General features: G+C 35.7%; 88 protein-coding genes, 4 tRNA genes, 4 pseudogenes and 1 riboswitch (1 of these 97 cut by a window edge). Of the genes and pseudogenes, 30 read left to right on the forward strand and 66 right to left on the reverse strand.

What is annotated here, in order from left to right; translation table 11 throughout:
* The 12 genes from rplN to BOQ62_RS07425 all read right to left on the reverse strand — a co-directional run.
* A protein-coding gene (gene rplN / locus BOQ62_RS07370) for a 50S ribosomal protein L14 (RefSeq protein ID WP_002983226.1) crosses the window boundary here: on the reverse strand, positions 1-204 show its 5' portion. It extends 165 nt beyond the left edge of the window; the window shows 204 of its 369 coding nt (coding positions 1-204); the start codon lies at positions 202-204; the stop codon falls past the left edge of the window.
* Positions 205-206: 2 nt separating this feature from the next.
* The gene (rpsQ, locus tag BOQ62_RS07375; protein WP_027371715.1) at positions 207-461 is read right to left on the reverse strand and encodes a 30S ribosomal protein S17; all 255 of its coding nucleotides are present in this window, start codon (positions 459-461) and stop codon (positions 207-209) included.
* A 12-nt stretch (positions 462-473) separates the two neighbouring features.
* Positions 474-659 (reverse strand): 50S ribosomal protein L29, encoded by a 186-nt coding sequence (rpmC, locus tag BOQ62_RS07380; protein ID WP_034694678.1) that lies wholly within the window; start codon positions 657-659, stop codon positions 474-476.
* Between the two features lie 12 nt (positions 660-671).
* Entirely contained in the window at positions 672-1,097 is a 426-nt protein-coding gene (rplP, locus tag BOQ62_RS07385; RefSeq protein ID WP_029297776.1) for a 50S ribosomal protein L16, read from the reverse strand.
* Positions 1,098-1,195: 98 nt separating this feature from the next.
* Positions 1,196-1,945 carry a 30S ribosomal protein S3 gene (rpsC, locus tag BOQ62_RS07390; protein WP_034694675.1) on the reverse strand — a complete coding sequence of 250 codons (750 nt, stop codon included), beginning with the start codon at positions 1,943-1,945 and terminating at the stop codon, positions 1,196-1,198.
* A gap of 7 nt (positions 1,946-1,952) precedes the next feature.
* Entirely contained in the window at positions 1,953-2,351 is a 399-nt protein-coding gene (rplV, locus tag BOQ62_RS07395; protein WP_002983214.1) for a 50S ribosomal protein L22, read from the reverse strand.
* A gap of 2 nt (positions 2,352-2,353) precedes the next feature.
* On the reverse strand, positions 2,354-2,632 hold the full coding sequence (gene rpsS, locus BOQ62_RS07400; RefSeq protein ID WP_002983209.1) for a 30S ribosomal protein S19: 279 nt from the start codon (positions 2,630-2,632) through the stop codon (positions 2,354-2,356).
* Positions 2,633-2,634: 2 nt separating this feature from the next.
* On the reverse strand, positions 2,635-3,456 hold the full coding sequence (gene rplB, locus BOQ62_RS07405; RefSeq protein ID WP_047422407.1) for a 50S ribosomal protein L2: 822 nt from the start codon (positions 3,454-3,456) through the stop codon (positions 2,635-2,637).
* A 22-nt stretch (positions 3,457-3,478) separates the two neighbouring features.
* A complete protein-coding gene (gene rplW, locus BOQ62_RS07410) occupies positions 3,479-3,769 on the reverse strand; it encodes a 50S ribosomal protein L23 (RefSeq protein ID WP_047380577.1) in 291 nt (96 codons plus the stop codon).
* A 3-nt stretch (positions 3,770-3,772) separates the two neighbouring features.
* Positions 3,773-4,402 carry a 50S ribosomal protein L4 gene (gene rplD, locus BOQ62_RS07415; protein WP_129038321.1) on the reverse strand — a complete coding sequence of 210 codons (630 nt, stop codon included), beginning with the start codon at positions 4,400-4,402 and terminating at the stop codon, positions 3,773-3,775.
* Positions 4,393-5,019 (reverse strand): 50S ribosomal protein L3, encoded by a 627-nt coding sequence (gene rplC / locus BOQ62_RS07420; protein ID WP_027371722.1) that lies wholly within the window; start codon positions 5,017-5,019, stop codon positions 4,393-4,395. Before rplC ends, rplD begins: the two co-directional genes overlap by 10 nt.
* Positions 5,020-5,268: 249 nt before the next feature.
* The gene (locus BOQ62_RS07425) at positions 5,269-6,033 is read right to left on the reverse strand and encodes a DeoR/GlpR family DNA-binding transcription regulator (RefSeq protein WP_129038323.1); all 765 of its coding nucleotides are present in this window, start codon (positions 6,031-6,033) and stop codon (positions 5,269-5,271) included.
* A gap of 116 nt (positions 6,034-6,149) precedes the next feature.
* On the opposite strand from BOQ62_RS07425, the gene BOQ62_RS07430 reads away from it, so the two are divergent.
* The 7 genes from BOQ62_RS07430 to BOQ62_RS07460 all read left to right on the forward strand — a co-directional run bounded on the left by BOQ62_RS07430 (position 6,150) and on the right by BOQ62_RS07460 (position 15,441).
* Positions 6,150-7,748: a glycerol-3-phosphate dehydrogenase/oxidase gene (locus BOQ62_RS07430; RefSeq protein WP_129038325.1), complete on the forward strand. Its 1,599-nt coding sequence runs from the start codon at positions 6,150-6,152 to the stop codon at positions 7,746-7,748.
* A 10-nt stretch (positions 7,749-7,758) separates the two neighbouring features.
* The gene (gene glpK, locus BOQ62_RS07435; protein WP_129038327.1) at positions 7,759-9,255 is read left to right on the forward strand and encodes a glycerol kinase GlpK; all 1,497 of its coding nucleotides are present in this window, start codon (positions 7,759-7,761) and stop codon (positions 9,253-9,255) included.
* A gap of 21 nt (positions 9,256-9,276) precedes the next feature.
* A complete protein-coding gene (locus BOQ62_RS07440; RefSeq protein ID WP_129038329.1) occupies positions 9,277-10,008 on the forward strand; it encodes an MIP/aquaporin family protein in 732 nt (243 codons plus the stop codon).
* A 6-nt stretch (positions 10,009-10,014) separates the two neighbouring features.
* Positions 10,015-10,815 (forward strand): hypothetical protein, encoded by an 801-nt coding sequence (locus tag BOQ62_RS07445; RefSeq protein ID WP_129038331.1) that lies wholly within the window; start codon positions 10,015-10,017, stop codon positions 10,813-10,815.
* 181 nt (positions 10,816-10,996) lie between these two features.
* Entirely contained in the window at positions 10,997-11,419 is a 423-nt protein-coding gene (locus BOQ62_RS07450) for a hypothetical protein (RefSeq protein WP_129038333.1), read from the forward strand.
* Positions 11,420-11,668: 249 nt separating this feature from the next.
* On the forward strand, positions 11,669-12,646 hold the full coding sequence (locus BOQ62_RS07455; RefSeq protein ID WP_129038335.1) for a hypothetical protein: 978 nt from the start codon (positions 11,669-11,671) through the stop codon (positions 12,644-12,646).
* Between the two features lie 74 nt (positions 12,647-12,720).
* Positions 12,721-15,441, forward strand: coding sequence for a hypothetical protein (locus tag BOQ62_RS07460; protein WP_129038337.1), 2,721 nt, complete (start codon positions 12,721-12,723; stop codon positions 15,439-15,441).
* Between the two features lie 59 nt (positions 15,442-15,500).
* Here BOQ62_RS07460 and BOQ62_RS07465 read toward each other — a convergent pair whose 3' ends face one another.
* The 11 genes and pseudogenes from BOQ62_RS07465 to rpsL all read right to left on the reverse strand — a co-directional run bounded on the left by BOQ62_RS07465 (position 15,501) and on the right by rpsL (position 26,508).
* Positions 15,501-17,402 (reverse strand): zinc-dependent metalloprotease, encoded by a 1,902-nt coding sequence (locus tag BOQ62_RS07465; protein ID WP_129038339.1) that lies wholly within the window; start codon positions 17,400-17,402, stop codon positions 15,501-15,503.
* Between the two features lie 39 nt (positions 17,403-17,441).
* Positions 17,442-17,765 carry a hypothetical protein gene (locus BOQ62_RS07470; RefSeq protein WP_129038341.1) on the reverse strand — a complete coding sequence of 108 codons (324 nt, stop codon included), beginning with the start codon at positions 17,763-17,765 and terminating at the stop codon, positions 17,442-17,444.
* A 100-nt stretch (positions 17,766-17,865) separates the two neighbouring features.
* A pseudogene (locus tag BOQ62_RS07475) lies at positions 17,866-18,356 on the reverse strand (low affinity iron permease family protein).
* 107 nt (positions 18,357-18,463) lie between these two features.
* On the reverse strand, positions 18,464-19,660 hold the full coding sequence (locus BOQ62_RS07480) for a PepSY-associated TM helix domain-containing protein (RefSeq protein ID WP_129038343.1): 1,197 nt from the start codon (positions 19,658-19,660) through the stop codon (positions 18,464-18,466).
* Between the two features lie 270 nt (positions 19,661-19,930).
* Entirely contained in the window at positions 19,931-20,185 is a 255-nt protein-coding gene (locus tag BOQ62_RS07485) for a hypothetical protein (protein ID WP_129038345.1), read from the reverse strand.
* On the reverse strand, positions 20,179-20,547 hold the full coding sequence (locus tag BOQ62_RS07490; RefSeq protein WP_129038347.1) for a hypothetical protein: 369 nt from the start codon (positions 20,545-20,547) through the stop codon (positions 20,179-20,181). The genes BOQ62_RS07485 and BOQ62_RS07490 overlap by 7 nt, the downstream gene beginning before the upstream one ends.
* An 18-nt stretch (positions 20,548-20,565) precedes the next feature.
* Positions 20,566-22,821, reverse strand: a complete 2,256-nt coding sequence (locus BOQ62_RS07495; protein WP_129038350.1) for a TonB-dependent siderophore receptor — start codon at positions 22,819-22,821, stop codon at positions 20,566-20,568.
* 327 nt (positions 22,822-23,148) lie between these two features.
* On the reverse strand, positions 23,149-23,454 hold the full coding sequence (gene rpsJ, locus BOQ62_RS07500) for a 30S ribosomal protein S10 (RefSeq protein ID WP_002661363.1): 306 nt from the start codon (positions 23,452-23,454) through the stop codon (positions 23,149-23,151).
* A gap of 16 nt (positions 23,455-23,470) precedes the next feature.
* Positions 23,471-25,588: an elongation factor G gene (gene fusA, locus BOQ62_RS07505; protein WP_129038351.1), complete on the reverse strand. Its 2,118-nt coding sequence runs from the start codon at positions 25,586-25,588 to the stop codon at positions 23,471-23,473.
* 6 nt (positions 25,589-25,594) lie between these two features.
* Positions 25,595-26,071 carry a 30S ribosomal protein S7 gene (gene rpsG / locus BOQ62_RS07510; RefSeq protein ID WP_034677991.1) on the reverse strand — a complete coding sequence of 159 codons (477 nt, stop codon included), beginning with the start codon at positions 26,069-26,071 and terminating at the stop codon, positions 25,595-25,597.
* A 23-nt stretch (positions 26,072-26,094) separates the two neighbouring features.
* Complete coding sequence (gene rpsL / locus BOQ62_RS07515) at positions 26,095-26,508, reverse strand: 30S ribosomal protein S12 (RefSeq protein ID WP_002983146.1); 414 nt, start codon at positions 26,506-26,508, stop codon at positions 26,095-26,097.
* 447 nt (positions 26,509-26,955) lie between these two features.
* Between rpsL and BOQ62_RS07520 the strand changes: the two genes are divergently transcribed.
* The 4 genes from BOQ62_RS07520 (at position 26,956) to BOQ62_RS07535 (ending at position 30,048) form a co-directional block, all read left to right on the forward strand.
* Positions 26,956-27,432 (forward strand): Dps family protein, encoded by a 477-nt coding sequence (locus BOQ62_RS07520; protein WP_105702159.1) that lies wholly within the window; start codon positions 26,956-26,958, stop codon positions 27,430-27,432.
* Positions 27,433-27,526: 94 nt separating this feature from the next.
* Positions 27,527-28,705, forward strand: coding sequence for a nicotinate phosphoribosyltransferase (gene pncB, locus BOQ62_RS07525; RefSeq protein ID WP_129038354.1), 1,179 nt, complete (start codon positions 27,527-27,529; stop codon positions 28,703-28,705).
* 124 nt (positions 28,706-28,829) lie between these two features.
* Positions 28,830-29,300: a YciI family protein gene (locus BOQ62_RS07530; protein WP_129038356.1), complete on the forward strand. Its 471-nt coding sequence runs from the start codon at positions 28,830-28,832 to the stop codon at positions 29,298-29,300.
* The gene (locus BOQ62_RS07535; protein WP_129038358.1) at positions 29,272-30,048 is read left to right on the forward strand and encodes a hypothetical protein; all 777 of its coding nucleotides are present in this window, start codon (positions 29,272-29,274) and stop codon (positions 30,046-30,048) included. The genes BOQ62_RS07530 and BOQ62_RS07535 overlap by 29 nt, the downstream gene beginning before the upstream one ends.
* Before the next feature lie 46 nt (positions 30,049-30,094).
* Here the strand turns inward: BOQ62_RS07535 and BOQ62_RS07540 are convergent, their stop codons facing one another.
* Complete coding sequence (locus BOQ62_RS07540; protein ID WP_129038360.1) at positions 30,095-31,495, reverse strand: MAC/perforin domain-containing protein; 1,401 nt, start codon at positions 31,493-31,495, stop codon at positions 30,095-30,097.
* A gap of 290 nt (positions 31,496-31,785) precedes the next feature.
* Between BOQ62_RS07540 and BOQ62_RS07545 the strand changes: the two genes are divergently transcribed.
* Positions 31,786-32,022 (forward strand): hypothetical protein, encoded by a 237-nt coding sequence (locus tag BOQ62_RS07545; RefSeq protein ID WP_129038362.1) that lies wholly within the window; start codon positions 31,786-31,788, stop codon positions 32,020-32,022.
* A gap of 150 nt (positions 32,023-32,172) precedes the next feature.
* Here the strand turns inward: BOQ62_RS07545 and BOQ62_RS07550 are convergent, their stop codons facing one another.
* The 3 genes from BOQ62_RS07550 to BOQ62_RS07560 are packed head-to-tail and all read right to left on the reverse strand — an operon-like array spanning position 32,173 to position 34,810.
* Positions 32,173-32,691: a hypothetical protein gene (locus BOQ62_RS07550; protein WP_129038364.1), complete on the reverse strand. Its 519-nt coding sequence runs from the start codon at positions 32,689-32,691 to the stop codon at positions 32,173-32,175.
* 49 nt (positions 32,692-32,740) lie between these two features.
* The gene (locus BOQ62_RS07555; RefSeq protein ID WP_129038366.1) at positions 32,741-33,187 is read right to left on the reverse strand and encodes a hypothetical protein; all 447 of its coding nucleotides are present in this window, start codon (positions 33,185-33,187) and stop codon (positions 32,741-32,743) included.
* 15 nt (positions 33,188-33,202) lie between these two features.
* Positions 33,203-34,810, reverse strand: coding sequence for a hypothetical protein (locus BOQ62_RS07560; protein ID WP_129038368.1), 1,608 nt, complete (start codon positions 34,808-34,810; stop codon positions 33,203-33,205).
* 169 nt (positions 34,811-34,979) lie between these two features.
* On the opposite strand from BOQ62_RS07560, the gene BOQ62_RS07565 reads away from it, so the two are divergent.
* A complete protein-coding gene (locus tag BOQ62_RS07565; protein WP_129038370.1) occupies positions 34,980-35,351 on the forward strand; it encodes a helix-turn-helix domain-containing protein in 372 nt (123 codons plus the stop codon).
* A gap of 80 nt (positions 35,352-35,431) precedes the next feature.
* On the opposite strand, the gene BOQ62_RS07570 is transcribed toward BOQ62_RS07565, so the two are convergent.
* The 5 genes from BOQ62_RS07570 to BOQ62_RS07590 form a co-directional block, all read right to left on the reverse strand.
* Positions 35,432-38,530: an efflux RND transporter permease subunit gene (locus tag BOQ62_RS07570; RefSeq protein ID WP_129038372.1), complete on the reverse strand. Its 3,099-nt coding sequence runs from the start codon at positions 38,528-38,530 to the stop codon at positions 35,432-35,434.
* The gene (locus BOQ62_RS07575; RefSeq protein WP_129038374.1) at positions 38,530-39,645 is read right to left on the reverse strand and encodes an efflux RND transporter periplasmic adaptor subunit; all 1,116 of its coding nucleotides are present in this window, start codon (positions 39,643-39,645) and stop codon (positions 38,530-38,532) included. The genes BOQ62_RS07570 and BOQ62_RS07575 overlap by 1 nt, the downstream gene beginning before the upstream one ends.
* 3 nt (positions 39,646-39,648) lie before the next feature.
* The gene (locus BOQ62_RS07580) at positions 39,649-40,923 is read right to left on the reverse strand and encodes a TolC family protein (RefSeq protein WP_129038376.1); all 1,275 of its coding nucleotides are present in this window, start codon (positions 40,921-40,923) and stop codon (positions 39,649-39,651) included.
* A gap of 443 nt (positions 40,924-41,366) precedes the next feature.
* Positions 41,367-42,593 carry a sensor histidine kinase gene (locus tag BOQ62_RS07585; RefSeq protein ID WP_228413798.1) on the reverse strand — a complete coding sequence of 409 codons (1,227 nt, stop codon included), beginning with the start codon at positions 42,591-42,593 and terminating at the stop codon, positions 41,367-41,369.
* A gap of 2 nt (positions 42,594-42,595) precedes the next feature.
* The gene (locus tag BOQ62_RS07590) at positions 42,596-43,270 is read right to left on the reverse strand and encodes a response regulator transcription factor (RefSeq protein WP_129038378.1); all 675 of its coding nucleotides are present in this window, start codon (positions 43,268-43,270) and stop codon (positions 42,596-42,598) included.
* 224 nt (positions 43,271-43,494) lie between these two features.
* Here BOQ62_RS07590 and rmuC point away from each other — a divergent pair, with 224 nt between their 5' ends.
* From rmuC to BOQ62_RS07610, 4 genes and pseudogenes are all read left to right on the forward strand, one after another.
* On the forward strand, positions 43,495-44,994 hold the full coding sequence (gene rmuC / locus BOQ62_RS07595; protein WP_129038380.1) for a DNA recombination protein RmuC: 1,500 nt from the start codon (positions 43,495-43,497) through the stop codon (positions 44,992-44,994).
* A 12-nt stretch (positions 44,995-45,006) separates the two neighbouring features.
* Positions 45,007-45,846 (forward strand): LytTR family DNA-binding domain-containing protein, encoded by an 840-nt coding sequence (locus BOQ62_RS07600; RefSeq protein WP_129038382.1) that lies wholly within the window; start codon positions 45,007-45,009, stop codon positions 45,844-45,846.
* 89 nt (positions 45,847-45,935) lie between these two features.
* Positions 45,936-46,727, forward strand: a complete 792-nt coding sequence (locus BOQ62_RS07605) for a CPBP family intramembrane glutamic endopeptidase (protein ID WP_129038384.1) — start codon at positions 45,936-45,938, stop codon at positions 46,725-46,727.
* 20 nt (positions 46,728-46,747) lie between these two features.
* Positions 46,748-47,514, forward strand: a pseudogene (locus BOQ62_RS07610) (TrmH family RNA methyltransferase).
* Positions 47,515-47,653: 139 nt separating this feature from the next.
* Here the strand turns inward: BOQ62_RS07610 and BOQ62_RS07615 are convergent.
* The gene (locus tag BOQ62_RS07615) at positions 47,654-47,983 is read right to left on the reverse strand and encodes a hypothetical protein (protein WP_129038386.1); all 330 of its coding nucleotides are present in this window, start codon (positions 47,981-47,983) and stop codon (positions 47,654-47,656) included.
* 183 nt (positions 47,984-48,166) lie between these two features.
* Between BOQ62_RS07615 and BOQ62_RS07620 the strand changes: the two genes are divergently transcribed.
* Positions 48,167-49,348, forward strand: coding sequence for a hypothetical protein (locus tag BOQ62_RS07620; protein ID WP_129038388.1), 1,182 nt, complete (start codon positions 48,167-48,169; stop codon positions 49,346-49,348).
* Positions 49,332-49,913, forward strand: coding sequence for a hypothetical protein (locus BOQ62_RS07625; RefSeq protein WP_129038390.1), 582 nt, complete (start codon positions 49,332-49,334; stop codon positions 49,911-49,913). The genes BOQ62_RS07620 and BOQ62_RS07625 overlap by 17 nt, the downstream gene beginning before the upstream one ends.
* Here the strand turns inward: BOQ62_RS07625 and BOQ62_RS07630 are convergent.
* Together BOQ62_RS07630 and BOQ62_RS07635 are read right to left on the reverse strand one after the other, a co-directional pair.
* Positions 49,862-50,389 (reverse strand): 5-formyltetrahydrofolate cyclo-ligase, encoded by a 528-nt coding sequence (locus BOQ62_RS07630; RefSeq protein ID WP_262708313.1) that lies wholly within the window; start codon positions 50,387-50,389, stop codon positions 49,862-49,864. The genes BOQ62_RS07625 and BOQ62_RS07630 overlap by 52 nt on opposite strands.
* 118 nt (positions 50,390-50,507) lie before the next feature.
* The gene (locus BOQ62_RS07635) at positions 50,508-51,869 is read right to left on the reverse strand and encodes a rhodanese-related sulfurtransferase (RefSeq protein ID WP_129038394.1); all 1,362 of its coding nucleotides are present in this window, start codon (positions 51,867-51,869) and stop codon (positions 50,508-50,510) included.
* A gap of 360 nt (positions 51,870-52,229) precedes the next feature.
* Between BOQ62_RS07635 and BOQ62_RS07640 the strand changes: the two genes are divergently transcribed.
* Positions 52,230-53,762, forward strand: a complete 1,533-nt coding sequence (locus tag BOQ62_RS07640) for a trypsin-like peptidase domain-containing protein (protein WP_129038396.1) — start codon at positions 52,230-52,232, stop codon at positions 53,760-53,762.
* A gap of 67 nt (positions 53,763-53,829) precedes the next feature.
* Here the strand turns inward: BOQ62_RS07640 and BOQ62_RS07645 are convergent, their stop codons facing one another.
* From BOQ62_RS07645 to BOQ62_RS07655, 3 genes are all read right to left on the reverse strand, one after another.
* A complete protein-coding gene (locus BOQ62_RS07645; RefSeq protein ID WP_129038398.1) occupies positions 53,830-54,285 on the reverse strand; it encodes a hypothetical protein in 456 nt (151 codons plus the stop codon).
* Positions 54,285-54,665, reverse strand: coding sequence for a RidA family protein (locus tag BOQ62_RS07650; RefSeq protein ID WP_034694591.1), 381 nt, complete (start codon positions 54,663-54,665; stop codon positions 54,285-54,287). The genes BOQ62_RS07645 and BOQ62_RS07650 overlap by 1 nt, the downstream gene beginning before the upstream one ends.
* A gap of 128 nt (positions 54,666-54,793) precedes the next feature.
* Entirely contained in the window at positions 54,794-57,379 is a 2,586-nt protein-coding gene (locus BOQ62_RS07655) for a putative LPS assembly protein LptD (RefSeq protein WP_129038400.1), read from the reverse strand.
* Positions 57,380-57,432: 53 nt separating this feature from the next.
* On the opposite strand from BOQ62_RS07655, the gene BOQ62_RS07660 reads away from it, so the two are divergent.
* Both BOQ62_RS07660 and BOQ62_RS07665 read left to right on the forward strand, forming a co-directional pair.
* Positions 57,433-58,719 (forward strand): N-acetylmuramoyl-L-alanine amidase, encoded by a 1,287-nt coding sequence (locus BOQ62_RS07660; RefSeq protein WP_129038402.1) that lies wholly within the window; start codon positions 57,433-57,435, stop codon positions 58,717-58,719.
* Between the two features lie 59 nt (positions 58,720-58,778).
* Positions 58,779-58,850: transfer RNA gene (locus BOQ62_RS07665), tRNA-Glu, on the forward strand.
* 255 nt (positions 58,851-59,105) lie between these two features.
* Here the strand turns inward: BOQ62_RS07665 and BOQ62_RS07670 are convergent.
* The 7 genes from BOQ62_RS07670 to BOQ62_RS07700 form a co-directional block, all read right to left on the reverse strand.
* Entirely contained in the window at positions 59,106-59,435 is a 330-nt protein-coding gene (locus BOQ62_RS07670; protein ID WP_129038404.1) for a DUF4280 domain-containing protein, read from the reverse strand.
* A 4-nt stretch (positions 59,436-59,439) separates the two neighbouring features.
* Complete coding sequence (locus tag BOQ62_RS07675; protein WP_129038406.1) at positions 59,440-59,838, reverse strand: hypothetical protein; 399 nt, start codon at positions 59,836-59,838, stop codon at positions 59,440-59,442.
* The gene (locus BOQ62_RS07680; RefSeq protein WP_129038408.1) at positions 59,823-60,587 is read right to left on the reverse strand and encodes a T6SS effector amidase Tae4 family protein; all 765 of its coding nucleotides are present in this window, start codon (positions 60,585-60,587) and stop codon (positions 59,823-59,825) included. Before BOQ62_RS07680 ends, BOQ62_RS07675 begins: the two co-directional genes overlap by 16 nt.
* Before the next feature lie 10 nt (positions 60,588-60,597).
* Complete coding sequence (locus tag BOQ62_RS07685; protein WP_317127364.1) at positions 60,598-62,778, reverse strand: type VI secretion system Vgr family protein; 2,181 nt, start codon at positions 62,776-62,778, stop codon at positions 60,598-60,600.
* Positions 62,779-62,957: 179 nt separating this feature from the next.
* Positions 62,958-63,293, reverse strand: a complete 336-nt coding sequence (locus BOQ62_RS07690; RefSeq protein ID WP_129038412.1) for a hypothetical protein — start codon at positions 63,291-63,293, stop codon at positions 62,958-62,960.
* A gap of 13 nt (positions 63,294-63,306) precedes the next feature.
* Positions 63,307-64,380 carry a hypothetical protein gene (locus BOQ62_RS07695; protein ID WP_129038413.1) on the reverse strand — a complete coding sequence of 358 codons (1,074 nt, stop codon included), beginning with the start codon at positions 64,378-64,380 and terminating at the stop codon, positions 63,307-63,309.
* A complete protein-coding gene (locus BOQ62_RS07700; protein WP_129038415.1) occupies positions 64,377-65,333 on the reverse strand; it encodes a hypothetical protein in 957 nt (318 codons plus the stop codon). The genes BOQ62_RS07695 and BOQ62_RS07700 overlap by 4 nt, the downstream gene beginning before the upstream one ends.
* 63 nt (positions 65,334-65,396) lie before the next feature.
* On the opposite strand from BOQ62_RS07700, the gene BOQ62_RS07705 reads away from it, so the two are divergent.
* Positions 65,397-65,654: a helix-turn-helix domain-containing protein gene (locus BOQ62_RS07705; RefSeq protein WP_129038416.1), complete on the forward strand. Its 258-nt coding sequence runs from the start codon at positions 65,397-65,399 to the stop codon at positions 65,652-65,654.
* Positions 65,655-65,721: 67 nt separating this feature from the next.
* Here the strand turns inward: BOQ62_RS07705 and BOQ62_RS07710 are convergent, their stop codons facing one another.
* The 7 genes from BOQ62_RS07710 to BOQ62_RS07740 form a co-directional block, all read right to left on the reverse strand.
* Positions 65,722-66,708, reverse strand: coding sequence for a hypothetical protein (locus BOQ62_RS07710; protein ID WP_129038418.1), 987 nt, complete (start codon positions 66,706-66,708; stop codon positions 65,722-65,724).
* Between the two features lie 217 nt (positions 66,709-66,925).
* Complete coding sequence (locus BOQ62_RS07715) at positions 66,926-67,234, reverse strand: helix-turn-helix transcriptional regulator (RefSeq protein ID WP_129038419.1); 309 nt, start codon at positions 67,232-67,234, stop codon at positions 66,926-66,928.
* 13 nt (positions 67,235-67,247) lie between these two features.
* Entirely contained in the window at positions 67,248-68,321 is a 1,074-nt protein-coding gene (locus tag BOQ62_RS07720; protein WP_129038422.1) for a site-specific integrase, read from the reverse strand.
* 373 nt (positions 68,322-68,694) lie between these two features.
* On the reverse strand, positions 68,695-69,807 hold the full coding sequence (locus tag BOQ62_RS07725; protein WP_129038424.1) for a site-specific integrase: 1,113 nt from the start codon (positions 69,805-69,807) through the stop codon (positions 68,695-68,697).
* 736 nt (positions 69,808-70,543) lie between these two features.
* Positions 70,544-71,128, reverse strand: a complete 585-nt coding sequence (locus BOQ62_RS07730; protein ID WP_129038426.1) for a DUF6705 family protein — start codon at positions 71,126-71,128, stop codon at positions 70,544-70,546.
* Positions 71,129-71,173: 45 nt separating this feature from the next.
* Complete coding sequence (locus tag BOQ62_RS07735) at positions 71,174-71,740, reverse strand: DUF6705 family protein (RefSeq protein WP_129038428.1); 567 nt, start codon at positions 71,738-71,740, stop codon at positions 71,174-71,176.
* Positions 71,741-71,765: 25 nt separating this feature from the next.
* Complete coding sequence (locus BOQ62_RS07740) at positions 71,766-73,598, reverse strand: hypothetical protein (protein WP_129038429.1); 1,833 nt, start codon at positions 73,596-73,598, stop codon at positions 71,766-71,768.
* A 308-nt stretch (positions 73,599-73,906) separates the two neighbouring features.
* Between BOQ62_RS07740 and BOQ62_RS07745 the strand changes: the two genes are divergently transcribed.
* The 7 genes from BOQ62_RS07745 (at position 73,907) to BOQ62_RS07775 (ending at position 77,057) form a co-directional block, all read left to right on the forward strand.
* Positions 73,907-74,227, forward strand: a complete 321-nt coding sequence (locus BOQ62_RS07745) for a hypothetical protein (RefSeq protein ID WP_089692725.1) — start codon at positions 73,907-73,909, stop codon at positions 74,225-74,227.
* A gap of 66 nt (positions 74,228-74,293) precedes the next feature.
* A complete protein-coding gene (gene rpsT, locus BOQ62_RS07750) occupies positions 74,294-74,548 on the forward strand; it encodes a 30S ribosomal protein S20 (protein ID WP_002983073.1) in 255 nt (84 codons plus the stop codon).
* Between the two features lie 10 nt (positions 74,549-74,558).
* Positions 74,559-74,630 (forward strand) — tRNA-Glu (locus tag BOQ62_RS07755).
* Between the two features lie 82 nt (positions 74,631-74,712).
* Positions 74,713-74,784, forward strand: a tRNA-Glu gene (locus BOQ62_RS07760).
* Between the two features lie 63 nt (positions 74,785-74,847).
* A tRNA-Glu gene (locus BOQ62_RS07765) sits at positions 74,848-74,919 on the forward strand.
* A 353-nt stretch (positions 74,920-75,272) separates the two neighbouring features.
* Positions 75,273-76,046: a T9SS type A sorting domain-containing protein gene (locus BOQ62_RS07770; protein ID WP_164976705.1), complete on the forward strand. Its 774-nt coding sequence runs from the start codon at positions 75,273-75,275 to the stop codon at positions 76,044-76,046.
* Between the two features lie 222 nt (positions 76,047-76,268).
* Positions 76,269-77,057, forward strand: coding sequence for a T9SS type A sorting domain-containing protein (locus BOQ62_RS07775; RefSeq protein ID WP_129038433.1), 789 nt, complete (start codon positions 76,269-76,271; stop codon positions 77,055-77,057).
* Positions 77,058-77,225: 168 nt separating this feature from the next.
* On the opposite strand, the gene BOQ62_RS07780 is transcribed toward BOQ62_RS07775, so the two are convergent.
* From BOQ62_RS07780 to BOQ62_RS07840, 14 genes and pseudogenes are all read right to left on the reverse strand, one after another.
* On the reverse strand, positions 77,226-79,484 hold the full coding sequence (locus BOQ62_RS07780; protein WP_129038435.1) for a DUF5074 domain-containing protein: 2,259 nt from the start codon (positions 79,482-79,484) through the stop codon (positions 77,226-77,228).
* 28 nt (positions 79,485-79,512) lie between these two features.
* Complete coding sequence (locus BOQ62_RS07785) at positions 79,513-80,706, reverse strand: cell surface protein (protein WP_129038437.1); 1,194 nt, start codon at positions 80,704-80,706, stop codon at positions 79,513-79,515.
* A 14-nt stretch (positions 80,707-80,720) separates the two neighbouring features.
* Positions 80,721-81,854 (reverse strand): YncE family protein, encoded by a 1,134-nt coding sequence (locus BOQ62_RS07790; protein ID WP_129038439.1) that lies wholly within the window; start codon positions 81,852-81,854, stop codon positions 80,721-80,723.
* On the reverse strand, positions 81,851-83,884 hold the full coding sequence (locus BOQ62_RS07795; RefSeq protein ID WP_129038441.1) for a TonB-dependent receptor plug domain-containing protein: 2,034 nt from the start codon (positions 83,882-83,884) through the stop codon (positions 81,851-81,853). Before BOQ62_RS07795 ends, BOQ62_RS07790 begins: the two co-directional genes overlap by 4 nt.
* 108 nt (positions 83,885-83,992) lie before the next feature.
* Positions 83,993-84,178: riboswitch (cobalamin riboswitch) on the reverse strand.
* A gap of 92 nt (positions 84,179-84,270) precedes the next feature.
* Entirely contained in the window at positions 84,271-84,858 is a 588-nt protein-coding gene (locus BOQ62_RS23035) for a transporter (RefSeq protein WP_228413800.1), read from the reverse strand.
* Positions 84,819-85,217, reverse strand: a complete 399-nt coding sequence (locus tag BOQ62_RS23040; protein WP_228413802.1) for a hypothetical protein — start codon at positions 85,215-85,217, stop codon at positions 84,819-84,821. Before BOQ62_RS23040 ends, BOQ62_RS23035 begins: the two co-directional genes overlap by 40 nt.
* A 12-nt stretch (positions 85,218-85,229) precedes the next feature.
* Positions 85,230-86,276, reverse strand: coding sequence for a cytochrome-c peroxidase (locus BOQ62_RS07805; protein ID WP_129038443.1), 1,047 nt, complete (start codon positions 86,274-86,276; stop codon positions 85,230-85,232).
* On the reverse strand, positions 86,269-87,099 hold the full coding sequence (locus BOQ62_RS07810) for an MbnP family protein (RefSeq protein ID WP_129038445.1): 831 nt from the start codon (positions 87,097-87,099) through the stop codon (positions 86,269-86,271). The genes BOQ62_RS07805 and BOQ62_RS07810 overlap by 8 nt, the downstream gene beginning before the upstream one ends.
* 181 nt (positions 87,100-87,280) lie before the next feature.
* On the reverse strand, positions 87,281-87,649 hold the full coding sequence (locus tag BOQ62_RS07815) for a hypothetical protein (protein WP_228413804.1): 369 nt from the start codon (positions 87,647-87,649) through the stop codon (positions 87,281-87,283).
* Positions 87,650-87,653: 4 nt separating this feature from the next.
* Positions 87,654-88,328 carry a superoxide dismutase gene (locus tag BOQ62_RS07820; protein WP_129038447.1) on the reverse strand — a complete coding sequence of 225 codons (675 nt, stop codon included), beginning with the start codon at positions 88,326-88,328 and terminating at the stop codon, positions 87,654-87,656.
* 188 nt (positions 88,329-88,516) lie between these two features.
* A pseudogene (locus tag BOQ62_RS24255) lies at positions 88,517-89,193 on the reverse strand (SCO family protein).
* Positions 89,180-89,455 (reverse strand): YHS domain-containing protein, encoded by a 276-nt coding sequence (locus tag BOQ62_RS22715; protein ID WP_185146790.1) that lies wholly within the window; start codon positions 89,453-89,455, stop codon positions 89,180-89,182. Before BOQ62_RS22715 ends, BOQ62_RS24255 begins: the two are co-directional and overlap by 14 nt.
* Before the next feature lie 231 nt (positions 89,456-89,686).
* Positions 89,687-90,049, reverse strand: a complete 363-nt coding sequence (locus BOQ62_RS07835; protein WP_129038449.1) for a hypothetical protein — start codon at positions 90,047-90,049, stop codon at positions 89,687-89,689.
* 278 nt (positions 90,050-90,327) lie between these two features.
* Positions 90,328-90,546: pseudogene (locus tag BOQ62_RS07840) on the reverse strand (hypothetical protein); the annotation flags it as partial.

The following is a 90,546-nucleotide window of genomic DNA, read 5'->3' on the forward strand; positions in this document are numbered from 1 at the left end:
TGCTTTTTTAGTTCTTACTACTACAGCTTTAGATACCTGACCTTTTTTAGCGTTTCCTGATGGTGTAGAATCCTTGATAGTAACAACGATTTTATCACCAACTGAAGCATATCTTCTTCTGGTTCCTCCCAGAACTCTAATAACTAGTACTTCTTTAGCACCTGTGTTATCAGCAACTTTTAATCTTGATTCTGTTTGTAACATTATTACTTAGCTTTTTCAATGATTCTTACTAATCTCCATCTCTTGCTCTTGCTCAAAGGTCTAGTTTCTTGGATCAAAACTGTATCACCTTCTGTGCATTCGTTGTTCTCGTCGTGTGCAGTATATTTTTTCGTTTTCAAAACGAATTTACCGTACATCGGGTGCTTTACTCTTGTAGTTTCACTAACAACAATAGTTTTTTCCATTTTATTGCTGGAAACCACTCCGATTCTTTCTTTTCTTAAATTTCTATCCATTGTAAAATGAAATTATTGTTTGTTAGTTAACTCAGTGTTTAGTCTTGCGATTGTCTTTCTCAAATCTCTGATTTGAATCGGGTTTTCAATTGGACTGATTGCATGAGCTAATTTCAATTTAGAATATTGAGCCTTTGCTTCAGTTAATTGAGCTTGAATATCACCCGCGCTTAAATTTTTAATATCAGCATTTTTCATTGTATTCAAAGATTATAGAGGTTTAACAAAATCGTTAGCAACGATGAATTTAGTAACTACTGGTAATTTTTGTGCAGCAAGTCTTAAAGCTTCCTTAGCGATATCGTAAGGTACACCTCCGATTTCGAACATAATCTTACCTGGTTTTACTACAGCTACCCAGTATTCAACAGCACCTTTACCTTTACCCATACGTACTTCCGCTGGTTTTTTAGTAATTGGCTTATCTGGGAAGATTTTGATCCATAGTTGACCTTCTCTCTTCATATATCTTGTCGCAGCGATACGAGCTGCTTCAATCTGTCTTGCAGTGATCCAAGCACCTTCCGTTGCTTTGATCCCAAAAGTTCCGTAAGCAAGTTGACTACCTCTTTGGGCATTCCCCTTCATCTTCATCTTGTGAACTCTACGGAATTTGGTTCTTTTTGGTTGTAACATAATTTCTAAATTTTAGATTTTAGATTTTAGATTTTAGATTTTTTTTAATTTTAAAAAAGTAACGGTAATTTAAAATTCAAAATTTCTAATCTAAAATTTTAATTATTATTGTTATTGTTGTTGTTTTTTCTAGGTCTTCTGTTGTCTCTGTCTCCTCCTCTGTTTCCTCTGTCTGACTGACCTCCTTTTTTCTGTTGTCCTACTAATGGAGAAAGTTCTCTTTTACCGTAAACTTCACCTTTCATAATCCAAACTTTTACACCTAGTCTACCGTAAGTAGTGTGAGCTTCTGCCCAGTGGTAATCAATATCAGCTCTGAAAGTTGACAATGGAATTCTTCCTTCTTTGAAAGATTCTGATCTTGCCATTTCAGCTCCGTTCAATCTACCAGAGATTTGAACTTTGATACCTTCAGCACCCATTCTCATAGTACTTGCCATTGCCATTTTAACAGCTCTTCTGTAAGAAATTCTGTTTTCAATTTGCTTAGAAATACTATCAGCAACTAATACCGCATCTAATTCAGGTCTTTTGATTTCGAAGATGTTGATTTGAATATCCTTACCTGTAAGTTTCTTCAATTCTTCTTTCAATTTATCAACTTCCTGACCTCCTTTACCGATGATAAGTCCTGGTCTAGCAGTAGTGATTGTAACTGTTACTAATTTAAGTGTTCTTTCAATATAGATTTTTGAAATACCACCTTTAGATAATCTAGCTTCAAGGTATCTTCTGATTTTGTAGTCTTCAGCGATTCTGTCTCCATAATCGTTTCCACCAAACCAGTTAGAATCCCATCCTCTGATGATACCTAATCTATTACCAATTGGATTTGTCTTCTGTCCCATACCTTGATTAATTTTCTTTGTTACCTAAGATTAATGTAACGTGGTTAGATCTTTTTCTGATTCTATACCCTCTACCTTGCGGAGCTGGTCTTAGTCTCTTCAATTGTCTTGCACTATCCACAAATATTTCTTTAACGATAAGGTTTGCTTCCTCAATGTCAGCACCTTCGTTTTTCACTTGCCAGTTAGCCATAGCAGAAAGAAGTAATTTTTCTAACTTGTTAGAAGCATCCTTCTTAGAATATTTTAAGATATAAAGTGCTTTGTCTACCTGCTCTCCTCTAATGATATCAGCAACTAATCTCATTTTTCTTGGAGAAGACGGGCAATTATTTAATGAAGCTTTTACAACGTCTTTGTTAGCTTCTTTTCTTGCGATTGAACTATCTTGTTTTCTTGATCCCATGATTATCTGCTTCCTTTGTTTTTGTTACCACCATGACCTCTGAAAGATCTTGTTGGAGAAAATTCGCCTAACTTGTGACCAACCATGTTTTCTGTAACGTAAACTGGGATAAAAGATTTCCCATTGTGTACAGCAATAGTTTGTCCTACGAAGTCCGGAGAGATCATCGATGCTCTAGACCAAGTTTTGATAACTGTCTTCTTACCAGACTCTATATTTGCCTGAACCTTCTTATCTAAAGTATGATGAATGAACGGTCCTTTCTTAAGTGATCTTGCCATAATTATTTTCTTTTAGATACGATGTAACGGTTAGACACTTTGTTTTTCTTTCTAGTTTTGTAACCTTTAGCTGGTTTACCGTTTCTAGATCTTGGGTGACCTCCTGAAGAACGCCCTTCACCACCACCCATTGGGTGATCTACTGGGTTCATTACAACCGCTCTTGTTCTTGGTCTTCTACCTAACCATCTGCTTCTACCAGCTTTACCTGATACAGTTAATTGGTGATCTGAGTTGGAAACTGATCCAATCATTGCATAACATTCAGTAAGGATCATTCTTGATTCTCCTGAAGGCAATTTGATGATCGCATATTTACCATCTCTAGAAGTCAATTGAGCTGAAGAACCAGCACTTCTTGCTAAAATAGCACCTTGACCAGGCTTCATTTCAACACAAGAAATTACAGTACCTAATGGAATGTTTTTCAACTTCATTGCGTTACCTACATTTGGTTCTACGCTTTCACCAGAAATTACTTTCTGATCAACTTTGATACCGTTTGGAGCGATGATATATCTCTTCTCTCCGTCTGCGTACTCTAATAAAGCGATAAATGCAGTTCTGTTTGGATCGTATTCTACAGATTTTACAGTTGCTTCAACGTTTGCTTTGTTTCTTTTGAAGTCAATAATTCTGTATTTCTTTTTGTGTCCACCTCCGGTGTAACGCATGGTCATTTTACCTGTTTGGTTACGTCCACCTGACTTTTTAATACCAACTGTTAGAGATTTCTCTGGTTTGTTGGTAGTAATTTCCTCAAAATTGTTTACAATTCTGAATCTCTGTCCCGGGGTGATAGGTTTTAATTTTCTAACAGACATTACTATTATTTATAATTAATAATTAATTTACAGCAAAAATATCGATAACCTCACCTTCAGCAAGTTTGATTACCGCTTTTTTCAATTTGTTTGTCTTTCCTACTTGAAGACCTTTTTTAGTGTACTTTGAAGAAACCTTCGGAGCATAAATCATTGTGTTAACGTCTGCTACTTTTACACCGTAAGCTGCTTCAACAGCTTTTTTAATCTGGATTTTATTCGCCTTAGGTTCAACTAAGAAAGAATAAGAACCTCTTAAATCTGTAAGGTAATTAGCCTTTTCTGAGATAACTGGTTTAATAATAATAGACATGACTTATTTCTTTAAATTTTCCTGGAATTTTTCAACTGCACCTTCAAAGAATACAACTTCACCTGCATTTACTAAGTCGTAAGAGCTAACTTCGTTGAAGTTCATTACTTTAGTTTTAGGTAAGTTTCTTGAAGATAAATACACATTCTTGTTCGCTTCAGGAAGAATGAATAAAGATTTTTTACCGTTCAATGCTAATGCATCTAATAAAGTAATGAAATCCTTAGTCTTAGGAGCATTTAAGCTCATATCTTCTAAAACTCTGATGCTGTTGTCTCTCATTTTCTGAGATAAAACAGATTTCTTAGCTAATCTCTTAAGAGCTTTGTTTAATTTGAATCTGTAGTCTCTTGGTTTTGGTCCGAATACTCTACCTCCACCTCTGAAAGTTGGAGATTTAATATCACCATATCTAGCAGATCCAGATCCTTTTTGCTTCTTAAGCTTTTTAGTAGAAGCAGTAATTTCGCTTCTTTCTTTTGCTTTATGAGTTCCTTGTCTTTGTGCAGCAAGGTACTGTTTAACTTCTAAGTAAACCGCGTGCTGATTTGGCTCAATTCCGAATACTGATTCGTCTAGAGTTACTTTTCTTCCGGTCTCTTTTCCTGATGTATTTAATACTACTAGTTCCATTTTCTGATAATTACATAAGAATTTTTAGCTCCCGGAACAGCACCTTTTACTACTAAAAGATTTTGTTCTTGATCAACTTTTAACACTTGAAGGTTTTGAACAGTTACCTGCTCACCTCCCATTCTTCCAGCCATTCTCATCCCTTTGAATACTCTTGAAGGGTCTGAACCAGCACCGATAGAACCTGGAGCTCTAAGTCTGTTGTGCTGACCATGAGTTGCCTGCATTACACCTCCAAATCCGTGTCTTTTAACAACACCCTGGAAGCCTTTACCTTTTGAAGTTCCTGTTACGTCAACATACTCACCTTCTGTGAATAGATCAACTTTTACTTCTTCTCCTACTTTTACTTCATCAACGAATTCTCTGTAGAATTCAACTAATTTAGCTTTAGGAGCAGAACCAGCCTTTTTAAAATGGCCAGCTAACGCTTTACCAACGTTCTTCTCACTCTTGTCATCGAAACCTAACTGAACAGCTTTGTAACCGTCTTTTTCTAAGGTTCTGACCTGTAAAACCGAGCATGGACCAGCTTGAATAACTGTACAAGGAATGTTTTTTCCTTCTTCGTTAAACAAAGACGTCATACCGATTTTTTTACCAATAATACCTGACATTGTTTATATTATAATAAAATTTATCCTTTATTTTTTCCCATTTTTCGGAAGTCTGAAGTAATTTCTACTTTTGATATAGGCATACTACGCTCCTAAAATGAGTGTGCAAATTTATGAATAATTTTATAACTGACAAATATTTTGAGTAAAATATTTTGATTTTTAATCGATTAGATGATTTTGAAAAAATTCAGAACAAATTTCTCAAAGATTTATTTTGATTTAAAAAAAGAAATTAAGAAGAAGATATTATTGAGCTAACACACACACTCCCATCTCCTCCAATTCAGCCCTGTCTTCAGCGGAAATACCGTTATCCGTAATCAGGTAATCCACCTGATCCAACGCTGCAATCTTACCAAACCCTTTCTTGTTCAATTTTGAGGAATCAGCAAGAATAACAGTCTGATCAGCACATTCCATCATAATCTGATTCAAATGAGCTTCTGCTGCATTGGAGGTACTGATTCCAAATTCCGGATCAATACCATCAACACCCAAAAAAAGTTTATTGCATGAAAACTGTTTAAGAATTCCTTCGGAAATAGATCCTACAATAGAAGTAGAGCTTTTTCGTACCTCTCCACCAAGCTGTATAATATTAATATTAGGATTATTGCAAAGTTCAATGGCCACCCTCAAAGAAGACGTCAATACCGTAAGAGACCCAAAGTTCACCAGCATCCTTGCCAGATAATGCATTGTTGTTCCGGATGCCAATATAATACAGTCGTTCTCCTGGATTAATGATAAAGCTGCTTTTGCAATAGCCTGCTTCGCCTCCACATTGATACTTTCTTTCTCCCCTACATTTTTCTCATAGGCATATCTTACCTGCTTACTCGCTCCTCCGTGGTTCCTGAAAAGAAGCCCCAGACTTTCGAGATAGTTCAGATCCTTTCGGATCGTAACCGAAGAAACACTGAGCTTCTCACACAGATCCTGAACAAGCACATGTCCTTTTTCCTCAAGCTCTTTCAGTATTTCATCCTGCCTTGGTAATAGCTTTTCCATTTTATTCGTTTCATCAAAAATACCGTTTTTTTTTCACATCTTAAAATTTCATTTATTTTCTTTTTGCTTTCATTTTTAATTTATATATTTGAAAACGAAACATAAACGAAACATTTATGAAACGAAACGAAGAACTCAGTAAGTTAACCAATGTAAAAGAATGGGACTTTATTGTCATAGGAGGAGGAGCCAGTGGTTTAGGTTCAGCATTAGACGCGGTAAGCAGAGGATTCAAAACATTATTGCTTGAATCTCATGACTTTGCAAAAGCAACATCCAGCAGAAGTACCAAATTGGTGCACGGCGGAGTTAGATATCTTGCCCAGGGAGATGTCGGATTGGTAAAAGAAGCATTAAAGGAAAGAGGACTCTTAGCAAAAAATGCAGCACATATCGTAAAAAATCAGTCTTTCATTATTCCAAACTATACATGGTGGGGAGGAATTTATTATAAGATAGGACTTTCCGTTTATGATTTTCTTGCCGGAAAACTAAGTTTAGGTAAAACAAGATACATCAGCAAATCAAAAACCGTTGAAAAGCTTCCCACTATTGAACAAAACCACTTAATGAGCGGTGTTGTTTACCAGGACGGACAATTTGACGATGCCAGACTTGCAATCAACCTTACCCAAACGATTATTGAAAAAGGTGGAAGTGCTGTTAATTATGTGAAAGTAGTTAACCTGTTGAAAGATAATTCTGATAAAGTAATAGGTGTGGTTGCAGAAGATCAGCTTTCTAAGCAGCAATATCAGATTCACGGTAAAGTAGTCATCAACGCTACCGGCGTATTTACAAATGACATTCTTAATATGAATAATCCTAAGCATGGTAAGTTAGTTGTACCCAGCCAGGGAATTCACCTTGTATTAGATAAATCTTTCCTTAAAAGTGATGATGCCATCATGATTCCGAAAACTTCAGACGGCAGGGTTTTATTTGTCGTTCCATGGCATGACAGAGCTTTAGTGGGAACTACAGATACTCTTTTAAAGGATGAAAGTTTTGAGCCTCGTGCTTTGGAAGAAGAAATCAGTTTTGTTTTAAATACAGCTAGACAATATCTATCAAAAAAACCGACTCGTGAAGATGTAAAATCAGTTTTCGCAGGCCTTCGTCCACTTGCCGCTCCTAAAGACGGAAGCAAAAGTACAAAAGAGGTTTCCCGAAGCCATAAAGTAATTACTTCAGAGACCGGATTAGTTTCTATTATCGGAGGAAAATGGACGACCTACCGTAAAATGGCAGAAGATACAGTAGATGAAGCCATGAAAGTTCACAGGTTGGGAAACAGCCCATCTAAAACAGAGCACCTTTCCATTCATGGAAATGTAAAACCGGAACAGGTAGACAGAACCAATCACCTGTACGTTTACGGATCTGATATCCCATCTATAAAAGCATTGCAGGAAAGCAATCCCCGTTATGCTCAAAAAATCCATCCGGATCACCCTTTCACTGTAACGGAAGTTGTATGGGCTGTAAGAACTGAAATGGCAGAAACTATTGAAGATATTCTGGCCAGAAGAGTCCGCTTACTATTCCTGGATGCGAGAGCTGCTATAGACAGCGCTCATCACGTAGCAAGAATCATCGCTGAAGAGAAAGGATATTCTGAAGAATGGGCTCAGCAGCAGGAAAATGAATTCATTGAATTAGCAAGAGGATATTTATTGACTCCTTATTCACCTAAAGTTATCAACCTAAATTAGCACTATATACATGAATGAAAAACTAATTCTCGCTCTAGACCAGGGAACAACTTCCTCCAGAGCGATTCTCTTCAATCACAGCGGAGAAATCAAATATGTATCGCAAAAAGATTTCGAACAGATATTCCCTACTCCAGGATGGGTAGAGCATGATCCTAATGAAATCTGGTCATCACAAATCTCCGTAGCAGCAGAAATTATAGCGAAAGCAGGAATCTCCGGACTGGAAGTTGCTGCTATCGGGATTACAAATCAACGTGAAACCACAATCGTGTGGGACAAAGAAACCGGTGAACCTATCTATAACGCCATTGTATGGCAGGACCGCAGAACCTCAAAATATTGTGACGAACTTAAAGATCAGGGACATGCATCAACGATCAAAGAAAAAACAGGACTTGTTCTGGATGCTTACTTTTCCGCTACCAAGCTAAAGTGGATTCTTGACAATGTAGAAGGAGCAAGACAAAAGGCGGAAGAAGGAAAATTATGTTTCGGAACTGTTGACACATGGCTTGTATGGAAACTTACCCGTGGAAAAATGTTTATCACAGATGTTTCCAATGCCAGCAGAACCATGCTTCTGAATATTCATACTTTAGAGTGGGATCATGATTTATTAGAATTATTTGACATTCCAAAAGCTATTCTTCCTGAAGTGAAACAAAGCAGTGAGGTATATGGCGAAACCGCTACCACTCTATTCTCTACCAAAATCCCGATTGCCGGAATTGCAGGTGATCAACAAGCCGCTTTATTCGGGCAAATGTGTACTACTCCAGGAATGGTAAAAAACACGTATGGAACAGGATGTTTCTTATTAATGAATACAGGGACAGAAGCTGTTTCTTCTAAAAATAATCTGCTTACAACCGTAGCATGGAAAATTAATGGAGAAGTAAACTATGCATTAGAAGGAAGTGTATTTGTAGGAGGTGCAGCTATTCAATGGCTGAGAGACGGTCTTAAAATCATTCATTCTTCTGACCAGGTGAATGAACTGGCTGCTTCTGTACCAGATAATGGCGGAGTATATTTTGTACCTGCATTAACTGGCCTTGGAGCACCTTATTGGGATCAATATGCCCGTGGAACTATTGTAGGAATTACCCGTGGTACGACAGACGCACATATCGCAAGAGCAACTTTGGAAGGGATAGCATTCCAGGTGTATGATATTGTAAAAGCAATGGAAGCAGATTCCGGAAGAGCCAGCCTTGAACTAAGAGTAGATGGCGGAGCATCAGCAAGTAATCTTCTGATGCAGATACAGTCTGATCTTTTTGGTTTTAAAATTACAAGACCTAAAACCCTTGAAACAACAGCACTGGGTGCCGCTTACCTTGCCGGACTTGCTGTAGGATACTGGAAAGATGTTGAAGAAATTCAGTCCCAGTGGATTGTAGACAAGGATTTCCATCCTCAGTTGGAAAGAGAACATGTTGATAAGATGGCACATTCATGGAAAAGAGCTGTATCACGTGCTCAGAGCTGGATAGAAGATTAATTCACTTATAAAAAAACTTATATGACCCCATTTATTGCAGAAGTTATCGGGACGATGCTTCTTATATTGCTAGGCAACGGTGTTGTAGCCAATGTTGTCTTAAAAGATACGAAAGGAAATAATTCCGGATGGATCGTTATTACTACCGCATGGGCACTCGCCGTTTTCGTAGGAGTAACCGTTGCCGGCCCAATAAGTGGGGCTCACCTGAACCCGGCCGTAACCATTGGCCTTGCAGCCGCAGGTAAATTTTCCTGGGATCTGGTTCCTTCTTATATCGCAGCCCAAATGATCGGAGGGATGCTGGGCGCTTTTCTGGTATGGCTTTTCAACAAAGATCATTTTGCAATTACGGAAGATGAAGGCGCCAAATTAGCTTGTTTCAGTACAAGTCCAGCCATCAGAAAAACATCTTCTAATCTGATCAGTGAGATCATCGGAACCTTCGTTCTGGTATTCGTTATTTTTCATTTTTCTGACCCTAGTATTTCCTTACAGGCAGATCCAACAGCCAAAGTGGGATTAGGTACCGTAGGTGCTATTCCCGTTACCTTTCTTGTATGGGTAATAGGTTTATCACTTGGAGGAACTACAGGATATGCCATTAACCCTGCAAGAGACCTTGCTCCTAGAATAATGCACGCTATCTTGCCTGTAAAAGGAAGCAGTGATTGGTCATATGCCTGGATTCCTGTAGTAGGTCCTGTCACAGGAGCTATTATTGCAGCAGCATTATATGGATTTTTAAAGTAAAAACAAATGATGAAAAAAGTCTTAAAGGGAATCTTCCTTCTTGCGATAGGCACAGGAAGATTATTTTCACAGGAAAAGGAAACCAAAGAAGGAAGGCTTGATTTTACAGCCAACATTCAGAACAACCACTTATGGAGAGGGCTTATTATTACAGATAAACCTGTTGTAATGGGAAATCTTTCTTATGCCTTAGATGCGGAGAAGAAATGGAAGGTAGGAATTTGGGGGGCATCTGCATTAGCGGATGATAAGGACAATACTCATTATAAGGAAATCAACTATTATGTTCAATATTCTAACGGACGTTTTTATATTGGATTATGGGATCTTTACAACTCCCGAAACATTAATACTGTAGTGGCTGCTGACGATATCTTCAGCTATTCACAGAGAAGAACAGCCCATATCATTGATTTAAGAACCAACTATACTTTCGGACCTTCATTCCCGATCAATATTGAAGCAGACATTATGCTGTATGGTGGAGCTAACGCAGGAGAAGTTATCCTGGAAGCTGATGGAAGTTACAAAAAGAACAGATATTCTACCTACGTACAGGCAAGCTATCCTGTCATTAAAGGAGAAAAAGTCAATCTGGACGCATTTGTAGGAGCCGGATTTGCACTCAATGACAAAACATTTTTATATGGCAATGGCAAAAACAGCTTTGACATCGTAAATGTAGGGGTAAAAGCTGGAAAAGTAGTGAAGATTACTGATCATTACAGTCTTCCTGTATCCATGATGGCGATGTGGAATCCATCTAATAAATACGCAAGAATTCAGCTTGCGGCAACTGTTTTTTAATTTGACTTTAACTCAATTATAGAAAAGCCACTTCTTTCAAGGAGTGGTTTTGTTTTTTCAAAAGAAACAATCTACTTACAGAAAAGATAATGTTATACAGTTCATCTGTCATCATCTGCAATAACCGGGTTTTTACGGAGGTTGCTTTGCTTAAATATATTTATTTTTGAAAAAAAGATTTATGAAAAAGATTTTCAGTTTATTGATTCTGTGTATCAGTATTTTTACTTTGGCTCAGCAGGTGAAAGTTCCTTTTACCGGACACCGAAGCTTTGATATCATGAAAGGATACAGCGGAACTGGTACTCCTCATTATTATGTGGATATAAAAAAGACCGGGGAGGTTCATTTTGGATATGTTCAGGTGAATCAGGCTGACGGAAAAGAAACAACAGAAGAAATAAATGCCGGACAATATGCTCCCAATAAAGTCATGAAAGTGGTTTTCAAGGAATATGAGGAGAATTTTCTGGTGAAATTTGACAAAGATAAAATTTACCTTACCGATGAAAGGGGAAATATTCTGCATCTTGAGGGCTGCTGCTCAGCCCGGGAAAGTGCAGATAAAGAAAGCTGTAAGTGTGAAAGTGAACTTTACAAGTAGTTAAAATTGTATATAGAGAGAGCCACTCCATTTGGGGTGGTTTTCTTGTTGTAGAGAACCACCCCGTCAATTATAAATTTGCCACCCCTCCATGGGAGCGGAATGGTTATACGAATTCGCAGCATTTGAACAAATTATAATATATAAATACAATATTCTTTCACTTCTTGTCTTTAACCACTAATCACCGGGATTTTACGGTTTATATTCTACCTGAATATTCTTATTTTTGAAAAGTGATTCATCCTCATGAAAAATTTTAAATTTTTATTCCTGTTTCTTCTCTTTCTTATTGTGTCATGCAGCAAGAAAGAAGATCATCCTTACACGTTTTATTACTGGAAAACTAAACTAAGACTTGACATTGAAGAGAAGAAAGCATTGGATAAAGCAACAGTTCCTTATTTATATACAAGATTCTTTGATGTAGATAAGGTGAACGGAAAATTTCAGCCGGTGGCAGTGATTACTAAAGACAAAAGTTTTCAAACTAACAAGCAGATTGTCCCTACAGTTTTCATTACTAATCAGACGTTGATAGGTATTTCTTCTGATGAGATCAAATTTCTGGCAGAAAGTATTCATCTTTTAATTCAAAAGAAAACAAAAGAATATCAACTGAAAATTAACAATGAAATTCAAATCGACTGCGACTGGACAGCCGGAACGAGGAATGATTATTTTAAATTTCTGAAAGAGCTCAAAAGAGTCTCAGGAAAAAAAATTACCTGCACTCTGCGTCTTCATCAGGTAAAAGATAAAAAGCAGACCGGAATTCCTCCCGTAGAAAAAGTATACCTGATGTGTTACTCCACTTCATCACCTCTGGAAAAGTCTGATAAAAATTCTATTCTGGATGTCAACATTTTAAAAAGCTATCTTTCAAAAATGGAAAAATATCCTATCAAAAAAATCGAAGTAGCACTTCCCATTTATTCATGGGGAATTGTTACCAATCATCTGGGGAAACATAAACTGATTAATGCTTTATCCAAAAGAGATCTGGAAAATCCAAATTTCAAAAAGATCTCCGACCATGAGATTGAAGTTCTGAAAGACGGATTCTACTTTGGAAGTTATTTAAACAAAGGCTTTACCATAAAGGCAGAGGAAATTTCCGAAGAACAACTAGAGGACGTTACTGAGTTTTTACAGAAAAAAATCCCTCATTTTACTATTATTTATTATCAATTAGATAGTAAATTTGTATTAGACCGGAAATTTTAATCTCTTGCAGATAGAGGTAGCTTGCCTGAACCATACCATACAAATATTAAAACTAAAAACACACTACACACCCTATGAAAAAGTACATTCTTTCACTTGCGGTTGTATCACTTTTCTATACACAATCTGATGCCTGTGCGTGGTCAGATCCTGATTATGATTACTTCAACCTTTTTACGCAAACCATCATCAAAGACAAGGCCTATCTTCCTTTTCTACACAACTATTCAAGTAGATTTTATGGAGGTTATAACTCTGCATTGATTCCTGATGACAATGTGGAAACTTGGAAAAAGTTTTTCAACAATCAGCTTAGCTATTCTGAAACCCAGAATTTGGTGTATAAAATAAGCATGAACGACCTGAATGCTTTAAAGAATGGGAATCCTACCAACCCTCTTTTACAAAAAATGGGTTCCGGGTTTTACCAAAAATATAAGGAAGGCATTGATTATTTGATTGAAGCCAAATATCTTGAGCCTTATATGAGCATCAATTATATAGAAAGTGAAAACTCATTCTATTATGACAGAGATGCCAACAGAAAAAATGCCACTGCTCTTGATTACAATAAAACGATCGCAGCTTTAACCTCTCTGTACAATGCAGCAAGAAATCCTGAAATCAAACAGCGTTACGGATATCAGCTAGTACGTCTGAATCATTATACAAGAAATTATGATTCTGCAGTACAGGCTTTTAAAACCTATGTGGCACCTATAAAACTAAAAGGATCGGTTTACTTCATGTCTCTGGATCAGCTGGCGGGAGCTCAAAGAGGATTGGAAATGAACAGTGATGCCAACTGGAACTTCTTTCAGGTATTCATGAACAGCAAAGACCGTAAGGAATCTGCATTTGTTTCTATGAAGCTTTCAGATACGGCCTCTTTCAGCAATATTATGAAAAGAGCCAATACGAATGAAGAAAAGAATATGGCTTACTTCCTTTTAGGGTATGAAGACTTCAACAACCCTATTCCAATGATGGAAAAGATGTATGAAATCAATCCTGATTCTGAAATTTTGAAGGTAATGGCTGCCAGAAGTATCAATGAGCTGGAAAGAAGTTACTTACCTACTTATTACTATACTTCAGAAGCTCAGAAAGCAACAGAAAAAGAAAATTCAACGGATAATTCCGCAAAAGACAAATCAGCAGACCAGGCAAAACCGGAAGTAAAAGAAGAAAAGCTTTCTTTCTGGCAGAAAATTGTAAGGTTCTTCAAAAATCTTTTTGGAGGTTCCAAATCTGATAAAACTGGTGATAATGCTAAAGCTGACCAAAGTGATGACGAACTGTTCAGCAATCCGGACAGAATCCCATTCTATAACAGAACAGGGTATTATTACGATGAGAAGACACAGGATTTCCTTAATAACCTTGAAAAATTCACAGACAAAACAAAAGAAAAGTCTAAAGATGAATACTGGCAGATTGCAGATGCTTATCTTAAGTTTTTAAAGAAAGACTATAAAGCAAGTTCTGAAATTCTGGATGATATCAAAACGACCAATCCAGAATATCTGGAGGAAATCAAAAGAATGAAAGTTCTGAATGACATCGTTTCTCAGCCGAAAATTGATGCAGAATATGAAGATCACCTGATGAAAGATTATGCTGAATATTTTGTTGAGAAAAAAGTAGTGAAAGATACGGCCACAACAGATAATTTCGATTATTATGGAGAAGTACCTTCTACTGCGGATTTCCTTAAAGATGTTATTGCGAACCGTTATTTCCTTCAGGGAGAGGATGGAAAATCTTTCCTGATGAATAACAAACTTTCGGATCTCCAATATAACCCGAACTCCAGCCTGGTAAAAAGTGTGGAAGAGTTTTACAGAAAGCCAAACAAAACACAGTTTGAACAACAGATCATTGCAAAAAACATGGACAGTGTAGGAAATGTAGAGGCATTCTTCAGCACCATTTACGGAGACAGAGCGATGAGACTTGCCGACTTTGAAAAAGCGAAAGCATATTACGAAAAAGCAAAAAGCTTTGCGGGTATTCCAAGACAAAATTATGACTGGAATGAAAAGAGCGGTCAAACCATCACGCCAAAACAATATACTCCTGCTGAATACAACGGATTTAAAAATATTTCAAATCTTGTATTCGGACATAATGTTTGGGAGAGCTTCGGAAGTGCTGACACTGAAAGCATGAAAGTTGAAAACTATACAGATTTCCCTTTCATCAAAACAACAATGGATAAACTTGAACTGGCAGATGCACTGATTCAACTGAAAAAGATTGGAAACGGAACAGGTGAAAAAGCGGCAAAAGCCAATCAGCTTATCGGAAACTTACTGTACAATACTTCTATTTTAGGATATTACCGTGAATTGTTTGTAATGGATATCGACAATAGCAACGGGGGTAAATATGACTTCTGGAATACGGACAGAAAGAACCCTTACAAGTATTATTATAAAAACTTCCTTGACACGTCTTATATTGAACCTGATAATTTTGATCTTTCCATCAATTACTATCAAAAGGCTCTTAAACTTTCCAACAATAAGGAAGAAAAGGCAAGAATTTTATTCCAGATGGCAAGTGCTGAGCAGGGTAAATATTACCAATATGAAGCTAAAGCACCAAAAGATTTTGATTACTCAGATCCGAAATGGTCTGAAAAAGAAGAGGCCCGCCAAAAGGAAATGGACAATCTTAAAAACCAGAAATACAGAACTTATTTCGCACAGTTGAAAGCTCAGTATTCTGATACTGAAACAACGAAAAACCTAATGGGCAGCTGTAGTTATTTCAGCTATTTTATGAGATAATATAAAGCATAAAAAAAACCTCTGATCGCTCAGAGGTTTTATTTTTATTTTTTGTTCAACTATTTTTTAACAAATTTAGTTACAACATTTTCTTCTTTACCATTTTTAATTGTAATAAAGTACACTCCCTTCACAAGAGCTCTTACATTAATTTTACCATCTCCCATAGTTCCTTTTGAAACCAACTGCCCTGGAGCATTGAAGATTTCATAAGATGCGTTTGCTGAAACGTTCAGAACATTTAATACATCTTCTACAGGGTTTGGATAAATCTTAACAGACTTTATATTTCCAGCTTCAGAAACTGCCAATAAACTAGCAACATTAGCCTGCTTCACTGCATAGAATACATTCCCGATTGCTGAAACTCTCAAATGAATAGTCTTTCCAGCCAAAGATGCAGGGATGAAAATACTTGCTGATCCGTTGTTCGGAACTGATGCAGCAAGATCTGTCCATGTTGCACCATTGTCTTCAGTATAATCAACTTTCACATTCGCTACGTTGTATGGAGAAGCTGTAGTCCCCGAAACTGTCCATGTAATAGTAGAGTTTGCATTAGGAGTAAGTGAAGTTGTATTTACTGTAAATGCTGCTGCTGATCCTACTACAATAGTTTGTTCCGCATAAGCCGTTTGCGCCTGTCCTCCAGGTTTATTATCTCTTACCGTAACACGGAACTTTGTAGTTCTTGCCACAGTACTTGCCGCTTCAAAATCTGTTGTATTTTTTACAGCTCCTCCCAGGACAGTTGACAGTTTAGGGAAATATCTTGTAGGACTTGCTGTTGCAGGCCAAGATCGGAAGCTTGCTCCAGATGTTGTATTCCCTATAGCTGATGCTCCATCACCTGTACCCGACGCTTTACCTATACCATTGCCTAACGAACTTGAATTCACCTGTTCCCAGTTGTATGACAAGACATCTCCATCAGGATCTGTTGCTGAAGCTGTTAAAACAAAAGCAGTTGATTTCGGAATAGTATAATTTGTTGTCATTGGTGCTACAACTGGTGGATTATTTGTGATGGGTGTTTCCACATCGGCTGTTACTGTTACAAGATTAGCCTGTACCTGATCAATGCTTACACTATGGAAATATGCATCAGAATGTTGCTGAACATCAGTATTAGCACCTGTAATCCCCGCATATCCCATAATAGTAGATCCAGAGCCTGGTTCTACACAAACACCGGTTCCTTCATTATAGCTGTATGTATGATTATCTCCCAATTGATGTCCTATTTCGTGAGCAACATAATCTATATCAAAATTATCACCCATAGGAACATTACTAGCCGGAGAGGTTATTCCGCTTCCTTTATAGTTATCTGGAGCTGTATAAGCATAATAATTTCCAACAGCATCCTGGCATTCACTCTGAGCTACAGTATAAGATGTTGTTGAAATATCATTACTTCCTATACAACCAATACAACCTGCATTTCCACCTCCTCCTGAAGCTCCAAATAAATGTCCTATATCAAAATTAGCATCGGTAACACCATAAGCCCCGCCATGCAGAACATTCATCAGCTCATTGTTCCACTTACACATGAACTCGGACGTACTGTAAGGATCTGTAGCTGCGTTGGTAAAAATAAGATTAGGGGCATCAATAGCATTAACATGAAGGTTAAATTCTTTTTCAAATACACCATTCACTCTAGATAAAGTAGCATTTATTTGTGTAAGAGCTCCTGCTGTCCCCCCAAAATAAGCAGTATACTCACCTGTCACAGACATTGCTAGTCTAAGAGTATGAAAAGTTTTGTTATTGGATTTAGCAGCTGCACCTGCATTCATTAATTTCTGTAAATTTTCTACAGATTCTTTACTTTCTTTAGTCTTACAGGTAAAAGCATGACCATTTTTATTAGTCTTTCCATGTATGGAATAATAGGACTTATCAGATGTTGCAGGTTCTATAAATTCATATTTACCATCAGTTCCAATAATCATCGATTGGAAATCATTGGGAGCAACACTAAATCTGATATATTAGGTAGGATCATCAATTCCTATCCCCACATAAGACCCCAACTGATATTTATTTGCCAAAGTCTCATCCATTACTGGAAAACTATTTACCGTAAACTTTTCAATTTTCCCGTCAAGGGTAGGAATATTAACTGTGATAGGTGCTCCCTCTCCCATTTTAGGAGCCCTAAGAAGCTGAGTTCTTATCTGATCCAAATCAAGCTTATAATAAACTGAATGATCACTTTTCTTAATGATTTTTTTCTCCGGAAGCCCTCTACTCCATTGCGCATTTGCTGCAACAGCTAAAAACAGCACAGGCAGACAAAATAATTTTGTTTTCATATATTTTTTTGACAAATGTATAAATTTCTCAAAAAAAACAATTAAAAAATAATTAAAAAACAACAAGTAAAAATAAATAACATAAGCAGGAAATAAAAAATCATTTTCTCTGTTCCTGCTTTTGAATCCATTCTTCATGCTTTCTTTTAAAGAATTCATATTTATAGTCCTGATTTCTCTGTGCAGCGTCAATGGAATGGGAAGTATGGATATCCGCATCTTTTTTGGCTAGCTCACCCAGCTTTTCATAATAGATGTGAAGCTGATCCAATTCTGCTTCCGTAAGATCTTCAATATCTACAATTCGGTTGCTTGCTTTTTCGTGAGCGGCAATTAGTTCATTCAATTTGATCTGTATTGCCTTTGAGTCTTTATTCTGGGCTTTTTGAATCAAAAATACCATCAAAAAGGTGATGATTGTTGTTCCGGTATTGATCACCAGCTGCCAGGTTTCAGAATAATCAAAAAAGGTCCGGAAACTGCCCATACCAAAACAATAAGAAAAGCTCCGACAAAAGCATAGGCACTTCCAGTAAATTTTACTGCCCAATTTGAAAATTTCTCAAAAAAACTGTTCCCTTTATGACTCATGATCTTTGTTTTTAGAATAATAAATGTATAAAAAATTAATCTGAAAATGAGAAAAGATGATGAATATGAGGTATCTAAATATTTCAGAGTTTATTTAATATGATCTTTTATTTCATTTTCCTGAATCTGTGCCACCAAATCAGAAATCCGGTTATCGGTAGAGAGCAACCAATGAGAGAAATAATAAAATAGAGAATAATACTTGGCAAACCCATAATTTCTCCGGTGTGCAGGGGTTTTGCCAACGCTGTAAATTGTTTGTTTAAAGGTTTGTCTGAAAACAGTTCTTTCGTTTTGAAAACTCCCGTTTTATCAAAAGTAACTTCATCAGGAAACATCATTCCAAGGAAGTTCTGCCTGTTGGTTTTGATGACAACATATCTTGGGTTTTCTTTATTGGGCAATTCTATACTGGTAACAGCATGGTAAGGCAAATGATGATCTGCCAATTTTAAAATTTTATCCACAGAAGCAGAAGCTGCATTTTTCAGATTTTTCTTTTCATCCTGCTTTTGAAGCATATCTTCAAGAAGCCCTCCGAAGGGATCATCTTCATTATCTTTATCTTTGGAAATAGCATCAATAGATGATCCTCCCAGACTTACAATAAGGCCGTTTTTCACCCATGGATAAGTCACATATAATCCGGTAACCGCAATAAAGAAAAGCATCAGAAAGGTATAAAAACCAAGGGTATTGTGGAGATCATAATTCACCCTCTGGAATTTGGCTTTGAACATCACCGTTAATCCCTGTTTCAAAAACTTGAGTTTTTTTGGAAGCCAAAGAATTAAACCTGAGATCAGGAGAATACAAAAGATTAAAACCGATGCTCCTACAATCTGTCTTCCCACATTTCCCATCATCAGGTTTCTGTGAAGATCAAGGACTGTTTCAAAAAACTGGGTAGAACTTACATTGGGTTGTCCCAGGAGTTCTCCTGTATACTGATTATAGTAAGTGATTTTATCCAGATTATTCTCCCGGTAACCAATCACATAACTTTTCCCATTATCATCAGGAATCATCAGAGAAGTGAGCTCTTTATTTTGTTTTAATAATTTTGCCTGGATCATATCCGGATTCATAACAACTCCTGAACCTGGGTTGATATAGATTTTGTCTCTGTTGCTAAAATCAGTGATCTGATTTTTGAAAGCATAGAGACATCCTGTAATACACATTACAAAAACAATAACGCTCGATAAGAGCCCCAACCAGAGATGAGTGATCCACATCAGGTATTTTGTTACCGATTCGTTTTTTCTTCTTTTCCTGTAAAGGCTTTTGAATAATAATCTCATTGTTTAATAGCAAAAACATTAAGACAGTATAACCGTCTTAATGTTTTAAATTAAAATTGATATGAATAAATTAAAAAAAGTTAATACAAATTCGGGCTAGGAAGCATAAAGCTTATGATGGAAGTTATTTTAGTCCAAAAGATTACTGATTAACTTTAATCTACATTCACCAAATTGAATACGTTTTCTTAAAAGTAGTAAGAACTTTTAGCCCAATATCATATCCATCTCCTTCTTCCTGCTTCCAGCCCTCATTGGTATCAATGTCGTTTATTTTCTTCCTTTGAACTGAACATCTTTTACAATCTCTTCGAACTTTGTATAGTGTTCAGGACTTAAGGCTTTCTGAATTGCCTGTTTTCTCTGAGCATCAAATTTTACCCAGTATTCTTTTGCCAGATCATTATTTCCGTGATAGACATCGTGAGCGTCATTGAAGGCTTTTTCAAAAGCATCATTCGCTGCGTTTACTACTTTGAATTCATCTTCAGAAAGCTGAGCTTCTGTTTTGATTCTTTCTAACAATGCATTGTCATATCTCGGTCTTTTTCTGGAATTTCATCAATAAATTTATTGAACTTTTCCATTTGAGGGGCATCTAAAACTGTAGCCATTTCAATAGACTGCTGTGCTCTCAGTTCCTCATTTTTGATACCTAAAGCTACACGATCCATATTACCACCCTGCGCTTTTGCTGCCTGGAAGTTCTGCTCCTGAAGCTGCTGATATTTTGCAGTGATCTCATTAAAGCTCTTTTCTTGTTCAGCAGTCAGTTTCACTTCTGTTTTGAACTTGTTATAATCTATTCCTTTCTTTTTGTCTCCGGAACATGACATAGCAGCAGCGCCAAGAGCTAATGTGAAGAATAGTATTTTGATACTTTTCATAATGAATGATTTTGTTGATTAGAATTTATAGTTTACCTGTACAGCAAAGTTTCTCGGCTGAATCTGGTCAATGTATCCACCTCTGAAATAAGAGCTGTACCCTACGCTGTCAAAAATATTATTAAAGAATACTCTGATTCCCATTCCGTTTTTCAGAGCATACCCTACCTGAGCGTCTACTGTAGTATATTCCCGCATATCGAAAGGTTTATCTCCAGGTTTCACACTGTTCAGGTGACCTGCTGTAAATGTTTTCTGAGTCCATTCATCAACTGGTCTTTTCCCTACATAATAAATTCCGGCACCTACATCAAGTCCTGATAAAGTCCCTTTATTGAATTTATAATTCAGCCATCCGTTTGCGGTGTGCTTAGGAGCATTCATTGGGGCAGATCCGTTAATATAAGCAGGGCTGTCCTGATATTGTGCATCCAGATAAGCCCATCCTGACATCACCTGAAGGTTCGGAAGAATTCTTCCGATTAATTCTACTTCAACTCCTTTTCTTCTAAGGTTTCCTGCAAGACCATACATAGTTTGTTTGTTAATCACAACAGGGTTATAGTTTTCGTCAAGAATAGTGAAAGAAAGATGATCTGTTTTAATATCGAACACTGTTACATTAAATCTTAAACGCTCATTGAACCAGTCTGATTTAATACCTGCTTCCCATTGTTTTGTCATTGATGGACCTACTCTGCCTCCGTCTAAAAGGAAGTTATTGGAAGACCTTAAAGAGGTTGTAGTGGTATATGATCCGAATACATTCACGTTTGGAAGTGGAGAAACAATTAATCCGAAATTAGGATTCCATGTATCTACAGACTCGTTGGCAGAACCATTCAATCTGCTGTAACGAAGTCCTAAATGTGCTTTCACATATTTTCCGATGGTCATTACATCCTGAGCCATTGCCCCGATACTTGGAGTTAAAACCGCGTTTGATCTTCCAAGGTTTTTGTAAATAACATTTACAGGAAGCTGATTAGAAATACCTCCATTCACAACATCAAAAATATCCAATGGATTAGCTGCATAGGTTGTATTTCCTATTTTTGTAGCACGTGCTGTAATTAGATTTCCCGGTGCAATTGAGTTTTTATAAGCTTCATATGTTGTAGATGAAGTTTCTGATTCTCTCCAGTCAAAACCAACCTGGAATGTATGATTAATAAATCCTGTTTTTATTTGTTCTCCGATGAAGTCTAACTGTAATACCTTATTGATATCCTCACCTTGAGATTTTCCAATAGTACGCTGTCTGATATTATAGTTCGTTTCACCTGCCGGTAATGATACAGATGAAGCTTCAGAATCAGTATTGCTTACTGAATTTACGAATGCTGCTCTTACTTTTAATTTGTCTGTAAGGTTACGTACAATTGTAGTGGAAAAGTTGAAAGTTTCTGTTTTTGAATAATCAGATGCATATCCTAAAAACTTTCCTTTTGGCATGTGATACAATGCTTCAACAGTTCCCGGAGCAAGATTGATTGTTCCTCTGTCCGGTGTCCTTTTATCATGAAGATAATCCATTTCCACATTGATTAATGTTTTATCATCCGGACGGAAAGCTATCGATGGGTTTACATAGATTCTCTCTCCTTTTACATGGCTTCTGAATGAATTGTTATTCTGATAAGCTCCATTGAATCTAACCGCTACTTTACCCTGAGAGTCCAATACTCTCTGGAAGTCTACTGTAGGTCTGTAAAAATCCCAGCTTCCATAACGGAATCCTACATTAGTCTGATCAATAAACTGTGGTCTTTTTGTTACAACATTGATAACTCCTCCTGCAGAACCCAAACCATTCCCGATTCCCTGGCCAATTGCTGCAGATCCTTTGATTACCTGAATACTTTCCACTCCCTGCATATCTGTAATCATCCCTGCAGTACGGAAATCTGAATCCAGCTGAACCCCATTTTTCAATACGGGAACACCACGGTACCCTCTGATGGACATACTTTCGTTTCCTCCACCATAACTTGAAAATAGAGTTACCCCGGGAACATTTTTGGCAACATCAGTAACTGTTAGTGCTCCTAATTCTTCAATTGCTTTATGGGAGATTATTGAAATACTCTGAATCTGATCTCTGGTTTTCAAAGGCAGTCTTGTAATTGCATCAAGGCCTTGCGGCTGTTTCTTTTTTTCACCAAACAGTTCTACTTCTTCAATTTTCTTGTGTTTTACTGAATCATTTACTTTCTGCGCATTGGCAAGAACCCCACCTAATAATAGCAGAGAAAAGGATACTACTTTATTCATCTGATAATTTTCTGCAAAATTATTATTTTTATTCATTCTAAATAAATAAACACAAGTGACATATGTCACCCTAAAAAGAACTATTAATATCAGATCATTAATCATTCCTAAGGACTCTTTAGAATCCCCAAACAGATCTATTCTATCATTAAGAGTTATCCCTTCAAGGCTTTTTATGATTACTGAAAGTATAATGCAAAAAAAACAGATTTGATGATTTAAAAATCTGCTTCCAATATCTTGATGTACCTTTTCAATAAGATTCATAAAAAAAATCCGTCCCTAAAAAGGAACGGATTTGTATAATCATTGCAAAGTATGCATTTATCACACTTTAATTTCAACGTCTACACCTGAAGGAAGTTCTAATTTCATTAGAGCATCAACAGTTTTAGAAGAAGAAGAGTAGATATCCATTAGTCTCTTGTGAGCTGAAAGTTGGAACTGCTCTCTTGCTTTCTTGTTTACGTGCGGAGATCTCAACACTGTGAAGATTCTCTTGTTCGTAGGCAATGGAATTGGACCGTTTACAACAGCACCAGTAGCCTTTACCGTTTTTACGATTTTCTCAGCAGACTTGTCTACCAAGTTGTAATCGTAAGATTTTAATTTTATTCTGATTCTTTGTGACATTTCTTTAATTTAAAAATTAACCTTTTGCTTTAGCTATGATTTCTTCAGCAACGTTTTGTGGAGTAGCTTGGTACTTCTCTAATTCCATAGAAGAAGTAGCTCTTCCTGATGAAAGTGTTCTTAGAGTAGTTACGTATCCAAACATTTCGGAAAGTGGAACAGAACCTTTGATTACAACAGCACCGTTTTTCTCTTCCTGACCACTGATAGTACCTCTTCTTTTGTTAAGGTCACCAATGATGTTACCCATATATTCTTCTGGAGTTACAACTTCCAGTTTCATAATTGGCTCCATAATTACTGGCTTAGCAGCACGTCCCGCTTCTTTAAATCCTAATTTAGCAGCCATTTCAAATGAAAGAGCATCAGAATCCACTGCGTGGAAAGATCCATCTTTAAGAGTAACTTTAATACCTTCAACTTCGAAACCAGCCAAAGGACCGTTCTTCATTGCAGCTTTAAATCCTTTTTCAATTGCAGGAACAAATTCTCTTGGAACGTTACCACCTTTGATCTCATTGATGAATTCTAAACCAACTTTACCTTCGTCTGCAGGTCCTAGTTCAAATACAATGTCAGCAAATTTACCTTTACCTCCAGATTGCTTTTTGTAAACTTCTCTGTGGTTAGCAACTTTTGTTAAGTTTTCTTTGTACTCTACCTGAGGTTGTCCTTGGTTTACTTCAACCTTGAACTCTCTCTTCATACGGTCTACAATGATATCTAAGTGAAGCTCACCCATACCAGAGATAATCGTTTGTCCAGAAGCTTCGTCAGTTCTAACAGTAAATGTAGGATCTTCTTCAGCCAGTTTAGCTAGAGCGTTACCCATTTTATCCTGGTCAGCTTTAGTTTTAGGCTCAACAGCGATACCAATTACCGGATCAGGGAAAACCATCGATTCAAGAACGATTGGGTTTTTCTCATCACACATTGTATCACCAGTTTTGATAGATTTGAATCCAACAGCAGCACCAATATCACCAGCTTCAATATATTCTACTGGATTTTGCTTGTTAGCGTGCATTTGATAGATTCTAGAGATTCTTTCTTTATCTCCTGAACGAGTGTTCAAGATATAAGAACCTGCATCTAGTCTTCCAGAGTAAGCTCTGAAGAATGCTAATCTTCCCACGAACGGGTCAGTAGCAATCTTAAATGCTAATGCAGAGAAAGGCTCATCTACAGATGGTTTTCTTGTGATTTCAGCGTCAGTTCTTGGGTCAGTACCTTTGATATCATCTTTATCCAATGGAGAAGGAAGGTATTTACATACTGCATCCAACATAAACTGTACTCCTTTATTCTTAAATGAAGAACCACAAGTCATTGGGATAATAGATAGATCGATAGTAGCAGCTCTCAATGCAGCATTGATTTCTTCTTCTGTAATTGAATCTGGATCTTCGAAGAATTTCTCCATCAAAGTTTCATCATATTCAGAAACAGCTTCTACTAATTTCTCTCTGTATTCAAGAACTTCATCCTTCATGTCTTCTGGAATTGGAACTACTTCGAAAGTAGCACCTTGTCCAGCTTCATCCCAGATGATCGCTCTGTTTTTAATTAAGTCAACAACCCCTTTGAAATCTTCTTCAGCACCGATTGGTAAAACGATTGGAACTGCATTAGATCCTAACATGTCTTTAACCTGGTTTACCACGTTAAGGAAGTCAGCACCTTGTCTGTCCATTTTGTTTACGAATCCCATTCTCGCAACTTTGTAGTTGTCAGCAAGTCTCCAGTTTGTTTCAGACTGAGGCTCTACTCCATCTACTGCTGAGAATAAGAATACCAATCCATCTAATACTCTTAAAGATCTGTTTACTTCTACAGTGAAGTCAACGTGTCCCGGTGTATCGATAATGTTGAAGTGGTAAGGTTTAGTGTCTGCAACAGGTTTTCCTTGATCAGTTGGAAAGTTCCAAGAACAAGTAGTTGCAGCAGAAGTAATAGTAATACCTCTTTCTGCTTCCTGCTCCATCCAGTCCATTGTAGAAGCACCATCGTGAACTTCTCCAATTTTGTGGTTTACTCCTGTATAGAATAAGATTCTTTCTGTAGTAGTAGTTTTACCAGCATCAATGTGAGCGGCAATACCAATATTTCTTGTAAATTTAAGATCTCTACTCATTTCTAATTAGAATTTAAAGTGTGAGAAAGCTTTGTTAGCTTCCGCCATTTTGTGAGTATCAGATTTCTTTTTGAAAGCAGCACCTTCTTCTCTTGAAGCAGCTACAACTTCATTAGCTAATTTCAAAGCCATAGACTTATCATTTCTCTTTTTAGAGTAGCTAATTAACCATTTCATTGCCATAGAAATTTTTCTATCAGCTCTGATTGGCATAGGAATCTGAAAGTTAGCTCCACCTACTCTTCTAGAACGTACTTCTACGTGAGGCATTACATTTGTAAGTGCATCTTTCCAGATTTCAAGTGCAGTTTTTTCAGTTTCTCCTTTTTTAGTTTCTACGATATCTAATGCATCATAGAAAATTTTGAATGCGATTGACTTCTTACCGTCAAGCATTAAGTTGTTTACGAATCTCGTTACCAATTGATCATTAAATTTCGGATCTGGTAACAACGGTCTTTTTTTCGCTTTTGTCTTTCTCATTGCTTTTGTACCTTATTTAATGATTATTTTTTCTTTCCTTTTGCAGGAGCAGCAGCTGCTTGTCCTGGTTTAGGTCTCTTAGCTCCGTACTTAGATCTTCTCTGTGTTCTTCCATTTACACCTGCAGTGTCTAATGCACCTCTTACGATGTGGTAACGTACTCCCGGTAGGTCTTTCACCCTTCCGCCTCTAACCAATACTATCGAGTGCTCCTGAAGATTGTGTCCTTCGCCCGGGATATAGGCGTTAACTTCTTTACCGTTAGAAAGTCTTACCCTTGCTACTTTTCTAAGTGCAGAGTTTGGTTTCTTAGGTGTAGTAGTATATACTCTCGTACATACACCACGTCTTTGTGGACAAGAATCTAGGGCAGCCGATTTGCTCTTCTTGGCAAGCGTGGCTCTTCCTTTTCTTACTAATTGTTGAATAGTAGGCATTTAATTGCTTTTTATTTTAGGGTGCAAAAATAGTAATATTTTTTTAATCTGCAAACAGTTATATAAAAATTAAAATCAAATACTTACAGTAAAATACAGCGCGTTTCAATATGATAATCAAAGAAACATAATATTTAAACGGAAAAGAGAGTAGAAAAAATGAATTTCAGCTTTAAAAAAAGGCGTATTAAATAATTATGAAATTTATCTTACTATAAAAATTTTCATGTAAAACAGATTCTGAGCACCTCATCCGATATATCCAAACTATATTTAAAAACTTTCTTATAGTTATGATCTATTAACAATCAGGACAGTTCGGCACGATATTTCGTAAATTTGGGATATACAAAATGATAAACTTATCCTTCACTATAGCAAAGTCTTCTTATAATACTCGATGGAAGCGGTGATGATATCTAATCTAAAAAAAATAAATATATACATATGAAAAATGCTAGTATCATTGGCCTTAAAGAAGCCGATTGCAAAAAGATTTCAGAAAAATTAAATGTACTGTTGGCTAATTATTCCGTATTCTATCAGAACACAAGAGGTTCTCACTGGAATATCAAAGGAGAGCAATTCTTTACTCTTCATCCAAAGTTTGAGGAATTGTACAACAGCCTGGTTTTAAAGATTGATGAAATTGCAGAAAGAATCCTGACTTTAGGAGCAATTCCTGCACACAACTATTCGGACTATTTAAAGGTAGCAACTATTAAAGAAAGTAAAGAAGTTACTGACGGAACGAAAAGTGTTGAGCAGATTCTAAGTTCATTTAAAGTCGTAATTGATCTTCAGAGAGAACTTTTAGATATTACCGATGAAGCAGGAGATGAAGGTACAAATTCGCAAATGAGCGACTATATTACCGAGCAGGAGAAAGAAGTTTGGATGTACAATTCTTATCTTGGGAAATAACTCCATCCAATACATGGAAATATTTCAAAAAATCGCCTTACATTTAGGCGATTTTATTTTTTATTTTTATATTTGCGTTAAAATTACACATATTATGAACGACGTAAGATTGAACTCTATTCTGGATAATGATTTTTATAAAATAACCATGCAGAATGCTGTGGTAAAGCTATTTCCTGGTTCTATTGTTAAATACGAATTTATCAACAGGGGAAAACACCACTTTCCGGAAGGATTTGACGTTGCTTTAAGAGAAGCTGTCAATAAAATGGCTGAACTTAAACTTACGAAAGATGAAAAAAAGTTCATGGCAAGAACATGTCCTTATATAGATCTTCCTTATCTTGATTTTCTAGAAGGCTATCATTATGATCCCTCTGAAGTAAAAATTCATCAGGAAGGAGGAGACCTTTCTGTTATTGTGGAAGGGCTTTGGTACAGAACGATTCTCTGGGAAGTTCCATTGCTGGCACTCATTAGTGAGCTGCATTATGAAATGAACCACATGGAAAGAGATTCTAACGATGTGGTAATGAGCAAGACTCTTGAAAAAGCAGACTCATTAGCCAAGCTTGGGGTTACTTTTGCCGAGTTTGGAACCAGAAGAAGACATTCTTACAAAGTACAGAATCTGGTGATGGAAGCTTTAACACAGAAAAAAGAATCTACTTTCATCGGAAGTTCAAATGTTCATTTTGCCATGAAATATGGGGTAAAACCAATCGGAACACACGCTCATGAATGGTTTATGTTCCATGCTGCTGAATACGGATTCAAAATGGCTAATGAAATGGCTCTGGAACATTGGGTAGATGTATACAGAGGTGATCTTGGGGTGGCGTTGTCTGATACTTATACTACTGATGTATTCTTTCAGCAGTTTGATAAAAAATTCGCAAAACTTTTTGACGGTGTACGTCACGACAGCGGTGATGCTTTAGAATTTGCCGATAAAACAATAGCCCACTATCAAAGAAACGGTATCAATCCTATGTTTAAATATATTATTTTCTCTGATGCACTAAATCTGGAGAAAGTAGAAGAGATCACCAATTATTGCAGAGGAAAAATCGGTATTTCATTCGGAATAGGAACCAACCTCACCAATGATGTAGGGCTAAAGCCAATGAATATTGTGATGAAACTCATTGGCGTACAGGCTCCTAATAAGGAATGGATTCCTACAGTGAAACTTTCTGATGAACATGGTAAATATACTGGAGATCCTAAAATGATTGAATTAGCGAAAGAATTTTTAAGAATTAAAGATTAATCATCTTATCAGAACAACTATATAGAACCTCGTAATCATCGAGGTTTTTTTGCATCCTTCACTTATTAAAATTTAGTTTTCAGAAATCGAGAAGGTTTTGGTATATTTATCAAAATAAAACAAGATGAAATCAAGAACATTACTAACGGCATCCCTCCTTATATCAGCATTATCCTTTGCTCAGGAAAAGAAAGCGGAAAAACCTAAATACAATCAGGAACTGGCAACTTCTTTAGGAGCTGATAAATATGGAATGAAGCCCTATACTATTGTCATGCTCACAACAGGTTCTGCTAAGATTGAAGACAAAACCAAAATGGGTGAACTTATGAAAGGCCACATGACCAATATTGGCAAACTGGCAGACGAAGGTAAAATTGTTGTAGCCGGACCTTTCCTTGAAAAGAATAAAGAAAACTACCGTGGTATGTTTATTTTCAATACCAAGTCTAAGGAAGAAGCAGAGCAATGGGTAAAAACTGACCCTGCAGTTCAGGCAGGTGTTTTCAGTTATGAAATTTTCCCTTGGTATGGCTCAGCAGCGCTGCCTTTATATCTTAAGCATCATGATGAAATTTCAAAAGAAAATCCTTAAGAAATATAAAGCACGAATTTTATTTGTGCTTTTATTTTTACTATTAATAATAAGCTGTGGAAAACAGACATTCCTTTTCGAATTTAGTACCGAGAAGGTTGACAGAGATATTGTTGATGAAATAAAAAAATTAAAAGGCTTACCCCCTCCAGGATTACTCTATAGTGATACAAAATATGAGGTATGGAAAACCTGTTCCGGAGAATGGGGAGGAACTATTTATTTCAAAAATAAAAAATCGGGAAAAATATATTATGCAGAAGCAACTTGTCCGGTTTCTGTCAATAAAATTAATAATAAGTACTATATATCCAATTCCTTGTCACATCTTTTGGGAAGTTCAGATATTATAGAAATTACTGATCCTGAAAAAATGGAACAGACTACTAGAATATCTCTTTATCATCCTGATATTATTACAAGGGAATACGAGTCTCACTCTTCAAAGGGAACAAAAAAACTAATAGATACAGTTGGAGCCGTTATAATGTCAAGCTTTGTATATAAACAAAACCTATATTCAATTCTATTAAATCACAGCAGTACCAAAGCTACAATTTCAGAACTTCGGGACAATAAATTCCATACAATAAAGGAAATTGACAAAGATCTTTTTTCTGAACACCCATTAATTATAAAGGAATCAGAAACGCATCAGAAAATTTATCTCCAGCGGCCTAAGGCTGGGATTCTTGAAATTAAGGAAAATAAAATCAAGTTTATTTCTTATACAAAAAGTAAAAAATAAAGAGACTGCCTTTTGCGACAGTCTCTTTTTACCATTATCTTTTAAATTATTGAATATCACTTCCGATGATATAGCCATTTGTGCCATTTATTTTCCTGACAGCACTGTTATTAAATCTATATTTATTATAGATACCAATATTTGGGATATATCTTAAGATATTACCTTCCCTCATATAGATCTTATTAGTATAATTATCCTGTTTAAGATCATTATCAGGAGCTAAATCCGCTCCACGTTCTACAGTTGACAAATTACTTGGACTCACAGTAGCGATTTCACTACTGGTAATATTAAATAATCCGTAAAGTGTCATAGGACTTTGAATATATCTCAGTTTGTTTTCAAACATAAAAAAGGTCTGATTGGTGGCAGGATTTCTAACAAAATTACCATTCACAAGATTAGCAGTATTTGTATAATCTAACCTCACCTGATTATCAATTAAATATTGATCGATGTAAGCTTTCAATTGAGCCTTCTTCACAGGATCTTTAATAAACTCATAAAGAGAAATCAAGCCATTATTTCCAAATTCTACCAATACCGCATTCGCTGGTGTTGAACTATTCTGCCAGCTTGAAATATTAATTTTAGGATTTGTCTGATCAAGGTTTAACTCACCCACCAAACTCTTTGACGGATCTCCTCCTCTGGTTTTAAAGGATAGTTTTCTGGAAAAGTTTTTATTGGATTCTGAAGTATCTATATCGTTATCAACATTGGCATCAAAAATACTCTTTACCCCCACTTTAACCCCAACTCTAGCTGCTTTTTCACGGCTTTGATTTGTTGTTTCAGACTGAAACATAACATCCATCTTAGCACCCGTATAAATATCTACGGCAACATGGGTACCATAATCGTTTACAATCTGCGCAGGGCTATTAGTCTGTAGATCATTCGCAAACTCCGGCGTCAAATAATCTGATAATAAAACAGGAGTAGCATTAAATCTGAATCTTCTTTGTTTAATCAAAAGATTATAGCTTCCGTAAATATATTTAGCATCAAATTTATTGGTCGTCGTATTACTCACCGAAGAACTAAAAGTAACTGAAATAAGCTTTTTGAATAAAGAGAATCCGGCAGTTGCGCCTACCTTTGTGGAAACCATTTTCGAATACGCTTCTGCATTTTCGCCATATTCTTCAAGATATTCCTGAGAAAATACATTATCAGTAATCAATCTTCCAGCCTGTTCGTTTTTGAACTTTTCAAGATCAATTACCTGGTATCCTGAGGAGTTTGAATTTGCATATTCTCCTGTTGCGTTGTAACCATATCCTAAAATGTCATAAGCGCCATCACCAGCAAATTTAGCAAAATTTCTTCCTGAGTTTTTTTTTGAGTTTTCATTGAGGTTAGGGTTCTCAAACTCCTCAGTAGAACAAGAAGTTACCAACAGTAAAATAATACTGCTAAAAAAGAGACTTAGTTTTTTCATATTTTTATTATAAGTCTGCAAACTTAATTCTTTGCCCTCAAAGCTAAAGTGATATAAATCATAAATAAGGGAATTAATATATCCTTAACAATACAATGGTGATAAATATATAATTTATCAATTAATCTATTTTATTTCAAACAATTACACCCAAAAGAAAATGAAATTTTAAAACATATTTCTTTTATCAATGAATTATTTTAATTATTTTAGCTTATTAGCAACTCGATTCACTCTATTAATTGTGAACGAGTTACAATAAACCAATACCATAATTAAAAATTAATTTCATGAAAAAATTAAACATTACAAAACTTTCGAGAACAGAACTGAAAGATGTATTCGGAGGAACACTGTATCCGGCAGAATGTCCCGGAGGATGCCATGGTGAGGGCATGATCAGATGTCCGGACGGTACTACCACGATGACTAACTTTATATGTATGGGTGGAACCTGCCAACCGGCAGCCATGTGCAAACCATTGGTTCTTGAACCTTTTCCTGATCCGATAACCATCACCCCATAATCAGAATGAACAATACATAAAGTGAGCTTTCCGGCTCACTTTTTTGTTATCTTTAAATCAACAAAAAACCACCGGATTGGTGGTTTGCTTATTTAAATTTTCTTTAAACTCCTGTGTAGATTTCTATTTCTAGCTTGTTGCTTGTCTTTATTATTTATTTTCTATAAAAATACTTATTTCAAATTGTTCCTTTACCGGAATACCATACATTTTTGCTGATTTCCAAGTATTAAGTTCTTTTATTTTAAAAACTTCTTCAATAGCTTTTTTGGTATTTTTATCAGTATATTTTAAAATCTCTATATTTTCTAAATTATCATTAATACCTAGAATTAAACGAATCCTATTTTCTCCTTTTCTTACATTTTTGGGGAGTTTAAATTTCTCAAATAAAACAGATCTAAAATGACTCATGCCTTTTGGAAATTCTGCATTCAAAATCATTGTACCTAAATCATCTATACATACTAGATTTTCTTGTTTTTCACACTTTTCTAAAGATCTTCTTGCATTTATATTTATAATACTAATTTTAGCAGAATCTATTTTATTGGCAGGGAAAAGTTTTATATTCTCAATTCCTGTTGAAAGATAAACAACATACTTTTGTTTCACAGTACAAGCACTAAGAAAATAAAGCATTATAAAAAAAGAGAAAATAAATCTCATTATTTTGGAGCCTGAGCTTTATTTGTTAATCCTCTTACATACCAAAATTCTATTTTTTGATTATTAAATTTTTATAGAAATTTTCTGCTGTAGGATTCCAAAACCAATGATATTGATTTAAAATTGAACTTGCTTGTTGGTAATCAAAAGTTTGTTGAAATGTTATTGCTATATGAGGCTGAACATAATCATTTTGATAAATAATTGAAGAGCTTTCTGCATCATTAATAAACATAAGTGTTAAGAAATTATTATCAAATGGTCCCGGATCATAAGCCTTTATAGCAATATTATTTTGAGCTAATGCTTGGAGGAAAACTGAAAGCGGTTGATTATAATAATTAGTCTTATTTGGCATAAGGTTATTTAAATTAGAAACAGTCTGATTATAAAAATTGGGATAATCTGCTATACTTATAGGTTGACTTGTTTGTGATTTACATTGTGTAAAAATAATTACAGTAATAAAAAATGTAAGTAAAATATTTGTTTTCATAATAGTATTTTTTAGTTACGGACAAGGTTCTGCTCTATAGCCTGTTATTTTTTTACCTCCTGATGCGGGGATTTCATATTGAAAAGATACTGATCTAAGTGGTTTCAAATTTCCATTAACATCTGTTTTTGCAAAACTAATTCCCGTATCATATTTTTCCAAAATGTGCGCATACGCTGATTCCATTCCATCATTCTGGCTGCTTCCCGAATATGATGGTAAACTTCCTTGCATATAGTAGTTGTAAATAGTATTAAAATCACTTCCAACAGCATAGTTTTTATTAAATATTCTTCCTTCATTGGTTGTATTAGCTAAAAAAGGATAAGCAGCTAAAAAAGCTTCGGCTTTTATTCTATCAGTTACTACTAAAGCATATTTAGTACCATTACTGCTAAAAACAAATGATGCCTGAAAAGTCGGTCTTTCCTTCGCAGATTGGAGCGTTACATAAAGGTCTTTCGCAGACGGAGGGGACGCCCCATGGTTGGGATGTGTATGTGCCATTGCAAGAAGATCTCCAACAGAAGGTATACTGATTGAAACATGGCCAGGATCATTAAGATCATTACTTGAATAAGGATCTTGTGCTATTGGTGTTGTACTCGTACTGATGATGGCAGTACCATATTCATAATGGTCATTTTTAGCATGATTTTCTAGTGCGCTTAGCTCTGTAGATATTGTTGGTGCATGTAATAAAGTATTTACTATATTTACAGGAATACTTGCTTTAGCACAAGGATCGCCATTATTAGAGCCTCCCCCTACATTGGGATTAGTAGGCACCCCATAGCAGCTTCCGTCACCTAAATCTGAACCTGGTTGTTGAGGTCCTGTTAAAACTTTGGGATCAGGACACACCCAAGTAATCGGCGGACCATCTCCACCACCGCAATCTCCGGTACTACTGCCGCCACCTCCACCGCTTCCGCTTCCATCATCTACGCTGGTACAAACATATAATAAAACTGTTATTAAGTGTGATTGTTCATCAGCACTACAATCAGTTTCGCCATTGTGATGCACCCCTTCACTACACCAGGTATAGGCTTCCGCTGCTACATATCCGCAGCTTTGTGTAGATCCTTTACCCAATACTTGTGGTAATATACCCACGCCCAATTCTGTGACAGTAGATTTTCCTTTAGTATTTACATGTCCTCCGTTCATTAGAATTTTCTTTTCCTGAAGAGTGAAGTTATAGGCAATTAATAATTTTTTATAAGTCCCATCTGATAAAGGAGTAAAAACCAAATTTTCTATAGGGGTATTTTCCTCTTGATTATTTCTTATAATCCGGAAAGTATAAGTATGATAATGAGAACCATTTTCCATGAAGACAATATGATCAGTATCTATGGTGAAATTATCATAATCAATAGTTTTCCCTGCAACAAACCGTTTGGTTTTCTTTAAATCATTTTCAGCCTTTTGCAGTTCAGAAATCAGTTTAGATTTATGCTTACTTTCATTAAGCGTAATTATTTTTGAGTAAAGTTTAAACTGGTTGCTGTTGTCATAAGTTTCCTGATGATCAGGGAGAAGATCATTTCTACATGACTGTAAAGTAAAACCGAAGACTGCCAGCAAGAGCAGCACGATGATAAATCTTTTTTTCATTCATTTGAGTTTTAATTGTTAAATATATTATTTTTCCTATTCACTTCGAAGAGAACTATGACAAAACTAAAATTAAATCTCAAACTGTACAATAAACTTTGGTTGTAAAATGTCCAATCTTTAGTTGTTTTTTTATTTTTTTATTTACTTTAGCATAAAATATAAGAGTATGACTTTGGGAACCAAACTTAATAAACTAAGGACAGACAGGAAACTTACACAAGTTCAGATCGCTGAAAGATTACACGTTTCTCAAAATGCCTATAATAAATGGGAAAGCGACAAAGCAAAACCTGCAATGGAAAACCTTATGAAAATTGCAGATTTTTACGAAACTGATGTTTATGAATTATTAGATGAAACTCCTATTGTTCAGAATAATACTGATAGAGCTATAGGAACAATTCATAATAATAATACAGTAACTATTAATAATACAATTTCAGAGGAATTAATAGAAAGTTTATTGAAGAATCAACAAGATATCACAAAACTTATGGAAGCTCAAAGCAAACTTATAGAAAGCTTACTAAAAAAATAAATCAACTTTAAAAACTCATAATAAAAAGGCCGGGATCTTCCTCACGGATCCCGGCCTCATAATGAACAAAATAAAAGAAACTATATTGCTTCCTTATGCTTTTTACGGTAGGCATAATGGAAAATGATTGGCAGTACAGTAAATGACAGCAGCATACAGATAATTAATCCCCCTACAATCATGATGGCTAAAGGTTTCTGAATTTCAGAGCCCATTCCGTTTGACATCGCTGCCGGAAGAAGTCCCATAGATCCCATCAGGGCAATCATTACCACCGGACGAATTCTGCTTTTCACTCCCTGAGCAATAGATTCTTTGAGCGACATTCTGTTTTGCAGATTTTCTTTCATGACACCGATCAGAACGATACCGTCTATGGTTGCTACTCCGAAAAGGATAATGAAACCAATTCCCGCTGAAATTCCGAAGATAGTTCCCGTAAACCAAAGGGATAAAAATCCTCCGATAAACGCAAATGCCAATGTAATAGAAGAAATCAGCGTGTCTTTTATATTCCCGAAGTTGAAATATAACAGCATCAGAATAAGAACTAAAGAAATCGGAACCACCATAGCCAGCTGTTTTGCGGCTCTTTCTTTACTTTCAAATTCTCCGGCCCACGTCATTTTATGATTCTTCGGAAGCTTTACTTCCTTATCTACTTTCGCTTTGGCTTCTTTGATAGTACTTCCCAGATCACGTCCTTCAATATTAAATCCAACTCCGATGTATCTGCTGTTTCCTTCACGGTAAATAAATGATGGTCCGGTATGATAATCAATGGTTGCAATTTCTTTCAGCGGAACTTTTTTATTATCCTGAGTTGGAATGAGAATATTACCCATCTTTTCAGGAGTATCTCTGTATTGTTTTTCAAACCTAAGCATTACGTCGAACATTCTTTCTTCTTCGTAAAACTTGGTGGCAGCCTGCCCTCCGATCGTCATTTCGATAACCGCCTGTGCATCTGCTGTGGACACTCCATATTTTGCCATCTTGGAATCGTGAAGCTGTATTCTCAACTCCGGAAGACCAATATTTTTGAAAACATTCACATCGGATATTCCCGGAACGGTTCTGATGGAATTGGCTACTTTATTGGCGTAATTTTCAAGTTCGAAAAGATCATTTCCAAAAATTTTAATCACAAGCGGCGCTTTTACTCCTGCTACATATTCTTCCACGTTATCCTGAATCGGCTGGCTGAATCCAAAATTAATTCCCGGATATTTTTCAAGAGAAACTCTCATTTCTTCAAGGAGTTCTTCTTTGGATATCTTTTTCTTCCATTCATTCTCCGGCTTCAACTGAATATTGAATTCAATATTAAAAAATCCGGTGGGATCTGTTCCATCATTCGGTCGGCCAGTTTGAGTCATCACAAATTTCACTTCATCATATTTCATGAGGATCTCCTTCATCTCTTTAGTCAATCGTACAGATTCATCCAAATTGACACTGTTTGGAAGTGTTGCTCTTACGTAAATTGCGCCTTCATTTAGTTTAGGTAAAAATTCAGATCCATAATTGGAGAATCTCCATCCGCAAACAGCAAGCAAAGCAACGAAACCAATGATAAATCCTTTTTTGTGACGGTCACTGAATTCGTAAATTCTATAGATATTAACTCTGAAGAATCTTGAAATAAAGTTTTCTTTCTCTTCAATATTTTTAGTCAATAACAGTTTACACATTGCCGGAACATAAGTCAAGCTTAAGATCAACGATCCTAATAATGCATATCCCAATGTAAATGCTAATGGAGAGAACATTTTCCCTTCTACTTTCTGGAAAGAGAAAATCGGCATCAGAGCAACGATAAGAATCAACAGGGCAAAGAAAATATAGCTTGCCACACTTCCTGTGCTTTTCTTGATAATTCCCAGTTTTGAAATTTTATTGAATCTCCGCAGTCCTATCTTTTTTGCCTTAAGTTCGAGGCCGACAAAGACATGTTCTACAATCACCAGTGTTCCTTCCAGAAGCAACCCAAAGTCAAGTGCTCCCATGGAAATCAGGTTGGCTGGCAGACCCTGAATTTTCAACATAATAATAGCAAACAGAAAAGCTAAAGGAATTACTGATGCTACAATGAAAGTGGTTCTCCAATTGTAAAGAAAAATAAATACAATGATAGAAACCAGAATAACTCCTTCAATAAGGTTTTTGGAAACGGTATGAACCGTTGTGTTCACAAGCTCTGTACGGTCGATGATCGGAACAATCTGTACATCACCGGGAAGTTCTCCACCATTCAGTTCTTCTATTCTGTCTTTCAGTCTTGCAATGACTTCACTAGGGTTTTCACCTCGAAGCATGATCACAATTCCTTCTACAACATCATTGTCTTTGTTATATCCTACCTGTCCTAATCTAGGTTTCGCAGAAACTTTTACTTCTGCTACGTGTTTCACCAGAATAGGGGTAGAACCTTTTACCTCGATCTGAATATTCTCAATATCTTCTTTTCTCTCCAAAAGACCAATCCCCCGCACTACATAAGCCTGATCACCTTTTGCTACTACATCTCCTCCTACATTGATATTACTCTTCGAAACCGCTTCATACACATCCAGGGGGGAAAGGTCGTAATTGTGTAATTCCGTAGGATTTATTTTTATTTCATAAGTTTTTTCTTCTCCACCAAAACTTACCACATCTGCCACACCGGGAACGGCAAGCAATTCTCTTTCCACCACCCAATCCTGGATTGCTGTAACTTCTTTAATGGGAAGTTTACTCTTGATAATATACCTGTAAATTTCACCGGTAGCTCCTGACGGAGGCTCAATGCTGTAATCTGCTCCCGCTGGAAGATTTACATTTCCCAGTTTATTGGCGGCATACTGCTGGGCATAAAAATCATTCACATGATCATCAAAAATCACCGTTACCACAGATAATCCGAATAAGGAAATAGAACGTACCGAAGTTTTGTTCGGGATGGCATTCATTTCTTTAGAAATGGGTAATGTGACAAATTTTTCTATTTCTTCAGCACTTCTGCCGGGCCATTGGGTAATGACTCTTACCCTTGTATTCGTTACATCCGGAAATGCTTCAATGGGAGTATGCATGTAGGAATAGATTCCTCCGGCCAGCAAAAGAAAAGTTCCCAACAGAACAATCAATGAGTTTTTTAAAGAGAAGGAAACTATATTCTGTACAAATTTTCGCATTACTTCGTGGAGTTATTTAATTGGCTTTTCAGGTTTTCATAAATCAGCAGCCCGTTGGAAGCAATGACATTTTCACCTGGTTTTAAATTTCCTTCTACATAAATATACTGGCTGTTGGAAGCAATTTCCGTTACGGGTCTGATCTCAAGCTCACAGTCTTTTTTATATACAACCACATAGCTTTGGTTGTTATCAAAGATCAAAGCCTTTGCAGGAATCGCCAATGCACTTTTGTTTTGTGAATTGATGGGCAATACAACATCTGTAGACATTCCCGGTCTCAGCTTCATTCCGTTATTATCCATTATAATTTTAGCTTTCAGTACTCTTTCATTTTCATTAAAAACCTGAGAGATATTGTTGATCTTCCCTGAAAAACTGTCATCAGGATAAGCAAGTGTTTTGACCACTACTGGTTGATCCACATAAACATGTCTCATATTGGTAGCATATACATTGGCCATTACCCATACTTTATCCAGATTGGAAATGGTAAACAGTTGATCTCCTCCTGCAGTCACAGGCATTCCTTTGGAAATATTCTTTGAAATAACATATCCGTCTGCCGGCGCTTTTATCTGAATGGTATTTCCTCCCGCTGAATACAACTGCATATTTTTCTGCGTCTTGGAAATATTGGATTGCAGTATGGCTACCTCAGAACGTGCTTCCTGCAAGTCTTTCTGAGAGGCAATATCATCTTTATACATGGCTTCTACGGAAGACAGTTTTCTTTTCGCAACCGCCAGCTGAGCCTGCAAAGTCTGAGTATCATCCTGCATTTCATTCACAGCCGTACTTTTTACACTTGCCAGTGTTTGCCCTTTTTTCACGTAATCACCGAGGGAGAAGTAAGTATCCATTACAACACCGTCCACCAGACTTACAAAGGGAACCGTTTTATCCGAATTACTTTCCACTTCTCCGGTAAGGGTAATGCTTTCTTCTATGGGAAGCATTTCTGCTTTAGCCAGTTTAATATCTTTTTTAAGTTCTTTGCTGATGCAGTAGCCTTTTTCAGCTTCTTTATTGTCTTGTTTTCCGGCACAGCCTGTAAAAATCATGAGGGCAGACAGGTAAGCCGCAGCAATGTATTGGGTAATATTTTTGTTCATATCTTATAAATCTTGTCCTACAACATACTGCAGGTTTTCGTAGTATTGATTCAATTCTTTTTTAGTATCCAGGATGATCATTTTATTTCCGATGTAGGTATCCAGAAAATCCATGTATTCCAGCATGCTGATATTTCTTAGTCTGAAGTTTTTCTCATGGCTCACCAGCAGACCGTCCAGCGTAGATTCATAGTTTTCATCAATCTCTTCTGAAACCTGCTGTGTTCTGATATAGTTCCTGAAAACAGAGACAATTTCGTTCTCGGATTTCAGCATATTTTTGCGGGTTTCCAGCTTGCTTTTCTCAATCTCAAGTTTAGCTTCCTGGATATTTCCTTTATTACGATCGAAAATGGGAAGATCCATGGAAACACCCAGTCCTATAAAGTCTTTCATTATATTTCCTCCGCGGTCGTATCCAATAGAAACAGCGACATCGGGAGTTTTCATCGCATTTTGAATTTCCAGATTTTTGGCGGCGTGTTTCTCTTTATTTTTCGAAATCATAATATCGGGGCGGTTTTCTTTTGCTTTTTCCATCCATTGTGCAACCTCAAATTCTGAAAGTTGTTTTTCAGGCATAACAAATGAATCTGTTATCACCAGATAAGACTGGGAAGGCAGCATCAATAGGGCCTTAAGCTCTACCTGCTGATCTTCTATTTCCTGTTTTAATGAAATCAGTTTCTTTTTAAATTCAATTTCCTGCGCTTTTAAGCGGACGTACTCAGCTTTGCTGATATTCCCGAGGTTTAATTGATTATTATAGGATTTCGTTAATTTCTCAATGGAAGCAATTTGCCCCTGATAGATTTTCTGCTGTTCCTGATTGTAAAGTATATCGGTAATGGTATTTCGGAGTGTTTTTTTAAGTTCACGCAAAACTTCCTGCAGTTCATACTTCTCTCCTTCCACTTCTATTTTCTGGAGTTCAATATTTTTTCGTCTTTTACCTGCAGTCTGAATCACCTGTTCTATCTCCGCAGAAATCTGGGTGTTCTTTCCCCAGTTTCCAATAAGAGCGGGCTGCTCCTCTATGTCATAAGTTCTCCATAGATTCACTTCACTGATGCTTAATTTGGGATTAGGCCAGTATTTAGCCTGAACAGTTCTTGCTTCGGCTTGTGAAATTTCAAGCTTCTGAGCAATAAGGTCTAAGTTTTTAGCCAAAAAGATAGTCTCAGCTTCCTTTCTGCCAATTTTCAGGGTATCTGAAATCTGTGCTGAAAAGAAACTGAAACAATGAATATAAAATAGTGTAAAAAATAGCTTCTTCAAGGTCTTTTATTTTAAGACCACAAAGCTATCTGTCTCATATTAGAGGGAATTGTAAAGAGAATTAAAATTCGGTTAGTTCAACATTAGAGTTTGATTAGAACTTTTTTATTCCCGGGAATTGTGCTTGAATTAATATGTTTTGGCTAAAACCAAAGGATGTTAAATGTATTTCTTAAGCGGATTAAAACCCACTCCTATTGAATATTTAAATCTCTCACAGATTTCACGGATGACACAGATTTTTTTAAGATTTAAAATGAATCTAAAATCATCAATCTGCGAGATCTGGGAAATCTGTGGGAGAAAAAATCAAGAATTAACAGGAAATTCTAGGAGAACGCTTGTTCCAATATTAATAGCAGAATCAATTTTCATCGCAATATGATGATGATCAAAGATACTTTTTGAAAGGGATAAACCAATTCCACTGCCTTTCACAGTATCTACATTTTTCCTCGGTAAAAAGTTTCAGCTATTTTCACAAGATCATCTGACGGAATTCCTCTCCCTTCGTCCTTTACCTCAATATACAACCGATTATTCTTTTCTGATAATGTAATCACAACAGGTTTATCAAAGGAATATTTGATCGCATTTTCTACAATATTATACAATGCAAGATAGAGCAGCGTTTCATTTCCAGGGAACTCCAGCAAAGCAGGTTGGGTTACCTGAAGCTGTATTTTAATAGATGAATTCTTTTCTTTTGCCTTAGGTTCCAGCTTCTCATAGATCTTCCAGATCAGCTCATCTACTCTCATTGGCTTGTGAGAAGATTCCAATTTTGTCATTCCGGACATCAACAACAGATTGTTGAGAATCTTTTCAATCTCATATACGTTTTCCAATGACTCTTTTGCCACTTCCCTATATTCTTCTGGTGTACGGTCTTTTTGAGCAAACACTTCAAGATTTCCGGAAATAGCAGCCAAAGGTGTTTTAAATTCATGGGAAACGTAGTTAATAAAATTCTGCTGCAGGAGCACATTTTCAGAAATTCTTCCCAGCAGTTTATTATAGGATTTTATCAGATCTTCAATCTCGTCATTGGTATTGGTTGAAGTAATTGCGTTGGAAATATTATTGTAATCTACCTTATTGATTCGTTCTACAACATTTGAAATAGGTTTATAAACCACTTTGGAAAGATATCTGCTCAGAAAGTAAATAGCCAGCAGCCCAATCAGCAATACAGAAAGCATGATAATTGCCAACCTCAATATCTGTGATTGAAATGAATCGTTGGAAGATTTCACGAAAACCACAAAATCGCCCTGATTATCCGGATAAAAAATCCCATAATAGAATTGATTATCAGACATGAACTGTATCCCTTTATTATTTCGGACGGACTGCAAATGAGAAGGTTTTATATTCTTATCATTCAGGTTATGCCCAAAAGTCACCTCGTTATTCTGGTTGTAAACCGCTACTCTGTTATTCTGGATCAGGTAATTGTATTCCTTTTTGATCTGAGCATGTCGGTCTTTCGGAAGCTCATCCTTTTCAAGATAATAAATAGCAGAAATAAGAGCCGTATTTCGCAGTTTTTCAAAATAAAAAATCTTGGTACTGTCATAATACGCAAAAAATATCACCGCCGATGTGATGATAGAAACAATGCCGAATGAAAGGCTTGAAATAAGGGTAAACCTGTTTCTGAGCGTCATTTTCAGTCCTTGATCAAATATCCGGTTCCTTTTACCGTATGAATAATTTTCTGTTCTGTCTCATCAATCTTATTCCGGACGTAGGAAATATAAACATCCACTACATTCGTTGAATTATCAAAATCAATCCCCCATACCTTATGTAAAATCTGAGTTCTGCTCAGCACCTTATTTTTATTCTCCATCAGAAAAGTAAAAAGTTTGTACTCTGTAGGGGAAAGTTCTATTTCTTTGTCATTCTGAGTTACTTTATGAAGATCAGTATCAATGACGATATTTCCGCATGATAAATATTGATCCTCCTTCTGATAGCTCATTTTATTTCTTCTGGTTAAGGCTTTAATTCTTGAAATCAGTTCCTCAAAATGAAAAGGTTTTGATAAATAATCATCAGCTCCCATATCCAGCATTTTGATTTTATCATCAGGACTGTTTAAGGCGCTTAAAACTAAAATCGGGGTATAATTTCCTTTAAATCTGATGATCTGGGTAAGCTGCATTCCATCCAGTCCGGGAAGCATGATGTCCATTAAAATAATATCAAAATCATAGGTATGAATAAGTTCACGTGCCTTTTCTCCGGAATCTGCAAGGGTCATATTATATCCAGCCTCGGAAAGGCCTTTTATCAGGAAATTGCTGATTCTTTGATCATCTTCTACCAACAAAATATTCATAAGTCTCTGAAATTTCCCATAAATATAAGTAATCTAATTAAGAAAGGAAGCTGGAGGCTGGAAGAGAGAGGTAATGGAATTTTATAAAGCAATTGTTTCCATTTTATTCACCTTTAAAAAAAATATTGAATTTAATTGTAAGAAAACAGTCAGTTCCTATCTGTCCAAAAGGAACTTCCAGCATCCCTCTTCATTCTTCCAGCCTTTTTTCATAATTTTGGAAGATGATATATTTAATTATTGGGTTGATTGCCGGCGGTGTACTTGGAGCAGTTATATTATATTTTGTATTGAAATCATCAATGGTTTCAAGAAGTTCTTATGATACACTGAACACCTTATCTATAAAAACTCAGTCTGATCTTGACAATTCATATCTGAAAATTCAGGAACTTAATCAAATTATCAGTAAAGAGAAAGAATCTAATATGCTGCAGCAGGATCTTTTGGATGATCTGAAAAATGAATTCTCTAAAATCTCTGCCGAATATTTTTCATTAAATACTCAGTTTCAGGAATTAAAACAAACCAATCAGAGACAGACCTCTCAGATAGACACCCATATTCTTGAAAAACAGACCCTTTTTGACAAAAACTCTGAGCTTTCTGCAAAAAATGAAGGTCTTCAACAATCTCTTGATACTCAGAAAGAAGAAATTGTTAAGATTCAGGAAGATTCTAAACTTCAGTTTGAAAACCTTGCCAATAAAATTTTAGAAGAAAAAACAGAAAAGTTTACCACTCTTAACCAAAATAATTTAAAAAACATCCTTGAACCTTTTCAGGAGAAAATCGCTGACTTAAAAAACAAAGTCAATGAGGCTTACGAAAAGGAAAATAAAGAACGATTTTACCTTGCAGAAAAAGTGAAAGAACTGGCAGAACTGAACCAGCAGATTTCCGATGATGCCAAAAAACTGACCCGTGCCCTGAAAGGAGAAAGCAAAACTCAGGGGAACTGGGGTGAGATGATTCTGGAAAGTATTCTTGAAAAATCAGGATTGGTAAAAGGAAGAGAATATTTCCTTGAGCACGAATTGCGTGATGAAGATAACAACGCTCTATTCTCAGAATTTTCCGGAAAGAAAATGCGTCCGGATGCCGTTATAAAATATCCGGATGAAAGAAATGTCATCATCGATTCTAAAGTATCACTGACTGCTTTTACAGAATTGGTAGATGAAACCGATCCTGACGTATATGCCATCAAACTAAGCCAACACCTTGGATCTATCAAGAACCACATTTCACAACTCAGTCAAAAAGCCTATGATGATTATGACAAATCTATGGATTTCGTGATGATGTTTATTCCGAGTGAACCAGCTTATATTGCGGCAATGCAGGCAGACCAGAACCTTTGGAACTATGCCTATGAAAGAAGAATCCTTTTACTTAATCCAAGCAACCTAATTACTTCTCTTAAGCTTATTGCAGATCTTTGGAAACGTGAACATCAAAACAGAAACTCTATGGAGATAGCTGAACGCGGGGCCAAACTTTACGATAAATTTGTAGGTTTTGTAGACAACTTAGAGAAAGTAGGGCGAAATCTGGATCAGGCAAAAAATGTATTCAATGATGCCTACAAACAGCTCCACACCGGAAATGACAACCTTGTAATTCAGACTCAAAAACTGAAGTCATTAGGGATCAAAAATAAAAAAGACCTGCCTCAAAGTCTTATCGACAACAGCAATCTTATTGAACCATCGGAAAGCTAAATCCTGGATTTTATGTTTTCATTTGCAGCATATCCATACCCCAAATCCGAATCTTTCAAGGAAATTTTCGTTTCTTCATTGGGAGCAGGAGTTGCTGTCTATCTGTTTCTGATTATTTTTCAGCCTTTTGGTACGGAAAACTTTCAGCATCCTTACAAGTTTTTACTACTTTTCCCCTATTGCATTATTTTTGGAATGGCATTTTTTATTGCTAATCTTATCACTTCCCGTTTCAGCAACTGGAATATTGGTGCGGAACTTTTAAAAATAACTTTCATTCTATGTATGGGTTCCGTTCTATCCTACTTTTACAATTCATTATTCTTGAGCCATGTAAAGCTGGATGTAGTCAATTACTTTTATATGTTCCTGTATACTTTGGCTGTCGGAATTCCTATTTCTATCATCTATATTTTATCACGGTACATCTATTTAAAGAATAATCATGAAAAGAAAGCCCGCGATATTTCTCAACACCTTCCCGTTTCGCCTCCTGAACAACGACAAAACCTGTTAAAAATAACGGCACAGAATACCGAGCTTATCATAAATGAAAAAGATTTTCTTTGCGTTCAGTCCATGGAAAACTACTGCACATTTTACTTTGTAGAGAACAACAGCTTACAAAAAGTATTGATCAGAATAAGTTTATCCAATGTTTTACAACAAATCGAAACAGGTTCTGTCAAAAAATGTCACCGTTCTTATATTGTCAACCTTGGAAGGGTAAAGAAACTCAAAGGAAATGCTCAGGGTTATAAATTAATTCTTCCGGAAATTGATTTTGAAATTCCTGTTTCAAGAAGTTTTATTCCTTCAATTATTCCTCAATTGCAACAGCAGCATTCATAATTTTGTCATTCGTCACTATTCTTTGTCATTGATCACATTAAGTTGAAAGCATTGATTTAAAGCTACATTTTTGCTCAAAATTAACAGACATGAGTAAAAACATCCGCTTCTTTTTCATCTTTATTCTAGGGTTTACAGCCTATTATTTCTTCGATTTTCTCTTTTTTAAAACCATACAAACTTTCTCAAAAGATTTGTTTCACAGTAAAGCAATAGCCCATATAATTGCTTATTCGGTAACATTAATTCCATTGATAGCCACATTAAAAATTCTGTTACCCCAAAGAAATATCCTTGATTTGTTCTCATTAAACAAACCCATTACCAAAGGATTTATGGTATCATTTACCGGAACTACTCCTATGCTCACTGGATACCTGATTCATTTTAAAACAATCTCTAAAATAAATTTTGAATCCCTGTTTATCAATACTCTTTCATCAGCATTTTTTGAAGAGATTATTTTCAGGGCTTTTCTTATCGGAATACTATACCGTTTTACCCGGCTTGGGTTTTTATCATCCGCATTATCAGGATCTTTACTTTTTGCACAGGTACATTTGTATCAAAGTCAGAACTTAATAGAACTTACCGAAATATTTACCATTACATTTTTAGGATCAATATTCTTCGCCTGGGCATATTTTGAATCGGAGTATAATGTATGGACTGCTATTTTTCTTCATTTCTTTATGAATCTGTACTGGGAAATTTTTAATGTCTCGGAAAATGTTTCCGGAAACCTCTATGGAAATCTGTATAAATTCATCTCAATTGCTGTCTTGATAGCAGTTATCGTCTATTATAAGAGAAAAAATAAAATTCCAATTGAAATAACCTGGAAAACCCTTTTTATCAAAACCAGAGAAGTTCAATCATAAATTTTGCATAATTTTGCAGCATGTTGATAGAAAGTTTTCAAAACGATAAAATAAAAAACGTCACTAAGCTCCTTACTGACAACAGATTCCGTAAAAAATCAAAAGTTTTTGTAGTAGAAGGCCAGCAGGAAAATGAAAGAGCTATGCAGTATGATTTTGAACCGCTGGAGTTCTTTATCTGTGAAAATATCTTTAAAGGAAGTCTTCCCGATGTAAAAATAAATTATGTAAGTGAAAAAGTATATGAAAAAATAGCTTACAGAGGAAGTTCTGAAGGAATTATTGGGATTTACCATGCAAAAGAACCTCTGCTTTCTTCCTTTGTTCCTAAAGAAAATTCTACAGTGATTATTGTTGAAGGTGTAGAAAAACCAGGAAATCTTGGAGCTATTTTAAGAAGTTGCGAAGCTTTTGGAGTAGATGCACTGATTGTGGCTGATGGAAAACCGATTTTTACAACCCCAATGTGATCAGATCCAGTGTAGGATGTCTTTTTGGGATGGAAGTATATCAGGCTGAAAACGAGGAAACATTGGAATTCTTACAGAAAAACAGTTTCAATATCTATACTACCCTTATGGATGAAACTGCTGAAGATCTTTATAAGCGGGATTTCAGACAACGTTCTGCTGTATTATTCGGTACTGAACATTCGGGATTAAGTGATTTCTGGATTGGAAAAGGAAAAAACACGCTTATTCCTATGGCGGGCAGCATTGATTCTTTAAATTTAAGCAATGCGGTAGCAATTACCTGCTATGAATCTTTAAAGCAAAAGAAGGGTTAAATACAGTTACTTTATTTCAAAACTCTTATTTCATATTGTTACAAGTAAGATTGCTTCGCCTTCGGCTCGCAATGACTAAGCATAAAAAAACCGTTTCACTGGGTGAAACGGTTCCTTTATTGTTAAGCTTATGCTAGAATTATTTCTTAGCAGCGTCTTTAGCAGCATCAGCAGCTCCTTTAGCAGCATCAGCAGCTCCTTTAGCAGCGTCAGCAGCTCCTTTAGCAGCATCTTTAGCAACTTCAGCACCAGCAGCAGTAGTAGCAGCAGCAGCATCTTTAGTAGCTTCTACAGCAGTAGTTGCAGCAGAATCAACAACTTTAGCAGCAGAATCAGTAACAACAGCAGCAGAATCAGCTACAGTAGCAGCAGCAGAATCAGTTGTACCTTCAGTAGCAGTAGCTTCAGTTTTTTTACAAGCAACTAGAGAGATTGCAGCGATAGCAGCTACGAATAATGACTTTTTCATAATAAATTAAATTTAATTTTGTTAATATTGTTTTATAAAATTTTCTTCTGTTCTGTTATTTGAACAAGACAAAGGTAGATCAGTTAGAAAGTTTGTTTATGAAAAATAATTGTAATACCTTTGTAAAATAGTTTTACAAAAAAACATAACTGATAATCAACAATTTAATTATTTTTTGAAAAATTGACAGATTTAGATCTATTACACTTTGAGCAGCTAAAAAAGGATGTTCAGGGTCAATACTTAAAAGAACATACCCCTTCGCAGGATGACATATCCAAGTGGAAGGGTATAGATATTATATATTTTCAGGAAGACCTTCGAAAAAAAGCGAAAGGAAACATCAGTGAAAAGTCATTTTACACCTATTTCAAAAACTCGCCAGTCACTAAATTACCCAGAATAGACATGCTCAATTTATTGAGTATTTATGCAGGTTATGACTCCTGGTATGAATTCAAAAAGCAACATCTTTTTGCCGGCGAATTACTTCTGGAAAATGAGAATCTTGAAGAGGAAGAAATCGATGAACTTGAAAAAATAGTTTCTGAGGCTCAAGAACTTCCAAAAACTGAAACTCAGCCTAAGAAAATCGAATTTCAGACACAGGAAAACTCTGATTTACAAAAATCAAATACTGAAAATCAACGAGTTATACAAAACAAAACAATCACAAATGAAATTGAAATTTCATCTGCTCCATCCAGGAAAAATTTCTTCAGAAAGAATGCATGGGCACTGATTACTTCTGTTTTGATTACCATTACCGGTCTTTTAGGATTTAAAGATGTACTTTTTTCAAAAACCTACAAATATTGTTTCATTGATAAAGACAGAGGAGTTTCTGTGATCAATACTCTGGAAATAATGGTGGTGAAGGAAAATGAATCTCCATTGATGTATAAAATAAAGCCGGGTGAGTGTTTTTATTATTCTACCAAGGATAAAAATTTAAAAATGCGTATCAGTGCTCCTTTTTACGAACCTCTGGAAGTTAACAGAAATCTTGAAAATGCTCCTGAAGAGGAAAAAATAGAACTAAAGCCAGACGATTATAAAATGGCTGCATATTATTTCTCCATAAAAGATATCAAAGGAGGAAATCCTGATGAGCAGGTTGCTCTTATTAAGCAAAAAAGAAATCAGCTGGAGAACCTGATCAGCAGCAATGCTGTCATCTACCAGGTGTATGATAATGACACCTATGGCATTGAAAGGCTGGATAAACAGAAATATATCACTCTGGTAACCACTCCAACGACCTCTCTGAAAAACCTGAATGTAATAGAAATGAAAAAGGATAACAACGGTAAGATTGTATCCATCAAATTTAAAATTGCTACCACAGATGAAAAGAATAAATAATTTTTTAATTTTCACCGTGCTTCTGACGTTATTTACTGCCTGTAATAATAAAACCTCAGAGGTAAGCGACCTCGATAAACTACGAAACAGCAACAATGAAAAAAGCTATCCAGCCGTACAGATGGATAGTATGCAGGCCATTAATTCAATCACCAAACAAAAAGTACAGGAACTTCTGGATCTGTCTACACTATACTTAAGTGGAAATAGAAATACCGAAATAGATACTGTTATTTATTCCCAGATGGAAAGCTACTTCCATAAACCAGATTCTTTGACATTTAAAACATTACTGAAAGAGCTTGACAGCATGAAAGCAAAAACAGCAAAAGTGAGCAACCTGAATGTTTATAAAGAATTTTATAAAAAAGACACATTAGACTATGCCAAGTTTAATGTAGAATATTTTGACAATAAAAATAAGTCTCTGGGAAGCTTTGAAAAGAACGCGCAATATATCCTGCTTTCTACTTCAAAACTCAAAAAAGAATTCAAATTCTACTTTTTAGATTTCTATTCCAAACCGCTTAAGAAAGACAGTACTTCTGTAGGAGTAACCAAATAGTCAAGAGGAATATCGTTTTCCCAGACATCATCCACATATTCATCGGGGTTAAAATAATTGACTCCGATTTTTTTTGTCTCAATAGATATATTTTGAAATAATCCATCATAAAATCCTTTTCCATAGCCTACCCTATTTCCTTTTCTGTCACAATACAACAAGGGTGTAATGACACAATCAAAAGCACGTTCACCGGAATCTTCATTGGAAACAGGTTCTGAAATACCCCATTTATTAGTTTCAAAAACAGAGTCTTCAAAGATTTCAATATTAATAAGCTCATCACCTACAATTTTCGGCACATAAACGCGAATATTCTGTGCTAAAAAATATTGAATAAATATTTGGGTATCAATTTCTTTTCTTGCCGGAATTGAGATGAAAACATGTACTTTATCCAGCTTCTCAAGCTTGAAATATTGAATGAAATTTTCAAAAATTTTCTCCGATAACAAGAAAGCCTCATCTGGAGACAAGGCTTTTCTTTTTTGCGTGTATTTTTTTCTAAGCTCAGCTTTAAGCATTATTATTAAGTTATTTGAACTGAAATAATTGTTACCTGACAAACTTTCGCAGCTTTATCGCTTATGATGATTATGCGTTTTGCACAACTCTGTACAATTTATCAGATAAACGAACTCTGAATGGAAGTTCGAAAGTAATCTGATCTCCTGGTTTTGCAGTTTCACAAGGACCTCCGTTAGCATAGATTTCAGTAATCGTAACTTCCTGTTCACCGGTTGTAGGTCCTGAAATTAATACTTTATCTCCTACTGACAAATCTTTGTTTTCAATTAAAAACTGTGCAATTTTTGATTTTGAATAGTAATGCTCTGCTTTTCCAATCAATTCTTTTTTGACAGCAATTATTTGGCGGATATTCTTTGTTTCAACTTTTGCTAAAGGTTTATCTGATAATTCTCCGGAGTTTTTGAATTTCAGAGCATCAGACTTTCCTTTTCTGAATACTTTATTTCCAACCTGAAGTCCTTTTCTTAGTTTCACCTGCTCATCCCAAGTCAAATGGATGGTATCGAGACATTCTGCAGAGCAACAGTTTTCCATTGCTGCTTTACATTCGTCACATTGGATAAACAAAAGGTGGCAGGCATCATTCGCACAATTGGTATGATTATCACAAGGTTTTCCACATTGGTGGCATTGTGCAATAATATCATCTGTAATCCTCTCTCCTAAACGGTGGTCAAATACAAAGTTTTTACCAATAAACTTACTTTCTATTCCTTCTTCTTTTATCTGGCGTGTATATTCAATGATACCACCTTCTAACTGGTAAACATTTTTAAAGCCCTGATGTTTGAAGTAAGCACTCGCCTTTTCACAACGAATTCCTCCGGTACAATACATCAACAGGTTTTTATCTTCTTTAAAATCCTGTAGCTGTTCGTTGATAATCGGTAAACTTTCTCTGAAATTTTCCACATCCGGAGTAATAGCTCCTTCAAAATGACCTACTTCACTTTCGTAGTGATTTCTGAAGTCTACCACAATAGTATTCGGATCATCAAGTAAATTATTAAATTCCTGAGCTTTTAAGTGAATTCCTTTATTGGTAACATCAAAAGTTTCGTCATTCAAACCGTCAGCCACAATTTTGTTTCTGACTTTTATGGTTAATTTTAAAAAAGAGTAATTGTCCTGATCTACTGCTACGTTCAAACGGATTCCTTTCATAAAATCATAGACTTCCAGCGTATCACGAAAAGCCTCAAACTGGTCTGCAGGAACACTCATCTGAGCATTGATTCCTTCAGTTGCTACATAAATACGGCCAAGGGCATCAAGTGCATTCCAGGCTATAAATAATTCGTCGCGAAATTTTTTTGGGTCTTCGATTTTGGCATACGCATAGAAAGACAAAGTAAGACGGTCTTTACCGGCTTCATCAATAAGTTGAGCTCTTTCTTCTGCGCTTAAGGTGTTATACAGTTGCATGCTATAAACGTTTTAAGTGAGAATAAAATTTTTGCAAAGATAAGAATTTTAGAATTAAGTCTATTGATGACACAAATCACGAGTCATTAACAAACAGCGGCCAGAAGTAAATAATTTACAACAAATGATAAAAAATAAATGGTACTTTAGGGTTAATTATGCCATATTTTCATTAATTTTTTTTTAAGTTTTGTTAACTCTGACGTTAACAATTATGACATAAGGTATAAAATGACATAATAGCCGTTAAATTTTAGTTAAAATTGAAACATAGCATACTAATTGCTTACTTATTTAACATTAAATTTGTTTACTCAAAAACATAAAAAGAAATTAATTAATAAACAAGAAAGATATACAATGAAGAGTACTTTAAAAAAACTATTACCATTTGCAGTAGTAGGGGTAATCTCCGGAGCTACTACTGTTGGAGCTTTACAATATTTCGGGCATAGCTCCAATAATGGAGATCAATCTTATTTCACAACAGCCGCACCTAACACATCATTTGCAGGAATGAATACGGGAGCTGTAGGTGATGATTTTGTAAAAGCAGCTAAAACAACCGTTCCGGCTGTAGTTACCATTAAAAACTATCAAAGCAGAACAGCAAGCAGAGCTTCAGAGCAAGACTTGTTCGACTTCTTCTTCGGAGATCCTTTTGGAGGAGGAAGAGGACAACAGAGACAGAAGCAGCAGCAGGCTCCTGAGAATATGCCATCAGGAATGGGTTCAGGGGTAATCATCTCTCCGGATGGTTACATTATTTCCAACAACCATGTGGTAGCAGGTGCCAATAAGCTGGAGGTAGTATTAAGCAACAAGAAATCATATATTGCAACTTTAGTAGGAACAGACCCTAATACAGATATCTCTTTATTAAAGATCGAAGAAAAAGGTCTTCCTTATTTAAATTTTGCGAATTCTGACAATATTGACGTTGGGCAATGGGTACTTGCGGTAGGAAACCCACTTGGATTAAACTCTACGGTAACGGCAGGTATTGTTTCTGCCAAAGGAAGAGGTATCGGCATCTTAAGCAGCCAGGGAAAAGCAGCTAACCCTATTGAAAGTTTTATTCAAACCGATGCTGCGATCAACCCGGGTAACTCAGGAGGTGCTTTGGTAAATACAAACGGAGAGCTTATCGGGATCAACTCTGCAATTCAGTCTACTACAGGATATTATCAGGGATACGGATTTGCCGTACCTTCCAATCTGGCAAGAAAAATTGTTGAGGATATCAAGAAATTCGGAATTGTACAGAGAGGATTCTTAGGAATTCAGTCGCTGGATCTTTCTAATGATCAATTGGTAACTTCATACAACAAGCAATTCAAAACGAATCTGAAAGTAGGTTCGGGAGTTTATGTAACAGGATTTGGGGAAAACAGCGGTGCTGAAGATGCAGGTCTTAAAAAAGGAGATGTTGTTACTAAAATTGATAATTATGACATCACAGATTTTGCTGATCTTTCTATGTCTATCGGAAGTAAACGTCCTGGAGATAAAGTACAGGTTACTTATTTAAGAAACGGTAAAGAAAATACTACTTCTGTAACACTTAGAGACCAGAAAGGAGGAACTTCTACCAGAACGAAAGCAGATCTTAGCGTAACGGAAAAAATCGGAGCTGAATTTGACCCGCTTACAGATCGTTTCAAAACTGAATACGGATTGAACAGTGGTGTAGTAGCTAAAAGCGTATCTGAAGGCAGTGAAATGGCTAAAATCGGAATCGTAGACAACTATATCATCATTGAAATAAATGGTAAGCCGGTAAATTCACAGAAAGATGTAGAAAAGATCCTTGAGAAATATCAGGGGAACGTACAGGTGAAATTTGTGGATGACTATGGAAGAATCTACACAAAAGGATTCAAAATGCCTTAATCGAAAACATCCTAGTTCTTTATATCAAAAAAACGCTGCAGAAATCTGCAGCGTTTTTTTATATTTTTTATTTAGGCTTATTCATTTTCTCAGCAATTCTTTTCTGCTTGTTCCGCTCATAAATAACTTCTACAATCTTACCTCCAATCCAGGAAAACGGGAAAAAAGTAAGAAAAATAGAAATTTTATAAAATGTAGGATGATAAGGAAATATAATCACATCCAGCATAGCGATAAAGAGCATAATAAATCCGATCAGAATAGCATAAGCTACTTTTGCATATTTTACAATAATAGCAGTGGCAACTCCACCAATTGTAGTTCCCAGTCCGGAAATAAACAACAGGAAGCCGAAAAATGCTTTATCATCTTTCATACTGAAAAGAAACCTTTGCCAATGCTCAAACGGAGCAAAAGCCTCAAAAGTGATCCATTGCGGAAAAGCTCTTATACCAAGAGTGATAATAAGCCCTGCAATACCAAGACCTATCAGAACCGCAATTGTATTTCTTATAAAATTCATTAATCCTGATGTGCAATCATAGAAATTTCGATATCCACATTTTTAGGCAGGCATGAAACCTGTACTGTTTCACGTGCCGGATAGCTTTCTGAATCTAAATAAGATGCATAAATGTCATTCATCACAGCAAAATCATCCATACTCTTAAGGAAGATAGTAGCTTTTACAACGTTTTTGAAAGTCATACCGGCTTCAGTAAGGATCGCCTCAAGGTTTTTCATTACCTGGTGCGTTTCTTTCTCAATACCTTCTACCAATTTACCAGTTGCAGGATCTACAGGAATCTGTCCGGAGATATATAAAACTCCATTAGCCATATTAGCTTGTGAATAAGGACCGATAGCTGCAGGTGCATTAACTGTGTTGATTATTTGTTTCATAACGGATATTTATTTTTTTCTATGGTTATAGGCTTTCACAATCTCAGATATTCTCCTTAAAAGTGATTTCACCAAAATTTATTTTGGTTGCAAATATAAAATTTATATTCTCAAATGCCAATCTGATATTAGAAAGGTGCATTTGGTTGGGTAAAGCTTCTGTCTTTGTATTTCAATGCATCACTTAAGATATTGGCTTTGATCCCGATAAAGAAGTCATATACTTTATACTGTCCAAAAGGAACCCAGTTGAAATTGATGGTAAAACTTCGCTGATCTCTTGAGAAGCCAATCCTTGTATATGCCAATTGCTTAGTCACTATATCATAATGGGTACTTCCGTTGACATTCCAGTAAGGGGTCAGCTTGATGCTACCATCCAACCCAATCGATGCAATTTTATTGGCCAATCGGCTTAAACCTTTCGAGTAAGCATAGTTTGCACTGACATTTAAAGTCCATGCCTGATCAAAGTGAGCATAATGATCATCATCAAAATAATAATTTTCATTTCGGACTTCTCCTTTTGACGAATATTTTTTAGCATAATCCGTCTTTTCTCCAAAAATTTCGCTGCTTAAAGGATAGGATAACTGAACATTGAATCCCTGTACACTGAAGTGTCCGAACTGTTCTGTTCTTACACCTGTATCTTGTCCTGAAGAGAAATCAATTTTATATGGTTCCAGTGAAAGACTGGTATTTACGGTAAGTTTATTATTGAAGAAAGATGACTGCCCGTTGATTGAGAATACAGACCAAGGGTGATCTTTAGCCGCAAAGTTGTAGCTTCCTGCAAGGTTTAAAGATTCAAAAATTTTGATTTTCTTCACTCCTGTAGAATCACTTTTAGACTTTACTTTCATTTCGATATTGTTACCGATATTGAAACCTAAAGCCCCCACCATTCCGCTTGAAGGGCTTCCGATGATTCCTTTTTCGAAGATAGAATAAGGAGTCAGCGCTCCGGTTGCATTGTAATAGTTTCTATAATATCCAAAATTAGGACTTGAGAAATCCGGGGAATAGGTAAAACCAATACTTGGAGTCATCATGTGTCTTACTGCTTCTACCGCAGATCCTTTTTTGAATTTCATCATTCCATAAAGGGTTGTCTGAAGACTGGCTGAAGTAGAGAATGTAGAATATCCCGTGAAGTTTTTATTAATCTCATCTACGGTTACATTCTTTATCGGATCGTAATATCTGTTTAGTGTTTTTGTGGTTAAAGCATTGTCGATATTTGCACTTAAGCTGAAAGTGAAATATTTTGCCACGGTTGTATTGGTTGCCAATGCAATATTGTTTTTAAGACCTGTCTGCATTTTGTCCCACATTTCTTTTTTAAACAACTCGTTTTCCTGAGTATTTACGAAGTTGGTAAGGTTGAAGCCGGTATTCACAGTAATATTTTCAAGAAGTCCTTGTCTGATTCCTGTTCTTGATTTAAACAGGTAGAACTGGTTGATGGCAACGTTCATCTGTGGAAGACGAAGATCGGCCAGTCCTGTTGCAAAGTTTTGAGAATAAGAAGCCGTTCCGGTAATGGTCATCGGAAGTTTCAGAAATCTTTTGGTAAGGGTTACCGTAGAGTTCTGCTGGGTATTCAATACATTCTGGTTGAAAATATAGTTGTTATTCAATGGATTATTGTAAAACTTTGTACTTACGATATCCACAGAAGCACTGAATGTAAGGAAAGGATTCGCTTTAGAATCCTGAGAGTGCGTCCAGTTGATTCTATAAGTACTGTTTTTAGTATAATCATCCAACCCTTTGATTCCTCTCACCATGGTACCAATATCTGCCGTAAAGTTTCCGGAGTAACGGTATTTTTTCTGGTAATTCACCTGAGGGCGCAAATTCCAGCTTCCTTTGGTATAGATATCAGCCAAAACTTTAAGGTCAAAATGTTCTCCAATCGGTTGATAATATCCAATTCCGTTAAGGAAAAACCCTACATCTTCCCTTTCCCCGAAACTTGGAATCAGGATACCAGCCGCTCTTTTAGCTGAGAACGGTAAAATAGCAAATGGAAGATAAAGCGGTGTAGGCACCTGCTCAATAAACATCTGAATAGGTCCTGTAACGATCTGGGATTTATTTTTGGTTTTAATCAGCTTGATATTATAAGCTCTCATAAAATAATCTGCCGCAGTATCTTTTTTCTTGATAAAATAATCATCCGTTGTATAATCCGCTTTTCTCATTGCGAATACGGAATCGTTATATTTTTTAGTTTTCTGAGCTATAATTACCCCTTCGCTTTCTTCTGTCCTTGCATTGAAAGCTATCGCCTGCTTGGTTTTTGTATTGTAGCTGAATTCGTTGGTTTCGTATTTTTTTCCGGCCTGTGTAGTAATTACAGGTTCGATGATTTTTCCTAAAGAGTCTTGTTTTCCTCTGGCGTAGATCAGATTTTTATTATCATCAATAGAAATATAATCTGCATCAATCTGCATATCCTGATACTTTACCTGTGCATTTTTGTTCAGGAAAGTCATTTTTTTCGGGATATCTCTTCTCTGATCATCAGCTTTTGTACGAAGAATATCATCCAGAGCTTCTTTTTTTACAACTATGGTATCCTTTTTGGAAATAGTATCATTAACCGCATTTTTAGGCAATTTTTCAGGAGTTTTCTGTGCTAAAAAATTGTTAAAAATTAGGATAATTAAAATTTGTAATATATTTTTGAGGACGGTTTTGGCCAATGTTATTCTATATAATTAAGGCTCAAAATTAATATAATTTTTATAACTGTAAGATGTACAAACAAAATTTTAAAATAATTTTATCATTTCTCCTTCTCCTTACCAGTAACTTTATTTTCTCTCAAAAGAAGTTTACTATCGTTCTGGATGCGGGACACGGAGGAAGTGATCATGGCGCGAACAGGACTTATTCTGATATCGGAAGGGTAGCGGAAAAAGATATTACACTTGCCATTACGTTAAAAGTAGGAGCAATGTTAGAAAAAAACAGAGATTTCAAAGTAATATATACCCGAAAAATCGACGAGTATCCTTCTCTATCCGACAGAACTAATCTGGCCAACAGGAGTAAAGCAGACCTTTTTGTTTCTATTCACTGTAATTCTTCCCAAAGACCTACAGCTTATGGAACTGAAACTTATGTACAGGGCCCTAACCAGAATAATGAGAACCTTGAGGTTGCCAAAAGAGAGAATGATGTGATCTTCCTGGATGAAAAGGATAAACAGACCTTTGGATCTTATAATCCTGATTCTCCGGAATCCTTAATTGCTTTAAAGCTTCAGCAAAGTAAATATCTGGAATCAAGTCTTCTTTTGGGTGGATTAGTGGAAGATAACTTTGTCAATAAAGATAAAAGATCTTCAAGAGGTGTTTTTCAGAAAAACCTTCACGTACTCCGTATGAATGCGATGCCCTCTGTATTGATAGAAACAGGATTTATCAACCATCCGGAAGAAAGCCACTATATTGCTTCAGACAAAGGACAAACTGAGATTGCGGAAAGTATCTATAATGCTATTATTGATTACAAAAAGGCCGTTGACAGAAAATCAGGAGGTTCTTTTGCTGTAAAAAAACCTGAACCGGAAAAACCAGCAGAAGTTCCTTTGAAAAATGATTTCAGAATTCTATTGATGAGTTCGCCAACAAAATACAATGAAAACGATCCTGCTCTGAAAGGACTGAATTATATTCTTACCCTTAAAGAAAACGGACAGTACAAGTATTACTACGCTGTGACGAACATGGCCTCAGTGAAAGATATTAATCTTAAAACTGCTAAAGATGCAGGATTCAGAAATGCTTTTGCTGTAGGTTTCATGCCTAACCAAAGGATTAACATGGGATATTATACCATAGAAGTGTACTCTGGTGATAAACTGAACGGTAATTCTTATATCCTTCAGAACCTGAAAGATGTTGAAAGAGAGAAAGACAGTGGTGTATTCTATTACACGTATGGAAAAGTATACACGTTAGAAGATGCTGTAAAACTTCAAAAAGATCTTGAAGCTAAAGGGATCAAAAACACAGTGATACAGAAAGTCTACAAATAATTTAAAAGAATAATTTTGAGGTTAAAGAGTTAATTATTACCTTTGCAACCTCAAAATTTGGCCTATTCGTCTAGTGGTCAGGACTCAAGATTTTCATTCTTGCAACAGGGGTTCGATTCCCCTATAGGCTACTAAACTACACCCCTCAATCCCTGATCAATACAAGGTTCAGGGATTTTTCAAACCCAAAAACCAACGGAATCTCCACGAAAATTTAAAAGAACTCTCATACACGCTTTGTACAAGGCGAATTTCGAAAATCTTTTTTGATCTCTAAAATTTTTCTTTCCTTTCGTTACCTTTCTTGTTTCTTGAATATGATTGAATTTGAGAGATTTGAGAGAATACAAAGCAGTACTTATTCAGACTGCTTCCAATATATTATTTTATTCTTCCACAAAATTTTGAGCAGATTTTACAGCCGATATCTTACCTCCAACTGAACATTGGCACGTAGAGCTATCTAATAGCTCTTTTTTGCCTTCAATTTCAAAATCAGAGGTATTCTCCCATTTGACGGGTGAAGGCGTACAGGAAGACCTTAAAACACTACATACACCAAAAGGTTTAATGTTTACATTAGGCTGTTTGTCTTCTTCCGTAGCTTGTAACTTTCCATCAATACTCATAAAGGACTGACTAGTTACTGTGAGTGGAGTTGGCGAAGCTCCTTTGTCACATTTTAGCTGGGTGGTATCAGTGATGTGTTGGGGCATATTGTCATTTTTTTGTTTTCTTTTTTGGCGTTACTCCAATTAGCTTTCTTATGTAACTGTCTAATTCTTTCGATTCATAGAAACTAAAACAATCACAAAATATTATATTTTTATCACCAGATTCAAAATGTAGATTATTACCTCGAGAATAGTATTTCGATGTTTGGGTTGTAGTAAAACTATTAATTTTATTAGTTAGTTCTTCATTTTCAAAAAAGTTGCCATCTATTGAAATTTGAGCTGCAGAAGCATCTTTGAATTTATTGTAAAATGTAGAATCAATAGCAGAATAATTACCTACTAAGCAGTAATTGAAAGCTAATTTTTTCAAATTAGCAACTTTATTTTGGCTAAATACTCCAATTGGAAGTATGAATAATAGAAATTTTATTTTAGCTCCCATAATCTTATTCTATTTGTTTGTACAAAATCTAACTCACCCTTTCTATTTATTGTTGGATAAAGCATGTGAAAATAATACTTTGAACTTGTAGGATCATCATGTTCTGCCCCGCCAGGGTATATTAAATGTTGCTTATCCCATAACGTAAAATGACCTGAAGCATTGTTCCAACCAGATACATCAAAAGTTATTATTCCTTTAGTATTATTAATCCTAGACCACTCAGCTTGTGAAATCTTTTTTTTACTATTCCACACTTGTGTCCATTCTGATTGTGTAAGATTACTTTTCTTTCTCAAATTAACTGGCATTTCAATCTTATCTAATTTTATATCAATTTCTGGCGTTCCTAAGTGTTCAGCTAGATATTGAGCTAACTCCCGTACTCTATACCAATAGTTCAATTTATCATCTCCTATATGAACTCCTCCTTCTCCTCCTTTTGCTCTATATTTTGAATTATTATATGGTAATTTAAATCCACTATAGTTCAACCCCTTACTCATTCTAAATGCACAAGTGTTTTCCCAACTACTTCTCGTTTTAGGATCATTATAATGATTTATTAATTTATTTCCTATATCATTATATAAAGTAACAACATCAATAGATGTATCTGGATAATTTTTAATCATATCTCTCCAACTCGGTCTTAAAACCTGAATTGGTCTTGTCTGTTGATTTCCACTTGTTGCAATTATGCCTCTCCGTTGTTCAAGTAATGTTGGTATAAAATTATTAATATTCATGATAGTGTATTTATGTATTTTCTGATTCTATTTCTTCTTCTTTCATAAGTTCAAGGGTATGAGACTTTAAAGGTTCTTTAAAGATTACTATTCCATCTCTGTCAACTGTTCCTGATAAGGTTAATTCATTAAGTCCTTCTGCTAATGGTTCACCATCATCAGACTTTATAGTAACATCAATACTTTCTCCCTCTTCATAGTTTCTTGTCTGGACAATCAGATTCATATCTACAAAAAACTTGGAATCATCCATCAGAGAAGTATTTTCCTCTTCATAAGCCCAGTACATTGATGCTATTTGTTTCTCTCTTGTATACTCAAACTCACCATTTTGAGGAAGCTTATTCATTTGTGGGGCTTTGTACTCAATCTTTTCTTTAGCAGTCAATAATGAGTTTGAACCATATACATGCATTCTGTCTTTTGCTCCGAACTCTGTCTGTCCATCTGTATAACCTATGAATTTTTCTTTCCCATAAAGGTCTAAATGAGCTTTTGCTGATATTTCAGTATTGGTTCCAGCATTGATAATAGTTTTCTTACCACTGTCTTGGCTAATCTCTTGCTTGGCAATAATCTTAATGTTTTGTCCGACATTGGTATCCATATTCTTACCTGCTTTGGTCTCGATGTTCTCTTCAATATCAAACTTCAGGTTCTTTGATTTTATAGTAATAGTTTCAGGGGCTGTAATATAGATGTTGCTTCCCTCTGTATCAAACCGTAATTCATTACCACTTTTATCAGTCAATAAGATACTTTCATCCTCTGTGAAAACAAGTCTATGACCACTTCTGGTCTGTAGGGATTTTATACGATTATCCATACCACCTCCCAATCCCACACCTCCATGAAACATTCCGCCCATTGCAAAAGGGAAATCTGGATTATGATATTCAAATCCAACCATAACCTGATCCCCAATCTCAGGAACTGCAACAAATCCTCTGTTTTGGCTTATAGCATCTGTTCCTCCCGCATCAGGACTCATCATTCTGATAAAGTGAGTAGTGTCATTCAATTGCCAATCAAACCTCACCTGCACTCTTCCTTGATTTAACGGGTCAACATTAGATATGACAGTTGCAATTTGCGGTTCTGCTTTAGGCATCACAAAATCAGGTTTAGGCATAAATCCTGTCCCCTCAGCTATTGCTTCAAAACTTCCTGTATAATAACCTCTCGCATCAACTTCATGCTTTACCTCTGTCATCATCAGGGTTGTGAAGTGGGAAGTTTGGTTACTGTCCTGTTTCCTCATGTCTATATCAGCTACACAACCAACAAATAGGAAAGGAACAGTTGTATTTCCTGAAACCGTAAAAACCTCTACTGCTTTACTTCCTCTTGCACTCTTTTGAGAATCATCAACATCCAAAAACATATTGGCATTGATGGGAGTAGGAGTAAGTGACCTTGTTTTGAATATATTATCATTCAATTCGTATGCTTTCTGAGACAAGTCTCCTAAGTGTCTAATTTTTTCATCAGAACCCAGCATTTTTGCATGGCTGCTGCAATTGTACCCAAAGTATTCAGGTTTTGTATGAACTGCTTTTAATTCTACCTGTATATCTGTAACATTACTTCCATAAACAAGTTGAATAGGCTTTTCAGATGGGGGGAGTTTTCCAAAATGAAGAATTTCACCATCATAGAAAAACTGTTCTCCGTAAGCTTCTGCTAATCTTGCAAGATAATTATAATGTGTTTCGCAATATTGTGAACTGTAATTAATGTAACTTTTGTTCTGAGTTGCTACTCTGAAATCAAATTTATTTGTTCCCAATGCTTCTTTCAAAATCCTATCAGCAATGATAGCTGTGTTTACAGATTGATTCCCTCCAAAACTTTGGGTATGGGGAGCTGAATCCATCAAAATTGTTGGACTATATCCTTTCAGAACAATATTGCCTAAACTCATTTGTTCCTGGCTGAATGCCACTTTTGTAACTACACCAACAAATGTTCTTTCGGGGCTTTCATTTTCAGCATCTTTGTATTTAAAAGTAACTGTCAGACGTTTTCCTAGAAACTGCTGTGCTTGTTCTAAATTATGGTTCTGTACTTTATCAAGAGAATCATGTGCTAAGGTAAGCTCAAAGTAATGATGTTTTCTGGCACTTTGCTGTAAACGAAAGTGCTTAAAATGACTGATTGACTTCCCTTCAATCACAATATCAAGCTTCACCACACGGTTGATGCCTGCAATATGATTCTCGGAAATCTTCTCAGAATTTGAGTTATTTTTTTCATTATATATTTGTGTGTTTTTGGTATTATATCACGGAAGTTAGATAAAAATATTATGCCAATTGCAATACTTTTTGTTAAATCTCAAAAATTGTAGTAGAACTACGACAATAAAATTTATTTCAATATTGTTCTTCCGAACTTCAAGCCTACCAACCTGTTTGATTTATTGTAAATAAACACGTTGTTTTGAGCTGATATATTCATTCCTTTGTTGAATTTGAAATCTTCTGAAAATAAATCATCGGTAAACAAAAGGTCACAGTCAAAGTAAATGCTGTCTAATTCATGTCCGTTTTCAGAAAAAGGAGAGATTTTACTAATTTCAAGACTCTGAACTTCTACCTTGTTTTCAAGCATTCCTTTTAAATCATAATCAACCTGCTCTACTGTTGTTCTTTTGGAACAGGAGAGCATTGAAACAGAAATCAAAAATAATGACATTGTTTTCATAGTGTATAATCTTTTAATATTGCTTTTCAAATTCCATCAATTCATTAGGGTAATTGTTGTCTTCTCCAAATAATTGAACTTCTCCATCGACCCTATACCCCACGTACAGTAAATCTTTACGAAAATCAACAGCAATGATGAAATTTGTCATATCACAATTATGTTGCTCACAACCTGAGGCATTAAACATGCTATTTTCAACAATTATTCCTCCTTCAACTCCCCAAGTTTCTTTCATAAAATTGTATTTTTCATTTCCCAACAAATTGATAAGTCTACCCTTCAAAACAGAATTTTCCAACAATTTGACCTCATAAGAATATTTTCCATCGAACTCTTTCAAAAATGCAAGAGACTCTTTCCGTTCATTAGAAAATTTATTTTGGCTTGTTGCCCAAGAAAAACTATTTGATTTGGCGTCAGGGTCAAATCCTCTTTTGGAAACATTTTGTGTCATTATCAAGTTATCTTTTGAACCGAACATGCTGATTTTAACCAATCCCTTGTGTTTTTGGTAGTATTCAATGTCTTTTTCAAAACGTTCTCTTGAGCCATCATTGAGAAATGCTTCCCTCACAACAACCAATTCTTTTTCTTTTCCTTCTTTCAAAAGCCAAAAGGAGGAGCAGTTAAATATTCCGTCATTTTTTGAGTAACTCCATCGAAGAGTATCACTATCAGCAGGAAACTGAAAATATATTAGACTTTCATACTCTTTTGTTTGAGATGATTTTGTAAGGCTTTTTTTTGACTTCAACAAATAAACACACTTGTCTTTTTCACTTGTCCGAAACAAAAATTGTTCTCCTGAAACAAACATATTATTCATAAAGACAGCTTCTAATGTCCCAAAATTTGAACTATCTGATTTGATATAGTATACTTTTCTCTTCATTTCAAAATCAACTCCGCCTTTATCATAAAATTTGTAGTCAAACCAAAGAAAGTTATCTCTTTGAGGTAGAATCCAATCTTCAATTCTTTCAGAGTACACTTTTTCAACATTTTGTTTTGATTGCTTTTTGTTACAGGATAAAATAAGTAACAAGAACAAGCAATGAAATATTTGATTTGTATTTTTCATCATTTAAATATTGAACTTCGGTGTTTTCCGTCAAGATATTTCTGTCTATTTATGGCTTCTTCTCGGGGAAACCAAAGCACATTGACAATTTTATGTCGCCCTATTCTGAAATCATATACCTTGACTTTTTTGATTTCCCTTTTTGGTAAATGTTTAAACATTCTTTCGTAGTCATCCAATGAACGCCCATATTTTTCCAAATATTCAGCATTCAACCTCTCCATATCTGTAAGATTATCTTTCTTTGTTTCAGAAATATTTGATTGTTCTTTTGACTGAGAAGACTTGTCTTTTTCGGTCAGTTCCAGAGAATCAGACAAAGGAAAATCCTGAATATCCATTTGAGAATCAAATCCTGATTCTTCAACAGCGTAGGATTCTGTGAGTTTGCCTGTTTTTATGTTGATATTTTCCTGTTTTACCAATCCCTTATCCTTAGAATAGTATTCAACTGTTTTTTCAGAAAATTGTTGTCTTCCTGCAATTTGACGTTCAATGACAAGGAGTTTTCCTTTTCCTGTTTTCCAATAACACAGACCATAATAAATTGTTCCGCTATCATCTGCATAGCTCCATTTGGTTGTTCCTATTGGGGTAGGGAGCTTGAAATAAACATTATCTTTTCCGAAGCTGTATTCTTCCCCTCCTGAATCAATTGAAGCACCTTCTTTCAGCTTAATCAATGAAATTTCATCATTCCCGATCTCAAAGAGTTTGGCACTTGGTTCTGAGTTCATGAAACCGATTTCAAGGGTTATTCCGACAAGCTTATTTGAAATTTTGAAATAGTTGATCCTGAAAAAATCCGCTGAATTTGTTTTGGATTTCAGTCTCAGGAAATTGTTTTTGACTGGGAAAATCCATTGTTCCAGTTTTTCTTGTTCTTGTCCTTTTATCTGTTGGCAGAAAGTTGTCAAACTCAATAAAAGGAAGAAAATAGCATAAATTTTATTCATTTTCTTAGTTATTACTAATCGCAAAACTAACACAAATTCTTGACTTTTACCAAGTTGTTTATCATGAAGAAGCAAAAAAAGACGAGAATTGAGCAGTTTGTAATTGATAAAGTGAAGGAAATTCGTATTCAAAAAGGAATTTCTCAGGAAGAAATTGCCCTATTTTTAGAAACAACAAAAGGCTTCATTGGTCAAATTGAAACCCCTAATCATTCTTCAAAATATAATATCAATCATTTAAACACGATTGCAGTTGAATTTAATTGTTCAATCAAAGATTTTTTCCCAGACCTACCTTTTCCTGATGAAGAGAAAATCTAAAATTTGACATTTTTTCTTTGATTCTCTTTGATTTCTTTTAAAAAGCACAAAGTAGGTCAACAACGACCTACTTGACTAATTTTTGAGCTGTTTTCGGCATTTTGAAAATCTGTTTCAAGCCTTCAACATAGGCAACTTTCACTTTGTGGCTCAGTTCCTTGGTATGTTGTTCAAATTCAAAGCTGAAATTATCCAACATTGCATCTTTAAACAACTTAAGCCTTTTTGATTTATCACTCGAATAAATACATTTTTTCTTCACTCCTTGTTTCATCAAAAAATCCAATCGTTCCCAGCCCATTGTCTGTACTATATATCTCCGCATAAATTTGTCAAACCCTGGCAAACCTTTCAACCTTTCTGGATAGATCAACAAAGCCTCTTTCTCAATATCAAAGTATGTATCATACCAAAGTCTCAAAATATGCTTACAAGTTTCTTCCTCAAACAAATTATAAATTCTAACATCTTTTATACCCAAAATATCAGAAATTCTTGATTGCATCTGCATTTCAATTCGCATCAAGTGCTTTTCATCAGTTAAAAAGCTCAAATCATCATCAATTAGTTTCTCCCTGCTTCTAAACTCAGACAGTTTGTCATACAATAGATAATTAATCCCAACACTATTTCCCTGATACCGAAGTGTTGTTTCTCTGGCAGTATTTCGCTGAAAAAATTCCAAACGTTGCAACTCAGGAAAATAATCAACAACTTCCTGATTCAAGCCAATATTTACACCAATATCAAGCCTAATAATTTTTCCATTCTCCAATGGTACACCCAATTCATAGGAAAGCAAATCAATAGCTTTTCTAAAATTTCTCCAATCAAAATTTTCAACATTATTTTTCTGCCAGTATTTGGCAATACTTCCTTCAACAACTATTTTCCTCTCATTAACCCAAATTGCCATATTTTTTATAAAGCCGTCAGGTTTAAAACCAATTCTGTGAAACTTCTCAAAAGGTTCGAGTTTCGATTTGATTTCATCCACATTCCAGCCCTCTTTCGTATATGAGGGCAACAAAATAAATTTCACTGTGTCTGTCATTTTTTTTTGCCAATTGTATTAATACCTACCTATCTTTCTTTTATCAGAAATTTAGTACGCTTTTTATCTATTTTCACCCAAAAAGTGAGGTCTGTAAATTTTTTCAGAGAATTTCAAAAAATGAAATTCTGATTTCAGAAAGGAGATAGGTCAGATTATTTAAAAATTCTTTTGTTTTGAAAACCCAACTTTTGTTTTGAAGTTGGGTTGTCCTCTTCTATTTCCGTTTGATCCGTTGATTTATTAAAGTAGCCTCATTCTCAATTTCATCATCAGTTTGTATTTTGATCTGAGTAAGCCAGTCATTGATTTCTTCCCTTTTGAAAAATACACTTTTTCCTCCAGGGGTTTTGTAGTGCGGAATGGCTCTCCTGCTTGTCAGTTTGTACAGGTAGGATTTTTCAAATCCTGTGTACAAAGCAACCTCGTCAATATTGAGGATTTCTTTTTTCAAAAGCATAAGATTTCTGATTTCAACTAAAATATCATAGAATTTGTTGTTGGTAGGTTGTTCTTGTTGTTTCATTATATATATGGTATTATTTAAACATTGAGCGAAGACTTTTGACAGCTTTTGATTTTGCGTTTTCTGCCACTCTTATGTAGATTTCTGTTTCTTTCAGGCTTTTGTGACCCAACAGCTTGGAAATCGTGGTGATATTTTGATTCTGGTGGTTTAAAAGTGTAGCAAAGGTATGCCTTGAACAGTGCCAAGTGATATGCTTATTGATTCCTGCCTTTGCAACCCATTCCCGCAACACTTTCAGACAGGTGGTACTAGTCGGCAATTGAAAAACAAGCTTGTCATTGTTCTGTCTTTTGGAGATTTCCAAAAGTCTGACAGCATCTTGGTGAAGATCCATTGTTAAGCGTTCTTTGGTTTTGAGTTGTACAAGGTCTAAGGTATTATTATTTTTTATGTTATTCCATGTCAATGTCTGAACATCACAAAAACGAATACCTGTATAACAGCAGAACAGAAAGGCTGTTTTGATTTCTTCATTTCGGCACTCTGTTTCCAATAAAGCTTTGACCTCTTCAAATACCAGAGTTTCTTTTTCTTTTGATTTTCCTTTGCTGTTTACAATTTCAGCCATTGGATTTGTTCTGAAATACCTAGCAATAGTCGCTTCTTTGATGACTCTTTTCAGCTTTTTGAAATAATTGTAGGCAGAAACACCTGATAGTTCCAAATCAAGATAATCTTTGAACCCCAACAAGAACTCCTCGTCAATATCACTGCAAGGAAGCTTGTTTCTTCCAACATAGCGTTTGAATTTTTTTAGCATTGCACAGTAGGTTCTCTTTTCAGAGGTTTGAACTTTTCTCTCTATGAAATCTTCAAAGAATTCAAGAAAATCTTTATTCCACTGAAAATTTCTCTCTATCATATTGAAAGCATACAGCTCATCAATTTCCATTTTCGCTTTTACTTTGTCTGCCAATAGAAGCTTATTTTTTTTATCCTGACGCTCTTGGGCTGTTCTTGGAGTGGCAAGATATGTGATTTTGGGTTTTCTGAACACTCTTCTTATACCGTTCAGGTTGTAGTCAAATTCAATCGTGTACCTCTTCTTGTCTTTTGATAAGATTTTTCTGTATGTTACTGACATAATGTTGTCCTTTTTTTGAAATTAATTACTCATTTGTGTAAGCGCTTACATTTAGGATAACTTCGATGTCGTTTCTTTGAGGGGTTATTTTAACTAAATCCTTGAATATTATGATATTTTAACTATTTACATACCATAATTAACTAATTTTAACTCCAAAAAACACCAACAAAAGTCATGTAAAACTTCATCAAAAAAATTCACAAAAGAACTAGGTCAAATAAAAGAAACAAAAGTCAAGAAAAATTTTGAATTGATTGACAGAGAGAAAAATTTTGCACGATTGCATATAATCAACAAAAAATTTGATTGCTTCCAAAGAGATTTCAAGTCTTCATCACAAAAGCCATTTCTGAAATATCATGAAAATTTGTTATTTCCCATTGATTCGGCTTTGTTTGTTCGCTCTATTGGTACTGTTTACAAATATGTCTGGAAGCTTATTAATTGCATTGGTTTTTGACAATTCAGCAGTGCGGACATAAATTTGAGTTTGTTTGAGGTCTTTATGACCAAGCAACGAAGAAACGGTATTGATTCCGACTTCTTCAAAAACCAATGAGGTTGCAAAAGTGTGTCTTGAACAGTGCCAAGTAATGTGCTTGTCAATTTCTGCATCGGATGTCCATTTTCTAAGAATTTTCAAACAGCCTGTATGAGTAGGCAGGTCAAAAACAAGGGATTCTCCTGATTTTTTTCGTTTACCCAGTAATTCAACGGCATTGGGATGAAGAGGCATTACCAGTTTTTCTTTGGTTTTGATTTGAACAACTGTCAAAACATTGTCCCTACCTATGCTACTCCATACAAGTGCTTTGACATCGCAAAATCTCAGTCCTGTCAAGCAACTGAAAAGAAATGCCCTTTTTACGTTGTCATTGGAGCAGTGTGTTTCTGACAATGATATGGTTTCTTCCAATGTCAAAATGTCTTTTTCAGCGGAAATTCCCTTTAGATTCTTTATGTGCTGAGAAGGATCAACTTTGAAATGTTTGGCAATTGTTGCTTCTTTGATAATTCTTTTCAGCTTTTTGAAGTAGTTGAAGGGGGTACTCCCATTCAGGGTTGTATTCAGATAATCTTTGAAGGAGACCAAAAATTCTTCGTCAATATCGGAACAAAACAGTTTTTTTCTTTTGTTGAACGTCTTGAGCTTTTCAACCATTGCTCTGTAAGTACGCATTTCACAGTGAGGTGCTTTTCTTTCAATAAATTCATCGCAATATTCAAAGAAGTCTTTGTTGCACTGAAAACCTTTGTCGAGCATATTGGTTGCATACAGCTCGTCAACCTCAAGCCTTGCTCTCATCTTATCTGCCAATTGGCGCTTTTCTTTTTTTTCCTGACGTTCTTCTGCCGTCTTTGGATTTTCTACATACGTGATCTTAGGTCTGAACATTCTTCTTTTGCCGTTCAGGTTTAAATCAAATTCAAGAGTCACTCTCTTGTTGTCTTTCAATTTAATTTCACGATAGCTTACTGACATAATGTAATTTTTTTTTTGAATTATTTTATTCCTTTGTTGTAAGTTTGCATTCAATTATGTGCAACCCTTGGCAGCTTGTGTAGCATCTCTGATTTTTTTCGCTTTACAGCATTTCGCAAGGGCTTGAACACTTTCTTTTGAAAGCATTGGATTTTTCATGTGAAAAAAAGTTCACGAAAAGTTCACGGAAAGTCTACGAGACTTCGACAAAAAGTGTACGAGGAGAGTGTCAAATAAAAGAAGTGAAAAGCAAGAAAAGATTGATTGAATTGATTTTTGAGAAAAATTTACGCTTACAATTTTAGCCTATTATTTAACCTATAGGCTACTAAACTACACCCCTCAATCCCTGATCAATACAAAGTTCAGGGATTTTTCAAACCTAAAAGTCAACGGAATCTCCACGAAATTTTAAAAGAACGCTCATACACGCTTTGTACAAGGCGAATTTCGAAAATCTTTTTTGATCTCTAAAATTTTTCTTTCCTTTCGTTATCTTTTTGATTCTTGAAATCGGCTTGGAAATATTTCCCTGCTCTCAGGCGTTGAACCCCCTTGAAATTCTTTCTTTATCTGAAAAAAAGGAGTTGGTCGATTGGGGAAACAAAAAACAGGCTAAAATAAGCCTGTTTGCGACTGCACAATAGTAATGATGAAAGTGTCTTAAAATCAAAATGATTGGCTTTACCTGTCTGTGGTAGAACCAATCATTATTAGTTGAAAATATTGAGTGTAATTACTGTTTGGTAAAAATCAAATCTTTTGTTTCAGGAAGATAAATGGTTGTGTCCAAAGTTGAAGGACATTTACTTTCTGTGGTTGTAATATCATTTGGACGATATTCCCAGGAAAGTTGTGTAGTATTGACTTTTTTTAATATTATTTTACCCCATCCAACATGACAATTTGTACCCGCATAGTTAAATAATGCCTTAGTTCCATTTTCTGTAACCCATTGACTGTAAATTGTATGTAATAAATCAGTATTAAACACTTTATTTTGAGTGTCTTGAAGAATTACCCCCAATGAATTTTTAACAGTGTAGCGTATGGTGAGAGCATCTATATAAATTTGTTTATCTCCAAAATCAAATAACTTATCATTTTCTTTAGAAATATAAAGAGTGATTTGATTTCCATTATATGAAGCTGAGTATGTGCCTGTAAAGGATTGAAGTTCATTATTTGTATCTTTTAAGTGTGATAAATTAGGAATATTATCGATTGATGTTAATAATGGGAATGTCTGTTGAGCTTTACAATATATAAGACTTAAAAATAAGATTAGAGTTATTGCTATTTTGTTATATTTTGTTTTCATATTCCATCATTGTGAAAAAGACTGCCGTTAAGACAGTCTTTTTCATTATTGTTTTGTAAATATTAAATCTTTGGTTTCAGGAAGATAAATAGTAGTATCCAAAGTTGAAGGACATTTACTTTCTGTGGTTGTAATATCATTTGGACGATATTCCCAGGACACTTGTGTCACATTTAATTTTTTCAAATAAATACTCCCCCATCCAACATGACAATTTGTACCAGTATAAATAAACTCCAAGGCATTTTTTGCAGATCTCATTTTAAAACTATAAAATTCAATGTCTGAGCTATTATTTTGTGTGTCTTGTAAAATTGTTCCTGAAGAATTTTTAACAACGTACTTTACTATTAAAGCGTCCATATAATAGTTTTTTTGAGTACTTTTCTCTAATTTATTTTCTTGTTTAGAAATAAACAATGTGATTTCTTTACCATCGAAACTGCCTTTGTAAGTGCCAATGTAAGGCGTTAATTCATTATTTGTATCTTTTATATATGCACCATTGGGGATGCTGGCAAATGGAGTGTTTAGAGGAAGAGTTTGTGCGGAACATGATAATGTGTTAATCATTAAACATGTGAGTAAGGCTTTTAAATATATTGTTTTCATTTTTTTATTATTTTTAAGGTTAATTTTATTGACATGGTGTTGCTGTAATTGAGCCAAAACTATCTTTTGTTACATTATATACTGTTCCGTTAGGCTCTACACGCTGAAGGAGTACTTTGTTGTCAATTCCTATATTTGTCAATGTATCAAAAAATAATTTTTCTAATCCTTTTTCATTTAAATCGCCTGAGCTATTAACGTAAACTGTCCCATTTATGTATGGGTCACTTAAATCACCTGCTGTCTTTTGATAATCAATTAAAAATTGTTTCATTTTCGCAGGTGAATATACAAAATTTCCTAATTCTGTCCCTGTCCCTGCATAACGTATCACATAATGTATTTCTTTTTTTCCACCAGGGCAATTATTACACCATTCTGCTGCTATCATTCCAAAATATGCATTTCCCACACCATCATTTACACTTTGAGCTGCTGCAAATCCAAATAAGGTATCCACAATATCATGAGGTGAAAACATGTGTTTTCCCGATGCTGTATGATTGTGGTATCCTCCATACCCATCCGTTGTATCATTGAATACTACTTGATGAGCCGAGTTTACGTCTGCTGGCACCACTGTTCCATCTTTTTTCTCCTTAAAACCAATTTCTCCTGTGTTCGTATTGCTGAGAGTTTGTTGTGCCTGTGCTTTTACATTGGTAATGCCTTGTTGTACATTTGGTCTATTAAGCATTATGCTGGTTTTCTCACATGGTGTAGCCAGATACTCATTATAAAAATCCTGCCATTTAATATCGGGATTTAACACCAAATACTCAAAAGCCCAGTTCAAAAAGTATTGATTATTCATTTCAGAAGCTTCGGGATTGCTATTGGCTTTAACATACCATGCATTTAATCCTGTTAATCGCTCTGTTATAAAAGATTTACTTTTTATAGTAATCCCTTTATCTTTAAAATAGAAAAAAGTATAGTAAAATAAATCGGGATTGGTTGCTCTCAATTGGTTTAAGGTATTTCCTAATGATTGAAAGTAGTTGGCTACATTGGTATAATGAACATAATTCGGGTCAAACGGGTCTTCGGTTTCATAATACTGATACCCTAAAGAAACAAACGGAAGAGTGTTATAATATCCTCCCAAATCAATAACTCCTCCTGTTCCGATTTGTCCTAGTCCTCCGTCACCTGTTCCCCCGCCAGTGCCACCACCGCCACCTGTTTGCGAACAGGTCTGCTCTATGGATAATATCATTGGAGCAGGTGCACCACCAACTGTACAGGTATTGTCACTCCCTGTCTGATGTATCCCTGCCGAACACCAGCCTGTTTCCCAAGTAATTTTATAGCAACCTACAACATCGGTCTGAACTCTTGAAGTACTGTTGATATTCAATTTATCAATGTCATAAATACTTATCTTTGACTTGATGTCTGTTGTTTCTCCTGAAATAAATTTCTGTTGTTGTTCTTTGGTCAAATCATACTGTATCAAAACCCCAGAAAAAGTATGGTCTGCATTTTCCTTTACAATCAGGTTTTCTGTTTTACGGCTGAGATAGGTTCTGGAAACAGGAAAAGTATAGGTTTTTACTCCGTTACTTTCGACTAGTAAAGCTTGATTTGTTCCAATAATAGCTCCATCTAAGATGTCATTTTGGGCAGCTTTTCCATCAATACCGACATTCGCTTTATATCTGAACTTAGATTTTACCTGTGAGAGTTCCTTTAATAGTGGTTTTTCTTTGTCAATCTGCTCTTTGTTGAGAACGGAAACCTTGTATTTTTGCTCTCCTCCTTTTTCATCGTTTAGAAAATCCTCACTCCGACATGAGCATAAAAGGATTGTTAAGATTAGCAGTAATGATAATCGTAAAATAAATTTGTTTTTCATTTGATTGTTTTTATTTAAAGTTGTAAAAATAGTTTTTTTATTAATTATTAAAACTTTTGTTATCAATACTACAAATCTACATCTGTAAAGCGTCAAAAGTTGACATGTTATTTTTATTTTATTTCAATATTTTCATTCCAAATTTTAAAATCATTTTAAAGGCAGTTCCATTTCATTATATCTTACAAAAGCATTATATTTGCAAAAATTTTTAACCATAATTGGTCACTCAAATATGGTGACACAGATGAAAAAAGTTATTTATTAATCATGTTTGTAGTTGTCTACAGGCTATCAAATTTTATATCATGCCGGATTTAAAAATACAAGAAGCTCAATTGCTTTTTAAGAAAATCCACTCTAACCCAAAAAGTTATGATTTAAAAATCAATGAAGACGGGATTACAGGCAAAGATGATAAAATCAGTTTCAGGCTTTACAGGACTGGAGAAAGGGTTGCTTTTGAAGTAACAATTGATGAACTTACTTTCACCAACACGACTGGGGAATGGAACAACGCACTGATCATGCTAGGAAATACGATCAAAAAAATAGATAAAGAACAGGAAAATTTAAAAATAGAACAAGCAATAGATAAGCTTAGAAAGTACCTTTCAGAAGAAAATTAAAATTTTTGAAAATAAATTTGGTAGTTTTAAAAAAAGTTTATAGTTTTGCACTCACATTTAAACGATATGGCAAATCATAAATCAGCACTAAAGAGAATCAGACAAAACGAAACTAGAAGACTTCGTAACAGATATTACCACAAGACTGCTAGAACAGCTTTAAAAGCTTTAAGAAATGAAGAGAACAAAGCTGCTGCTACAGAACAACTGCCAAAAGTTATCGCTTTATTGGATAAATTAGCTAAGAAAAATATTATCCACAAGAACAAAGCTGCTAACTTGAAAAGCAAATTGACAAAGCACGTTAATAAATTAGCGTAATAATATAGCTGGCCCGTTCGTCTATCGGTTAGGACCTCAGATTTTCATTCTGGTAAGAGGGGTTCGATTCCCCTACGGGCTACTTACATCTTATAAGACCACTGTAACAACGGTGGTTTTATAAAGATCACAGTAGAAAAAGCTATATTCAAATAAATCTAACCGGCCCGTTCGTCTATCGGTTAGGACCTCAGATTTTCATTCTGGTAAGAGGGGTTCGATTCCCCTACGGGCTACAATAAGAGCTGATACTTATAAAAACAAAAGCTAACACATTACTTCGGTAATGGAAGATAGAGGGCCCGTTCGTCTATCGGTTAGGACCTCAGATTTTCATTCTGGTAAGAGGGGTTCGATTCCCCTACGGGCTACAAAAGGACTTTTTCGAAAGTCCTTTTTTCGTTTCTAGACCTTCTATTTGGGAAATATTTTCTCAGCAATTTCAACTCTTTGATCCCACCCACATCAATCAGGATTTCTTTTCTTTTATAATCTCTGATTAAATTACGCTTAACAATTATAATAAAAGACATTCTTGTCAATTATAGCTATAAATCCTTTTAGCTACCTAGAATCCACATTTCATAAGAAGAAATAATATTGGTTATTATAATGGACATATTAAATTTCATTAAAAATATCACCAATAATAGAAATATTATTTCCTACTTCTCCTTTTAATCATTAAATTTGACTAAAACTATTCATTCAAAAAATGTATAACATGAAAACTAATTTACTTTTGGGAAACCGATTCTCTTTTAAAGCCGGATTAATGGCTTTATTTCTATTTTCAGCAAGCACTTTATCTTTTGCACAAAACAGAATTTATGCACATGCTCAAAGCTCTGGTGTATTTGGAGTAGCATGTCTGGGATGCCGTATAGACAATCCTTTGAATGCCGTCGGGTTTAACGAAGATGATTATTCAACAATGGTATTGGGAACTGCTTTACTAGGCGGAATTCAACAAACTCTTATTTTCCCTGACCTGAGATCAGACACAAGACTTGTTGTAGGAATAGGAACAGATAACATTCCTTTATCTGTACAATTATTAAGTGGAGTAACTCTTGAAACCATGAATGGAGGAGTTTCTAATGACGACCGCAGAACAATAGATGTAAGCCTTCTTAAACTTGGAGCAACACCTAACAGAGGAACAGTAGAATTCAAGCCCGCAAAACCTTATGACGGAATAAGAATTGGCTTAACCGGAGGTGTACTAAGCCTTGGCGGCGGATTCAGAATTTATTATGCTTACCAGGATCCATTGGCAAACATTATGGCCCACAGTCAGAATGGTCAGGTTACTCTTGGAGGAAATGTTCCTGTAGAAGGTTCGGAGATTACGCTATACAATACTTCAGGAAAAGAAGTGTTCCGTTCTGTGGTAAAATCCAATACATTTGAATCTAAACAGCCGGAAGGGGTTTATATTATGAATGTACAGACCAAAGAAGGAAAAACATATTCCAAAAAGATTATCATCAAATAATTAAATAATAGATCAATTAATACGGTAGACTTATGTAAGTCTGCCGTATTTTTTGTATTTGTTTTCAGAGAAATAGAAAAAATATTTCATTAAATAAAAATAAATTAATAATCACAAATATCAAATAACTATTAACAAATCATACAAAAATGAAATAAAATAAGCAACATAATCATTTTATTTATAAATTTACACAAAGCTAAAGTCCAAAATTTTCGACATATGAAAACTTATTTATTACTTAGCCAACGCACTATGAAAGCTGCTATTTTGGCATCATCCCTATTTTTAACAAGTACAATGTCTTTTGCACAGATTGTAAAGACGTATGCAAGCAGCCAAACCAATCAGGTATTGGGATTATGCATAGGTTGTGGAGTATTGAATCCTCAAAATGCCGTAGGAAGTAACGAAAATGATTACTCTACTCTTCAGGTATCGGTAGGATTGCTGGCGAGAACAGAACAGACATTGATCTTCCCTACTACTAACATCGCTAACAACACGAATAAGCTTGTTCTTGCCATTGGATCAAACGGAACTCCTCTATCTGCTCAGGTATTGGGAGGTGCATCTATTGAGACATTTAATGGTGATGTTTCCAATAACGATTACACAAGCCTTGCCACAAAACTTATTACTCTTGGAGGAACAGATCCAAGTAAAGGTGAAATTGAAATGACCATGAACATTCCTTTTGACCGTATCAAGATCAATGTGAACTCTGGATTATTGAATATTGGCGGGGAGCTTAGAATATACTATGCTTATCAGTACAAAGATCCATTCATCAATTTTATGGCTCACAGCCAGGACGGACTGTTTACTCTTGACAAAAATGTTGCAGCAGAAGGTTCTGAAGTTACTTTAACGAACACTTCCGGAAAAGAGGTATTCCGTTCTAAGCTGACATCGAATAGTTTTGATACCAAACAGCCACAAGGAGTATACATTATGAAACTTCAGACAAAAGAAGGAAAAATATACTCTAAAAAAGTGATCATCAAATAAAAAAGAGACATAACAAATCGAACCCGGCAAGCCTTTCAGGCTTGCCGGGTTTTTTATAAGATTAATTCAGAGCTAATCATGATTCAAAAACTTCTCTTTCAAATCATAAAAAAATCCTGACCAGCTTTGGTCAGGATTAGATTAACAAGATTACTATCTACAATAGTGTTAATTTTTGATTACTTTTTGCTGATATACAGTTTTGTCTGTAACGGCTTTTAAAATATAAATACCTTTTGGCAGTGCACTTACATTAATCTGTCCGTTGTTCAGCTGTACATTAACAACTCTTCCTGAAGCGTCATACATAGAAACATTCTGGATTTTTTCCTGTGTTTTGATGGTAAGGATATCAACAACCGGGTTTGGATAAATACCGAATTCCAGTTTTTTCACCTCAGCAGTAGCTAAAGTAGAAGCTGTACTATTTACCGTAATGGTCTTTTCTGCCAATTTACCATTGGAGTTAAAACTGATAACAATATCAGATGTTCCTGAAGTAAGCGGTGTCAAAACAAGCTCATCATTATTATTGATCGCAACAGAAACGGCTGTAGGATTACTGTTCGACTTTACAGATTTCACTACAGAAACAGCCATATTATCAGCATCAGAAACTATTAATTTCAAATCAATCGCTGTGATACTTCCTGCTGTAACCTGTGATGGTAAAACGTTACTCACAACAGGAACTGAATTATTCGTGAATACCGCTAATGAAGGAAACCAATAATAATCATTAAGAGTTTTCGTATTGATAAGCGCTCCGGTCATATCATAAGTATGAATCCAGTTTTTCTGATAGTGTGCTCCATATCCGCTTTCCGTTGTATTCAGAACCAATTCTCCGGTAATAGGGTTTACACGAAGTGCAGCACCGTAAGGAATCTGCTTAAACTGTCCTGTCTGCCCAGGAATGGCGGCAAAATTTTCGTTGAATGTTTTTGTAGTTACATCAAATCTTACGATTTGTGTTCCTGAACTCCAGCTGCTGATTGAATTGATCCAGTATAAAGCATTTTCTTTGTTGCTTGCTGAAAACCTACCTGCATTCCATGCTCCCCAATCTCCGATATATTTTGTTGTTGGAATATTGTAAACCTGTGTAGCAAAAGTAGTAGGATTAATGCTGATCAGCTTTTGATCCTGAATTCCCCATACACTTCCGTCTTTAGCCTGAGCTACGGAATAGAAACCTCCTGCGATGGTGCTTACTACCGTATCTGTATTAGGGTCGATCACTAAAATTCCAGCTCCCTGTTTCACCGCAAATACATATTGTGAAGTACGGATCATGTTTCCGATCTGTCCGTTTCCACCTGTTCCGGCAATAAGAGTTCCTACCTGTAAATTGTCGATATTAAAAAGAACAATTCCGGTAGAAGTACCAATGTATCCTTTGTGCTCATTTACTCCCACAAAAGATCTTCCGTCACCTCCTCCAATGTTGTTGAAACCTGCAATCTTCTGCATCGTCTGAGCATTAGCTACTACAAGTCTTCCTCCAGGAGTATACTGAGTATCTCCTCCATCGGCAGCCTGCTTTGACACAAAATAGAATTTATCTCCATAGATTGTTCCATACTGTGTAGTGGCTCCGAAAGCCTGATTATTGTTGGCATTACTGTACACACGATAGTTAATCTGTCCGTTATTATCAATGAAATTCACAGAGCCGTTGGTATGACCAAACCATTCTTCGTTTACCATGAAATATCCATTGGTAAAGTTATTGGAAGCCACATATGGAGAAACAGGAGTGATGGTTGAAGAAATAGGAGTTTGACTAAATCCTACATTAAAGTTCCAAACATCCCATGAACCGTTTTCCAATACACGTGAAGAAGCTCCAACGCTAGAATATCCGAAATCTGCATCAGCAGGATTCTTTACCCAATACGACCAATATCCGTTCACTGTCCATCCAGACTGCCATTGATCGTTGGCAGCATCTACAATCGTATAGCTGTCAAAATCATAAGCTGTTGTATTGACAAAACCATTTACCGGATATAACGGATAAGTGGTATTTCCGCTTTTAATCAATGCATTGGTATTTTGTCCGTTAAGATCAAAACCAATTCCACCAACCGCTGATCCAAACTGAGTTCCCTGATACAGCAATGTATATAATCTGTGATCAGCTTTAGCAATAGCTTTCAGCATGTCTTCTCCAGTAGCATTTCCGTCCCATTTGAATCCCCAAACCATGGCGTCAGGATTTTTGCTGTCGTTCCACTGTACTACAAAAGCAGCCTGATTGGCTCCTGATCCTACCCAATACTGAATATCAGAAAAACTGATGGTAGTGGTATTAAGCTGGCTGATCCCTGAAATATCATTTCTGGGTACACCTTGAACTTTTATCTGTGCATTCGATACGCATGCAAACAGAAAAAGCATCATAAAAAGATAAAACTTTTTCATTTTTTATTAATTTAAATAGATTGTATTATTATTTGAAATGTAAATCGTAAGCTCCTGCCACTTCGGTAGAGACTTCACCTAGCCAGCCAGCTTCCTGATTGACTCCTGTATATATTTTCATAAAATCAACTCCGGGAAGTTTCACATATTTTCCGCTTCTGTCTACCGCCCATGAAATATCAATATTGGAAGCCGCATCAGTATTCGGGGCATTATCTGCATAACCAAACTCGTAGGATTTCCCTACCCAATAGGATCCGTCCCCGCTCTGATCGAAGAAATTATTTGCCAGTCTGGTTCCTGAAAAACTGTAAGAAGGATCTGTGAACCACAAAGGATAATAACTTTGTACGTGGAAAGTATTTTTTGTTTTAAATCCTTGATTTCCCAGATTATCGTTCCATTTGATATATTCTACATCAGTCTGCCAGAATTCGGTTCCGGCTACTGGTGTTTTATTTTCGTTGGGTTTATAATAAGTAATGCTGTAATCTTTTACAGTGGTATTTTTGAAATATTCACTGCCTGCAATTTCGTACCATTCATCATTATCAGGTTTTCCGTTTTTGTTTCGGTCGTAGGCTACCATAATGATCCCTGGCTCACAAGACCCTGAGCGTTGATCTGCAGCATCATTTCCAAAGAATGCATTTCCCAATACTTTAAAATCACGCCCATTCAGATTGGGAATAGTATGATCAAAACCGAAAACGACATATCCGCCATATCCTCCAAGACTTATCATGGTAGAATTTCCTCCCACCAACGATTCATTGGCTTTCTGAAGCATATTCGCAGCAGTATTCCCTGGTAAATATTCCGGAATTTCGTTCATGAACTGTCCAACAGCAGGACGGAACTCCAGTACTTTGGAAATATATTTACTGTAAGGTGTTTTTTCTTTGGTAACGATTATTTTAGAATGAAAAACCTGCTCGTTTCCTTTATTGCTGATCTTTAAAGTCAAAGGATAAGCATCTGCTTTCGGGCTGATAAATTCAAGTTCTGAATTTTGAGAAATAATGGAATCATTAATACTCCATACAACTGATCCTGATGCATTGGTAGGAATACTCAACACTTTGAAACGCTCAATAGAGTAAGAATCATCCAGACCGTTGAATGTAAATTCATCTTCATCGTCATGTTTACAAGCTATCACTCCTACGAGGAAGCATGATAAAAATCCGATTTTTAAATAAGTAAAGGTATTTCTGTTCATTTCTTAAAGTTTGGTTATTTGTATAAAAAAGCGAAGTGGGCTGGGATATTTCCGCCTTCCGTTTTCCATTTAAAGTGTCCGTTTTTATCAAAGCAATACACAAATCCCATAGACACGTAATTTCTGGCATCTGTCATGTAAATATCTTCAGTGATGGGGTTTACTGCTATGCCGTAAGGTGTTTTAATGGCATCTTCATATTCTTTATCAAAAATTCTGTTGGCAATGATCTGCTCTGTTTTTACATCAATAATCCCAAAACTCTTTTTATAGCTGTGGGTATTATAATTGAATTCATTTCCATAGAAATAGAGTTTATCATTGACGATCGTCATTTCACTCACGGAAAGATTGAAGTTCTTTTTCACAGTTCCTGTAGCTGCATCTATTAAATACAAACTGGAAGGCACATTATAATAATCTCCTCTTGAGGTTACATACAAATCACCGTAATTGTCTTTTTTAAGGTGATGAAGATTGATGGCTACATCCAGTTTTTTAATCTCTGTAAAGCTGTTTAAATCTATTACGGAAACAGTATTATCATAGTTGGGAGCACGATATCCTCCGGAATTGGCAACAAAAAGCTGGTTTCCTACAATTTCAATTTCTTCGGGTTGATATCCTACTGTTACTTCACGCTGGATGGAAAGAGAAGCGGTATCAATTTCCACTACTTTTCCCTTAGGTGCTTTAGGGTTAATATCTACTGGGCCTGCATAGCTGCTTGCATATGCTTTTCCGTCTTTGAAGGCAAGATACCTACAGTTTTGCAGCGGAATAGAAGTAATACGTTTAGCCGTTTTAGCATCCAATACTTCAATTTTATTGGAAACATTGACAACGATGTAAAGTTTGCTTCCATAGACTTTAATATCATTTCCTACATCTCCCAACTCTTTTACCACATTGGGATTTATTTCCGCATAGATATTCCGGTAATAAGTTCCTTTGGTATAGTCAAAAAAATCCAGCGTACATTTATTACTTCCCATGTTCCCTTCATTGAGCATATAGAAGCCTTTTATTGCCGTATTTTCTGAGGGAAGTCCTTCCACCACTTCCTGACGGACAATAATTTCATCTGTACGGCATGACGTAAGAAAAGCTAATACAAGAAATAAAAAATAAAAGTTTAGTTTTCTCATAGGGTGAAGTTTAGAATAAGTTTAAAGTTTCTTCCAGGCATTGGATAATTGAGGACAACATCATAGTATTGATTGAAAATATTATTCATCTCAAGGCTTACTTTAAACTGATGATTCGCCCAGTTGAATTTTTTCTGAACAGACAGATCATGGGTATACCAAGGCTGAACATAATTGTATTGAATATTATCCTGATTCACATCATATCTTTCTCCTACGTACATTGCACTGTAATTGAAACTCCAGTCTTTATAATCTGCCATCAGACTGAAAGATCCGCTATGCCATGGCGTGTAAGGAATCTGATTACGGTAGAAAGTGTCTTCAGAATCACTCATATCTCTTGCGCTTTGGTATGTATAAGAAAGCAACGGTCGAAGGGTTACTTTTCCCAGTTGCATCTCAGTCTGTACATTTACATCAGCACCGATAATTTCAACCATCCCCAGGTTCATCATCAGCCATCGGAACATACTTCCATTAGGGGCAGCTACAATTTTGTCCTGTACTTTGTTGTAATAACCGTCTACTTTAGCATAAAATGTTTTAAAAAGACGGTTGTTATAATTCTTCTGATAGGTAAATCCTACATCATACTGATTGGTGAACTCCGGTTTCAGGTAGGTATTTCCGATATTGGTATAATACAAATCATTGAAGGTCGGAAGTCGAAAAATCCTTTTATAGAAAGCTCTTAGAGTAAGCTCTGGGATTATTTCAGGCTGATAGCTCATAAATACAGCCGGTGTCCATTCTCTGGCATCTCCCGGTCTTTTGTTTTTTCTTACTTCTTCAAATGTGAAGGTTCCTAAAAGACTTCCCAGAATTTTGAATCTGTTCCACTGATACGTTGTAGCCAATGCAACCAATGTTGTGTAACGTGTAGGATATGAGAAGTTATCCAGATTCGCATCCAGATTATTGTACTGAAAATCTCCACTCAGACTGACATCCCAATTGGGAGTGATAGAATAGATATTGGATGAAGAAAGATAAAGTTCCCTTTGGATATAGGTATTATCGGTATAAATAATAGACTGCGAACGAACTGTATCCATGAAATGGGTATAATCGTAAGCGAATTTTGCCTTCAGCTGTGTTTCAAATTTCGGGAACAGTTTTTTTCTCAGATTGGCCTGTACAAAATAATTTTCATCGGAAAGCCTTGCTCCTCTTCCTCCGAAACGTCCATTGACAATAGGTGCGGGCATTCCTCGGTCTGAAATATAGCCGTATCCACGGATATTCCAGCTTCCGTTATTTAAAGTTCCGTTTAAAGAAGTTTCAAAGCGTTTTGCTTTGATATCTGAATCCTGTCTCTTTGCAATGGTATCATACGCCTGTTGCCCATCAGGATATTTCTTTGCGTATCGAAATCTGTAAATTCCGTCACTTTGCATAAATTCTCCACTAAAGCTGGCAGAAACCCTGTCCGAAATCTTCTGTTCCAATCTGAATGATGGATTGAAAAGATCAATAGAGGCACTTTTCGCTCTTATAACAAGATTGGTTTTCCTATTTCCTTTAAATACTGGGGTTTTAGGCTGTAAATAAATAGATCCTGAAGAACCGAAATCTTTTGCCGGTTGGAAAATCTCACTTTTCTGGCCGTTATACAATGATATTTCTTCCAGATCGTCCAAAGAATATCTTCCCAAATCTACCAGTCCATTCTGGGCATTTCCTAATTGAATTCCATCATAGAAAACACCTACGTGCTGGCTTCCCATACTTCGAATATTAATGGTTTTCAAACCACCCAGCCCTCCATAATCTTTGATCTGAACTCCTGAAAAATACCGCAGTGCATCTGCAACAGAATGACCGTTCAGTCTTTCCAGCTGTTCGCCTTGCAGGGTTTGCGCAGGAAGGATTTCTTTAAAATTCTTTTTGTAAAGATTGATTCCTTTAATGGTCTCTTCTTTAAGACTGTCTTTTTTCTTAGTTTGGGAAGACAAAAGTTGAGATGTGATCACCAATATGGTAAAAACAGCTTTTTGAATTGCCGAAGTAGTTAGTTTTGCCGCCATTAGCTCATTTAGTATCATGAAGACGCTAATGGATATAAGATAGCAACGACAAAGCGCAGCTGTCACTGCACAAAATCATTGATGTCCTAAGCTTTATTCCACGAAAGCGTCAAACGATTATTGTCTGGCAGGTCTTCTGACTTACTCCATTTTTGAAATCCTTCCCATTAAAAAACAGTGGATATATTTTTCAAAAACTTTGGTGTGGAGCTTACAGCAGCGGGTCTGTTCCGGATTCTCACCGGATTCCCTTTTAAGAGCTTTTTAGGGCTCACCAAATTTCGGCAAAGATAAATAATTATTCCTAATCCCCAATTAAAATCATGATTCATAAACAATTAAAGCTCCCGAAGGAGCTTTAACATCATTTCATTAGGGGTTTCTCTTTAAATTCCAATATTCAGAAAAATACTGAATCTTGATTTTGCTTCAATATCTCCTCCTGCCAGATGTGTGTACATGGGAAGCATGATCTCACTTCCCAGACTGAGTTTTTTATAAGAAGCTTCAAATCCTAGTTTTCCGTACAAAGCACTTCCTGCAGTATTGGGCAAGGCTTCATCAAACTGTTTGTTCTGGGCATAAACTTCACCCTGAACGCCAGTTTTTACAGAAAAAATGGATTTTTCATTGCCTGCAACCTGATAAAAACCTGTTGCAGCATAGTTCCATTGGTTTCCAAAGCGGTAATTTTTCTTATTCTCGGTTTTAATCGTGTAATCTGTATTGACCAATACAGCCACTTTATTTTTCTGAAATTTATAATTCAAAGCCGCTTGGTAATCCCAGCTGCCTGTTCCCAATTGAAAACTCGGATTAACCCCGGACGCTCCTTTTTCATCAAACTTTCCCAGTGGAATTTTTACTCCCAAACCTCCGCTCAGATGGTGAAAATTATCTTTAGAACTCATCAGCTGGTAAATTCCCATCAGGTTCAGATCTCCGATCCCATTGATTTTGATATCTCCCTGCATGGTTTTCTTTTCATGAAATGGAATGGCAGGCTTGCATATACGCTCAGCTTTTTAGTCAGCGGAATTTTTCCCCAAAGTTGCAACGTATTGAAATACTGATCCTGTGTAAGATCTTTTACAAATAAGTTTTCTTTGGCTTTGTAATGCTGGGCAAAGTATTTGATTCCTATAAACTGTGGATTCAGCAAAGATTCAAAGCCTGAAGATCCGTTTCCAGCCGCACAGCCACAGGCATCACAATCATCATCAAAATCGAATCTGCTAAAGGTTTCCGGAGTAATATACGCACTGTCTCTAATGGTTTTTGCCTGATACTGACTCAACAGGATCAAACTTACGATCACTATAATCTTCTTCATGTTTTCTATAAATTATTCTGCAAATTTTGGATTGGATATAAAACTTTTATCCGATAATGTTTTAAGGAAAGCAATAATCGATTGTTTTTCCTGGCTGTTCATGGCAATTCCCACATGACCATTTTGTTTCAGCTGTGGATCGAGATTAGCATTATCTTCCACCTGATCCGAATAGAAATTGAGAACTGCTTCTAAGGTGTAAAATCTTCCGTCATGCATGTATGGAGCAGTATATTCTACATTTCTCAAGCTAGGAACACGGAATTTCATCCAATCAACCTGATTAAGGGAAACTCTGTAACGTCCCGCATCTTTGAATTCTGTATTGTAATACATTCCCGTATTTCTGAAGCTTTCATCCGTAAACAGTTCTCCACTATGACAGGAAGCACATTTCTGCCCGAACAAAGCCATTCCTTGAGTTTCTGCTGAAGTCAACTGTTCTTTTCCCTGTCTGAATCTGTCATATTTTGAATCTGCAGAAATTAAAGAGGCCATAAACTGCGACAATGCTTTCAGAATTCTTTCGCCGGTAATGGTTTCATCACCATAAGCTTCTCTGAACAGTTTTTTATACTTCTGATCATCTTTTATCCTTGAAATAGCTTCCGGTATGGAGCTGTCCATTTCATTCACATCGGTAATCGGGCTGATAGGCTGTTCATTAAGGTTATGAATCACACCGTCCCACATATATCTTTTCAAAAAAGCCATATTCTGAATGGGTGGGGCATTCCTGATTCCGATTCTGTCGTCAACACCATGACTTACCGTATGACCATGATGAGTAAAGGCATTTTCCTGAATATGACAGAAACCACACGAAATAGTATTATTTCTGGAAAGTCTGCCTTCATAGAATAATTTTCGCCCCAGCTCTACTCCGTTTTTAGTCACCGGATTGATTGATTTGTCAAAGGTCATTTCCGGAAAATAAGAAGGAAACTGCAGGTTATACGCTTCATCTTTTTCCAGTGGCTGTATCACCTCATCAGAACAGGAAACACAACTTAACACAACAAGCAGAACCCATAATGTCTTAATAGAAAAATTAATCATTGTGAACGTGATCTACTTTAAACATTTTTGTAAGATTGTTGGTAATGTCTACCAGGTGTTGGTTTGAACCCATCAGCATATCATTACCTGTGGCAAGCGTAAGCGCCTTATCTCCGCTCAAAAACTGGTTCAGGTCTGCCAGGACATGTACAGAAGGTCGAATTTGTGCCGTCACTCTAGCTGTTGTCGGAAGATTCAATGTGATTTCGCGATAGAGATCAGGCTGTTGATTAGCGGTAACATTCCCCATATTTCCGGTATGATTCATGAATTCCTTTGAAGGAGTATCATTTCCATATTTTCCTTCCAGTTTTACAAAAATATAACCGGCGGCCCATGACCATGTCATTCCTTTCTGTTTGGCTTTTGTCCAGAATTCAGCCTGTCCGTCTTGTCCTAACAAATAGGCTTTCTGGCTGACACCTAATCCGAATTTTATTTTTTTGTAATTGTTTTTCGGAACACCATCCAGATTAAGGTAGATAATTCCGGCCACCGCATCTGCCTGATCTACGATAAAGGCTCCTTTATCCGGATTGTTTTCATTATATTTAAATTCGTTTCCGTTCTCGTCTATCAGTGAAATGTTGCTGATGACGTATTTCAAAGCAGAAAAATTATGTTTCTGTCCGTTAGAAGAAGTCTGAACGGTCTGATTCAACACGATATCTCCTACATTATTAAATCCGTTTTCAAATTTAATCTGAAGTTTTCCTGGAGTGGTATCTTGTGGATTTTCATCGTCTCTGCTGCTTTCGCAGGCTACAAAAGAAAATAAAGTAAAGGCAATAAAGAATAGTGATAAAAATTTATAAATTTTCATTGTTGATTTTTTAAGTTGAATTAATTTGAATGGCTGTAACAGCTTTTTTACCACAAAAGGCACAAAAGTTCTTACACTTAATTTATTTTAAGTGGCAGGCTTTATGCATAATTAAGAACACTTAAGCTTTTAATTTATCTAAGCTTTTATGACTTTTGTGGTTGAATAGTGATGGTTTAACTTAAAAAACCGGTGGTTTGAAAATGTGGGTAAGAAACAGAAAAGAATAAGCTGTTTCATAAGTAAAATTGAAATTGAAAAACGAACGTTTCTCAGTAGTGCTAATCTCTGTAGTTTCCGGCAGGATATAGATATCAAGAACTTTCTGCCCTGAGTTTTTGAGTTTCTGAAAAGGTGAAGATTCTGAATCATTGGTTTTGGCCAGTTCTTTACTCAGATAACATTTTCCGTTACAGTGAATCTCAGGTCTGTTTTTATTAATACAGAGAACTTTTACGATATAATCATAATTTACAGCATACTCTACCACGGGCGCTAAAGGTCTTAGCACCATATAAAAGGTAAAAAGTATGCTGTAAAATAATTTCATTTGACTACTTCTTGCTTATCGCTTCGTCGTATCTTCTGCTGATCTCTTTCCAGTTGGTAACATTCCAGATTGCAGTCAAATAATCTGCTCTTTTATTCTGGTATTTCAAATAATAAGCATGTTCCCAGACATCAATTCCGAAGATAGGAGTTCCCTTCTCTTCCACCACATCCATTAAAGGATTGTCCTGATTAGGAGTAGAGGAAACAAACAATTTCCCATCTTTCCCTACAGAAAGCCATGCCCAGCCTGATCCGAAACGGTCTGCTCCGGCTTTAGCCATTTTTTCTTTAAAAGCATCCATACTTCCGAAAGTTTCAGTGATCGCTTTTGCTAATTTTGCGGAAGGCTGTGTATTTTTCTGAGGCGTAAGAACCGTCCAGAAGAGTTCGTGGTTGTAATGTCCTCCTGCATTATTTCTCACTGCAGCAGGCAGTTTTGAAACATTGGAAAGAATCTGAAACAACGTTTCTTTTTCCTGAGGAGTTCCTGTAATAGCCTTATTCAGGTTGGCTACATACGCTGCAGCATGTTTTGAATAATGAATTTCCATCGTTTGGGCATCAATATTCCCTTCCAAAGCATTATAAGCATATGGCAATGGGGTCTGCTTAAACTGAGCCAGTGTAAACTGCGCCGCGAAAACTGCACTTAAAGCAGCTATTTTCAAAATCTTCATAACGTTTTTGTTTATGGTTTAACAATGTTTTCTATTAGGCTGGAGGATGGGAGATCGAGGATGGAAGTCATTAATGTTATAATATAACTTCTTCAACTTCTGTTTTGCTTTTACAGCTATCTCAAAAATCGCCAGAACTTCATTGTCCGGAATAACTTCCAGCTTATAGCATCCAACTTCCCTTCTCTCTATTTCAATAGTTTCTTAATATCCTCAATCAGAATTTCTCTGTCGGGGTGATATTTTCCTGTCAGCATGGGTGTTTTACCTTCCGGATCTTCGTAATTTAATCCTGAATAATACAGAATAGGCATATTTTCTTTGTTATATCTGCATCGGATATTTCCGTCCTGATCTACAAGTGCAATCATCCCGCTGTGGTTCAGGCTTTCTCCTTCATCTTCTTTATCACCTACGTAAATATTAAAATGATCCGCAAGATTTCCAATATAGGTACGGTCTCCGGTCAGAAAGTGCCAATTCGGAGATGTTGCTCCTATTCTTTTGGCATGTTCTTTCAATGCTGATGGCGTATCGTTTTCCGGATCAATGCTGATCGAGATAATACCAAAATTGGGATCATTGATCTGATTTTGAATAGCCTTCATATTGGTATTCATCACCGGGCATATTGTAGGACATTTGCTGAAAAAAATTCTACGAGATATACCTTTCCCAGCATGTCTTTATTGGTAATTTTTTTACCATTCTGATCTGTCAGTTCAAAATCCGGAACTTTCATTACAGTATAAAGATTCTTTTTAAAATACCCCATTCCCACTCCTATTCCAAGGAAAAGCAACGCAAATAAAGCGATAGGTATGATCACTTTACTTTTATTATTGGTTTTTTTATTTTTGGGCATATTTCTCAGGGCTTTTTTTGAATTCATGTTTGCAGGATACACTGCAAAAACCATACGTTTTATTTTTATAAACGGCTGTATCGTTAATAGATCCTGCGGTTTTCATGTGACAAATCGGATCTTCTTCGTTCACTACCTGTACATTTTCTACGTTCTTTCCGGAGGAGTCCATGTGGCTTGCATGCTTTACCTGAGGCGTTTCCTTGGCACACGACAGTAATGATATTGACAGCAGAGCGGTCAAAATAATAGGAGATTTCATTTTAATGTTAAATTGAAATTAATAATGTTAAATAAAGTGATGACACAATGTACAAATCTCAACTTATGAAACAGCAAGTATGAAAAACATGTCATTCTTCAAGAAGGATTGGTCTGTTTCTTATTGTTTACAATGGTTTATTTTAATTGTAAAATGTGTCTTTAATGACTTATTGATGAAAGTTTTAGAAACCTTCACTTTATAAACTAAAAATATAGTTTATAATAAAAATTAAACCAACGGAGGATGGAATATCCTTGAAAAGTATTCTGAAGAGTGAGAATTAAAGTAGCTTGAATCGGGAATTTCAGTAAGTAATTCCGAATTTAATAATGAGGAGAAAGAAAGGATATCATGAGAAATAAAAACATCTAATCCAGCAATCTTTATGGTTTGGGAGCTATTGGATTGTTTTTCTGTTTTTGCCAGTTCTTTTTCCACATAACATTTTCCCTTACAGGTTGATTGTGGTACATTTCTGTTCTCACAAAGGTTTTTCACAATATAATCATAGTTCACGGCATAATTTACCAATGGCAAAACGGGACGTACTGCAACGGTAAAAATGATGAATATGGAAATAAATAACCTCAACGATTTTGTTCTCTGTTACAAATATACTACTTCAAAACTGTTTTATGGATGATTTATGATGAATGTCATTGTGATTATATACTGTTACCCACAAAAATTACAAAACTGTGCCTGTCTCTGGTATTATTTTATCCCGAACTTTGATTGAAAATTAAGATCTAAGTAAAAAATTTAGTTCTTTATATACAATTTAATCTTGTTGATAAAAGCTTTGCTGATGTTTTTGGCAGAGCTTTTTTATGTTTTGTTTTTGTTTTTGTTGGAAATCGCAAAGATTTCTATGTTAATACACAAGAGAAATTTGAATTTTTTATTGACACAAATTCTTCTTTTTGTAAAAATGGCTGTTTTCTATTGATGACAGCCATTATTCTGTGTACTAATTTATTTCTTACCGCATTCAGGACACTCATTTTATTTTTTCCTTCACTTACTTTTCTTAGGAAATAAGTTTTTAATTCCTTATCTGATCTTATACTTGCCATTGCTGACATATG

It is taken from the genome of Chryseobacterium sp. CH21, from assembly GCF_004119445.1.
In the GTDB taxonomy this organism is placed as follows: Bacteria; Bacteroidota; Bacteroidia; order Flavobacteriales; family Weeksellaceae; genus Chryseobacterium.

Excerpts from the sequence above, each read along its gene's own strand:
- rpsQ (WP_027371715.1), bottom strand. The coding sequence starts at position 461 with ATGGATAGAAATTTAAGAAAAGAAAGAATCGGAGTGGTTTCCAGCAAT.
- rpmC (WP_034694678.1), bottom strand. The coding sequence starts at position 659 with ATGAAAAATGCTGATATTAAAAATTTAAGCGCGGGTGATATTCAAGCT.
- rplP (WP_029297776.1), bottom strand. The coding sequence starts at position 1,097 with ATGTTACAACCAAAAAGAACCAAATTCCGTAGAGTTCACAAGATGAAG.
- rpsC (WP_034694675.1), bottom strand. The coding sequence starts at position 1,945 with ATGGGACAGAAGACAAATCCAATTGGTAATAGATTAGGTATCATCAGA.
- rplV (WP_002983214.1), bottom strand. The coding sequence starts at position 2,351 with ATGGGATCAAGAAAACAAGATAGTTCAATCGCAAGAAAAGAAGCTAAC.
- rpsS (WP_002983209.1), bottom strand. The coding sequence starts at position 2,632 with ATGGCAAGATCACTTAAGAAAGGACCGTTCATTCATCATACTTTAGAT.
- rplB (WP_047422407.1), bottom strand. The coding sequence starts at position 3,456 with ATGTCTGTTAGAAAATTAAAACCTATCACCCCGGGACAGAGATTCAGA.
- rplW (WP_047380577.1), bottom strand. The coding sequence starts at position 3,769 with ATGTCTATTATTATTAAACCAGTTATCTCAGAAAAGGCTAATTACCTT.
- rplD (WP_129038321.1), bottom strand. The coding sequence starts at position 4,402 with ATGGAACTAGTAGTATTAAATACATCAGGAAAAGAGACCGGAAGAAAA.
- rplC (WP_027371722.1), bottom strand. The coding sequence starts at position 5,019 with ATGTCAGGTATTATTGGTAAAAAAATCGGTATGACGTCTTTGTTTAAC.
- BOQ62_RS07425 (WP_129038323.1), bottom strand. The coding sequence starts at position 6,033 with ATGGAAAAGCTATTACCAAGGCAGGATGAAATACTGAAAGAGCTTGAG.
- BOQ62_RS07430 (WP_129038325.1), top strand. The coding sequence starts at position 6,150 with ATGAAACGAAACGAAGAACTCAGTAAGTTAACCAATGTAAAAGAATGG.
- glpK (WP_129038327.1), top strand. The coding sequence starts at position 7,759 with ATGAATGAAAAACTAATTCTCGCTCTAGACCAGGGAACAACTTCCTCC.
- BOQ62_RS07440 (WP_129038329.1), top strand. The coding sequence starts at position 9,277 with ATGACCCCATTTATTGCAGAAGTTATCGGGACGATGCTTCTTATATTG.
- BOQ62_RS07445 (WP_129038331.1), top strand. The coding sequence starts at position 10,015 with ATGATGAAAAAAGTCTTAAAGGGAATCTTCCTTCTTGCGATAGGCACA.
- BOQ62_RS07450 (WP_129038333.1), top strand. The coding sequence starts at position 10,997 with ATGAAAAAGATTTTCAGTTTATTGATTCTGTGTATCAGTATTTTTACT.
- BOQ62_RS07455 (WP_129038335.1), top strand. The coding sequence starts at position 11,669 with ATGAAAAATTTTAAATTTTTATTCCTGTTTCTTCTCTTTCTTATTGTG.
- BOQ62_RS07460 (WP_129038337.1), top strand. The coding sequence starts at position 12,721 with ATGAAAAAGTACATTCTTTCACTTGCGGTTGTATCACTTTTCTATACA.
- BOQ62_RS07465 (WP_129038339.1), bottom strand. The coding sequence starts at position 17,402 with ATGATTATTGGAACTGATGGTAAATATGAATTTATAGAACCTGCAACA.
- BOQ62_RS07470 (WP_129038341.1), bottom strand. The coding sequence starts at position 17,765 with ATGAAAACAAAATTATTTTGTCTGCCTGTGCTGTTTTTAGCTGTTGCA.
- BOQ62_RS07480 (WP_129038343.1), bottom strand. The coding sequence starts at position 19,660 with ATGAGATTATTATTCAAAAGCCTTTACAGGAAAAGAAGAAAAAACGAA.
- BOQ62_RS07490 (WP_129038347.1), bottom strand. The coding sequence starts at position 20,547 with ATGAAAAGTATCAAAATACTATTCTTCACATTAGCTCTTGGCGCTGCT.
- BOQ62_RS07495 (WP_129038350.1), bottom strand. The coding sequence starts at position 22,821 with ATGAATAAAGTAGTATCCTTTTCTCTGCTATTATTAGGTGGGGTTCTT.
- rpsJ (WP_002661363.1), bottom strand. The coding sequence starts at position 23,454 with ATGTCACAAAGAATCAGAATAAAATTAAAATCTTACGATTACAACTTG.
- fusA (WP_129038351.1), bottom strand. The coding sequence starts at position 25,588 with ATGAGTAGAGATCTTAAATTTACAAGAAATATTGGTATTGCCGCTCAC.
- rpsG (WP_034677991.1), bottom strand. The coding sequence starts at position 26,071 with ATGAGAAAGACAAAAGCGAAAAAAAGACCGTTGTTACCAGATCCGAAA.
- rpsL (WP_002983146.1), bottom strand. The coding sequence starts at position 26,508 with ATGCCTACTATTCAACAATTAGTAAGAAAAGGAAGAGCCACGCTTGCC.
- BOQ62_RS07520 (WP_105702159.1), top strand. The coding sequence starts at position 26,956 with ATGAAAAATGCTAGTATCATTGGCCTTAAAGAAGCCGATTGCAAAAAG.
- pncB (WP_129038354.1), top strand. The coding sequence starts at position 27,527 with ATGAACGACGTAAGATTGAACTCTATTCTGGATAATGATTTTTATAAA.
- BOQ62_RS07530 (WP_129038356.1), top strand. The coding sequence starts at position 28,830 with ATGAAATCAAGAACATTACTAACGGCATCCCTCCTTATATCAGCATTA.
- BOQ62_RS07535 (WP_129038358.1), top strand. The coding sequence starts at position 29,272 with ATGATGAAATTTCAAAAGAAAATCCTTAAGAAATATAAAGCACGAATT.
- BOQ62_RS07540 (WP_129038360.1), bottom strand. The coding sequence starts at position 31,495 with ATGAAAAAACTAAGTCTCTTTTTTAGCAGTATTATTTTACTGTTGGTA.
- BOQ62_RS07545 (WP_129038362.1), top strand. The coding sequence starts at position 31,786 with ATGAAAAAATTAAACATTACAAAACTTTCGAGAACAGAACTGAAAGAT.
- BOQ62_RS07550 (WP_129038364.1), bottom strand. The coding sequence starts at position 32,691 with ATGAGATTTATTTTCTCTTTTTTTATAATGCTTTATTTTCTTAGTGCT.
- BOQ62_RS07555 (WP_129038366.1), bottom strand. The coding sequence starts at position 33,187 with ATGAAAACAAATATTTTACTTACATTTTTTATTACTGTAATTATTTTT.
- BOQ62_RS07560 (WP_129038368.1), bottom strand. The coding sequence starts at position 34,810 with ATGAAAAAAAGATTTATCATCGTGCTGCTCTTGCTGGCAGTCTTCGGT.
- BOQ62_RS07565 (WP_129038370.1), top strand. The coding sequence starts at position 34,980 with ATGACTTTGGGAACCAAACTTAATAAACTAAGGACAGACAGGAAACTT.
- BOQ62_RS07570 (WP_129038372.1), bottom strand. The coding sequence starts at position 38,530 with ATGCGAAAATTTGTACAGAATATAGTTTCCTTCTCTTTAAAAAACTCA.
- BOQ62_RS07575 (WP_129038374.1), bottom strand. The coding sequence starts at position 39,645 with ATGAACAAAAATATTACCCAATACATTGCTGCGGCTTACCTGTCTGCC.
- BOQ62_RS07585 (WP_228413798.1), bottom strand. The coding sequence starts at position 42,593 with ATGACGCTCAGAAACAGGTTTACCCTTATTTCAAGCCTTTCATTCGGC.
- BOQ62_RS07590 (WP_129038378.1), bottom strand. The coding sequence starts at position 43,270 with ATGAATATTTTGTTGGTAGAAGATGATCAAAGAATCAGCAATTTCCTG.
- rmuC (WP_129038380.1), top strand. The coding sequence starts at position 43,495 with ATGATATATTTAATTATTGGGTTGATTGCCGGCGGTGTACTTGGAGCA.
- BOQ62_RS07600 (WP_129038382.1), top strand. The coding sequence starts at position 45,007 with ATGTTTTCATTTGCAGCATATCCATACCCCAAATCCGAATCTTTCAAG.
- BOQ62_RS07605 (WP_129038384.1), top strand. The coding sequence starts at position 45,936 with ATGAGTAAAAACATCCGCTTCTTTTTCATCTTTATTCTAGGGTTTACA.
- BOQ62_RS07615 (WP_129038386.1), bottom strand. The coding sequence starts at position 47,983 with ATGAAAAAGTCATTATTCGTAGCTGCTATCGCTGCAATCTCTCTAGTT.
- BOQ62_RS07625 (WP_129038390.1), top strand. The coding sequence starts at position 49,332 with ATGAAAAGAATAAATAATTTTTTAATTTTCACCGTGCTTCTGACGTTA.
- BOQ62_RS07635 (WP_129038394.1), bottom strand. The coding sequence starts at position 51,869 with ATGCAACTGTATAACACCTTAAGCGCAGAAGAAAGAGCTCAACTTATT.
- BOQ62_RS07640 (WP_129038396.1), top strand. The coding sequence starts at position 52,230 with ATGAAGAGTACTTTAAAAAAACTATTACCATTTGCAGTAGTAGGGGTA.
- BOQ62_RS07645 (WP_129038398.1), bottom strand. The coding sequence starts at position 54,285 with ATGAATTTTATAAGAAATACAATTGCGGTTCTGATAGGTCTTGGTATT.
- BOQ62_RS07650 (WP_034694591.1), bottom strand. The coding sequence starts at position 54,665 with ATGAAACAAATAATCAACACAGTTAATGCACCTGCAGCTATCGGTCCT.
- BOQ62_RS07660 (WP_129038402.1), top strand. The coding sequence starts at position 57,433 with ATGTACAAACAAAATTTTAAAATAATTTTATCATTTCTCCTTCTCCTT.
- BOQ62_RS07670 (WP_129038404.1), bottom strand. The coding sequence starts at position 59,435 with ATGCCCCAACACATCACTGATACCACCCAGCTAAAATGTGACAAAGGA.
- BOQ62_RS07675 (WP_129038406.1), bottom strand. The coding sequence starts at position 59,838 with ATGGGAGCTAAAATAAAATTTCTATTATTCATACTTCCAATTGGAGTA.
- BOQ62_RS07680 (WP_129038408.1), bottom strand. The coding sequence starts at position 60,587 with ATGAATATTAATAATTTTATACCAACATTACTTGAACAACGGAGAGGC.
- BOQ62_RS07690 (WP_129038412.1), bottom strand. The coding sequence starts at position 63,293 with ATGAAAACAATGTCATTATTTTTGATTTCTGTTTCAATGCTCTCCTGT.
- BOQ62_RS07695 (WP_129038413.1), bottom strand. The coding sequence starts at position 64,380 with ATGATGAAAAATACAAATCAAATATTTCATTGCTTGTTCTTGTTACTT.
- BOQ62_RS07700 (WP_129038415.1), bottom strand. The coding sequence starts at position 65,333 with ATGAATAAAATTTATGCTATTTTCTTCCTTTTATTGAGTTTGACAACT.
- BOQ62_RS07705 (WP_129038416.1), top strand. The coding sequence starts at position 65,397 with ATGAAGAAGCAAAAAAAGACGAGAATTGAGCAGTTTGTAATTGATAAA.
- BOQ62_RS07710 (WP_129038418.1), bottom strand. The coding sequence starts at position 66,708 with ATGACAGACACAGTGAAATTTATTTTGTTGCCCTCATATACGAAAGAG.
- BOQ62_RS07715 (WP_129038419.1), bottom strand. The coding sequence starts at position 67,234 with ATGAAACAACAAGAACAACCTACCAACAACAAATTCTATGATATTTTA.
- BOQ62_RS07720 (WP_129038422.1), bottom strand. The coding sequence starts at position 68,321 with ATGTCAGTAACATACAGAAAAATCTTATCAAAAGACAAGAAGAGGTAC.
- BOQ62_RS07725 (WP_129038424.1), bottom strand. The coding sequence starts at position 69,807 with ATGTCAGTAAGCTATCGTGAAATTAAATTGAAAGACAACAAGAGAGTG.
- BOQ62_RS07730 (WP_129038426.1), bottom strand. The coding sequence starts at position 71,128 with ATGAAAACAAAATATAACAAAATAGCAATAACTCTAATCTTATTTTTA.
- BOQ62_RS07735 (WP_129038428.1), bottom strand. The coding sequence starts at position 71,740 with ATGAAAACAATATATTTAAAAGCCTTACTCACATGTTTAATGATTAAC.
- BOQ62_RS07740 (WP_129038429.1), bottom strand. The coding sequence starts at position 73,598 with ATGAAAAACAAATTTATTTTACGATTATCATTACTGCTAATCTTAACA.
- BOQ62_RS07745 (WP_089692725.1), top strand. The coding sequence starts at position 73,907 with ATGCCGGATTTAAAAATACAAGAAGCTCAATTGCTTTTTAAGAAAATC.
- rpsT (WP_002983073.1), top strand. The coding sequence starts at position 74,294 with ATGGCAAATCATAAATCAGCACTAAAGAGAATCAGACAAAACGAAACT.
- BOQ62_RS07770 (WP_164976705.1), top strand. The coding sequence starts at position 75,273 with ATGAAAACTAATTTACTTTTGGGAAACCGATTCTCTTTTAAAGCCGGA.
- BOQ62_RS07775 (WP_129038433.1), top strand. The coding sequence starts at position 76,269 with ATGAAAACTTATTTATTACTTAGCCAACGCACTATGAAAGCTGCTATT.
- BOQ62_RS07780 (WP_129038435.1), bottom strand. The coding sequence starts at position 79,484 with ATGAAAAAGTTTTATCTTTTTATGATGCTTTTTCTGTTTGCATGCGTA.
- BOQ62_RS07785 (WP_129038437.1), bottom strand. The coding sequence starts at position 80,706 with ATGAACAGAAATACCTTTACTTATTTAAAAATCGGATTTTTATCATGC.
- BOQ62_RS07790 (WP_129038439.1), bottom strand. The coding sequence starts at position 81,854 with ATGAGAAAACTAAACTTTTATTTTTTATTTCTTGTATTAGCTTTTCTT.
- BOQ62_RS07795 (WP_129038441.1), bottom strand. The coding sequence starts at position 83,884 with ATGGCGGCAAAACTAACTACTTCGGCAATTCAAAAAGCTGTTTTTACC.
- BOQ62_RS23035 (WP_228413800.1), bottom strand. The coding sequence starts at position 84,858 with ATGCAGGGAGATATCAAAATCAATGGGATCGGAGATCTGAACCTGATG.
- BOQ62_RS23040 (WP_228413802.1), bottom strand. The coding sequence starts at position 85,217 with ATGAAGAAGATTATAGTGATCGTAAGTTTGATCCTGTTGAGTCAGTAT.
- BOQ62_RS07805 (WP_129038443.1), bottom strand. The coding sequence starts at position 86,276 with ATGATTAATTTTTCTATTAAGACATTATGGGTTCTGCTTGTTGTGTTA.
- BOQ62_RS07810 (WP_129038445.1), bottom strand. The coding sequence starts at position 87,099 with ATGAAAATTTATAAATTTTTATCACTATTCTTTATTGCCTTTACTTTA.
- BOQ62_RS07815 (WP_228413804.1), bottom strand. The coding sequence starts at position 87,649 with ATGAAATTATTTTACAGCATACTTTTTACCTTTTATATGGTGCTAAGA.
- BOQ62_RS07820 (WP_129038447.1), bottom strand. The coding sequence starts at position 88,328 with ATGAAGATTTTGAAAATAGCTGCTTTAAGTGCAGTTTTCGCGGCGCAG.
- BOQ62_RS22715 (WP_185146790.1), bottom strand. The coding sequence starts at position 89,455 with ATGAAATCTCCTATTATTTTGACCGCTCTGCTGTCAATATCATTACTG.